This window comes from Roseobacter sp. YIN89 (assembly GCF_057219365.1).
In genome coordinates, this window is record NZ_JBXVVD010000004.1 from 432672 (window position 1) to 548014 (window position 115343).

Below are 115343 nucleotides of genomic sequence, written 5' to 3' on the forward strand. Positions count from 1 at the left end.
AATGAACGTTACAATACAATGCTCGATTGTTCCGGAAAACTTAGCAGAGAAAAGCCAAATTATTGGTACTGAAACTTGGGGCTAGAGGCAGGTACATTGTATCTCGCAAGAATACTTATTTTGACCCCTTCTCATTGTCACGTCTACTTTTGACATACTCGATCAAGTTAAACCTTCGTCCAAACCTAATTGCTCCAGAATCACTAAAATGATCACCGTCCCTCCAGTAAAGTTTTTCACAGTTCATAAAATCGATTGGGAACTGGAAATCAAAAACTGAATTTTGCGACAAATAGGAAACCTTTGATGATTTCTCTGTCAGGCCGCGTACAGCGTCATCTAGCGCAATAAAAGCTTCATATTGACCTTTTCGCAGGAAATACTGACCATTACATCCTTCCCGCAGAATTGAGCTTGTATTTATATGTGGTTCCACGCGTGAACCAAACCATAAAACTGGGACATGCTCGCCTACCATCTCAAGATAACGCAGAACATCCACTAAAAATTCGTTGTTGGGATAAATTCCTTTAATCTCTTCGCTTAGAGGAAGCTCACTGAACATCCGCCTATTTCCAAGATGTTCATCACTTCTAAGAAGATAAAATCCCGCTTGTTCGTAGATCACAGTAGAAAAAAAGGAAGGGTACGATTGGATAAGTATCAAAAAGTCATTGTATTGACACTGCGGCAAGGGAGAATGCGGTCTGCAATAACCTTGAGCAAACCTAACGAGAAAACCATGTTCGCTTTGCCCGGTAACTACGTTGAACAAATCGATCGCATGACTATCGCCTAAAATTGCTATACCTGGTCCGTATTTTTCGAAGCAATGAGCTAGGCGATCATATAATTCTGAAGAAAATCCGGCTGCCTTGAATCTACACTTCGCATTGTCTTTGCCATCGTACCCGTTTTCATTTGTTTGGAAGTCTGTATGCCGTGCTTCCTCAATCAAATGATGAGCTATTTGAACATGTTCCGGCTGCCTCTCAAGCCAACTTGCCGAAAATCCATTCTGTTGGTGCCCATACCATCCGAATGCAACAAACCCAAATACGGCACACGATGTGAGGCTAAAGACAGAGCCTTGGGTAGATAGAATTGGCTTTTCTTTCCTTCGAAATGGTTGTTCGATAAAGCGCCAGCTAAAATAAGCAAGGAATAGCGAGGTGAAGGCCAGTGCAATCATAACCGATTGCTCTGGCGCGTAAGTGCTGCGAATGCGGGCAAATGCGAATAGTGGCTGATGCCACAAGTACGCACTGTAACTTATGATGCCTACACCAACGAACGCTTTCTGAGATAATAAGCGTGCTGTGAAGGTTTCGTGTGCGCCATACAAAATTATCAGCACAGTTCCAATGACTGGTGCAAGCGCATATACTGACGGGAAAGGCGTGTTATCGTCATAGTAAAAAATAGAATAAATAATTAGACCTAACCCAAAAGCAGCGAGCACATTGTTTGACTTTTGTGGTTTGCCAAATTGCAAAAACGCGCAAATTGACCCAGCGAGCAATTCCCATGCTCTTGTTGGCGCTAGGTAGAAATTTGCTGTCGGCTCGTTTCGCCAACCCCATTCGCTCAACAACAAACTGATAATTGATATTGCAACGATGCAGTAAAAAACAGGGCTACGCCCGAATCTCCACAACATAATCAGCACAATTGGGAAGAACACATAATATTGCTCTTCGACCGCTAGGCTCCAAGTGTGTAAGAGGGGTTTTTCTTCGGCGGCAGGCGCAAAGTAACCGCTCTCACGCCAAAACAGTATGTTTGACGCAAACAAACTGACACCAATGATGCTCTGCGAAAAATCCTTAAACTGTGGAGGCAGCATCAACATCCAAGCAAATGGGATGCAGCATAGCATAATAAAGAACAAAGCGGGCAATATGCGCCTCGCACGGCGTTCATAGAAGCGCAGAATTGAGAACCTGCCCTGTTCAAGTTCAGCAATGATGATGCTTGTAATCAGATAGCCAGAAATCACGAAAAATACGTCTACGCCAACGTAACCTCCGCTGAAAACAGAAAAACCTGCGTGGAAAAGAATCACTGGCACGACCGCTACGGCGCGCAACCCATCTATTTCTCGTCTATAATTCAAAAATTATTAACCTTAAAACAACGAAATTTTCCAACTTCCGTAGAACAGTTTTATTATCATGTCTATGGAATGGAAAGGAATGGTCAGAAGTTAATAACAGATTGATACTATTCTTGATGAAATCCGCCTAAAGCCTTACCGTCAATGATCTATTGCTTTGCAAAAAGATCAACCATCAGTCAGTAACAGCTTTCAAACCACGGACGAAACTCATGGCTCGATTCAAATCCAAGGTTCTGAATATTTCACCTCGGTCATCGTTCAGAAAACGGTAATTCGCGGCTTTGCCGTCCCGAAGTATTTCTTTCGAGAATTGCAAACCACATTCATTCAGGAAACCCATGTTAATGCCATAGAACAGACTGCCCTTGTTGTATTGAACATCTTTGGGAATGCCCTGGTCTGAAGCTTGCTGGTATGTTTTGGCGACTTTACTAGGATCAGCAAGTTCATCAGGATCATCTGGGTTCTTCATTTCCTCGGGCAAGGGCTTCCAAAGAAGGACAACTTCTGGCGACATTCCTTTAATGGGATCACTGCCAAAGTACTTCTCACCTAGACTTGCTGACTTTAATTCCACTCCCCACGAAATCATAAAATCAGCATCAAAAATAGTGTCGTAGAAATCAATGAAAACAGCTTCATTAGGCTTTACTGCCGTATAAACAATGCTGTCTGGTTTTTGATTTATTGGAATAACGTCACCATCACTGCTTGCAAATCCACCACTAGCAGGACGAACATAATCCAGTGTTTCATCTGAGTTATTTACGAACCAAACTTCTTCTTGATGCGACTTCTGACCTGACCGGCATGTGAGATAGAAAATTCTCTCAGGATCAGTGCTTTTCGTCAGAAATCGACGCTTCATTTCCATAAAAATCTCCTCAGATATAAATGATGACTCCTACTTTTGAGAAATTCGGTGCAGGTTAGAAAAGAACCGAGGGCATCACACCATTCTATTCAGTATCAATGATGCGTCCTTTATCCATGATCTTATTCAGCATTTCTGCCAATTCACGGTCACCTTTTTCGCCAATCTTAGAGTACCAACGAGAATTTTTCATGTCTTCACTTGTTTCGTCGTTAGTGCAATCTTCTGGTTTCTTTTCACTTTCTTTATTTTTCTCTGTCATAGGTTTTGTTTTCCTTACTCTGAATGGCGTCAGCAATCGATTATCCTGCCTGTTAACCAGTCAAGCAATTAACCATTGGATTAGAGGAGTCGTTCGTCTAGCCAATACGTATGCTATAAATACAACGAGGGAGCCTGACTGACTAAGATATACAATACAATATAGAGAACCGTTATGCCAGGAGACAGTGGTGGATATAGGCATGTGGATACTGAGCAATAGGTATTAACTATAACTCGTCATGAACCTTTCCCTTATCGATCAACCAAACCGATTTGCGTGTGTTTTGTTTCCTAAGGTGATCTAAGTACAGTCTTAAAGCCGCGTGTATGTGTTGAGATCGTGGCATCGAAGGTGACCTATACTCATCAAGCTGACCAAGTAATTCGGCATCAACGTTGAGGTGGATGGGTCTGTACGTCTTTTCATATATCACTGCCATATCACACCACCTCAGTCGCTATCGGACAATATCGTCTATGGGTGTTGATGGTTAGTGAGGGTAATAAATCGAATACACTCACACGCGTCATGTATTTAAAATAATTGATTTTCATTAGATACTTCCTTGAGATAAATTATGAGAATACATATGTATTTATAATAACCAGAACATCGCCGTATGCCTGCCGAGCTTTAGTTTGGAAAAATATCTCACACAAGATTAAAGCTTCTTGCTTGTACCCTTGCCATATATCTCGAATAACTCTGCTTGTGTTTCTTGTGAGAAATTCTTAGCGATTGGATGCCGCAAGAACTTTGAGCAGTAACTAATATCTTCCCAAAGAGTGCTTTCCAACCAAACCTTTTCTTCACAAACGTAAGACTGGATGTATTGAGTCTTGTCGGGATTACGCTCTAAGTGGAAGTCATCATCAACTAATTGTTCAAACTTTTCTTTCGTTCTTGAGGGAACAAGAAAAAGCGAATGGAAGTGCGGCATCTCGGTAATACGTGGTTTGTAGTCACGCGATCCAGGAAAATCAATGAAGCAAAGTGCAAAAGGATGTAGATGGCTTTTGTACGAACGATGGCTGTTTGAAACAATTTGATTTCGGACATGCTGATAAAATTTGTACTGCCACTTATGAGCAATTTTGATTAGTTCTTCTGAGTCTGGATGCCTGCCACTAAAGTTCTTTTTTTCATTTAATACATCTCGGTATTCTTTAGGTAGATCATTAAATTTAGTGGTTATTGAATAGAGGCTTGGCTTGTTTGTGTTCGTTGATTTAACTGTATCTGACGCTTTGTATTTTAACATTACATCATAATTATCTGTGAGTGTTCTTCCAAACTCGTAGGTAGTTGGGATAATACGTTCTGCCGATATTGTTTGATAATTCATTTATGTATCCTTTTCTGGTTTAAATTGCTTTAGACAAAGGTAAATCATTGGCGTTGAAATGAACGCCTTCTCCGTTTTACGGATTGGTTTTTATGGACTATTTTGACCAGAACGCCCTATCTGGCGCTGTAGCAATATACTTCTAAATCAATAGATAATCTCAAATGTCTTTTATTTATAAGTTTGTGTTTTTCGACCGCTTATCCCAGAGAGACAGGCAGCGTTCTATTTATATGCATAAGTACGTATGAGGCGGTCAAAATCGTAAAAAAGCGCATTTTTTTGATATTTATCGATATATTTTTATTTTGAGAGCGGCTTTCGACTTCGCTCTCTGCATAAGGGCGCAGATATGGTTGTTTAATTAATTACATTAGCCTGAAACCGGGCAGGCCGGGGGAAAGGGAACATTGAACTTCAACAGGGCATGCCTCGACCCCTTTGAAAGCAACTGAATAGGTTAGCGACACCGCAAAAATCCTCTGTCTTACCCTTTTGGCAGAACAAGGTTAATCGCTACGTCAGGGATATTGACGAATGGTTAACGGAGAAGCGTTCAAGCCTCGGGCCACGTCGCGGTGGGCGGATAATCGGGGTATGGAAAAGTCGCATAGCTCACCTTTTGACCCAGTTCGCGCCATGCTTTGAAAACGGGATCAGATATGGTTCGTTCACAATAATCGCGAATTTGGTCCGAGACGGGGAGCTCGTAGCCGATGATGCGGGCTGCGACCGGGGCGTAGAACACATCCGCAAGCGAGTAGTCGCCCAACAGCCAGTCTTTGGAACCGGACAGCGACCACGCGGCACTCCAAAGCGTCTCGATCCTTTGTAAGTCAGCGACAACGGCAGCGGAGGGAGCAAAACCAAGGTTGACGTGGTCAAGCTGCATCGGACATGCGCTGCGCAGCGCGCTGAAACCAGACGCCATCTCGGCACAGAGCCATCGCGCGCGCGTTCGCAGCGCGGCATCTGCCGGCCATAGGCCAGCCTCCGGATGCCTTTCCGCCAAAGTTTCCGCCATCGCGAGGGTTTCGCCAATTACGTGGCCATCAGGCGTGCGAAGTACGGGAACCAATCGCGCGGGATGCAACTGTGCCAGATCCTCTGCCATCGTTCCCGAATACAGACCGACCATATGCGTCTGGTAGGGCAGACCGAACTTTTCCAGCATCAGCCAGCCACGTAAGGACCAGCTTGAAAAAGTGCGGTCGCCGATAAACAAGTCATACATCATGCAGGAACGCTAACGGGCTGAATGGCATCCCGCAAATTCCCATTTGTGCGCCGGCAGATCACGGATGATGATTGATTTGATGCATGTCTGCGGACGGGCCATTCCGACTGATTGTTGTGACCGAAAGGTTGTCGATACGGTGTGCGAGCACGTCATACGCCGGAACGGCCAGGGCACGTTGAACTTGTGTCAATATCACGCCGAAATGCGCGACTGCGACGATGTGCGCCGACGGGTACCGCGCAGAAAGATGAGCGACAACTGTATCGACCCGGTGCGATGCCATATTCCAGCTTTCGCCACCCGGCGCCTGAATGTCGCCTGGCGTTTCCCAATATGCGCGACTTAAATCAGGGTCGCGCGCGGAGACCTGTTCAAAGTGCATACCGTCCCAAACCCCAAAGTGAATCTCTCTCAGGCCGGGGTCGTGCGGCAATCTGCGGTGACCAGCACCAGCGATGGCATTAGCCGTGTCAATCGAGCGACAGAGATCTGATGAAATTACAAACGCATCGGTTGGCAGGTGATCGCGCACACGCTTGATGTGCGCGCTATCCGACAGGTCGGCTGGGACATCGCGCCAACCGACCATCGATTTGGCGTGGGTGGGTCCGTGGCGCACCCAGTGCCAGACCGTCACGGCAACGCCCCTTTGAGAATATGAGGCAATCCGGCTGATACCATGATTACACAGTTGCAGTGTTCGGCCAGTGCGATGTTGAGCCTGCCTTGTTCCTCGCGGAATGTCCGCGCCATCGCGTTGTCCGGCACAATACCGTGCCCGACTTCGTTTGATACGATCACGACCGGTGCAGCACAGGCGTCGATTGCAGTCAGCAGGTTGCGCCGGGCAGTGGAGAGGTCGCAATCGTCCATCATTTGGTTTGTCAGCCACATCGTCGCACAGTCCACCAGTACAGCCTGAGTCGAACTCCGGGCGCCAAGAGGTTCGGAGAGGTCCAGGTCTGCCTCAATATTGAGCCAGTCATCATTTCTGCGTGATTGATGCAGCTTTATTTTTGTTTCCATTTCGGCATCAAACGACCGTGATGTTGCCAGGTAAACAGGTTCTAAGCCGCTGTTTAGCAGAAGGTTTTCTGCAAAGCCGGATTTTCCCGAAGCAGCGCCACCTAGAACGAGTGTGGATTTTGGCAACATTTCTTAAACCTTTCCGGTGAACCAATCGGCTGTACAGTGCGTATCTATATCGATTGTGCACGGCAAGGTGTGCTTCATCTGACTGGGAGATGTCGCTATGGCTTTGGATACGGCAAGAGATATGTCGCTTTCGCGGACCGCAATGAAGGCTGAACTTCTGGACGCGGAAACAGAACTTAAACTCGCATACGCTTGGCGCGATGAACGATGTGAAGCATCGTTGCATCGGTTGATCACCGCATACATGCGGTTGGCGATTTCGATGGCATCGAAATTCAAGCGTTATGGCGCGCCAATGAACGACCTGATTCAGGAAGCAGGTCTGGGCTTGATGAAAGCCGCTGATAAATTCGACCCTGATCGTGGTGTACGCTTTTCCACCTATGCCGTGTGGTGGATCAAGGCGTCAATTCAGGATTACGTCATGCGGAACTGGTCCATGGTGCGGACCGGATCCACATCATCGCAAAAATCTTTGTTTTTCAACATGCGGCGCGTGCAGGCGCGACTTGAGCGTGAGAGCGCTGCGGCTGGTGAGGTGCTGGATCGTCACCAGCTCCGTCAGATGATTTCGACAGAGATCGGTGTGCCGTTGCACGATGTTGAGATGATGGAAGGGCGTCTGTCCGGTTCGGACTACTCGCTGAATGCTACCCAGTCGACCGAAGATGAAGGTCGCGAGTGGATTGACGCACTTGAAGATGACAGCGCACAGGCTGCTGAAACTGTCGAGCATCAGCATGACACCGAGCAGTTGCGCGACTGGCTGCTGCAAGCCATGAACGATTTGAACGAGCGCGAACGGTTCATCGTGCGCGAGCGAAAATTGCGCGATGCACCTCGCACGCTGGAAAGTTTGGGACAGGAACTGAAGCTCAGCAAGGAGCGGGTTCGTCAACTTGAAGCCGCTGCATTCGGCAAGATGCGGAAGTCGTTGGAAAATCAGTCCAAGGAAGTGCTGCATTTCCTCGCCTGATGATTGGGTGGTGGACATCTCTCAGACACATGGGCGCGGTCTTGGTGACCGCGCCCGTTTTGTTGGTGTTGGCGGACGCGTCGCTTGCAAGGGACGCTAACCTGCCAACCGCCGATATCCTGTTTATCGGGGAACAGCACGACAATCCGCACCATCACGCAGCGCAAGCGAGATATGTTACAGAGATCAAACCCGCCGCACTTGTCTTTGAGATGATTAGCCCCGCCCATGCGGCCAGTGTTGAGCCTGCCCACCGCTTGGATCCGGACAAGCTCGAAGCCTTGCTTGAATGGGAGACGTCCGGCTGGCCAGATTTCGACATGTATTTTCCCATCTTCGCCGCAGCGCCCGAGGCGCAGATTTATGGTGCAAGTGTTTCACGAGAACAATTGCGTGCTGTGGTGATGGGAGAGGCAGCAGACGGTGTCGTGGGCGAATTGGTTGCACGGTTCGGCTTGAACATGCCGCTTGCACCGGAACAGCAGGCCGCGCGCGAAGCACTGCAGCGAGAAAGCCATTGCAACGCTTTGCCAGAAAATATGTTGCCGGGCATGGTTGATGCCCAAAGAGTGCGTGATGCAGCGTTGGCGCAGGCCGCGCTGAACGCATTGGACCAGACAGGTGGCCCAGTCGTCGTCATCACCGGCAATGGTCACGCTCGGACGGATTGGGGCGCACCGTTTCTCGTGACACTGGCGGAACCTGAGGTATCAGTTCATGCGATCGGACAGGGCGAAGCCGGTGCGCCGCCGCCGGGTGTGTTCTCGTCCGTCGAAGACCAACCAAGCGTGGTGCGCGATGATCCGTGCGCGGCCTTTCGTTGAGTCCATTGGCGGGGCTGGCGTACCGTCGCTGCGGCGCCTATGGTCGGGGGCAAGTTATACCACGCACGGGCGACCCTGATGCTCCAAGGCAAACACATCCTGTTGATCATCGGCGGCGGCATTGCTGCCTATAAATCGCTTGATCTTATACGGCGTCTGCGCGAACGCGGCGTGACCGTCACGCCAGTGATGACCGCTGCAGCGAATGAGTTCGTGACCCCTCTGGCGGTTTCTGCCTTGGCTGGGTCGAAAGTTTACACAGACTTGTTTGACCTGACCGACGAAGCAGAGATGGGCCACATTCAGTTAAGCCGCGTGGCAGACCTGGTCGTTGTCGCGCCTGCGACCGCAGACTTGATGGCAAAAATGGCGCAGGGTTTGGCTGGTGATTTGGCCACCACATTGCTGCTGGCAACCGACACGCCTGTGCTGGTGGCTCCGGCAATGAACGTGCGGATGTGGCAACACCCTGCAACGCAGCGCAATCTCGATACACTGCGCGGCGATGGCGTTCTGTTTGCAGGCCCGAATGACGGTGACATGGCGTGCGGCGAGTTCGGGCCGGGACGGATGTCGGAACCTTTGGAAATCGTGGCCGCGGTCGAGCGATTTTTTGAAAATGGTCCACTTTCGGGCCGCCGGATACTCGTTACTTCGGGTCCGACGCATGAGCCGATTGATCCGGTGCGTTACATCGCCAACAGCTCGTCGGGCGCGCAGGGCACCGCCATCGCCCATGAACTGTCCGCGCTTGGTGCTGAGGTGGTTTTCGTCACGGGGCCGGCGTCGGTCGCGCCGCCTGTGGCCGCCGAAGTCGTGAAAGTGGAGACCGCGCAGCAGATGTTGGATGCGGTAACCGCCGCCTTGCCGTGTGATGTCGCAATTTTTGCAGCCGCCGTTGCGGATTGGCGCGTCACCCATGCGAGCACGCAAAAACTCAAGAAAACCCGCGAGGGCAGCCCGGAACTGAGTTTCTCTGAAAATCCGGACATCCTTGCCACCGTTTCGAAGATGGAGGAGGGACGACCTCCGCTTGTAATCGGCTTTGCAGCAGAAACCGATGATGTCGAGGCAAATGCAACGGCCAAGCGGTTGCGCAAAGGGTGCGACTGGATTGTTGCCAATGACGTTTCGCCCGCCACTGGGATCATGGGCGGCGCTGAAAATGCCGTAACGGTAATTGACGAAAACGGCGCGGACATCTGGCCGCGCATGTCCAAAATGCAGGTGGCGCGAAAACTGGCAGACCGTATCGCTGCCTCCCTCGCTGCCTCGTCTGGTTCATGACGGCGAAAGACACAAATGACACTGATCAAGATCACCCGCGCGTCTTCTGCGGACCCGGACATCGCGCTACCCTCATATGAATCCAAGGGCGCCGCGGGCGCTGATGTTCGCGCCAATTTGCCGGGGGCGTCGATCACACTTGCACCCGGTGACCGGGCGCTCATCCCCACGGGTTTGCATATGGAAATCCCGGAAGGTTTTGAAGTTCAGGTAAGACCGCGGTCCGGTCTTGCGCTCAAACACGGTATCACGCTGGTGAACAGCCCCGGCACGATCGATAGCGACTACCGCGGACCGGTCGGCGTGATCCTGATGAACGCGGGCTCGGAGTCTTTCGAGGTCTTGCACGGCATGCGGATAGCGCAATTGGTTGTCGCACCTGTCGTGCAGGCTAACTTCGAAGAAGTAGCGGACCTGAGCACAACCGTTCGCGGGTCCGGCGGGTTTGGCTCTACCGGGGGACAGTAATGATACTGGTACTAGCAATTGCCGTCTTGCTTTGGGTTGTCGGTCACTTCATGGGCGCACCTCGACAAGCAAGGTGGAGCATGATTGGCCTGCTCTACATCGCGGTGCTTGGTATTCAGATTGCATTTCCGGACGGGCACCCGTTGCGGCTGGCGACCGGAGAAAGCCCTGCGCTCTGGCTCATACTAGGTGGTTTTGCGTTGCTGGCCGTCCTGTATCGGGCGGGATTGACACGTTTGCGCGCCCGCGCCGCGCTAAGTGATGCGCAGGAACAGGATGCGGCCGCTGCGACGTCGGGCGGCTTTCGAGAAACCGAACTGAACCGCTATGCGCGCCATATCGTTCTGCGCGAGATAGGCGGCATCGGCCAGAAGGCGCTAAAAGACAGCAAGATACTGGTCATTGGTGCGGGGGGGCTTGGCGCGCCGGTGTTGCAGTATCTTGCGGCCGCCGGTGTCGGCACCATTGGCGTCCTGGACGATGATGTGGTAGAGAATACAAACCTTCAGCGGCAGGTCATCCACGCGGACAAATCCATCGGGATGCCCAAGGTGTTTTCTGCGCAAGCCGAGATGGAAGCGCAAAACCCGTTTGTCACCGTTCGACCTTATCATCGCAAACTAACCTCAGAAATTGCGGGTGAACTATTCGGCGAGTATGATTTGGTGGTGGATGGCACCGACAACTTCGACACGCGGTATCTGGTGAACGAGACGGCGGTACGGGCGGGCATCCCGCTCATATCTGGTGCCCTAAGCCAATGGGAAGGGCAACTGAGTGTGTTTGATCCTGCAAATGGCGCGCCGTGTTACCGCTGCGTTTTCGACCAGGCACCTGCGGCTGAACTCGCACCATCATGTGCCGAAGCTGGTGTGCTGGGGCCTCTGCCCGGTGTGATCGGGTCGATGATGGCCGTAGAAGCGATCAAGGTTTTGACCGGCGCGGGCACGGTGTTGCGGGGCCAGATGTACATCTATGACGCGCTGTACGGTGAAAGCCGTTCGATTCGTATCGCCCGCCGCGACGACTGCCCAACATGCGGTGCAGGCGCGCGTGCCACCGGCTCTGATGGGTGACCCATTGTACCGCCCCTTGCGCGCCCCTAGCTATGTCTAAATACAGGAGAGCCCAATGACCAACCCGCTTTTGCAAGACTGGGATACGCCATTTCGGATGGCACCGTTCGACCGCATTTCAGACGAGGATTTTGCGCCTGCGATGGAGGTTGCGCTCGCAGAGCACACGGCAGAGATTGATGCCATTGCGACCAACGAGGACTCGCCTGATTTCGCGAACACAATCGAAGCGTTGGAGGCGGCGGGAAAGTCGCTCGACAAAGTGCTCAGCGTATTTTTCAGCGTGGCAGGGGCGGACAGCAACCCGACACGAGAGGCGCTGCAGCGTGAGTTTTCCCCCAAGCTTGCCGCGCATTTTGCAGAGATTTCCAGTAACAAGGCGCTTTTCGAAAGGGTTGCCGCTGTCTGGAACACCCGTGACTCAGTCGATCTGACGGACGAGCAGGCGCGCGTACTGATGCTGACCCATCGCGGTTTTGTCCGGTCTGGTGCAGCGCTCACTGGCGCGGCTGAGACACGTATAAAGGAAATCAAGAGCCGTTTGGCGGTATTAGGCACTCAATTCACGCAAAATCTGCTGGCCGATGAACGCGATTGGTTCATGCCGCTGGAGGATAACGATCTCGAAGGTCTGCCGGAATTTGTCGTTGATGCAGCGCGCGCAGCAGGGAAAGAGAAAGGCGTAGAAGGCCCTGTCGTGACCCTTTCACGGTCTTTGATCACGCCTTTCCTGCAATTTAGCCCGCGTCGGGACTTGCGCCGTCGCGCCTTTGAGGCGTGGGCCGCGCGCGGTGCGAATGGTGGCAAAACCGACAACCGCGAAATCGCTGCAGAAATCTTGGCACTGCGTGAAGAACGGGCACAGCTTTTGGGGTACGAAACCTTCGCTGATTTCAAGCTTGAGACAGAGATGGCCAAAACGCCCGACGCCGTGCGTGGCCTGCTGATGGAGGTGTGGGCGCCGGCGCGCGAGCAGGCTTTGCAAGATGCGGAAAAGCTGACGGCGATGATGCATGCCGATGGAATAAACGATGATCTGGCGGCGTGGGATTGGCGGTACTACGCAGAAAAGCGCCGGGCGGCGGAGCATGATCTGGATGAGGCTGCTCTCAAACCCTATTTCCAATTGGACAAGATGATCGAAGCGTCATTTGCCTGTGCCAACCGCCTGTTTGGGCTTGAGTTCGCGCCTTTGGATGTACCGCTCTATCATACGGATTGCCGCGCATGGGAGGTGACCCGCAATGGCGTACATGTAGCCGTGTTCATCGGCGACTATTTCGCACGTGGCTCGAAACGGTCGGGCGCATGGTGTTCGGCAATGCGCAGTCAGGCAAAATTTCCGGATGCGCAACGCCCGGTCGTCATCAATGTTTGCAATTTCGCCAAAGGCGAACCCGCTTTGTTGTCTTATGATGACGCGCGGACGCTGTTTCACGAATTCGGTCACGCTTTGCACCAGATGCTGTCGAATGTGACCTATGAAAGCGTGTCCGGTACGTCGGTTGCGCGTGATTTCGTCGAATTGCCAAGCCAGCTTTACGAGCACTGGCTTGAAGTGCCGGAAGTGCTTTCGGAATACGCAGTACACGCGCGCACGGGTGAGCCAATGCCTCAAGCCTTGCTCGACAAGGTTTTGGCCGCCGCGACTTACGATATGGGCTTTCAAACCGTGGAATATGTCGCCTCGGCATTGGTAGATCTGGCATTTCACGACCGTAAAGCTCCGACTGACCCGATGGCTCGACAGCGCGAGATTCTGGCAGAGATCGGCATGCCGGACGCTATTTCGATGCGTCATGCGACGCCACATTTTGCACATGTCTTTGCAGGCGACGGGTATTCCAGTGGCTATTACAGCTATATGTGGTCCGAAGTGATGGATGCAGATGCTTTTGAGGCTTTCGAGGAAGCCGGAGGCGCGTTTGATCCGGATCGCGCTGCCGCGTTGGAAGAGCATATCCTCTCTACAGGAGGCAGCGCGGACGCCGCCGAGCTTTACACGGCCTTCCGTGGCAGAATGCCAGGCGTTGATGCCTTGCTGAGAGGACGGGGTCTGGCCGCGGAGTGATCAGTACCCGCGGTGACGATCCACGAGGTTTGGGAGGGGCGCGCCCTCTTCACTCAGCCGGATTGTGTCGGCGATGACCTGCGTGGCCGTTTCGGCGTTTGTCTCAGCCGCTATGTGCGGTGTCACGGTTACGTTGGGATGGGCCCAGTAAGGGTGTTCTTGTGGAAGCGGTTCGGTTCTGAAAACATCGAGTGTGGCATGCGCAACGCGGCCACTATCGAGTGCCTCAATCAAAGCGGCGTCATCGATCAATGGCCCGCGTCCGGGATTGATGATTTTGGCCCCGACTGGAAGCAATGCCAAAGTCTCGGCATTCAGCGTGTTTTCTGTATCCGCGGTATCGGGCATCAAGAGGACGACAATCTCTGCCGACTGAAGCGCTCGGGAGAGCCCCTCCTGCCCGCTATACGTCGTGATGCCATCAAGTGTCTTGGCGCTCCTGCTCCATCCGCTCACAGCAAAGCCTAAGTCCCGCAAAGCCGTTGCAGCGGCCCGGCCAAGCGCGCCAAGACCCAGAACGCAGACCTGCCGGTGACCGATATAAGGCGGCGACTCAGGCGTCCACTGGTTGTCCGGATTGTTGATATGCGCATCCATCCCGAGGTGATAGCGCAAGACATGTCCGACCACCCATGCCGTCATTGACCGTGTCATACCCGGATCCACCATGCGCACCAACGGCATGGTTAGCGTATCATTCGTTACAATGCTTTCGACCCCCGCCCAAAGGCTGATCACTGCCTTTGTGTGCGTGTACGGCGTGAAATCCTGCAACGAAGAAGTCGGTGCGTAGACGATGTAGTCGACAGTCTCGGGAACAGCGCTGGTCACCAGCTGAACGTCTGGGAAAATTTCTGTCAGCGCCTGTTTGAGTGGCGTGCCGTAATGGTGCCAGTTATCGTTACTGGCGGCGAACAGAACGGTCAAAGTCATGCAGTGAAAGCCTTATCTTGGGCGGTGGACGTGCGCGCTTTGCATCAGGCCAAAGGCAAGCATCAGCACCAGCATTGCAGATCCGCCATAACTGACGAGTGGCAGCGGAACGCCGACAACAGGGGCCATGCCCATGACCATCGACATGTTGACGGCAAAGAACAAAAAGAAGTTCAAAGCGATGCCGAGGGTGAGCAACGAGGAGAAGCGGTCTTTGTTCAACAGTGCAGACCAGACGCAAAAGACGATAATAAGGCCGTAGAGGCACAGCAGAGAGATTGCGCCGACAAAGCCGAATTCTTCCGCCAGTGTTGTGAAAATGAAGTCGGTGTGTTTTTCGGGAAGGAAGTTCAGCCGGCTTTGCGTGCCTTGCATAAAACCGCGCCCTGTCCACCCACCAGAGCCCAGAGCGATTTGTGATTGCGTGATGTGATAGCCCGCGCCAAGAGGATCGGTGCTGGGGTCCAGAAAGGTGTCGATGCGGCGGAATTGATAGTCTTTGATCAATTGCCACGGCGTGCCTCGCGACTGGAACACAGCACCGACTAGACCAACAGCTGCAGCAATAACGGCTGCGAAATAGGCCCAGTGAACACCCGCAAGGAACATCAAACCGCCCCCTGCAGTCAGCAAGAGTATAGATGTGCCAAGGTCAGGTTGTTTCAGCACCAAAAGGACCGGCACAATAATGATAGCGACAGGCAAGATAACCCAGAAGGGCCGCGAAACCTTGTTGGCTGGCAGCCAGTCGTAGTAGGCCGCCAGTAACATCACCAAAGTAATTTTCATTAATTCGGACGGTTGCAGGCGCATAAAGCCAAGGTCGATCCAGCGTTGTGCTCCCATGCCGACGGTGCCGAAAAGCTCGACTGCGACCAGCAAGAGCAGTGTTACCAGATACGCGGCACCGGATAGACTGCGCCAAAACCAGATTGGCACCATTGCCACTCCGAGCATGAGCGCAAAGCCTAACGCAAATCTCTTCATCTGTGGCTCCGCCCAAGGCGTAAATGAACCACCGGCGACCGAGTATAGCATGAGAAAACCGGCACCAGCCACGGATGCCAGCAACACGGCAACGGGCCAGTTCAGATAAAAAATCTTGCGAAATCCGGTTGGGGTCGATTTGACCGCGTATTCCAAATAGCTCATGCCTGATCACGCCCCACGAAATTGGCCTGAGGTTGGATGGCCCGCAGCTTTTCTTGCTGCGCTTCGATCCTTTCACGGTCTTTCGACGGATAGGCTTCCAGCGGCGGTGGTCCACCGTAGAGTGCCTGCAACGTGATGTCCCGCGCGATCGGAGCGGCCGCTCTTGATCCGCCGCCGCCGTGCTCGACAACGACTGCGACAGCTACCTTGGGCACGTCATATGGCGCAAAGTTCACAAACAAAGCATGGTCGCGGCGCTCCCACGGCAAGTCTTCGTTGCGGATGACACCCGCACGACGCTCTGCTGCAGTAATGTTTCGAACCTGACTGGTGCCGGTCTTGCCGGCCATTCGTACGCTGTCTTCTATAACTCTTGAGCCATAGGCAGTACCACGGCGGTCATTGACCACGGCAAACATTGCCCGGCGCATTTTGCGCAGGTTGTTCTCGTTCATGCCCAAGGAATCACCGCCGCGTAGTGGCTCTTCGATACCGTCGACCGATTTGACCAATCGTGGCTCCACCGACCGACCGGTGGCAATGCGCGCGCTCATCACCGCAAGCTGCAAGGGCGAGGCCAGCAAAAAGCCCTGACCGATAGAGGCGTTGACCGTATCGCCCACGCGCCACGGCTGGCCGTGGTTGATCTGCTTCCACTCCATGGTCGGTGTCAGACCTTCGGCTACAGCAGACATCGGGACATCATGTCGTTGCCCCAGTCCAAACCGTTTCGCCATGGCGCTGATCTTTTCAATGCCGACCTTGATCGCAAGATCGTAATAGTAAATGTCGCAGGAGCGTTTCAGCGATGTTTCGAGGTCCACCCATCCGTGGCCCCCACGCTTCCAGCAGTGAAAGCGACGACCCGACACTTCCATATGACCCGGGCAATATACCGTTTCATCCGGTCCGATGAGCCCTGCTTCGAGCGCGGCCATCGCGGTGACCATTTTGAAGGTGGAGCCCGGCGGATAGAGGCCCTGCACGGTCTTGCTGGCCAGCGGTCGGTACTTGTTGCCCGTAAGTTCGCTGTAGTCTTTTGATGAAATCCCGCGGACGAAGAGATTAGGGTCAAACGTCGGAGCGGACGCACAAGCCAGCAGGTCGCCCGAATCGCAATCAATGATCACGGCAGAGGCACTTTCGCCCGTGAGCCGAGCCTGTACATAGCCTTGCAGCGCAGAATCGATGCTAAGCTGAATGTCCGAGCCTGGCGTACCCTCACGGCGTTCAAGCTCGCGCATGACACGGCCCGCGGCGTTTACCTCGACCTGCTTGGCCCCGGCCTTGCCCCGCAAAAGGGGTTCCAGTTTGGTCTCGACCCCGACTTTGCCAATCTGAAAGCGCGGTATCATCAGAACAGGTTCCGGGTCCTGGATCTTAGACAGGTCGTAGTCTGACACGGGTCCGACATATCCCAACACATGGGCAAAATCAGATCCTTGCGGGTAGACGCGGCTTAGCCCGACTTCTGGGGTGATACCGGGCAGGGCGGGCGCATTGACCGACACTCGGCTAATGTCGTCCCACGTCACATCCGATGCGACCGTAACAGGCAAAAATGGCGCAGACCGCTTCATTTCCTGTTTCACACGCTCGATCGTTTCTTCATCGAGTGTGATGATCTTTGACAATCGTTTCAGGGCCGCGTCGGGGTCACCCGCATCTTCCCGAACGATGACGATGCGGTAGGACGGCGCATTTTGCGCCAACCGTATGCCGTTGCGGTCAAAAACCTCTCCACGCGAGGGTGGGATCAGGCGTATATTGATCCGGTTCTCTTCAGCCAGCAGGCGAAATTGGTCAGCCTGTTCAACCTGTAAAAACCGCATGCGTGCGGCCAGACCACCCATGAATAGCAATTGGGCACCGCCGAGCAGAGCAGCGCGCCGGGAAATCCTGCCGTGGCTGAAGTCTGTTTCTGCACGCGTCCGTCTCACGCGAGACCTCCTGTACTGTCCAGTTCACCGGGTGCCAATTTGCGCACTCCCAGCACCCCGTGGGTGATTGCCACCACAATCGGGTAAAACACCAACGTCATCATAAGCTCAAATGCCGACAGACCAAAGGCCGGTGTGGGTACCAAAGTGAGCATCAGGCCCAGTCGATACGCAATTGTGATCCCCAACACGACGATGCAGACGGCAAGCCACTCGCTGGCAAAGCTGCTGTCGCGCAATCCGCGCGCACGCGACTTCAGATGTTCGCAGCCCATGAGTGCCAAGAGCGCCCACAAACCGGGGGGGCGCTGGAGCAGCAGGTCCGCCAGCAAGAACAAAGCGGCGAGCGCTGTAGCGGGAACAAAATCCGGGCGACGCACGGACCACGCGCAGGCGAAAGCCAGAACCAGATCGGGCCCAACCCACCTGCGTGGCGTTGTTTCCAAGGGGAGGAGGTGGAAAAACAGCACGATGCACACTACAAGTGCAAACGTCAGCCGCATGCCCCAAAGTCTTGTGAATGTCTGCTCGTTCACTGAATAGCCTCCGGATCTTGGGGCAACTGTGGGCCAATCAATTCAGCTGTATCCGATACGGGCGCGGTTCCGTGATGCCGCAGTACTCTGAGAAACTCCAGTCGCTGGTAATCTGCAGCGAGACGCACGCGTTGCTTCCCGTTGGGATCAACCGCAACCTGCCCGATCAACAGACCGGCAGGAAACACGCCACCATCGCCGGAACTGACCACACGGTGCCCTGGGCGGACCTGATCGCTATCCTCCAGAAAGTCGATAAGCGGCGCTGCGGAATTGTCTCCTGAAACGATTACGCGTTGGCCCGACGGCTGGATGATTGCAGGGATGCGGCTTGAGGCATCGGTAAGCAGGATTACGCGCGCTGTATTATCAGCAACGCCAAGGATTCGTCCCACTAACCCGATACCGTCCATTGTAGCCCAGCCATCGACCAGCCCATCACGAGCACCGACGTTCAGCAAGACCGATTGGCGGAACGGCGATCCGCTGTCGGCCAGTACTACACCGGTAATGTAGGTCAGCCGTGGATCAAGCCGTACGTTGTTTAAATCAAGAAGCCGTGCGTTTTCCTGTTCCAGCTGCAGCGCCGCTTCTTTCCATGCCTGCATCCGGCGCAATTCTGACCGAAGCTCGCGATTTTGCTGGGCCAGCCGTTGGTAACTCTCAAAGTCTTTCAAAAGGTTAATCGTGCCCGTGACCGGAGCCATGGCCCACGTCAGGTTCGGTACGAACCGGTCGGTTACGGCGGCGCGGAATCTTTCCACGCGCGGGCTGTCGATGCGCCAGACAAGAAATACCCCGAGCAGGCAGAGGATCAGCACGCTCAGCAGCAACCGGCGCAGAGGGCCGGTAAAATCGCTCGCTTGTGACTTTTCCTTCGCCATCTGGCGCGTGCCTCCTGCCCCGGATCAGGCAGGGCATTCCTGCCGCTTGCGGGGATAATCGAGCTGTTTGCCGTCAGCTATCGTAGTCTATCGCGTGACGGAGTTGTTTTTCAAATTCCAGAGCCTTGCCCGTACCCAATGCCACACAGTTAAGCGACTCGTCGGCAATCGAAACGGCAAGACCAGTTTGTTCGCGCAGCGCGAGGTCGAGATCGCCAAGCAAAGCGCCGCCGCCTGTCAGCATGACACCGCGATCAACGATGTCGGCCGCCAGATCAGGTGGGGTGGTTTCCAGCGCTGTCATTACGGCTTCGCATATTTGCTGGACCGGTTCAGCCAAGGCTTCGGCGATTTGCGCCTGAGTGACCTCGATCTCCTTGGGCACACCGTTGAGAAGGTCGCGGCCGCGAATCTGCATTGATGTACCGCGGCCGTCATCGGGCATGCGCGCCGTGCCGATCGACGTCTTGATCCGCTCTGCGGTTGTTTCCCCCACGAGCAGGTTTTGTTGACGACGCAGGTAACTGATGATTGCTTCGTCCATGCGGTCACCACCAACGCGGACAGAGCGCGCGTAGACGATGTCGCCAAGCGACAGAACCGCGACCTCGGTTGTACCACCACCGATGTCGACCACCATATTGCCAGTCGGGTCGGTGATAGGCATCCCTGCGCCAATAGCCGCGGCAATCGGTTCTGCGATAAGCCCCGCGCGGCGTGCACCCGCACTCAGCACGGACTGGCGGATCGCGCGTTTTTCAACCGGAGTAGCGCCGTGCGGCACGCAGACGATGATCTTTGGCTTTGAGAATGTGGAACGTTTGTGCACCTTGCGAATGAAATGCTTGATCATCTCTTCGGCGGTATCAAAATCGGCTATCACGCCTTCGCGCATCGGGCGTATCGCCTCGATGCTACCCGGTGTCCGCCCGAGCATCAGCTTGGCGTCTTCGCCGACTGCGAGGACTTTCTTCACACCATCTTTAACATGGTATGCCACCACTGAAGGTTCTGAGAGAATGACGCCGCGGCCTTTGACGTAAACAAGCGTATTCGCGGTACCGAGGTCAATCGCCATGTCAGACGAGAAAAGCCCGCGCAGATTATCAAAAATGCCCATGAGGTTCTAAACCTTGCCCGAATTAGAAAAAGCCCGCGTCTTTGCGTGCGGATTGGCCTTTCTTATAGGCTTAGGCGAGGGTAGGTGAAAGGGGCGTTAACGATGATCTAGGCGAGTTGTTGCTTTTCAGGCCACAATCTGTTTCGCGTAAGTGTTAGCGCCCCGATCTAAGGTTATGGCAGCGTCGGCGCCAAAAGGTACATCGCCTCGATTGCCAGTCCAGGCGTCGCGCCGGGGATGGTCGTATCAAAAGCTTGACGCATCACGCCCGAGGCATAAAGCGATGACAGCCCCGCGTTGACCAGTAGGCGGAATTCGGTATCGCCGCGCCGCATGGCCAGACCTTGTTTCTCGATGGTGAGAAGTTCATCGAACACCTTGAAATCGCTCGCATTACCTTTGCTGCGAACCATGTTCATCAGAATGGATTGATCCGCAAAATACGCCATGATTACGTCGCCTTCCAATGCGGCCATGCCAGACGGATGATCGTCGAATTGAATGACGTCAGCCTCGATGTTCTGTGCGGCAAGAGAAGTCTGCAACGCTTCTAGCGTTGTTGTCCCGCTCCGAACTCCGATTTTCTGCCCGGCTAGATCGGCGAATTGTTCTGGCGCGTCCTTTTTCAAGGCAACTGTAGTGCCGTCAACGTAAACAGGGTCAGAAAAATCGACCTGTTCCATCCGCGAAAGGGTTATGGTGGCTGCACCGCACAGTAGATCAATCTCGCCGCTTTCCACCAGATCAAAGCGGTTTTCTGTGTCGACCGACTCAAATATCACGTTCAAATCCGTCAGGCCGACAGATTTGCCGATATACGCGGCCAGCTCGAAACAGATGGTGGGCGTGTACCCCTGCGGGCTGTTATCTGCCAGATAAGACAGCGGTGCTGCATCCGTGCGAAAACCGATGACGATGGTGCCACTTGATTTGATCTTGTCGATGGTCTGCGCCGTGGCAAGCACGGGAAGAAAGACGGTGGCCAGAAGAATAAAGAGAAATCTGTGCATGAAAGGATCTGCCTGTCTGAGGATGTGAGTCACACCAGCTTAGCAGAGACAAAAAGAGATGCCGCAGAAAACTGCGGCATCCGACAGACTTATTTTTCTACCCAAAAAAGGGTCAGTTCACGTCTTTATAGCTGATCTCGCGTTTGTCACTGCCTGACTTTTCGCGGCGTACGAACAGCCTGTTGAGCGCGTGAATATACGCGAGTACGGACGCTACAACCGTATCGGTGTGCGCTGATTGACCGGTGACAATGCGGCCATCTTCTTCCATGCGAACTGAAACGGTTGCCTGCGCATCGGTCCCCTCAGTCACCGCACTCACCTGATAGAGTTGCAAGCGCGCGTTGTGATCTACCAGCGCCTTGATTGCATTGAACGAGGCATCAACGGGGCCGTCGCCTGTTTGCGTTGTGGCATTTTCCTCGCCGTCAATCTCAAGCACAAGATCGGCCTGCTGCGGCCCTTCGGTGCCGCAGACCACCTTCAGGGACACAAGCCGCAGCCTGTCGTTTTCAGCGTCCGTCGATGTGCGCATCAATGCGATCAGGTCGTCGTCGTAGACTTCCTTTTTGCGGTCCGCGAGTTCCTTGAATCTTATGAAGACATCTTTGAGCTGATTGTCGCCGAGCTCGAAACCCAGATTTTCCAGCTTGGACCGCAAAGCCGCGCGGCCGGAGTGCTTACCCATCACAATGTTGGTTTCGGTCAGGCCCACATCTTCGGGGCGCATAATCTCAAATGTTTCGGCATTTTTCAGCATTCCGTCCTGGTGAATGCCCGATTCATGCGCAAAGGCGTTCTTGCCTACGATTGCCTTGTTATATTGCACCGGGAAACCAGACACGGCAGCGACGCGCCGTGATATATTCATGATCTTGGTCCCATCGATGCCGGTATGATAAGGCATGATGTCGTTGCGCACCTTCATCGCCATCACGACCTCTTCGAGCGCGGTGTTGCCGGCCCGTTCGCCCAGACCGTTGATTGTGCATTCGATCTGGCGTGCACCGGCCTCAACTGCGGCAAGGCTGTTAGCCGTGGCCATGCCCAAGTCGTTGTGGCAGTGCGTGGCAAAGGTAATCTCGTCTGCGCCCGGTACCCGTTCCAGCAACATGGAAATCAGCGCGGCGGATTCTCGAGGAGCTGTGTAGCCAACTGTGTCCGGTATGTTGATGGTTGTCGCACCGCATTTGATCGCGATTTCGACCACGCGGCAGAGGTAATCTTCTTCTGTGCGAGTCGCGTCCATCGGCGACCACTGAACATTGTCGCATAAGTTGCGCGCATGTGTGACGGTTTGCTCGATCCGCTCGGCCATCTCGTCCATGTCGAGATTGGGGATAGCCCGGTGCAAAGGCGATGTGCCGATGAACGTGTGGATACGCGGGCTTTTTGCGTGTTTTACAGCTTCCCAGCAGCGGTCAATATCGCCAATCTGGGCACGGGCGAGGCCGCAAATCGTGGCATTCTTTGTCTGCCGCGAGATTTCAGAAACGGCTGCAAAGTCGCCTTCGGATGCAATGGGGAAACCCGCTTCGATAATGTCTACGCCCATCTCGTCGAGAAGCTGCGCGATCTCGAGCTTTTCAGCGTGGCTCATCGTTGCGCCCGGGCTTTGTTCGCCGTCACGCAATGTGGTGTCAAAGATCAAAACGTGATCTTGTTTGGTCTGGTCTGTCATGGTGTTTCTTTCGTTTTCTGCTGTTTTTCCTGGCGCGCGGCACTTCCCTCTGAGCGGGCGCGCCTCAGGGCACGCTCAGAGGCGCGTTAGCAGCAGTAGGCCAGCCGGTGTGCGCAGTTTGAGCGCAACAAAAGCGATATGGTTATGCGTTACCATACGTTCAGTTAACCCCAAGCGCATTGAAATGCAAAGCCTGTTTTGCGCGGTTGCGATGTTGCGGGTTGAAGGCGCGGCACCGCCCTCTAGGTCTGTCCGCATGAAGAAGGTATTAATACTTGGCGCCTCTGGTGGCATCGGATCGGCAGTGGCCGAAGCATGCCGCGCGCGGGGCGACGAGGTCACAGCTTTGTCGCGACGCGACCACGGGTTTGATATCACAAATGCCGACTGTGTTTCGGCTCACCTTGCCTCGGCACCTGCACCATTCGACATCGTGCTTGTGGCAACCGGCGCCCTTGAAGTGGGCGGAGCGGTCCCCGAAAAAACTATCAAGTCGCTTACCGCAGAGGCGATGATGGATCAGTTTGCGGTCAATGCAATCGGACCTGCGCTCGTGTTGCGGCATATGGGTGATCTACTAGCGCGTGAGCGCGCCGGCGTGATTGCCATACTTTCCGCGCGCGTAGGATCGATAGGCGATAATCGCCTTGGCGGTTGGATCAGCTACCGAAGTGCGAAGGCGGCGGTCAATCAAGTGGTAAAGACGGCATCAATTGAACTCGCTCGTACGCATAAACAGGCTGCTTTGGTCGCCTTGCATCCCGGTACGGTCCAGACACCCTTTACAGAGAAATACCTTGGCCGCCACGCTTCTGTACCCGCTGACGAGGCGGCCAGCAACTTGCTTGGTGTTATTGAGGGTCTTGCACCGCAGGACACCGGAAAATTTTATGACTGGGCCGGAAAAGAGGTGGCGTGGTGAGCCGTCTGGTTCTGGTGCTCGGGGATCAGTTGACGCACGGATTGAGTGCGTTGCGCGAGGCGGACAAGTCAGGCGATACCGTGCTGATGGCCGAGGTTGCTGATGAGGCGAGTTATGTGCAGCATCACCCCAAGAAAATTGCGTTGATTTTTGCGGCGATGCGCAAGTTTGCTGCCGAACTGGAAAGCGACGGCTGGAAAGTAGCCTATACCCAGTTTGACGATACGGAAAACGCCGGTTCCATTGTCGGCGAGATTTTGCGGCGGTGCGAACAGTTCGGGGCCAAAGAGGTGCTGGCCACGGAACCGGGAGAATGGCGGTTGATCTCGGCGCTGAAATACGCGCCGGTTAAAGTTCATTTGCATGCCGACGACCGGTTTATTGCTTCACATCGGGAATTTGAGAAATGGGCCGAAGGGCGCAAAGCGTTGCGCATGGAGTATTTCTACCGCGAGATGCGACGTAAAACCGGGCTGTTGATGGATGGTGATGCGCCCGCGCAGGGGCAGTGGAATTTTGATCACGACAACCGTAAACCTGCTCCGGATGAGGTCGATTTTGAGGGACCGTTACGATTTGAGCCGGATGCGATCACGGTTGAGGTGCTTGATCTGGTCGAGGCAAAGTTCAGCAGCAATTTCGGCTGTTTACGTCCTTTCTGGTTTGCGACAACCCGACGAGAGGCCTTGCAGCAACTTGACCATTTCATCGCAAAAGGCCTGCCGAAGTTTGGCGATTTCCAAGATGCGATGATGAACGACAACCAGTTTCTTTATCATGGGCTGGTGTCGACTTCTCTGAACATCGGCTTGTTGACGCCCTTGGAGGTATGCAAGGCGGCGGCGCAGGCGTTTGCAAATGGGCATGCGCCTCTCAATGCGGTAGAGGGATTTATTCGCCAGATCATCGGCTGGCGGGAATACGTGCGTGGCATCTACTTTCTCGAAGGGGAAGACTATGCCACACGCAATGACCTTGGCCACGACCGTGCCCTGCCTCAGGTTTATTGGGGGGGCGAAACGCGCATGAATTGTATGGCCAAGGCAGTCGATCAAACCCGCCAAGAAGCTTATGCGCATCACATCCAACGTCTGATGATCACAGGTAATTTCGGACTTTTAGCCGGTATTCATGCCAACGAGATGCACGAGTGGTATCTGAGTGTTTACGCAGACGCTTTTGAGTGGGTTGAAGCGCCCAACACGGTCGGCATGAGCCAATTTGCCGACGGCGGGGTTATCGCGTCGAAGCCCTATGTGTCGAGCGGTGCCTACATCAACAGGATGTCCGACTATTGCAAGTCGTGCGACTATTCGGTGAGCAAAAAAACCGGTGAGGGCGCGTGCCCTTTCAATTTGCTTTACTGGCATTTCTTGAACCGGCATCGCGAAAGGTTCGAGAATAATCCGCGTATGGCGCAGATGTATCGCACATGGGACCGGATGGATGCGGATCGCCGCGACACTGTTTTGCGCGAAGGCGATGCCATCTTGGAAAAACTCGATGCTGGCGAGGCGATCTGAACGCGTCACATGGCAGATCGCTAATGGCTCCGGCTGCACAGTTTCTTAGACTGGACCATTATGTCGGCTTTTCATTTGAATGGTTACGGCGCGCCATCCGGCACGCCGTCCGTATCAGATTTTTCGGGCCACCACGTAGTGATTCGGTGGGCGCACCGGGGCATCCATGGTCTCGACGATCTCAAAGCCCGCGGCTTTGATCATGTCTTCGAGCGTGCCGCTTTTGTGAAATGCCACGAAAGGCACCTTGCCCAAAAGCTTCAGAACAGGCAGCACGGCGCGAATGGCCCAGTATGACAGCGGCGCTCCTCGTTCTGGCTGCACGGTAGTCTTTGAGATGAAATAGCCACCCTTAGGAATCATCGTGTGGATACGACGCAGTACAACCGGCAATTCGGGCAGAAGGTGCAAAAGGTTCAACGCGAGCACGACATCATAGTCATGGTCGAGCAATTTCGGGTGCGCCCAGTCGACCGCACTGAACTCGAGATTTTCAGCGTCGGCTTCGCGTGCCTTTTCCCGACCGATTTCGATCATCTTCGACGAGATATCCGTCGCGGTGTATCGCGCAACCAGCGGGGCAAGAAGCAAGGCCGTCGAGCCTGTGCCGCACCCAAGCTCCAGTACATGATCTGCGCTGTGCAGATAGTTTTTAGTGCGTTGCAGCGTTGCCTCGTAGGCAGTCGGATCTTTGATAGGCTGTTGTGCGTATTTGGGGGCAATCTTGTCCCAGAAAGCGGCGTCGGTCATGGGGTGTCTCCTTTCCAGACGATAGTTATCCATGCGCAAAGCCGATATAAATTGCGAAAAAATGCAGTTCTGATATAGAAAAATGCATGGATAAAGCCGCGACTTCTTTTGACTGGAACCAAATCAGGGCCTTCCTTGCGACCGTTGACAGCGGGTCCTTATCTGCGGCGGCACGAACGCTGCATCTTACGCAACCGACTGTGGGCCGGCAGATCAATGCGCTCGAACAAGACCTTGGCGTTACCCTGTTTGAACGGGCGGGCAAGGTTATGCGGCCCACCCCTTCGGGGCTTGATCTGGTCGAGCATGTGCGTGAAATGGCCGACGCAGCAACGCGGGTTTCTCTGATTGCATCCGGTCGATCGCAATCGATTGACGGGCTGGTGCGGATTACAGCAAGCGACGTCAATTCAGCCTATCTGATGCCGGAAATCCTCAAGGATGTGCAAGCTGCGGCGCCAAAGTTACATGTGGATCTGATTGCCGCAAACGACGTGCGGGATCTGTTGCGCCGAGAAGCGGATATCGCCGTGCGACATGTCCGACCTGAGCAACCAGACCTTATTGCGCGCAAACTGGGAGACGCGCGAGCGCACTTTTACGCGTCCGAGGCCTACCTTGAACGACGTGGTACCCCAGCCGATGTAACTGCAATGGCAGCGCATGATTTTGTCAGCTTTGGCAGCCCCGACAGTATGATCGGCCATTTGGCGCCGCTGGGCCTGACGCTGACCCGGGACAATTTCAAATATGGGTCGGCAAGCGGTCTCGTCGCGTGGGAACTGGTGCGCGCGGGCTTTGGCATCACACCTATGGCCGAAAATGTCGGGGATGCCACGCCGGGTGTCGTGCGAGTTCTGCCGGAACGTGAAGCTATTTTGTTTCCCGTCTGGCTGGTGACACACCGCGAGTTGCATTCGGCGCGGCGGATCAGGCTGGTCTACGACATTCTGGCGGACCACCTTGCGGCTTTGCTTTGATGCGATGCAGTGATCAGATCGGCATATCGACACGAACGACAAAAGAATTTTCGCTGCTATCAGATGTGATCTTCGCGTCGAAATCCGTGATCAGTTGCTCGATCAGCCTCGATCCCAGTCGAGTGGATGAAATCGCGTCTATCGGCGCGTTGGTTTCAATCTTATTGCGCACAATCACCGACAGTTTCGCGTCATCCGTTTCACTGCAGACTTCAATATCCGCAGAGCCGCTACTGTTCATCCCGTATTTCAGGGCGTTCGTGAGTAGTTCGTTCAGGATTATGCCCAGACTTGTAGCCTTGTCGCTGTTCCAGCGGGTGTCACTACCAGCAATGGAAAGTCGCAAGTAATCTTCCGCAAGCCCTGCAGTGGTGCGCATCTGCTCTACCAGCCTCTCCAACAGAGCATGAAACGACACGTCTGTCTGGCTACCGTCCAGTTGCATCAACCCATGTGCGTCCGAGATCGCGCCGATCCGTGCCTCCAGAGCGGAGATCGCAGTAACCGCTGTTGTGGCTTGGTTGTCGCCTGCTCTGACGAGAGCCTGCCGTTCCATCCGCAGCATCGCAAGTGCGATAGCGAGAGAGTTCTTGATGCGGTGATTTGCTTCTTTGACCAGCGCTTCACGCATTTCTACAGCGCGTTTTAAATCGCGTCTTTGCGTCTCAAGGTCTGTCAGGTCGATGAACGTGCCTACAAGCTTTACCCGTCGATCTTCCGGGTCGATGGCGACTTCTGCGCGGGCTCGAAGGTAGCGCTCGGTGCCATCTTCTTGCTGGACGCGATAGTCGAACGCGGCGACTTCGCCGCGTGGTGCTGCGAAAATGCGCGTCACCTCGGCATGTACGCCATCGATATCCTCGGGGTGGACGCGTTCAAAGAAGGGTGCTGCAAACTCTCCTGCGGTTCCGGCGGCAAAGCCAAACATCTTGTCTACATCGGCACCGCGCATGAAAAGATCGGTTTCTGGGTCGTAGCGAAAGTAGCCGACAGCCGCCGTTGCTGCGGTCGCACGGCGCAGTGTTTCCGACAACTGGCGGTCCAGTACGTCTTGCGTAACATCCTGAGCAATCTGCAAAATCGCGGTGATCTCGCCGTCTTGTACAACCGGTGACATACGGATTTGCCAGTGATGTTCCTGAAACGAGCCGTCTTCGTCTTGCAAGTCGTATCGATAGGGGCCGATATCACATGTTTTGCCTGTATCGAGCATCGTGGCGACAGCGTCATAAATCGCCGCGCGTGCCGCGTCGCCGCCGTCATCTGAACTGGGCGGGAATGCTTCGAACATCGGGCGTCCGGACACCTCTACGCCTGAAGACCCCGACATCACCCCGTGCGCATCGTTGCGCCACAGCAAGGTAAGATCCGGATCGGGGCGAAACATGAGCACCGCGAACGGTGCTTGTGAAATTGCGGCGTTGATGAGACTTAGTTGCGACGCGGTATCGATGTCTTCACGCATGGGTGAAATATTGCCCAACCCCGTATCTCCATGACCATATCCACTGCTGCGCGGACATCGTTGATGTAACACTCACAAAAAGATTGTCGAGCAGCGTTTTGCGCCATTAGTGCACACCTGTGACAGGTGTCAGCCGCCTTCGGTCAGTGCGCCGTTTGTCCACTCACCGGTCGCTTCTTCACCGGATGCATACCTCATGGTGCCGGTGCCTTGCCGTTTGCCAGCTTTGAACGTGCCTTCATAGACATCCCCATTTGCATAAGTGGCGACGCCTTCGCCTTCAATTTCACCGTTGAGCCAGTCGCCTTCATACTCAAATCCTGAAGGCATAACGATCTTGCCCGTGCCATGGCGCTGTCCCCCCATGAATGAACCGGTATAGACCGTGCCGTCCGGGTAGGTCGCCGTGCCTGTACCCTCGCGTTGGCCGGCGATCCATGCGCCGTCATAGCGGTATCCATCAGAATAGGTCATGACCCCCTGACCATGGTTTTGGGCATTCTTGAATCCACCTTCATACACCAATCCATTGGGGTAGACCGCTTTGCCTTCGCCTTCGATGACACCGGCTTTCCACCCACCTTCGTAAGTTGACCCGTCCGGATAAGTGATCAGCCCTTGCCCGTCTGCCAGCCCGCCTGTGAACTGTCCGACGTAGATTGATCCGTCGGGGTAGGTCATGCGACCATGCCCCTCGATTTCACCGGCGACCCACGATCCGGTGTAGATATAGCCACCCGCCTGCGTGAAGGTGCCTTGCCCGTCACGCAGATCACCCGAAAAATCGCCCTCGTAGGTGTCGCCGTTTGCGTAGGTGACCTTGCCGTACCCGTCGCGTTGGCCGGAAACCAACTGGCCTTCGTAGATGTCTCCGTTGGATTGTGTCAGCTTGCCCGAACCGTCGATTTGACCATCGCGCCAAAGGCCCACGTAGACGAGCCCGTCCGGCATTGTCAGAGTGCCCTCGCCATGGCGTTGGCCATTTGCGATCTCGCCCTCATAGACAGCACCGGTGGGGTATGTGATCGTGCCACGACCCTGTTTTACACCATCGACCCAATCGCCTTTGTATTCGTACCCGCCGGGGCTTTGCATGGTGCCGCGCCCGTGGTGCTTGGCATTGCGGAACTCGCCTTCGTAACGCATACCGTTGGCGTAAAGGGCGATACCCTCGCCCATGATCGCGCCGTTCTGCCACTCGCCTTCGTAGGTGCCGCCGTCAGCAAAGGTGATCTTGCCAAAGCCTTCTGGTTTGCCTTTTGCGAAAAGACCCTCGTAAACAGAGCCGTTGGGAAAGCGCGCGATGCCCTCGCCCTTGATTTCTCCATCAATCCACTGCCCGGTGTACTCGTAGCCGTTAGGCAGTTTGTAGGTGCCCGTGCCATGTTGCACGCCACCCCTGAAGGTGCCCTCGTAGACCCCCCCGTCATCGTATTGTTTGGTCTGAATCTGACCGTCCTGCGCCAGAGCGGGCAGAGGCAAAAGCAACAAACAAAGGCTAAGACTGCGTGGTGTCATCAAGATCCCTCTTGAGCTGGCGTGTGTGCGGTCGCACCCCGTGCGACACTTGACGCAATTTAGGCAATGGCCGGGTTGCTCGCAACGTCCTTTTGCTGCTGTACCTGCCGATGGGCTTTATTCGGCCGCATGATCTGCTACATGACGCATCAGAAAGACAGTTTTCAGCCGAAAGGGCCGGGTTTCATGGCAGATCGTTTCCGCATCACCCTGGGTCAGTTGAACCCAACGGTGGGGGACCTGGCGGGCAACGCCGCACTGGCAAAAAAAGCTTGGGAAGCTGGGCGTGAAGCAGGTTCAGATCTGGTAGCACTGCCAGAGATGTTCATTACGGGTTACAATGCCCAAGACCTTGTTATGAAACGCGCTTTCCAGCTTGATGTGATGGAACATGTGACCCAACTCGCGCAGGACTGCGACGACGGACCGACATTGGCGATTGGTGCGCCTTGGGTGGAAGGCACCAAGCTTTACAACGCTTATCTCATTCTCAAAGGCGGCAAAATCGCCAGCCAGGTTCTTAAACATCATCTGCCCAACGAGACCGTTTTTGACGAAGTGCGCATTTTCGACGCGGGTCCGCTCGGAGGACCGTATTCCGTCGGAAATACTCGGGTCGGCAGCCCCATTTGCGAGGATGCGTGGCATGAAGACGTGGCAGAGACGCTGGCAGAGACCGGTGCAGAGTTCCTGCTTGTCCCCAATGGATCGCCTTATTATCGCGGCAAGTTCGAGACCCGCATCAATCATATGGTCGCCCGCGTCATAGAGACGGATTTGCCTCTAATCTATCTCAATATGGTTGGCGGGCAGGACGATCAGGTGTTTGACGGGGCCAGTTTCGGTCTCAATCCGGGTGGAGGGCTGGCAGTACAGCTGCCGCTCTTTGACGAAAGCATTGCGCATGTTGACCTCGAACGGGGCCCGGAAGGGTGGCGGATTGTCGAGGGTGACAAGGCGGCGCACCCGAGCGCTTGGGAACAGGATTACCGAGTTATGGTGCAGGCCCTGCGCGATTACTGCCGTAAAACTGGCTTTGGCAAGGTTTTACTAGGTCTATCCGGCGGGATCGATTCTGCCATCGTTGCGGCCATCGCCGTGGATGCTCTTGGTCCGGACAACGTGCGGTGCGTAATGCTGCCGTCTGAGTATACGAGTGCGGCGTCGCTGGAAGATGCCGAAGCCGTGGCAAAGGCGCTTGGTTGCCGATACGATTACGTGCCGATCAGCAAGGGACGTGCGGCCATCACAGAAACGCTCGCGTCGCTGTTCGAGGGGACCAAGCCTGACCTGACAGAAGAAAACATTCAGTCTCGGTTGCGCGGCTTGCTCCTGATGGCCTTGAGCAACAAGTTCGGAGAGATGCTGCTGACGACCGGCAACAAATCGGAAGTGGCTGTAGGATATGCAACGATCTATGGTGACATGTCCGGTGGCTACAATCCGATCAAGGATTTGTACAAAACCCGTGTGTTTGAGACATGCCGGTGGCGCAACCAGAATCACAGAGACTGGATGATGGGACCTTCGGGTGCGGTGATCCCCGAGCGGATCATCACCAAGCCGCCTTCCGCCGAGTTGCGCGAAGACCAAAAGGACAGCGATAGTTTGCCGGACTACCCGGAGCTTGATCGAATGCTCGAGGTGTTGGTTGATCTCGACGGATCGGTGGAGGATCTGGTCGCCGAAGGTTTTGACCGTGACGTCGTCAAAAAGGTCGAACACCTGATTTATATCAGCGAATACAAGCGCTTCCAGTCCGCGCCCGGTGTGCGTCTGACCAAAGGGGCCTTCTGGCTCGACCGGCGCTACCCGATCGTGAACCGCTGGCGCGATCCGTCTGGCTGATCTGGGCACGGCATTGTGAGGTGTCCTGACTGCCGATCTGCGCTAGGTCATCATCGACAATGACGACAGGAGGCGAGCGATGCGAGCGTTGCTGATTGGGATTTTCATGATGATCGCTGTGTCGCCGGTACATGCCTGCGGATCGGATAGCGATTGCATGGTAGGCGACCGGAGCTTTCGGATTGCGATGCCTGACGGGTACGACGGTTCAAGGCCTGTGCCGGTTGTTGTCTTTGCACATGGATACCGTGGTACGGCGGCGGGCGTTATGCGTAACCAGTCGTTGCGGCGCATGGTATCTGATCTGGGCGCTGCTCTGATCGCTCTCAACGCGAATAATGGCAGCTGGATGCTTCCAAACCATCCGCGCGATCAGGACAATACTGGTGCCGAAGAGTTCGCTTATGTCGACGCCGTTCTTGAAAAGGCTGCTGACGACTTCAATCTCGACATGGAGCGGGTGATGGCCACTGGGTTCAGCGCGGGCGGAATGCTGGTCTGGAACCTTGCCTGCACGCGCAGCGACCGGATCGCGGTTTTTGCACCAATCGCAGGAACGTTCTGGAAAGAACCACCCAAAACCTGCGTGGATCCTGTCGCCAGCATTATTCATATCCATGGAGACGCGGATAAAACCGTTCCGCTTGAAGGGCGCGCCATCGGCCCGACCAAGCAGGGCGAAGTTGTCGATGCGCTGTCTATGTACCGTGCCTATGGCGGCTTTGGTCCGTGGTCATCCGATACTTACGGAGGGCTTCGGTGTGAACGTACCGACAATTCATCCGGCGATATCATGAAGTTCTGTCTCTTTTCCGGAGGCCATTCATTCCGCACTGAACATGTGCGCTTTGCATGGGAAGTGTTCCGGAAGGCCGGACAGATCTGACCCGAAAACACCTGATCCGGCAAAAGGCCGCCAGAGTTTGAAATTTGACCAGAATTCAAAGAATTCTGTGAGGCTTGCGATGCGCGGACCAACTTGGATCCTGTGTTGGCGAGAATGTGTTTTGAACAGTGGTTTCCGCAAGTTTCGGCGCGAGAAACACGACGCCGATAGGTGTGAGCTCCAAATGAGACTAAGCAATTGCACAGATTTCGGTGCCCGGGCCTCCGATCCTCTTCAGTTGTTTTAAAGAACAAGCAATGCAAGCGCAGCAAACCGGTGCCCGCGACGCACGATCATCCGGGGCGTTCGAAAGACCTTGAGCCCTTCCGTCAACCTCTCGGCTGCCTCACCATCCGTTGCGCACTGTCTGGTTCCAAGTTTGTGCGTCGGGGCATCAGCGCAATATCCAATTATGTCTTAGCAGCTTGCGCAGGCGCCTGTGCCATGCGGTCGCAACTTGAAACAAAAGATTTTTCGCACAACGGGACGCGCAGGGAGGCTGTGACGCTTTTTCTCATTCCCACCAACGGTCGACCTTGGCGATGTCCTCATCGCTCCAACCGAAGTGGTGGGCGAATTCGTGGATGGTGACGTGTGTCACCAATTCTTCGAGCGTAACTGTCTTGCGCTCTTCCAGTTCGGACAGAATTGGTCGGCGGAAGAGGGTGACAACATCGGGGTAAGGGTCAGGTTCTGCCGCACTCTTCAGGGTAAGCGGCACACCTTCATAAAGCCCGGTTAGTTCCATCGGTGAAGCAAGGCCCATTTCGGTGACGATGGTGTCCTCTGGCAGTTCTTCGACCCGTATTATAACTGATAGTGCCGCCTGCCGGAAAGCTTCCGGCAGGCGTGCGACAGTTTCCAGCGCGATGGCCTCAATCTGGTCGAGGCTTGCGTCCATGGCGTCAGAGCATCAACTGATAGCTGTGCGCCTCGTATGAATATGAGCCATCTGTGTTGTTGACGTAGCCGATACCCGGCCAAGGCATGTGATACCCAACGAATGCGACCCGGTCCGTGGCCAGCATGTCAAGGATGCGCTTGCGTGTCGCCGCTGCTGCGGGCTTATCCATGTCAAAGCTGAAGTGCCAGTCCGGGTTGGCCAACGACCACACGTAGTGGTTCGCAAAATCAGCCGCCAGATAAATCTGCTGGCCACCATCCTCGACCATGAAATTCATGTGCCCGGGGGTATGGCCAAAGGCAGCCATAGCCGTCAGACCGGAAGCAACGCTGGCGCCATCTTCGATGAATGTCATCTTTTCGGCGAATGGTTGCACCTTGGCTTTGAAAGTATCGTTGTCCTGGCTTGCCCAGGCAGCGTATTCAACGCGACCCGTAACATAACGTGCGTTGGGGAAGGTCGGGCTGCCATCCTCTTTTGTCATGCCGCCGACGTGATCGCCGTGCATGTGCGTGATGACGACAACCTCGATTTGATCTGGCGTATATCCTGCTGCTTCGAGAGCGGCAATTGTGCCGGCAGCGGACAGTCCCGTATCAAACAAAACCAGTTCAGCACCGGTGTTGACGATGGTCGGCGTAAAGAAGAATTGCGCGACATCGTTTGGAATATGGTTCGCAGCGGATGCCGCGTCGAATGCTTCTTTGTCGACATTGACGCCGAACATTTTTTGAGGCTCACCACGTTGCGCAGAACCAGCGAGCAACGTTGTGACGTCGAAATTCCCGATCTTTACCCTTTGGAATGGCGACATTTGCGGCCCGGACGCAAGAGGTGGCGCGGCGCGTCCGATGGTGGCAGTTGCCGTAACAAAAGGAAGAGCAGCAGCGCCTGCCAGAGCAGCGCGGCGCGAGAATTTTAGTGAAGTTGACATGGAAATCTCCCAACGGTTGAAGTCAGTTACCTAGCGCCGTGTGGATGATTGACCACTGCTTATGCGCACAAGGTCCTTCACGTTTTTGCACGATTGCTTTGCCGGCAATACTTGCCCAACGCTGGACAAATGCGCGCCCCTGTGACAGGTGAGCGCGCAACAGGAGACATCCCATGACCACCACCCGTTTTGCCCCGTCGCCCACCGGTTACATCCATATCGGCAATCTGCGCACAGCGCTCATGAACTACCTCATCGCACGCAAGGCGGACGGCACGTTCATCCTGCGGATAGATGATACCGATCCGGAAAGATCAAAAGAAGAATACGTAGATGGCATCAAACACGACCTAGAGTGGCTTGGTTTGCATTGGGACCGGATAGAGCGTCAGTCCGAACGGTTGGATCGTTACGCAGATGCGGCTGACAAACTGCGCGCGATGGGACGTTTCTATGAGGCTTTCGAAACTCCGACGGAACTCGACCTGAAACGCAAAAAACAGCTCAACATGGGTCGTCCTCCGGTCTATGACCGCGCAGCACTCAACCTGTCCGACGCGGACAAAGAAGCCCTGCGCGCAGAGCGCGGCGACGGTGTCTGGCGTTTCAAACTCGATCAAGAGCGGATCGAATGGCATGACGGTATTCTGGGTGACATCTCTATCGACGGTGCGTCGGTTTCTGACCCTGTGCTGATCCGTGGCGACGGACAGGTGCTCTATACTTTGGCAAGCGTGGTGGATGACACTGAGATGGGCGTGACACATGTGGTCCGGGGATCGGATCACGTCACCAACACCGGCACACAGATTCAGATCATCGAAGCATTGGGAGGCACCGTTCCTTCGTTTGCGCACCACTCGCTTCTGACAGGGCCTCAAGGAGAGGCGCTGTCCAAACGTCTCGGTACGCTGGCACTGCGGGATTTGCGCGAGCAAGGCGTTCAGCCTGCGGCGCTTCTGAGCCTCATGGCGAGGTTGGGGTCGAGCGATCCGGTAGAACTGCAGACCGAAATGGCGGCACTGATCGACGGGTTTGATATCTCGCGTTTTGGCTCTGCGCCAACAAAATTCGACGTGAATGACCTTTTCCCGCTGACGGGGCGTTATTTGGGCCAATTGCCTTTGGTGGATGTGGCAGACGCAGTACGTGACGCGGGTGTTCCTGAAGATCAGGCAGAGCAGTTCTGGGAAGTCACACGTGAGAACATCCGCACGTTGAAAGATCTGTCCGGCTGGTGGTCTATGATGCGCGATGGGGCCGAGCCGCAAATCGACGAAGAGGACCGCGAATTCGTGGCGCAAGCGCTTGCGCTTTTGCCGGAAGGCCCATTTGATGGAGATACCTGGTCGACCTGGACATCGGCGGTAAAGGAGCAAACAGGGCGCAAGGGGCGCGGCCTGTTCATGCCTTTGCGCAAGGCGCTCACAGGACAGCCGCACGGGCCTGACATGTCAACGCTGATGCCGCTTTTGCAAAACATCAAGGCGCGCGGTTGACAGAACGCCCGGTGGGGGCGAACCCTGCTCCATGGCCAATACACAAGCCAAGTTTCTGAACGGTAACCTGTTTCGTCATGTAACGGTTATGTCGCTGACCTCTTCGGTCGGATTGATGGCGATTTTTGCGGTCGACTTCATCGACATGATTTTCATTGCGATGCTTGGCAAAGCCGAGCTTGCCGCCGCAGTGGGCTACGCTGCCACAATCCTCTTTTTTACGACGTCCTTCGGCATTGGTATGGCAATTGCCGCAGGTGCTCTGGTTGCCCGGTCACTGGGGGCCGGCGACAGGCAACTTGCAGATGAACGCACGACACACGCGCTGATCTATGGCGTGGTTTTTGGTGCAGTTTTCGCGGCTGGTGTCTGGTGGAACATCGAAAATCTCGTGGCTCTTTTGGGCGCGACTGGCGAAACGGCGTACTTGGCGGTGTTATATTTGGTCATCGTGGTTCCCAGTTTGCCCTTTTTAATGGTCGGGATGATGGGTGGTGCGATCCTGCGAGCCCATGGAGATGCGCGACGGGCGATGATGGCTACGATCGTGGGGGGTGTCGTCAACGCGGCGCTTGATCCCATTCTTATCTTTGCGCTCGACTTGCAATTGGTCGGCGCGGCGCTGGCGTCGGTCGCCGCCAGAATTGCCATCGCCGTGACCGCGCTCTGGCCGCTGGTGCGCCACTACAGTTGTATCGGTTGGCCACGCGTGAAGGGCATGATGCGCGACCTGCCACCCATTGCGGCCATCGCCTTTCCCGCAATCCTGACCCAACTCGCGACGCCGGTTGGGCAAGCGATCGTAACAAGGGCGATGGCCCAATATGGTGAGGCTGCTGTCGCAGGTATGGCCATTGTCGGGCGCTTGTCCCCGCTGGCATTCGGAGTAATTTTCGCGCTCTCCGGCGCGGTTGGCCCCATCCTCGGGCAGAACTTTGGCGCGCGCAATTATGACCGTGTGCGAGAGGGGTTGCGTGCTGCGATCATTTTCACAGCAGTCGTCATTGTCGGCGTGTCCATCATCCTGTTTGGGTTGCGCGGACCGATAGCCGGCCTGTTCAATGCACAAGGAATTACCCGCGATCTGGTGTTTCTGTTTTGTGGCCCGCTGTCGCTGTTGTTTTTCTTCAACGGTGTATTGTTCGTCGCCAATGCGGCGTTCAACAACTTGGGCCACCCGTTCTATTCGACATTTTTAAACTGGGGACGGAATACAGTGGGCATGATCCCCCTTGTCCTCTTGGGGGCTGGCGTGATGGGTGCGCAAGGTGTTCTGGTTGGGCAAGCGCTGGCCGGGGTCATCTTTGGTGTTTTGGCATGGATATTGGCGCGTCGGGTTATTGCCGCCGCTCCGGGTGAAGCGCAGGCGCGTGCCACAAAGTCAGAGTTCGGGCGGCAGGGTCGCCTGATGTCCCTTATGGACCTGCGCAAATAATCGCTCCAAATGGCTGTCGACCAAGGCGGTCTGCGTGCGTGTCAAAATCTGGTGACGCGGATAAATGGGATTGTCGCGATCATCGAGGATTGGAGTGTCCCAACCGTCGGTGGTGTCGAAAAACCTTGCGACGCCTTCCGGTCCGTAGACCTGATCAAATCCCTGAACAACCACGTCAAGGTAACTGAGCAGTATCATCTGGTGACGCCTTGGTTTGATGTTGTGCGCGGCAACCGCATAGACGGCAATCTCGGTTGCGGGGGTGTGGTCGTGCATCGTACTTGCGGAGGCATCATGCCTGCCATAGCCAGCCTCGCGGGCATCCAGCGCTTGCCAGTCAGATCCGGGTACCGCCGCAATCAACCCGTCGATCGCGTGCCCCGCTGCCGGAACTCCAGTCAGCAAAACAGTCTCATACCGCTCTGTTGCAACCCACGCACGCCGCCACCCCTGAAGCCGCGCCGGTTGCGGGTTGGGGTAACTGTGACTCTTGACGTTTACGAGGCTTCCATAGCCGAAGAAGTAGGGATCGTTCATCCAAAACCTGCACCACACACATCTCTCGGGCACTCAATCACCGAAGGCTGGAAGCGACAAGGGGGGTTGACCGCTGTACAGGCAGTTGCGTAGTTTCGGCGCATGATCCCCCCGGGAGAACTGGCCTCGTGCCGGTGCCGAAGGAGCAACCGCCCCGGAAACTCTCAGGCGACAGGACCGAGGGGAGATAGACACTCTGGAGAGAGGTGCGCCAGACGCATCCGCCGAAGGGATAACGATCTCAGGCAAAAAGACAGAGGGGGCATTTGCTGCCGTCCGACAGGATGAGCGGAAGATGCCGTTGCCTGCTCATACGCACACCGGCCCAATATATTGAAGGACTGCGATGCGCGATCTGAAGCGAACCCCGTTATTCGATCTGCACGGCGAGCTTGGTGGTAAGATGGTGGCATTTGCCGGGTACGAGATGCCCGTGCAGTTTCCAACCGGCGTCATGAAAGAGCATCTGCATACCCGTGAGGCGGCGGGGCTGTTCGATGTCAGCCACATGGGGCAGGTAATGCTCACAGGACCAGACTGGGAAACGGTCGCCTTGGGTTTCGAGCAGTTGGTGCCTCAGGATGTCTTGGGCCTGACGGACGGGCGGCAGCGCTATGGCTTCTTCACAAACCAAAGTGGCGGGATTCTGGATGATCTGATGTTTGCCCGGCGCGGGGACGACTTGTTCGTCGTTGTGAACGCTGCCTGCAAAGAAGCCGATGTCGCATTGATGCGCGCCGGCTTGCCGCGGAGTGTCAGTGTCGAGGTTCTCGAAAATCGTGCGCTTATTGCATTGCAAGGGCCCGTAGCCGGGCACGTCGTGGCCGCTTTGGATGCGCGGGCGCAGGACATGAGATTTATGGATGTAGCGGATCTCGATTTGGCGGGCCACACGGTGTGGGCATCGCGATCCGGTTACACTGGTGAAGATGGGTTCGAGCTTTCGGTCCCGTCGGAACAAGTAGAAGCCCTGGCGCGACGGCTCATTGGCGACGCACAGGTGCTGCCAATCGGTCTTGGTGCACGTGACAGCCTGCGCCTTGAGGCGGGGCTGTGCCTGTACGGACAGGATATTACTGCTGACACCACACCGGTCAGTGCCGGACTGACGTGGGCGGTGCAGAAGGTGCGCCGTGCGGGCGGCGCACGGGCCGGAGGGTTCCCGGGGGCCGAAGCGATTTACAGCGATCTGGCAGAAGGTGTGCCACGATTGCGTGTCGGGCTAAAGCCACAAGGACGAGCGCCGATGCGCGAGGGGGTTGATATTTTTGACGCAGCTGAAGGGGGCAGCGTCGTTGGCGCTGTTACTTCGGGCGGGTTCGGGCCCAGTGTCGGGGGGCCTGTTGCGATGGGCTACGTGGCGCGTCATGCGGCAAATGCGGGCACACAGCTATGGGGCGAGGTGCGGGGAAAACGGCTCGCCGTTGACGTTGTCGATCTGCCCTTCGTCGCACCAGGTTTCAAAAGATAGGTACCAAAGGAGAAGGTCATTATGAAGTTCACCGAAGAACACGAGTGGTTGCGTCAGGAAGGCGATGAGGTGGTTGTCGGTATCACCACGCACGCAGCCGAGCAGCTGGGTGATGTTGTTTTCGTGGAATTGCCGGAGGAAGGCACGACGGTCAGCAAGGATGACGAGGTCGTCGTTATTGAAAGTGTCAAGGCCGCCAGCGATATCCTTGCGCCCATTGATGGCGAGATCACCGAGGTAAACTCGGCAATTGTCGACAATCCAAGTGCGGTAAATGAAGATCCGCAAGGTGAGGCATGGTTCTTCAAGATGACCGTCAGCGACCCTTCGCAGATGGATGAGTTCATGGATGAAGCAAAATATCAGGCGTTCATCGCTTGATCAGCCCGTCGCGCTTTTGGCGACCGTAAGGGAGCCTCCGGCGGGAGTTTATTTGGCAAAGTGAAAGAGCTCGGCACGGAGCAGGAGTACATTAATGGCGTATCAACCGACCACATATCTTCCCTATGATTTTGCAAATCGCCGGCACATTGGGCCCTCTCCCTCAGAGATGGAAGAGATGCTGGATGTGGTGGGGGCCCAAAGTCTGGCGGCGCTGATCGACGACACTGTGCCTGCCGCGATCCGGCAAGCCGAGCCGTTGCGTTTCGGCAAGGCGAAATCGGAACGCGAAGTGTTGGAGTTTCTGCGACGCGTCGCATCCAAAAACCGCGTTTTGACGTCTTTGATCGGGCAGGGATACCACGGGACCGTCACGCCTCCGGCGATCCAACGTAATATTCTGGAGAATCCGGCGTGGTACACGGCGTATACACCATATCAGCCGGAAATTTCGCAGGGCCGTTTGGAGGCCTTGTTGAACTTTCAGACGATGGTCACGGATTTGACGGGGCTTGATGTTGCCAATGCGTCGCTTCTGGATGAGGCGACTGCCTGTGCTGAGGCCATGACCATGGCGCAGCGCGTTGCAAAGTCCAAGACGCGCGCATTTTTTGTTGATCGTGATTGCCATCCGCAGAATATCGCGGTGATGCGCACGCGTGCTGCGCCTTTGGGGATCGAGATCATTGTCGGCAATCCTGCCAAAATGGTGCCGGAAGATGTCTTCGGCGCGATTTTCCAGTATCCCGGGACCTATGGGCATGTGCATGATTTTTCAGGGCAGATGGAAGCATTGCATGCCGTCGGCGCCATCGGAATTGTTTCGGCCGATCCGCTGGCACTGACCCTGCTGAAAGAGCCTGGTGCGATGGGTGCCGATATTGCCGTGGGTTCAACGCAGCGGTTTGGTGTACCTGAAGGGTATGGAGGGCCGCACGCGGCCTACATGGCCTGCCGTGATGCGTTCAAACGTGCAATGCCAGGCAGAATTGTCGGCGTGTCTGTCGACAGTCATGGCCACCGTGCCTACCGGTTGTCGCTTCAGACCCGCGAGCAGCATATCCGGCGCGAAAAAGCGACGTCGAATGTCTGTACGGCGCAGGCGCTTTTGGCGGTGATGGCTTCGATGTATGCGGTGTTCCACGGACCCGAAGGCCTGCGCGCGATTGCACAGCGTATCCATAGAAAAACAGTGCGACTGGCCAAGGGACTGGAAGAAGCGGGGTTTCGCGTCGATCCAAAGGCCTGTTTTGACACGATAACGGTCGATGTAGGCCCGCTGCAGGCAGCAGTCTTGAAATCAGCCGTTGATGAGGGCGTCAACCTGCGTCAGGTGGGCGAGACACGCGTCGGTATCAGTTTGCATGAACGTTGCCGGCCGGAAACGGTTGAGGCGGTCTGGCGGGCGTTTGGGATCCGCCGAAAGGATGAAGAATTTACACCGGATTACCGTTTCCCTGAAGAGATGCTTCGGACGTCAGACTACCTGACCCATCCGATTTTTCATATGAACCGGGCCGAAACGGAGATGATGCGATACATGCGCCGGCTTGCGGATCGTGATCTGGCATTGGACCGGGCGATGATCCCTTTGGGATCGTGCACGATGAAACTCAACGCAGCGGCAGAGATGATGCCGGTGAGTTGGCGCGAGTTTTCTCTCATTCATCCATTCGTGCCGGACGATCAGGCAGAGGGATATCGCGAAATGATAGATGATTTAAGCGACAAGCTGTGCCAGATCACCGGCTACGATGCGATTTCAATGCAACCCAATTCAGGCGCTCAGGGCGAATACGCCGGTCTGCTGACAATTGCTGCTTACCATCGCGAACGGGGTGAGACGCATCGGAATATCTGCCTCATCCCGATGAGTGCACATGGAACAAATCCGGCATCAGCGCAAATGGTCGGCTGGAAGGTTGTTGCTGTAAAATCCGCAGAAAACGGCGACATCGATCTGGACGACTTCCGTGCCAAGGCGGATGCGCATCGCGATACGCTTGCAGGCTGCATGATCACCTACCCTTCGACGCATGGCGTGTTCGAAGAAACGGTGCATGAGGTTTGCCGGATCACACATGAGCGCGGTGGGCAGGTGTACATTGATGGGGCCAATATGAATGCCATGGTCGGGCTGAGCCGTCCCGGTGATCTGGGCGGTGATGTCAGCCACTTAAATCTGCACAAAACGTTTTGTATTCCGCATGGAGGCGGGGGGCCCGGCATGGGGCCTATTGGCGTCAAGCAGCATCTGGTGGGTCATTTGCCGGGGCACGAACATAATGGCGGCAACACGGGGCCGGTATCAGCAGCGCCGTTTGGCTCTCCGTCTTTGCTGCCGATCAGTTGGGCGTACTGCCTTATGATGGGGGGCGAAGGTCTTACGCAGGCAACACGGGTTGCGATTTTGAATGCAAATTACATTGCCAGACGGCTCGAAGGTGCATTCGATGTATTGTACCGCGGCCCGACCGGTCGTGTCGCGCATGAGTGTATCATTGACGTTCGACCATTTGAGAAAACCGCAGGCGTTACGGTTGAGGATGTCGCGAAGCGTTTGATCGATTGCGGTTTTCACGCTCCGACTATGAGTTGGCCGGTGGCCGGAACCTTGATGGTTGAGCCGACAGAAAGTGAAACAAAAGCCGAGCTTGATCGGTTTTGCGACGCGATGCTGGCGATACGCGCCGAAATAGATGAGATCGCAGAAGGTCGCATCGATAGGGAAAACAATCCTTTGAAAAACGCGCCGCATACGGTTGAAGACCTGATTGGCAAGTGGGAAAGACCGTATAGTCGCGATCAAGGGTGTTTCCCTCCTGGCGCGTTTAGGGTCGATAAATACTGGCCCCCGGTTAACCGGGTCGACAATGTTTACGGTGACCGCCATCTGGTGTGCACATGTCCACCCATGGAAGAATATGCGGATGCCGCGGAATAGACTGGGGGCGCGGCCACCGGTCTTTGCGGGCCTCCCAAGAGGTATTTGAAGGTCAAAGAATAACGCTTTGGTAACCTTGGTTTACAGCGCCGTGTACCGCCATGACCGCGGCCGGTGAAACCCGCGATTTGTTCAGCGAAGGGATTGTGCGGCGGTTTGGCCCCGCGTTTCATTGTCCTCAAGATATCCCTGCCGCACGCACTGACTCATTCGACCGCGCGCAAGGTGCGCGCAGGTTTGGCGTTCATTGCACGATACGCAAAACCCAGGCTGGCAAGGACAGTTGCGGCGATCCCGCCAAGGATAATTGCAAAAGCAGAACCCCAGATGACGGAGAAATCCGTATCCAGTACATACCTGCTTACAAGCCATCCGCCGATAATCCCGGTTGCAAGGGACACAAGGCCAGCGAATGCGCCAAGGATAACAGCACGCAACGCGAAACTTCCCAGAAGCGCGCCGCGCGACGCGCCGAGTGATTTCAGCACCGCTGCCTCGAAGATGCGCGCGCGCGTGCCGGCGGCAGACGCCCCTATCAGGACCAGAAAACCAGTGAGCAGGGTGGCTGAGGCACCGTAGGATGTGGCGGCAGCGATCCCGGACAATGCTTCGGCAACACGATCAATGGCATCTCTCACCCGGATTGCGGTGATGTTTGGAAACATGCGTGCAAGATCGCGCAGTATTTCTGCTTCGGCTTCGGGAGTTGCATATACCGTCGAGATAAAGCTGTGTGGTGCTCCGCTCAGCGCCGAAGGATTCATCGCGAGGATGAAACCAATGCCGGCGGTTGAAAAGTCGACTTCCCGAAAGCTCGACACGGTTCCTGTGATGTCGCGGCCGAGGATATTGATGGTCAGGGTGTCGCCGATGTTTAGTCCCATCTCTTCGGCCTCCTCTGCTGCAAAGCTGATCAACGGAGGGCCGTTGTAGTCTTCGGGCCACCAAGCTCCTTCAGTCAGTCGCGTATTCTCCGGCATTTGTGTCGAGTAGGTGACGCCCCGGTCGCCATCCAGTACCCAATGGTTTCCGGCCACCTCACGGGCGGGGCGGTCATTTATTTTGGTGATGATACCACGCAGCATCGGGGCGGACTGGACACGGCTCACAGCCGGGTCGCCTGCCAATCTTTCATTGAACCCGGGCATTTGGTCTTTTTGGATGTCCACGAAGAAGTAGCTGGGAGCGACCTTGGGCAAATTACCGGTGATTGCGTTGCGCAGATTCCCGTCAATCTGGCCCACCGCGGCCAAAACGCTAAGGCCAAGTCCCAAAGACAGTACCACCGCGGTGGCGCCTTCGCGGGGGCCGGAAATGGCCGAGAGCGCCCAGCGTAGCATAGGCCATCCGCGCGCATAGGACTTTCCACGCCGCGAAAGAAAGCGAATACCCAGCGCGGTTAACATGAGTGCGACCAATGCGCCCGCGATGCCGGTCGCGGTGTAGAGTGTCAGACGCCACGTGCCTGAAAACCATCCAGCAAGCCCTAAAAGCAAACCGAGTGCGATGACGGTGACAAAAATATATCGGGGGGCCGGCAAACTGGCCTGCGTCGAGAGCGCATCGCGGAAAAGAGTTGCCGCGCGTATCTCTTCGGTCCGCGCAAGCGGCCATAGTGTGAATACAAACGCGGTAAGCAGGCCGTAGAGTGCCGCTTCGAACAGTGGTTGCGGGTAGATGCCAAAAGCTGCCGGGATAGGCAGTTGCGCTTCAATCAAGGGACTGAACGCCAAAGGGACCAGCGCGCCCAGCGAAATTCCGATCAAAGTGCCGAGCAAAGAAACAGCACCAATTTGCAGGAAATAGGTCTGGAAAATCGTCGACTTCTCTGCGCCAAGGGTGCGCAGCGTGGCGATGACACCGGTTTTCTGGGCAAGATAAGACTGGACCGCGGCGGACACGCCGACACCGCCGACAGCCAGACCGGATAAGCCCACCAGCACAAGAAATGCGCCGAGGCGGTCTACGAACTCTGAAATCCCGGGTGCGCCGTTTCGTGCATCGGTCCAGCGCATACCACTGTCCTCAAAGGTTGCACGGGCCGTCCGGGCGAGCGTATCGAGGTCAGCATCAGGTGGCAGATCAAGACGGTATTTGGTTGAAAACAGAGTGCCCGGCGCCAGAAGATCAGAATTAGACAGGCTTTCGGTTCGCACGATCGTTCGGGGTCCCAAAGCGAACCCCCCGGCAGCACTGTCCGGTTCCGTGACCAACAGTGCAGATAAGGTGAAGGCCTGAGAACCAAGTGAAAAGGTGTCTCCGGGCGACAGCCCCAATCTGTCGGCCAGAACCCTCTCCATCACCGCGCCCGGTGTGCCATCTTGGTCGGCCATGGCAACCTCAAGCGGCATGGGAGGGGCGAGAGCAACCTCTCCAATCAGCGGATAAAGATCATCCACCGCTTTGATTTGCGTCAGAGCACGGTCGTCGCCGACAACTGCCATGGACCGGAAATCGACAATCTCAGACACGAGGCTCGCCTGACGCGCCATCCAGGCGCGCTCTTCTTGGGTTGCAAAGCGATAGGTAAAGTCCATTTCCGCATCACCGCCCAACAGGGCTGCGCCTTCTCGGTCGAGACCTGCTTCGATGCTGGCGCGTATCGTGCCGATTGCCGCGATGGCGGCTACGCCCAAAGCAAGGCAGGCAACGAAAATACGAAACCCGCGAAGGCCGCCGCGCAATTCCCGGCGGGCCAGTCGCGCAGCTTGAACAAGGCTCATTCCGCCGCCTTCCTGTCGTCGGCGATATATCCGTCTGACAAGCGCAGAACGCGGTCGCAGCGGTCGGCAAGGCTATGGCTGTGCGTCACAAGAACGAGGGTTGCGCCGTATCTGTCCCTAAGACCGAAAAGAAGATCGATAATCGCTGCGCCGTTGGCACCGTCGAGATTTCCTGTTGGTTCGTCCGCGAGCAGAATATCAGGTTTTGGCGCAGCGGCGCGGGCCAGCGCCACGCGTTGCTGTTCGCCGCCTGACATCTGCGAGGGGTAGTGATCTGCGCGATGCGCCAGCCCGACGGCCGCCAATCCCTCACGTGCCTTGTCAAAGGCTTCCCGGTCACCCGCAAGTTCAAGCGGGGTTGCGACGTTTTCCAGTGCTGTCATTGTCGGGATCAGATGGAAGGACTGAAACACGACGCCCATGTGATCGCGGCGAAAGCGGGCGAGCGCATCTTCGTTCATATTCGTCAGATCGTGGCCTAGTGCTTTGACACTTCCACTTGTCGCGCGCTCAAGTCCGCCCAGTAACATCAACAGGGACGATTTGCCCGATCCTGATGGCCCGATGAGCCCCAAGCTCTCGCCCTTTTGAACCTCCATGGTAATCCCGTGCAGGATATCCACTCTTCCGGCATTGCCATCGAGCGATAAAACCGCATCTTTCAAAGAGAATACCGGGTCAGACATAGGGCGCCTTGGTTTGTCGTGCTACCCCTTGGGATATGGAGCTTTGATCGTCATGCGCAAGTCATTGGGAATTGTCTTTTGCCTGTTGTCGGGTGTGGCCATGGCGGAGGAAGTGGTCGTGGCGGCTTTGGGAGACAGCCTGACACAGGGCTATGGGCTGGCTCAGCCCGACGGCTTTGTGCCGCAATTGCAATCCTGGCTGGTCGATCAGGGGCTTGCTGTCCGCCTTGTTAATGCCGGGGTGTCTGGCGATACAACGGCCGGAGGGCTGGCACGGGTCGGCTGGACACTTACCGAAGAAGTGGACGCGCTCATTGTGACGTTGGGTGGGAATGACCTGTTGCGTGGGATCGACCCAAGCGTGACGCGGGCGAACCTTGACGGTATTCTCAGCGCGGCCCGTGACGCTGACGTCGATGTGCTTTTGGTGGGGATGCAGGCGCCGGGTAACTTCGGGCCGGCCTACAAGCAGGAATTCGATGCGATCTATCCCGAATTGGCTAAAACCTACGGGGCGCTTTACGCCGAAAGCTTTTTTGAAGGGTTTGGTGACGCCGCTGATGACCCTGCTCTGGCCCGAGTGTACATGCAGCCTGATGGCATCCACCCGAACGTGAAAGGGGTAAAGCGTATCGTAGAGGCGCTTGGCCCGGATGTTGCGGCGCTGATAGAGCGGGCGCGCGACTAGAGATCGCGGCACCCGTTTGCATTTGAGTTGTCCAGCCTGTCAGGCGAGAACGATGTTGCTTGCGCTTTCGCGGCCATCGCGACCGGTTTCAACGTCGAAGGTAACTTTTTGATTGTCAGCCAGTCCGGTCAATCCGGCGCGTTCAACAGCCGAGATATGGACAAAGATGTCCTTGCCACCTGAATCGGGTGCAATGAACCCATACCCTTTTGTTGTGTTGAACCATTTTACAGTGCCATTGGCCATGTGAGTACTCCGTGTAGTGTCTGCCCACGTCATGCGGCAGGGTGGCGCGGCGATATTCAGTGCGGGAAATTGTGCGGTCTTTAGCGGGAGCCGAAGTGAACAAAAGGCCGGTCTGGATAGCTTTGCACGTCGATATTGAAATCTAGAGATGAAAAATCAAGTAAAATTCATGTAAAAGGTGCATCCCATTGTTTTTGCGCAAATTATTGCTCATGAATGGTTTTTTGCACTCCTGCATGCCATTTGGTTGGAGCAGTTTATCGGTCTGCTCATGCTCTCCTTGATCCTAGATTTTGGGTTGGCACAGCACTAGGCAAATTCCGCGATTGGCGCGGCATCCGCCTGTTTTTTTGGCAGAATAATCGATTTTTCCGCTGCCGCACAGCGGGTGCACGGGGGTTTCCGGAGGCGTCAGGTGATTGGAATCACATCAGAAAATCCGCGTCTAAGAGCGCGGTTGGTGTCTGCTTGGCAGTAACTGGTTATGAATTTTACCAGTTGATAAAAAAATGAAACCGTGAGAGCGTTTTTGAAACGGGTTCAGCAAACAGGGAAGTGTGATGCCGCACAATGAGTTTACACCGGGAATCGTTCCGGGCCGGCTGCCAGAAGAGACCTATGACGATCAGTTCTCCGATCTTCACCCGCCGCTGGATGCGCATGAGGCTCTGGTTGCGGCGGACAGGTGCTACTTTTGCCATGATGCGCCGTGCATGACCGCATGCCCGACCGATATCGATATTCCGCTGTTTATTCGCCAGATCGCGACGGGTACGCCTGATGCCGCTGCCAAAACCATTTTGAGCCAGAACATCATGGGTGGCATGTGCGCCCGTGTCTGCCCGACCGAAGAGTTGTGCGAAGAGGTGTGCGTGCGTGAAGTCGCCGAAGGCAAGCCAGTGTTGATTGGGCAGCTTCAGCGCCACGCCACGGATCACTTGCAAGCCAAAGGCATCCATCCTTTCTCCCGCGCGGCGGTCACCGGCAAGTCGGTGGCCGTCGTGGGAGCAGGTCCAGCGGGCCTGTCGTGTGCGCACAGACTTGCGATGCTGGGCCACGATGTTGTCGTTTTCGACGCGCGCGAGAAGCCCGGCGGGCTGAACGAGTTTGGCATAGCCAGCTACAAGACGACCGACGGGTATGCGCAGGCGGAGGTCGACTGGCTGCTCAAGATCGGCGGCATTCGCATCGAACAGGGCAAGCGTCTGGGCGATGCGATAACACTCGATGCGCTGAAAGACGAATATGACGCTGTGTTCCTTGGTATTGGTCTGGGCGGTGTAAACGCTCTGTCCGCGGATGGCGCGGACAAGAATGGTGTGGTCAATGCCGTGGATTTTATCGCTGACTTGCGTCAGGCAGGAGAGCTTGCCGATTTGCCAATTGGTCGCGATGTCGTTGTTATCGGCGGCGGCATGACAGCGGTTGATGCGGCTGTGCAGGCCAAACTGCTGGGTGCGCTCAATGTCACGCTGGTATATCGCAGGGGCCGTGATCGGATGAACGCGAGCGTGTTTGAACAGGATCTTGCGGCCTCAAAAGGTGTCCGCATTGTTACACATGCCGTGCCGCGGGCGGTGATCGGAAATGGCTCGGTGCGCGAAGTGGAATTCGACTATGTAGATGACAGCATGGAGGCGACAGGCGAGACACTGCGCTTGCCGGCAGATCAGGTATTCAGAGCGATCGGCCAGACATTGGTGGGCGACGGTTTGCCAGAACTGAACGGTCGCAAGATCAAAGTGGATGCTGCCGGCAGGACATCGGTAACAGGCGTTTGGGCCGGAGGGGATTGCGCCTCGGGTGGTGATGACCTCACCGTGACCGCTGTTGCCGAAGGTCGGGACGCGGCCATGGATATCCACGCAGTTTTGACAGGATCGGCGGCCTAAAGCCGCCTCGACGAAAGGACCCCAGATGGCCGATCTCACAAGTGAATTCGTAGGCATCAAAAGCCCCAACCCGTTTTGGCTTGCGTCTGCGCCGCCAACGGACAAGGAGTACAACGTTCGCCGCGCCTTTGATGCCGGATGGGGTGGCGTGGTGTGGAAGACACTCGGACTGGACCCGCATGTGGTCAATGTAAACGGGCCACGCTACGGGGCCGTGTTCGGTGCGGACCGACGCCTGCTGGGGCTGAATAACATCGAACTGATTACCGACCGGCCGCTACAAACCAATCTGGATGAAATCAGGGCGGTTAAACGGGATTACCCCGACAGGGCCATGGTGGTGTCCCTCATGGTGCCTTGCGAGGAAGAGCCATGGAAGATGATCTTGCCCATGGTCGAAGAGACCGGCGCAGACGGGGTCGAGTTGAATTTCGGATGTCCGCACGGCATGAGCGAGCGGGGCATGGGCTCTGCTGTGGGGCAGGTGCCGGAATATATCGAAATGGTCACCCGCTGGGTCAAAGCCAATACGCGCATGCCCGTAATCGTAAAGCTGACGCCGAACATCACGGATATTCGCAAGCCCGCCGCCGCTGCGATGGCTGGCGGGGCGGATGCGGTCAGCCTGATCAATACGATTAACTCGATAACTTCGGTTGACCTTGACCTTTTTGCGCCGGAGCCGACGATCGACGGTAAAGGGGCGCATGGCGGGTACTGCGGCCCGGCGGTCAAGCCGATCGCGTTGAACATGGTCGCGGAAATTGCGCGGACGCAGGAATTGGCGCATGTGCCGATCTCTGGCATCGGCGGCATTACCACATGGCGCGACGCCGCCGAATTCATGGCGCTGGGCGCTGGAAACGTGCAAGTGTGTACAGCGGCGATGACCTATGGTTTCAAAATCGTTCAGGAAATGATTTCCGGGTTGTCGGAATACATGGACGATAAGGGGATTGCCGCGGTCAGCGATATCGTCGGGCGGGCCGTGCCCAATATAACAGACTGGCAGTACCTGAACCTGAATTACGTGGCAAAAGCCAAGATCAATCAGGACAAGTGCATATCTTGCGGACGTTGCTATGCCGCCTGTGAGGATACGTCACATCAGGCGATCTCGATGTCTGCGGACCGTGTTTTTGAGGTGATCGATGATGAGTGCGTTGCGTGTAATCTTTGCGTCAACGTTTGTCCGGTGGACGATTGCATTACCATGGAAGCGATGACACCCGGCGTCACAGACCCCCGCACCGGCAAGGTGGTGGAGCCTGACTACGCCAATTGGACGACGCATCCCAATAATCCGGCCGCGAAGGCTGCTGAATAGGCCAGCCTTACCCGTCGTCGCGTTGGAGGATTGGAGCGGTCGGCAAAGGATTGGGCATTTCGAATTCCGGTTGAGCCGTTTGTGCAAAGCGGACTTTGGCTTCTTCCGCCTTTGCCGCCGCGATATCGAGTTCGCGTTGCCTTTCAGCAGCGACCTTCTCTGCCCGCAACCGGGCCTGCCGTTCGAGAAATTCGGTGGCCGGATCTGCTTCGGACTGCGCTTCTATCACGGACTTGGGCGTGGGCTGCTGAAAATCAAACAGCCCGCGTGCGCGGTTTAGCAGCAGTGATAACTGTGCCCCGCCCGTTCCAGTGCCATTTCCGGCGCCGTCGCCGGACTGGTTTGACGCACTACCCATGTTGTCGCCGGTGGCCGCATCTTTTGGCGGCAGCGTCGTTTGAATGGCCGCAACGCTTGTGTCGTTGGCCGACGGGGCCACGGGCTGCGGCGCGTATGGATTGATCAGAGAAACTGCACTCATCGGTGGCCTCCAGATGCGATTAAGATCGGACGCCCGCCACCCGTCAGGTATTAAGCCATGGTAAATATTAACCGGCGGTTAACGACGGCAGCGGTTTTTGGACACGGTGAATAATCGGTTAAGGCGACAGCAGGCGCGTAAATAACGTGGCCAGATAGCCATCTGCACCATCCTGCGCCTGTGGCGTGTCCCTCAGCAGGACACTGACCTGTGCCTCAAAGTCCGCGTAGTGCTGTGTTGTGGCCCAGATCGAAAATATCAGGTGCCGCGGGTCAACCGCGGCGAGGTGGCCCTTGTCCATCCACGATTTGATAATGCTGCATTTTTCATCAACGAGAGGTTTCAGATCGGCTTCGAGATGGGGCGCCATGCGAGGCGCGCCTTGCAGGATCTCGCCGGCGAATAGTCTGCTTTCCCGAGGCAGTTCTCGCGCCATGTCGAGCTTGCGTTGAACGTAGTTCAGAATTTCGGTCAGTGGGTCTCCGTCCGGATTAAGGGTTACAAGAGGGTCCAGCCACGTCTCCATCAACTGGCTCAAAAGCGTCACATGGATTTCTTCCTTGCCTTCGAAATAGTAAAGGATGTTTGGTTTGCTCAGACCTGCGGCATCGGCGATCTGGTCAAGTGTCGCGCCGCGGTACCCGTGCTGCGAAAAAACGTCAAGCGCCGCATCAAGGATCAGCCGCCGATTACGTTGCTGGATGCGGCTGGTTTTTTTGGGCGTGTCTCCGGGCATGAAAGCCTGTCCTTACGTCTGCCGATAATTTCAGCGATCCCGCGCCAATATGGCGAAGCCGCAATTCTTCCCGCGAAAGCAGGCCTTGACTTGCGGCAAGCGAGCCGCAATCGTGCCTTTACCAAATGGTAAAATTTGCTGCTGCGCAAGTTTCAATTTTCAGGGGAGCAACCTCATGTCAGCGCCGGGTCAAAACCTCAAGATCAATCCTGATCGGCTTTGGGACAGTCTTATGGAAATGGCCAAGATCGGGCCGGGCGTCGCAGGAGGAAACAACCGTCAGACAGTCACTGACGAGGATGGCGAGGGGCGCGCGCTGTTTCAGAGCTGGTGTAAAGCGGCGGGTTGTACCATGGGCCTTGACCAGATGGGTAACATGTTCGCGCAGCGCGATGGTACCGACCCTGATGCGTTGCCGGTCTATGTGGGAAGTCATCTCGACACCCAGCCCACGGGCGGCAAGTACGACGGTGTGCTTGGGGTGCTTGGCGGATTGGAGATTATTCGCACTCTCAATGATCTGGGGATCAAGACAAAGCATCCCATCGTGGTCACCAATTTCACCAACGAAGAAGGGACACGTTATGCGCCCGCAATGCTGTCTTCGGGCGTTTTTGCGGGGATCCACACGCAGGACTGGGCCTACGACCGCGTCGACGCAGAGGGTAAGAAATTTGGCGATGAATTGAAGCGGATTGGCTGGCGCGGTGAGGAAGAAGTCGGTGCGCGCAAGATGCATGCCTTTTTTGAACTGCACATCGAGCAGGGGCCGATTCTTGAAGCCGAGGGCAAGGATATCGGCGTTGTCACGCATGGTCAGGGCCTGAGCTGGACGCAGGTCACCGTAACCGGAAAAGACAGCCATACCGGATCCACACCGATGCCAATGCGCAAAAATGCCGGGCTTGGCATGGCGCGTATTCTCGACAAGGTCGACGAGATCGCCTGGAGCCACAAGCCTCACGCTGTGGGGGCCGCCGGTCATATCGACGTGTATCCGAACTCGCGCAATGTCATTCCCGGGAAAGTCGTATTCACGGTCGACTTCCGCTCGCCCGAACTTAGCGTGATTGAAGACATGGAAGCGCGGCTGCGGGTGGAGGCGCAAAAGATCTGTGACCAGATGGGGCTCGAGGTGGCCTTTGAGAAAGTTGGTGGTTTTGACCCGGTGGCTTTTGACGAGGGATGTGTCACCGCCATACGCAGCGCCGCCGAAAGGCTGGGGTACAGCCATATGAATTTGATATCCGGTGCCGGTCACGATGCCTGCTGGATCAACCGCGTTGCGCCAACGGCGATGGTGATGTGCCCCTGCGTGGATGGCCTGAGCCACAACGAAGCGGAAGAGATTTCGAAGGACTGGGCAATGGCAGGGGCGGATGTGCTGTTGCACGCAGTTGTCGAGACAGCGGAAATTGTCACGTGACACGAGAAGTGGGGGCCAGCCCCCACACCCCCGGAGTTTATTTGGCAAGATGAAAGAGCAATCGCGCAAGGCGCTAAATTGGGAGACGTGAGATGACCAAGGTAATCAAGGGCGGCATGGTCTGCACGGCGGACCGGACATGGAAAGCGGATGTGCTGATCGAGGGCGAAACGATCAAGCAGATCGGTGAAGACTTGACAGGCGACGAGTATATCGATGCGGAGGGTGCCTATGTCATTCCCGGCGGGATCGACCCGCACACGCATCTGGAAATGCCGTTCATGGGCACGACCGCCGCCGAGACTTTTGAAAGTGGCACGTGGGCTGCGGCTTGCGGCGGCACGACCATGGTGGTGGATTTCTGCCTTCCCGGTGCCGACGGATCGATCAAGAATGCCATTGGCGAGTGGCACCGGAAGTCCGCCCCGCAGATCTGTTCTGATGTGGGATACCACATGGCGATCACCGGATGGGACGAGAATGTCTTTAACGAGATGAAAGACGCCGTGGATATGGGCGTTAATTCCTTCAAGCATTTCATGGCCTACAAGGGTGCCTTGATGATCGAGGATGACGAAATGTTCGCGTCCTTCAAGCGCTGTGCGGAGTTGGGTGCCTTGCCGATGGTGCATGCAGAGAATGGCGATCTGGTCGCAGAGTTGCAGGAGAAGTACTTCAACGAGGGAATTACCGGGCCGGAAGGACATGCTTATTCACGCCCGCCAGAACTGGAAGGCGAGGCTGCGAACCGGGCGATCACCATTGCGGATGCGGCCGGGGTGCCTTTGTACATCGTTCACGTGTCCTGTGAGCAGGCCCATGAAGCGATCCGGCGCGCGCGTCAGAAGGGCATGCGGGTCTATGGTGAGCCGCTGATCCAGTTCCTGACGCTGGACGAGTCAGAGTATTTTAACAAGGATTGGGACCATGCCGCCCGCCGTGTGATGTCGCCCCCTTTCCGCAGCAAGGATCATCAGGACAGTTTGTGGGCTGGTCTGCAGGCGGGGTCTTTGCAGGTGGTGGCGACAGACCACGCGGCATTCAATACCGACCAGAAGCGCGCGGGACGTGATGATTTCCGGATCATTCCGAACGGGTCGAACGGGCTGGAGGAGCGGCTCGCCGTGTTGTGGACTGAAGGGGTGGAGACAGGCCGCCTGACCCCGAATGAGTTCGTTGCCTGTACTTCGACCAACGTGGCCAAAATTTTGAACATCTACCCGCGAAAGGGCGCTATCGTTGAAGGGGCGGACGCAGATATCGTCGTGTGGGACCCTAAAATAACCAAGACGATCAGCCCGGCCAACCATCATTCAGTGCTTGATTACAATGTTTTTGAAGGCTTTGAGGTGAAAGCGCAGGCGCGATACACGCTGAACCGCGGCGAAGTCATCTGGGCGTGGGGACAGAACAGCCAGCCCAATCCCGGACGCGGGCGCTTTATCCCGAGACCAGCGTTCCCGAGTGCCAGTGTTGCCTTGTCGAAGTGGAAGCAGTTGACCGCGCCGAAGATGATAAAGCGCGACCCTTTGAACATTCCGGCAGGCATTTAGGGCTTTTCGTGCGGGATATTTGGAAAGACCCAAGCCGGGTGCCGGAAACCGGCGCTTGGCGTGACAGAAAGACCAAACACCAAAATGGCTGAGACCGTAATACAGGCCAAGACCCTTGATCTGACTTTTCAAACCAATGATGGCCCTGTGCATGCGCTCAAGGATGTGAGCCTTGATATCGCCAAGGGGGAATTCGTCAGCTTTATCGGGCCATCGGGGTGCGGCAAGACAACGTTCTTGCGCTGCATGGCGGATCTGGAGCATCCGACGGGTGGGACCATCACCGTAAATGGTGTGACCCCGGAAGAGGCGCGCAAGGCGCGGGCCTACGGGTATGTGTTTCAGGCCGCCGGGCTTTATCCTTGGCGGACAATTGCCGGGAATATTCGTCTGCCGCTGCAGATCATGGGATATTCCAATGAGGATCAGGCTGGTCGTGTGGCGCGCGTCCTGGAATTGGTTGAGTTGTCGGGGTTCGAGAATAAATATCCGTGGCAATTGTCGGGGGGTATGCAGCAAAGAGCATCTATTGCTCGGGCGCTGGCATTCGATGCTGATATTCTGTTGATGGATGAGCCGTTCGGTGCGCTTGACGAGATCGTGCGGGACCACCTGAACGAACAGCTTTTGCAGCTTTGGGCGCGGACCGAGAAGACAATTGCCTTCGTGACCCACTCGATCCCTGAGGCGGTATATCTGTCGACCAAAATCGTCGTGATGAGCCCGAGACCGGGACGGATTACCGATGTGATCGACAGCCCGCTGCCCAAAGAGCGGCCTTTGGATATTCGCGACACACCGGAGTTTCTGGAGGTGGCGCATCGGGTGCGGGACGGGCTTCGCGCGGGGCACGCCTATGATTGAGTTTGCGCCTTTTGCATGCGGGCCCTCCGGGGGGAGTTTTTCTGGCAAGATGAAAGAGCTTTGCGGGGCTGCGGATGCGTATTTGCGGGGCTGGCAATGATGCGAGGTGCTCTGCCCGTATTGACTGTTTTGGCCGTCATCGTCGGGATATGGTATCTGGCGGTCGCGCCGATGAATGTACGCGTGGCGCTGGATCAGGCGGAGCGGGGCGGGGCTGTTATCGTGCCGGAAGGGTCTGTGCCGCGGCGTGAAGTGTCAGTTTGGCGATTGATGGCGGACAATGCCGAACACGTGCCGGCAGGCTATGCGCTTGAACGGCCGCGGCTGCCGACACCTGCGCAGGTCGGCGAGGAGCTATGGAAGACGACTGGCGCAATGGTGGCCAAGGGTCGGCCGTGGTCCAAACGAGGATTGGTCTATCACGGGTGGATCACGCTGCAGTCCACTTTGTGGGGCTTTGCGCTGGGTACTTTTCTGGGGATCAGCGGGGCTGTGGCGATTGTGTATTCGCGCACTGCGCAACTGAGCCTCATGCCCTGGGCGATCATCAGCCAGACGGTGCCCATCGTGGCGCTTGCTCCGATGATTATTGTGCTGTCTTCGCAACTCGGCATCGAAGGGCGCGGTGTGCCCAAGGCGATCATCTCGGCCTATTTGTGTTTCTTCCCGGTGTTGGTCGGGATGTTGAAAGGGTTGCGCGCCCCGCAACCCGCCCAACTCGATCTTTTGCGGACCTACAATGCCACGGGGCTGCAAACCTTTTTGCGGCTGCGGTTGCCGGCGTCGGTACCGTATCTGTTCACGTCACTGAAAGTCGGGATCGCGGCGGCCCTTGTGGGCACCATCGTCGGTGAGTTGCCGACAGGCGCGATCAGCGGCCTTGGTGCCCGCATCCTGATCGGCGACCAGTTCGGCACCCCGCTGGCCATTTGGTCGGCTTTGTTCGCGGCGGCGATGCTGGCCGGTGCCCTTGTCACCCTTCTGGACCTGTTACAGCGGGTCACCCTCAAGCGTATGGGGATGACCGCATGATCTGGATCTTGGGTGCCGTTCTGATTTGGCTTGGGGGGTGGGCGCTGAACATCCTGCTCGCCCGTCAGGGAGACAGTCGTTCGGTGCGGTTTGCGGTGCCGGTGGTGTTCGGTGTCACGTTAATGCTGATGTGGGAGGCGCTTGTGCATGGCTTTAACGTCTCTCCCGTTATTTTGCCGGCACCATCGACGGTCGCACAGACGCTTGCCGCTTCGACGGATATTCTGTGGACGGATTTTCAGCAGACCGTCCTTAAAGGTGCGCTGCGCGGCTTTGCCATTGGTGCGGTGTCGGCGTTTTTTGCTGCAATTCTGATCGACCGGTCGGCATTTCTCACACGCGGGCTATTGCCGATCGGTAATTTCGTTGCGGCGCTGCCGATCGTCGGCATTGCGCCGATCATGGTCAACTGGTTCGGTTTTGACTGGCAATCCAAGGCAGCGGTTGTCGTGGTGATGGTGTTTTTTCCGATCCTCGTGAACACCGTGCAAGGGCTGCGCGAAACAAGCGCCATGCAACGCGACCTGTTGCGGACCTACGCAGCAGGATATTGGCAGACCCTGCTGCGCTTGCGCCTGCCTGCGGCAATGCCGTTTATATTCAACGGATTGAAGATTGCCACGACGCTGGCCTTGATTGGCGCTATCGTTGCCGAATATTTTGGCTCTCCGACACGCGGCATGGGATTTCGCATCTCAACCGGGGTTGGAAGCTTGAGCATTGACCTGGTCTGGGCTGAGATTGCGGTGGCTGCTTTGGCAGGCACGGTGTTCTATGGCATTGTAGCCTGGATAGAAAAGCGGGTGACCTTCTGGCACCCGTCACAACGCGAATAACAAAACCAACCTCGGAGGGTATCATGAAGATCAAAGCAACTCTGGCAGCGCTGTCGCTGACCGCAACCAGCGCCTGGGCGGCGGATGATGTCACGCTGCAGCTCAAATGGGTGACGCAAGCACAGTTCGCTGGCTACTATGTCGCGCTCGAAAAGGGCTTCTATGGTGAAGAAGACCTAGACGTGACGATCAAGCCGGGTGGCCCGGATATCGCACCGACACAGGTACTTGCCGGTGGTGGCGCGGATGTCACCGTGGAATGGATGCCTGCCGCGCTTGCCGCGCGCGAAAAGGGGCTCCCGATGGTGAACATCGCGCAACCGTTCAAGTCCTCGGGCATGATGCTGACCTGCCGCAAGGATGCCGGTGTCGAGAGCACGGATGATTTCGCGGGCAAGACACTTGGCGTTTGGTTCTTTGGCAACGAGTTTCCCTTCCTGTCGTGGATGAGCCAACTGGGCATTCCGACGGACGGGTCTGACACCGGTGTTGAGGTGCTCAAACAGGGCTTTAACGTGGATCCGATCCTGAACGGGCAGGCAGCCTGCGTATCGACCATGACATACAACGAGTACTGGCAGGTTATCGATGCAGGCCTCAGCCCTGACGATCTGACCGTTTTCAAGTATGAAGATAACGGTGTGGCAACGCTTGAAGACGGGCTCTACGTGCTGGAGGAAAACCTCCAAGACCCCGCATTCGAAGACAAGATGGTACGCTTTGTGCGGGCATCGATGAAAGGCTGGAAATACGCCGAAGAGAATCCGGACGAGGCTGCTGAAATCGTGCTGGAATTCGATGAGACCGGTGCGCAGACTGAAAAGCATCAAAAGCGGATGATGGGTGAGATTGCCAAGCTGACCGCGGGAAGCAATGGCGCATTGGTGCCTGCTGATTACGAGCGGACGGTTGCCTCGCTTCTCTCTGGTGGGTCTGACCCGGTCATCTCCAAGGCGCCCGAAGGTGCATGGACGCATGCGATTACGGACAAGGCGCTGCAATAACGCACCTTTGCGTCAATTATCGGAAAAGGCCGGCTATTTGCTGGCCTTTTTTGCGTATCGAAGGTGGAATTTTGCGTTGCTGACCCCACGTTACCCGTCAGACCAGAGTTCAACAGACGGCTGAAAGAATGACATCACGTTCAGGTACAGACACAACAGAAGACTTCATGGCGGAACACAAGGAAAGCCTGTTCGGCAAGGCGGGACACGCCGCGCAACTGCTGTGCATTGGGTTCGCTTTTCTGGCGCCGAGCTTGTTGGTCTGGCAGGTTCTGCTTCGGTAATGTCAGAACAAAAAGCTGCCGTGTGGTACGGCAGCTTTTGTCGGGTATCGTTTCGCTTGGCGGTTAGGCCACAGCGATGTTAATCGCGGACTCGCGACCGTCGCGGCCAGATTCCACGTCAAACGTGACCTTCTGGTTATCTGCCAGTCCTGTGAGGCCTGCGCGCTCGACGGCAGAGATATGGACGAATACGTCCTTACCGCCACCTTCGGGCGCGATAAAGCCATAACCCTTTGTTGTATTGAACCATTTCACGGTGCCTGAAGCCATTGTCCGTGGTCTCCTTTGTAGTGCCATCCGCACGATGCGATAGCTTGGCGTCATAGATCTGGATCGAGATCTGAGCGCCGGTTTAGGGAGAGCAGGTCGAAAAAGAAAGTAGTCAGCGCAGTGACATATGCCAGAAATTGCCAAGATGGGCAATGGGTTTACGGTTTGGGGATGTGGTTTAGCCGGCGGTCTGTGCGTTGATTTCACCGGTTTCCGGCCCGTGTGCAGCCGAGGTCGCGCGGGCCAGACTGGTTTTGCACCAGAACGCCGTTGTAAACACTGTCAGCAACCCGATTGTGGTGCAGATGCCAGCAGCGACGTACAGCAAAAAGGCCTGACCAATCGTCACATCAGAAAAGATCAGCGCACTGAAAAAGGTGACAAAGCCTGCGATGCCCCCAAAGACTGCCGAAATCACTGCCATTGCCGAATTCCTCTTGCACGATTGACCACACTTTCATGCAACCGGAGTGCTGCGGCAAAATTATGGCAAAGCGGTGGTGGTTTCCTGCTTTAACGTGCCTGCCGCGCATTGGTGCGACTGTGAAGTGCATCACAGACAGATGTAGAATCAGCCGGCTAAGGTAACAGCGTCACTTGTTTGACGATCTCTAAGGTATGTTTTGGTTCGTTTTTCCAAATTGGGGTGTGCGGCTCTCTTCCTCCGTTCATTCCAAACCGACTAAAACGGGTTGGGCTGGTCCCAACCCGTCTTTTTTTCATGGAGATGTAGCCGCGGAGCGGTAGAGTGCGGTTAACGAAAGCGCGGAGCAGGGGAAATGGCAGTCATACTTAGCGGGATTGTTATGGGATTGGTTGCTACCGTCCTGATGGACCTCTGGGCGCAGCTTCTGGCGCGTGTGGCAGGCGTACCCGCACCGAATTGGGCGATGGTCGGGCGGTGGGTGGCACACTTGAACGGACGGGTGTTTCACGACGACATCTCGGTGGCGGCCCCTGTCGGCGGAGAGCGTGCCATCGGCTGGGTATTCCATTATGCGGTCGGCGTCGCCTATGGTGTGGCGCTCGCAGTGTTGATGGGGCCTGCCTGGTTGCAAGCGCCAACCCTTTGGCCTGCTTTGTTTTTCTCTATTCTGATGCTGGGGTTTGGCTGGTTCCTCCTGCAGCCGGGCATGGGCGCGGGGTGGGCGGCATCGCGCACGCCCGACCCGGCCAAGGCACGGGTTCTGGGCCTGTTGGCCCATACCGTTTTCGGTGTGGGATTGTGGCTGGGCGCACAACTTTAAGTTGGAAACACTCTGTTAACCACGAAAAGCATGCATGCTTTGCACTATTGTGCTAAGGTACGAACGGTTTTGAGTAAGAGGTTTTATTTGTTATGGCACGTATTGTGTCCAGCGTATTTGCGCTTGTCTGCATCACCTATTTCTACGAGCACATCTCGGGCAACAGCCTGGGTATTGCCGATCGCATTCACACTGTGGGCGATTGGGTAGAGCAGACAGCCCCATTTCAGATCTTTGACAGCTAGCGCCACGGCCACGGCGCTCTGATCAGATCTGTATCCCGACGGTAATGCGTCGGTATCGCGTCGGTGCGCGGCGCGCGGCGCGTTTGTCTTATCATAACCCTTGGATGAGAGGCTGTTGCCCCCAAGGAGTGAACCCATGCCCGCGCTGACCAAATCCGAACGTTACGCCCGTCAAAGGCTGATCTACCACCTCTGGCGCGCGGATGGGGAGGACGAACTGCCCCTGCACCGGATGGCCGAAGAAGTGCCCGAAGCGTGGCACACCATTGAGGCGGATATCGACTGCTACGAACCCAAGGTGAAACTGACGCTTTACCTTGATGCCTCGGTCGCCAAGATGTTCCGTGCGATGGGCACGGGGTATCAGGCGCGCATCAATCGCATCCTGAACACATGGCTCGCGATGAAAATGGGCGGGCTGATGGCCGAAGACGCAGCCTTAATGCAGCGCCGCGCGGATTTGCTTGAAACAGAGAAAGAAACCGGCCGATTGCCCGGATGGGGCAGCCATATCGGACGGGAATGAGTGCGCGCGGCCCGTGCGACGGTCAGGCGCGCCGCCAGCGGATCACCCCGCGACCGGTCTTGCCCTGAAATTCGACACCTTCGGCCACCAGTTCAATCTCGTCCCCGTCGGGCAGGATGTGGCGTACCTGCGTGCTGCCCGCCCAGTCGGGGTAGTGCGCGGCGATGACAGTATGATGCACCTCATCGCCATGAAGCAACCATGTGCCATAGTACGAGAAATAGCTCGGGTCGCCGTTTGAGGGTACACCTGACTGGTGCCTGTCCGGATCCCACAGGTGGGCAGTCATCGCGCCGTCGGCGGTATAGATGATACGCCCCCGCGCGTGCGGGCCGTAAGGCAGATAGGTGCTGCCGTCTTCAAAGGTGGTGACGAAAGAGACCATGTCCCAAACGCCAATGAGGTCTGCGGGGGAGAGGGGCATAGGGCGGCTCCGTCAAGCGGTTTGCCCCAGTATGACACGGCCAGCACCGGAAGTTTAGTGGCGAGGGTGACGATCGAAACGGGCGGGGCAAACGACTGACGAGAACCCTTGAGCCGCAAAGGTCGTGGATCGGTCTGGCGCGCGATCACTGACACTTTTTCACGTTCCGGGCGGCGGCTAAATTCTGTATCCTTGGCGTGGAATTCGACATTTTTATTGCCGTCAGGACATGGATCAGAGGGGGTTCCCCGTTGAAAGAGCTGGCTTGGTTGCTGTCCGCCCCCCATCTGGCCCACATGCATTCTGTACCGCTGCCACACTGCCATGATCGACAGAGATGAAGTGGCCCTTGTCGTGTACGCGACCTTCACATTCGCCACATCCGATCCGGGGTGCCATGCCCAAAGGTGCATTCAAGCGTGGCAAACCTTTGCGGGTTCAGCGCATCAAGGGGTCATCCTTTTTTGCAAACAAACGGTGTATTGTTGCCTGTCTTTCCGGTCGCTTCGGTTTTTGCCGCATTCAGGGTGACGCGGTATCGGTCGCCTCTGCCGTAAGGGTCTAGGTGAATGTAGGCACGAGACCCGCCGTCATACTTGGCATTCAAAATCTTGTCCGCTGTGCATTTCCACCCGTTTCCGGCATCGACGGTACCGGCCGCGACCGCGCCGGAAAACGCAGATGCAACGGCAAAGGTTATCGCGAACACTTTGTATGTGAATGCTTGGGTCATTCGGGTGTTTCCTTCTTTAATTGATGCAAGAGAGTTCAAGGTCAGAAAAATACCCAATCAGTGTTTTGAGACGGGAAGATTCTGTCAAGAGATCAGGGTTGCGACATGCCGGCCAAGCTGCCCGATCATCGTCAACCATCCAGCAGTACACGGGCAATTGTCAGACCCTTTGACCACCGGAAGTTCAGTGGCGTGGGTGACGACCGGCACCGGCGCGGCGAACGACTGGCATGAACCGTCCTGACCGGCCCTGTGTTTTCCACGTTACTGCGCGCGACGTGGCGTATGCCCATTGTAAATCCTGATGGCATGCAGTGTAGTAAAGCAACCAAAGTCGGGCTGCATACATGAGCTTTACCAATACCAAAGACCGGTTTTTCGAGGCCTACGACACCTTTTCAAAATGGCTTTCGCAACGATCCAAGCCTGTCAGAAAAGCGGTTTATTCGGTTTTTGGTGCGCTGCTGAAACTCGTCTACCTGGTGCCGGGCAGTTCTGTCCGGCAAACTGCCGTTGCCCTGACCGCGCATACGGGGCACCGCTCGCCAAGGCGGTTGTACTGGGAATATGTGCGGCAATTCTTGATGGGATTTGATCGGGCGGAACGCATACGACACGGTTTCGGGGCAGAGATTGACGATACGCTTTCCATTCCGGACCGCGGCAGGATGGAAAAACTTCTAGAGAAAGGTGGCTTTATCCTTGTCTTGCCGCACGCCCACTCGGCGATCCCGATGGCCCGTTGCCTCAACCGCATACATCCCCTTTTGAGCATCGTTCGGGTATCGAAGAACAAGAACCGCGCCGCGGCCCAGTACGAGCTTTACGAAAAGATCGGATGCGCGTTTGTGGATGTCAGAAGCGCTGATCCTGCGACGGTCGCGCGCGCCATTCTGAAAGCCCTTAAACAGGGGCACATAATAGCCGCCATGGTGGACCGAATTGACGAGCCCCCCTCAGACACGGTCAATGCCGCCAGAGATATGGCCGCGGTAACGGCCTTTGGTGAGACGGTAGGTGTGCAGACCTGGCCGGCGCGATACGCCCAGCGAGCGGGTGTGCCGATCGTTCCCGGGACAGTGCTGCAGACAGATGACGAGATGCAGCTGGTTCTGGGCGAGGCTGTCACACCGACAGCGGAAATTGCGTCTACAACCCAGGCATGGATGGGAGAGCTGGAACAGCTTTTGCGGGAATATCCGCAGGAGTGGATTTTCTGGCTGGACAAGCACTGGTCACGTGTCCTTCGTCGCAACCCACCCGCGCGTAACTAGTTCCGCCTGTGTCGGCACGCAAACCGCTTGCCGCGCAAAAGCTGTCGGCAGAATTGCCCGCGACCCTGTCGTTTGTACCGGAAAACCCACGCTGTTGATTTTCGGCGGGCGCTTGCGGTGGCGGAGCGGTCGCCCGTGATATGCCATCGCGGGCCAGCATTGGGCCTTTCGGCAGAAAAGGATCAGGCGGCGATTACGGGGCTTGAGTTGGCTGGCAACAACAGCGAAGGTTCCGGCAGGCGTGGTTCAAAGGGAGGAAAGATCATGGAATTCGGCAGCCTTGTTGCAATGCTTATCATCGGTGCTCTTGCCGGTTGGCTATCGGGCAAAATCATGAAGGGTCGCGGATTTGGATTGCTGGGCAACATCATCGTCGGGATTGTGGGCGCATTTGTTGCGGGCCTGATTTTTCCCGCGCTCGGGTTTTCAGTTGGCGGCGGGGTAATTGCCTCGATTTTCCACGCGACCATCGGTGCTGTTATATTGTTGTTCCTGATCGGGCTTGTGAAACGCGCTTGAGGGACGAAGCAGCGGCGCAAGCCGTACTGACGTAGGTCTGCACCGAGCCCGAAGCGGCCGGACCGGAATTATATGGTTCGCTGCTGCAGCAATCGGGTTGTCCAGACCGTACGGAGAATTGCGCCGCAACGCAGGCACAAGAACGGCCATTCGCTATCGACGTCACGAAACCTGTACAGCCTGTGACCGAGTTGGAGCACCTCGAAAAACCGTGCAGCACGGTTAAACAGTTTTTGTTGACGCAACGTACGGCTGGCCTAATTCCTCGAACATAGAACGTTTGAGATAAGGCTTGTGGTTGTGCGAGGGATATCTTTTTACAACTTTTATTTGTTTATTTTTGTTGCAGTTTTTTGCTCGTTGCTTGGCCTCCAAACAGCGCAGGCGCAGGGTGTCGCAGGTGTTGACCCGTACACCAACCAGTTAATCGAAAGAGTTCAGGTCAAGATTGTAAGCCCGAGCGATGATGCAGGTTTGAATGCACGGGTAGAAGATAGTGTGCGCACGACGCTCGCTCTGTTCCCCGGTCAGCGATTTTCTCAACAACAACTTGAACTGCGGTTGGCACAAACACGACGAATTCGCGATGTGGGGGACGTTGAATATGACGTCTCTTTTGGTCGTAGGGGGGGCCTAAACATCGCTGTGCAGGTTACGCTGGGCGATACCGCCGAACCCGAAGGGCGCGGGATGTCTTTTGGTGGTAAGTTTCCGACTATTTACGAGAAGGACGGCACCTACCTGCGGTTCAAGTTGGACGTCTTGGGTTTGTATTACGCCAACAACAACGCGTGGTACGGGCGGCCTGATTTGATGCTCAACGGCAACCCGCTGGTCGAAGGGGAACCATCCGGTGAAGGCTTTGATGACTGGTTCGAAGCCTACGTTCATTACGGCATTTATGGAATTACGCCCATCAACGACAACCTTTACGTCTACGGCGGGCTGAGTGCGATCACGGCAGGGTCCGTGGGGCAAGAACTTTTTACAGACAAGACGCGCAGCTATACGGGAATCGAAGATGCCTATGTAGGGCTGGTCGGGGGTGAAACGTCGTCGGAAGGGAACCGGTTGTCCTACAACCTCAGCGTCGGGCGTCAGCGCTTCACGCTCGCCAACGGCTTTCTGATCGCCAACACAGCATCGAACGGGAGCAATCGGGCAGCTTTGCAGGCAAACGCACGCTGGTCAGCGGATATGCTAGCGTTGGCTCGCCTGCGCTACAACACCACCATGTTCGAGCTGTTCTATCTCGATCCTGACGAATTGGACGTCGTAGATTCCGAAACAACATATGCGGGTGCAAACCTGGAAATTCAGCCAACGCCCAATCTCGAACTTGGCATCAGCTACGTGACCTCACCCGTCTCTAGCTTCAACTACTTCAGCCCCGTTGGTGGTATTGCAGGCACGCGCGAGGGTCTTGAGGTGTTCGACGCACGCTTCAACTATGCGCCGAACGGCATTGGTGCGCCCGGTGTCTTCTTTGGTGGCGAGTATGCCATGCAGCGCAATCGAAATTTCGACATGGACGCCCGCGCGGGCTGGTTGGAGGTGGGCTACAGTTTTGCCGAGGCAAAGTGGTCGCCGACAGTTAGCTACCGGATTTCAAGCTTCAGCGGTGATGATCCCGATACAGACACCTACGAGCGATGGGACCCCATGTTATCCGGAGGCACGGGTGAACAGTGGGTGCAGGGGGCCAATCACTTCAAGGTTGTCCAAGATAGCAACGTAATTGCCCACCGCGTTCAGGCGCGGTTCCGTCCAAACCCAAAGTTCGAACTGGTGCCACAACTCTGGGCGTTTTACGCAGAAGACAAGAACAACATCGGGGGCAACCCGGCGCTGAGTTTTCTGTCTGATTCAGAATACGGGTATGAGGCAAACATCACGGCCAAGTGGTTTGTGAACCGCAATACCTATGTGCACGGGCATATCGCTTACACATGGCCCGGCGACGGGACCAAGGCAGCATTAGGCGGGGATGCTGAAGACTGGCTGAGTGCCATGCTTTTCGTCAGATACGCGTTTTGAAAAAACAGGGAGACAATTGAATGCACAGAAGAGATATACTGAAAGGGATTGGTGGGGCGGCAACCGCGACGGCGGTTTCGGCAAATGTGGGAGACGCGCGCGCAGATACCGAGGCGTCTTTTCCCGATGCTGGCGACTACGCAGAAGCATGGGCCCCGACGGACCCTGAAATCCCTCAAAGGCGGAATGTTTCGCCTTTGCCTGATGATTACTTCACACCGGGCCGCTTTGAGGGCAGGACAGTTATTGTGACCGGCTGTGCGCGTGGCATGGGGCGCGGGGCAGCATGGCGGTTGGCCCGCGAAGGGGCAAATGTCGTGGGCGTCGACTGGCTGGAGGAGCAAGGCCGTCAGACCATGGAAGAGATCGCAGCGGAAGGCCTGTCGACGCGTTTTCTCGCAGGGGACGTGGGAACAGATGAGACTTGCGAACAGATGGTGCGCCTCGCCGTTGAAGAGTTCGGCGGTATAGATGCAGCACTCAACAACGCGGGCGTCATGGATGGTGTGTTCTCGGGCGAACCGATAGACTATGAAGCGCAAAAAGATCTGATTTTCGCGCCGATACATGAAGCCAATGAGGAATACTGGGACAACGTTTTCCGCACCAACGTGAAAGGCGTTTTCTTCTCGATGCGCCATGAATTGCGGCAACTGATTGCACAGTCGCGTGGCGGGTCAATTCTGAATGTGGGGTCTATTGCCGGCCTCACGGGGCTTGCCGGAAACCCTGCTTATGTCGCTTCCAAGCATGCCGTGAACGGCATGACCAAGAATGCGGCTGTGGACTATGCGCCTTATGGCATTCGCGTGAATTCGGTCAACATGGCGGCAACCGATACCCCCATGGTGGAACGCGCCGGTGCGCTGGTCGCCGCCCAGTATGCATCAGGCAAGCCAAACACTGGAATGGGTCGGTTGAAAACCCAAAGCATACTTGCATATGCCGATCAGAACAGCCGCTCTGCGGCAGTGTCGGAGCAAGTATCAATGATGTGCTACTTGCTATCTACCGAGGCTGGGAACATGACCGGCGCCACCTACTCGACCGACGGTGGCTGGACGGCGTTTTAACGCGTTGCGGAGATGTCAGATATTCAACTTCAGGAGTTACGTACGTGATCCGAAGAGACCTTTTGAAAACATTTGGAATTGCAGCTGCCAGTGGCGCATCAGGATTGACTTTGACCAAAGCCGAAGCGCAGGAGCTTAATCAGGCGCTTGGTCTGGCCCTGAAAGACTTTGCGTATCCATGGGACACCCAAGACCCCGACGTGCCGGGCCGAATGAATATCGCGCGTGTACCGGATGACTATTTCATGCCGGGACGATTTGCAGGCAAGAACGTGATTGTCACCGGATCAGCCCGTGGCATGGGGGCGGACGCCGCCCGGCGGCTGGCGCGTGAGGGCGCGAATGTGGTGGGTGTTGATATCCTTGAAGAGTTAGGGGAAGCGACCGCAGAGTCCATCCGGGCGGAAGGGCTCAGCATGGTTTTTGTACCCGGCGACATCTCGCAGGATAGCGTCTGCGAAGAGATGGTGCGCCGGTGCGTGTCCGAATTTGGCAGTCTCGACGCGGCGATCAACAACGCAGGGGTGATGGATGCGCTGCGCCCTGATGAACCGATTGACTACGTCAATCAGCGTGACCGTTTGATGGCCCGCATCGACGCGGCAGGCGATGATTACTGGCACCGTGTGATGGAGGTGAATGTCACCGGCACCTTTTATTCCATGCGCCATGAGTTGCGGCAGATGATGGCGCAGGGGACCGGTGGATCGATCGTCAACATTGCGTCTGTTGCGGGAATTCGGGGGTTTGGGGGCGTGCCGCCCTACGTCGCCTCAAAGCACGCGGTGCAGGGTCTGACCAAGAACGCGGCAATTGACTATGCACCCTTCGGTATCCGCGTCAATTCGACAGGCATGGGTACAACAATTACCCCAATGTTCGAGCGTGCCTTTGAAATCATCCGTCAACGGCTTGGCACAGGTTTCAAGGACACTGGCATATCGCTCGCTAAGATACAGAGTTTGCTGCAATACAGTGATCAGGAGAACAGAGGCTCCACGCCGGCAGAACAGGTCGCAATCATGTTGTTTTTGCTGTCGCCCGAAGCGTCCAACGTCACTGGCGCGACCTATAACACCGATGGCGGCTATACGGTGTTCTAAAATGGTGTGGCTTGGAACGATGCTTAACATCCTTTGGCATCGGTCGTTTTGGACGGCAGCTTGTGGGAACACTTGCTGCGCGCTCAAAGCAGCCTCAAATTTGGGGGCGCCGAAAGATGGCGGGTTTCCTTGAATTAGCGACAGGCAGAAGCGGCCGCGAAACAGTCACTCGCACTGTCAGCGACGAACGGCTGCTTTCATCTGCGTCCGGTCCAGCGCCGCGAACGGGTTTTCTTGACGGTTGCCGCTGGCTGAAACCTTCGACCGTGTTGCAGGTGTGAGGCTACTCTGGCTTTAGCAATCGAACAGGAAATCGAACCTACTCGGATTGCTCATCGACGGGCGGGCATTAACGAAACGTGCGGTCGAACAGGCCTCTTTTGCCTGTTCGATCATCCGTTTTGTCGGATAGGGTGATCGACCGTGCTTCGTCGGCCCAACAACTATCACCTCATCGCCCCTAAGCACCACTTCGCCAGAGGTGTTTTGGGTGACAGGTGTACAAGCCGCGAGCAGGCACAAGCAAATTACGAGTAGATTAATAGATTTCATGTCAGCTCTCCACCTGATCAAAGTTATACATCTCACTATCTTAGCAGGGTCGCAGAGAACCAGCCGAAAATGAAAAGATAGCGATGACTGAGAGCACGGCAGCTTTGTCCGCGCAACGGATATCGGCGCAATGTGTAGCGAAAGTCCCTTCCGAGCCCAAAGGAGCCGGATTGTCATCGTCTCTTTCGCTGACGCAGCAAATCTGTCGTCGTGATTGATATGGCCCCACGCTGTAATGCAGCTACGAAAGAGATCATGCTTAGTTGACGCAGCGAAGTCTGGAGGCGTTATGACAACGTTGCCTTTCTGTGTAATTGCCACGGCGGCCGCGTTGCGGATTGGTTCGACAATGTTCTGTTCGTAACATTGATCAGAATGTAGCCGGGGGAACTGGCAAAATCTTGCCAACAATTTGCAGGCCTCTTTTCATTTCCAAACAGATCCGCATAAAGGCCGCTGTACTTTAAAAAGGCAGTGAAGCTTCTTGCAGGGCATCATCAGCACAGCGGACATGATTTGGCGGCACTTGCCCGCTCCCAAGCGAGCGGTCATAGCCTTGGGGCTTATCAGCTTTGTTTCTGCTTGCGGCCAAGATCCGGAATATACCAAGCTGCATCCGGAACGTCAGGCTTTTGCGTTGCTTGAGGTCGACAAAAAGCACGCGCGCGGGCAACGGGTATGGTGCGTTCCTTACGCACGAAATCTTAGCGGCATTAAAATTCGAGGCAATGCCAAGGACTGGTGGCGTAAGGCGCACAATGTTTATGAGCGCGGCTCAGAACCGGTTGTTGGGTCTGTTATGTCGTTCCGCGCGACGAGTGGGATGTCTCTGGGTCACGTCGCCGTTGTGTCTGATATTGTCAGCGACCGGGAAGTCGTGTTGAACCATGCCAACTGGAACCGCAATCAGGTCTCCTTGAAAATGGGTGTCAGAGACATTTCCAAAAACAACGATTGGACGCTTGTCCGCGTCGAAAGCCAACCTGGTCAGTACGGCAAACCCTACCCGGTGAACGGGTTCATATACCCGAAGGTTGGCGGGTAGGATTTCAAAGCCACTCTCGTATTTACTGTGAGCCTACGGAGCGCCCCACTGGCTCTGTTTGCTTTGTTGGCGAAGCGCAGATGTTATCAGGCAAATCAATAACTTTCAGGTCACGGCTGAATGCAGTCACTCAGAACCAGAACTTTGAATTTTGGGCCGTGTATGGGTGCTTGCGCGAAACAGCCGACAGTCGCCAAACTTTGGCGAAGGACCGTTCCGCGCCCAAAGCCGACGAAAAAGCTTCGTGCGACAGCTATTGTTTTCCTTAAACCCCTTCCCATATCCGGGTCTCGGGGAACCTCAAGCTTGTCGAAACAGGAACAGACCAATGAAAAAATATTGCCGCAACTTCGGTATCATCTCGATTGCGATCGCTATCCTGTTTTGGTTGGCAGAAACGACGTTCTACGGGGACGTTGATGCAAACGGTGTAGTGCAAGAAAGCCTGTTTCTGCCGCTCACTTACGTCATCGCTATTTTGGGCTTGGTGTCGATTGCCGCTTCATTGTTCATCAAATCACGCGGATAGGCTTATTGGCAGCCTTTTCCGCAACGGAGACATCTGCCGCTTTTTGACGACCGTCTGGTGATGATGAAAGCGGCCATTCAAAGGCAAAACTTCGAATTCCCAGTCGTGAACGGCTGCTCAACGCCACATGGCCGACAGCCGCCAAAACTTGGTGAATGACCGCGTTGAGCCCATTTTGTGGGTCCGATTTTCCCGCTCCTGCGCTCGCAGCGTTGATAATGCTGCGTTAGCTTAAAATTTGTGCTGCCGCGCAGGAGGAAAACCCGCCATTCGTGCGGAGTGCAGCAAGGAACTAAGCTATTTAGGTAGGCTGCAGTGCATGCGTATCCATTGCGGCTTTGAGTGACTATGTATGCTAGGCTAAGTTCTCGCCTTGTTCATTGTTTGGCCGTTCGTTTGCGTCCACAGCCTTACGAAACCTATTTCGTTCCCGGAAATTAAAAACTGGCCAAATCACATAGTCGGTCAGTTCGCTGGCAATCATCCGCTCTTTGTACGAGTGTTTGTGAATTACAAACGGTAACAGTGGCTGATCGCGTGGGCAAATGGTTGAATAAAGTTCAAACCAATCTTCATTCAGTGCATCCGTGAGGTGGTCCCCCATTTTCTGGATCATCATAGTGTTTACATAGAGCGGAAGACCACGTGGAAACTTCGAGCGGCGGAACATTTTTCTCGTTGCCACAAATTGTTCGACATCGATGTACTTTCGCGCATGTGTGGTTCGAAGCTCTTTGTAAGCATCGCGTTTCGATTTATGGGCAAAGAGATAACGACCGGGTTCACATTCTCCGAACTGGCTTTCCACATCCTCAACGATTTTTTCAGGTGGAACTTCCAAGGTCGCGCGATTGTCGACATAAATTGCCCATTCCACGTTCTCGGGTAGGAATTTGTGCGGGCACAGCTTTGGCGCCCGCGACCCCAACTTTGGAGACGCAAGATGGATTTTTTCAACTGTGACGTCGAGCGGGGCGACCCACTTCTCGACGTCGTCTTGATCGGTAAAAATGAACCGCCGCGAATTTGTCTCGATTGCCAGACAATTTGAGTTGAACGGCTCGTGGCGGCCAAAATAACACGAATAAACTGCGATAGTCATCCAGACTAGCCAAAGCGCTTGAATACGATAGTACGGATTGGAAAACGCTTGTGTTTTCCGCCATCCAAAACATCGACGACGGAGCCCACATCAGAACATGTCCTATTCAGTAAGTCGACCAAACCATCCTCGGAGATTCCAAACGCGTCAAGAATGTCCACCCTTTTGGGGTTATAGTTCCAGCCGTGATCGACCAGCATATATCCAGACGGAGCAAGGCATGACGCCCAATTCGTAAAGAGCTTTTCTGGATCATACGTGTGATCCCAGGAATTCGAGTAGACGAAAGCAAAGTATTGGTCCCACTCCTGCTTCTTCTCATGAAAATCCCATTGAATGGTATTGGGAAATTCGTTGGCTGTGTCTGAAATTTCGGTCCCAAGAACATCTGGTTCGCCATTTAGGTTCTTGGTAAACCAAAGTTGTTCGTTTCCCCGGCGAGTGCCATGGCATACTCCGTTCCCAATTTTACCCTCATAGTTGTCATTCAGGAAATCCGCCAAAATCTTGATGTGATCTTCACCAACCCACTGGTTTTCGATCTTGGCCTTGTTGCCAAGGGTTTGGACATTTTTGTACTTCTCATATGAAAACTCGCCGTCCACTTTGTAGGTGGCAAGCTTATATCCATCTTTTTCCACAAACTCGTTTGGTTGCGTCGCTTGGTTTGCTTGCCTCAACAAAATCCTGTGTTCTCTAGAATTTTTCATTATTGCCTCATCGTTCGATTGTTGCCACTTCTCTAACAAAAGGGCTTGAATCTGTCACTAGATGGCGCGCGAGTCACAACGCCTGAGTGGTACAATGGATGTAAAGGCTTTTAAGTTGACGGAAGTCGAAGCAGCTGAAGCTTGGTTGGAAGATTAAGGGCGGCTAAGTCCGCATATCGGTCATTTCAGCATATGGTTTCGAATGACCGCTTCTGCCGTTTGCAGAGGCAGAAGGCTGGGCTTTTAGGTAATTTTCGGCTTCTGCCTTTGTCTTCCGGCGTACGTTCAGATTTCAAATGCAAGTGTGTAAACAATTAACTTCACGATTTGCCGCTATCCCCGCGGACCGAAGTTAAGTCCGGCCATGTGCCACCGATCGGTTAGCCTGTGTTGCGCCGTCTTTGGGGGGTCTCAGTTGGTCGCTGCGACACGAGCGCGTTTGGGGCGCTGCACAAGAAACAACCCGAGTACACAAACCCGTAACGTCATGACAGGATAAGACAAAGCGTGGTGTGAACGTTTGCGGGCAACGCATGCCAGTCGACCCCAGCAATACCAAGGACCGTTTTCAAGGGTCACGTGGATTTCGGGGAAAGCATTTCTTGTGATCGGGTCAAGCCCGAACCGGTCAAGCTTTCCCATCTTTTTAGTTACACAACATTGGTTTAAGTCACTGGACGATGATCCACGTTCTCACGCACAACATTCTTCCGATTTTCTCCATGATGGCGCTCGGCTTTTTGCTGGGGCGTCTTGGCAAAGTAACCCATGCTGAGGCATCTGCGGTCAACCGTGTTGCTTTTCTCGTTTTGCAGCCAGCACTGATATTCCCTTTAATAAACGGGTTGGAGTGGAGTGAATTTCGCGCCGGGGCGATTGCACTTTATGCAATCTGCCAGACTGTCGTGTTCACGTCGACTTACCTGATTTGTCGGCACGTGCTGCGTCGTGATGCGGTGGAAGCGTGGTTGTTGGGCATGGCGACGGTGTTCGTGAACACGTTGCTTTATATCTGGCCGATTTCATTCCTGATTTACGGTGAAGCCGCGGCTTTGCCGATTACTGGTATTCTGGCTTGGGATACAGCCTTCACATTTCTGTTTTTCATTATCACAACCGAGCTGATCGCCAATCGGCAAGCCTCGACGGGGCAGTCGTTGCGGCGCATCGGGACGAACCCTGTTTTGATCGCTATTGCAATGGGTGCTGCAAGCAATGCTGCGAATTTTGATGTTCCGCAACCGATCCTGACAGCACTGGATTTCGCCGGTGCCGGCGCAGCCCCCCTGACATTATTCGCACTGGGTGTCATCCTGTCCGGCCACGCGCTGAAACTGACGCCGACCATCGCGAGCGTCTCCGCTCTGAAACTGGTGGCGTTTCCGGCTTTGGTTTGGCTGGTCCTGCAGTCTGGAGAACGCCCGCCAGCTTGGAATACCTTGTTGGTGCTGACTGCTGCCGGACCGTCTGGCGCGATGGCATTTGCATTGGCACTGCTAAACGGCGTTCGCACCGATCAGATTGCCCCGGTTGTGATCTGGACCTCCGTGCTGTCGCTTGCTTCGCTCGCCTGGCTTGCTTAGGACGGTTTTTTTTGGGGGGCGGCGTCGCCGCAACGTTATCCAATTTTCGACGTGGCAGTTCACGGTCGTGCACACGACTTTGAATGGTCGTGGACCTGACGCATATGGCCCCGTTCTTGAATGGGCTGAATCGTCCGCCGTGCAGGCAATCCATGAAAATGCTAATGCCTGAATACCCGATTTTTCGCCAACGGATAGCCAATTTGCCTCCTTATGGGATATGCCGTTACGGGCAAGGTGCAACAAACTATCAAACTTTAAGGGAAACTATATGAAAACCACGATACTGGGAGGGATTCTGTTTTTGGTTCCTTTGGTGGTCCTATCGATCCTGATCGCCAAAGCATTCCAAATCAGCATGTTAATTGCCGGGCCGATCGACAAAATTATCCCGATTGAAAGAGTGGCAGGCGTTGCTTTTGTCAACCTGTTGGCGATCGCATTGATCTTGCTGGTTTGCTATGGTGTCGGGCTGGCCGTGAGGAAGGGTGTTCTTGGGTCGCGAATGGAACGGCTGGACGGTATCCTGATCGAAGTCATTCCTGGGTACGTGGTCGCAAAAGGGTTGATTGGCAGCGTCGCAAAAGAGGATGACGTTTCGGAGATGCTGACCCCGGTCATTGTGAGTTTCGATGATTGCGACCAGATAGCGTTTGAAGTCGAACATGACGATACGCGTTCCGTGCTGTTTCTTCCCGGATCTCCCTCTGTATGGTCAGGGACCACGATCGTTGCAGACAGAAAAAGAGTTCGAGCTTTGAACGTACCTATGCATCGCGCTGTCAAAATGGTGCGACTTCAGGGGCGCGGCTCGATTGAAACGATACCCTTGCAGGCGTCCGAGTAGTTTGAATTCTCGGGGCCAAGTCCAACGATGTCCGAAGCGTGCCCCGGCGCGCCGCTATAAAGCGCGACCCCGCATGGAACGGCCGTTTGCGTGCACCTGCGACATTGGTCGTGGTCGCAGCAAGCGTCCTTTGCTGGTGCATAGCAGCCGATTAATAAAACCGGCCCCATGCCTGCACCGAACCCTGAGTATGTAATATATTTCTGAAATTGAACTTCCGGTATGATGCAGGAAGCAGTCGTTGATGCGCCTTGGCCACGACATCCATTGGCCAGTCACAAATTGCCGCTCCGAATGCTCCGAAGCGACAATTTGAGGGGACCGAGCTTCGTGAACGTCAGTTCACGACCTGCGTGACAGGTGTGATCTTGCCGATGGGTGCTCCGGCCAAAGCGCCGTGCTCGCGCAGTGTATCCGGATTGTCGGCGCGATAGACGCAATAGGTGCCTTCTCCGGTCAGGTAGGAATGGTCCCATTCGATTACATCGCCCAGCTTGGCCATAGCGGCAATCGACCCTTTGGAGATCTTCTTTTTCTTGTCCAGCTCGAAGAACCCGACACCGGGAATGGGGCGCTCGATGACAAAGACCTGATGGTCCTCGCGTGGCGATTCACCCGCAGGCTGACCACCGCCGACCGTTGGAGAATTTATAAACAGCACTTCCGAAACTTTTTCCGCTGTGTTGGACGTGCCTTGCAAAATGCTGCGGATTGCCTCCTCGTTCTTTGCCGACAGCACGACATAGCTGTCCGCACCGGCAGAGAGCGTTTCGTCGATAGCCACGCCCTCCTGCTGCAACACGTCGGCGGCGGGCGCCTCGAACGGAGCGTCAAGTTCGACCACATATTGCCCGGCCATGGCGGCTGTTGTGGTGGTAGGAACGGCGATCAGTCCTGCGTAAATGAATGAATGTTTGAACATGGGTGCCTCCCAGCTTGAGTTTAATGTGTTGCGGCTTTCATGGCTATTGTGCTGAAAACCAGGTAAACTTGTGCCCGTGAACGACCTGAAATGTCCTGAATGAAGTCCGAAATCGGCCCGAAATCCGGAATTCTGCAAATCGGCGCGGCCCGATACGACCGCGCCACCGATACACTGACGGCAGCGGACGGATCCCCGATACATTTGCGCAGACAATCTGCACAAGTTCTTGCTGTTTTGGCGGCGCACCACGGTGATGTGGTCAACCGCGAGGACTTGATCGAGGCGGTGTGGAAAGGCATCGCAACCACGGACGATTCCCTGATCCAATGCATCAGCGACATACGTCGCGCGCTTGGCAAGGATGCCGTCGAAACCTTCCCCAAGATCGGATACCGTCTGGCCGCACAGGTGGACCATGCGGCAAAACCGGAAGCGGTCGTCAAACCATTCCCTCGCCGCGTGTACTCACTCGTTGCAATTTCAGCCGCCTTGATCCTTGCATTCGGTATCGGCATCCAGCAGGTCCACAGGCCAGCAGACTTTACCGAGGACATGAGGGAAATAACGCCGCCGCGCATCGTGCCGGATAAAACCTTGGCCGTCCTGCCTTTCCTCAATCTTGGCGGCGGCGAGGACGAGCGCTTTTTCGGTGACGGGCTCAGCGAAGATCTGACAACCGACCTGTCCAAGGTCCCGGACCTGACCGTCATCGCCTATGCGTCCAGTGGCGACTTTCCAAGGGCGGAAGCGGGATTCAAAGACATTGCTGATGATTTGGGCGTGCGCTACCTCGTGCGCGGAACCGTGCGCCATCTGGGCGAGCGGGTACGCATTAATGTGTCTCTCATTGATCCGGTCGAAGGCGTCAATATTTAGGCTGAGCGGTTCGACCGGCTCAGGCAGGACCCGTTCGATGTGCAGGAGGACGTCACTCGCGCCATCGTCGACGCGCTTTCCCTGTCGCTCGAGGCCGAATCCGCTCCGCTGCGTGTTGCGCCGGATGCCTATTTCATGCTGCTGCGCGGGCTGGAGCCGCTGCGCGAGAATACCGCCGTTGGCAACCGCCAAGCGCGCGAGTATTTCGCCCGTGCGCTCGAACTGGAACCGAACTATGCGCGCGCGCACGCCTATATCGCTGTCGCATACGGTCGAGACACGATGTTCGACTATTCCGGCGCGGCTGGCAGGCAATCTGTGCAGAAAGGATTGGAAGCCGCGATCACCGCGATACAACTCGATCCGGACCTGCCGAATGCCTATTTCGCGCTGGCTGTCCTTAACCTCGCGATAGGAGAACATGACAAGGCGCTAGCGGCAGCGCGCCACTCGATACGCCTCAACCGAAATTTTGCAGATGGCTATGCCATTCTGTCAGAGGCCGGAGTCTACGGCGGCGACCTCGATGAAGCGCTGGCCGCTATCCAGCACGCCAAGCGCCTGCATCCGCACCACCCCGCCAGTTATGACTGGATCGAGGGCCATGTGCATTTCCAGCGGGGCGATCCTGCCTCTGCGCGCCCCTTTTTGGAAGCAACCGTAGAAGTGACCCCCGGATTCCTCCCTGCCTATGCCACCTTGGCGGCGGCCTATGCCGAATTGGGAGAATTGGAGCGTGCTGAATCAGTTATTGCAGCATTGAAACTGATCGCCCCTGAATTTTCGACCGAAAGGATATTGGACGCGACACCTTATGCGGCAGAGGTGCGTTTCAGTCGGTTTATCGAGGCGCTGGAAAAAATTTCAGCAGAATGACGGGCTGAAAATGCGGTTGGTGACCTTCGAAGCTATCGTGGGCCGAACAGCAATGACGTAAACGCGAAGACGCCGCCCTTCAAATCAATGAGCCCTTCGCCGGGAACGATGCCAGCGGTGCCGTCTTTGTACCTTTCATCAGGTTTGGCGCGATCATCACGTCCAGTCAGAGCATGCCGCTTTGCGAAGCTGGTACATTCAATGACTCCGGTTGCGGCATCTGCGCCTGACCGCCCGAGCCGCAGTTCAGCCAAATATCGCCGCTACGGTCCATCTTATGGTTTTATCTAACAAAATTTGGTTAACCTTTCTCGGCGGGTCCTGTCTCTACTTCGGGACCTGCGCTTTATTCGGGTATTTTCCGGGAGAAAGCATCGGCGTCGTGGTGTTTGCACAATTGGCCGAAAGGTTCGGTGCTGTCGAAACGGGCCTGGGCACTCAACTGGTCGGCCTGATCTTGACCATCTGGAGTCTCTTGCCGAGCTATGGGGGCGCCCATGACGGCAGTCTCGGCTGCGACAGTGGGGGAGATGGCGGCGACTGATCGCGGCTCAGCTGTTTGGTTCGATCCGCAAAAACCGGCGAGCAGTTGCTTTGTCCGCACAACGGACATAGGCGCGACGTTTGGTGAAAATCCGCTCCGAGCCTAGGGCGGTCATACTTGAACGGTGCCTATCTGGCAGGAAAAAGTGAAACCCGCCGTATCGGCGACTGCCTACCGAGCAGTGGCTTTCTTCCAAAGCTGGTCAAAAACAGCTAACCCAGAAGGAACGTCCTTTACAACGCCATCGACGTCCAATGCGGAAATGACATCTTGATCTTCGTTTGTTATCTGACCGCTAAGGACAATTGCAGCCCAAGGATTGCTTATCCGAATAGCTACTACTAACCGAGCAAGAGCAGCCGCGGAATGCGCACCTGCGGCTGACAAACCAATAATTTGACATCTGCTCTTGGCAATTTCTGTAATCAGTTCATCATGGCTTTTCCCGACAATCGTTTCGATGTCCCAGCCTTCCTGACCGAACAAATCCGCAGCCATGCGAACGCCCAAGTTGTGGGTCTCGCCAGGAACAGAAGCGAACACCGCCGACTTGATCTCCACAAGCTTTGTGGGGACGAAAAGATAGCTCATTCCCCTCATAATCGCGTAGATACGGCTGGTGCCGATCGCCACTTCGTAAAAGGAAGCATCATCACTTTCCCACCACTCGCCCAGAATACCAGCAGCTTCTGCAAGGTAATTCAGGTAAATAGATTCTGGCGAAGCGCCATCGTCATACACGCTTTCAATTATTTTTTCGGCCTCTTTGTCGTCATCGGCAATGAGGGCGTAGCAAAGTCTTTCGACTTTATGGCGCGGCGGTATGTCCACGGCCGTGGCGTTCCGCAAGGGGTGCGCTTGGACGCGGGCCAGCACTTCTTGAATAATGTCTTCCACATCGCTTTCGGGTAGTTTCGACTTCAGCGTACGCACGCGCGATTCAGATCTTTGATACACATCCAAAACGGTGCAACGGAATGTTGTCCAGAACAGGCACTTGCCCCCCTTGCCTGAGTACAAAATTGGTAGCTGATAGATTCCGACGAACCCTTACTCTAAGACCGATCGGTTCAGGGTGTCAATTTTGATTTACAGTTAAGCAGGTCACTGGCGCTGTTCGGATCGGCAAGTCCTTTGGTTGCTTTCAACGAATATAAAAATACTACTTCATTGAACAGGACGTCCGAACACCTGTAGATCAGAAGCGCAGATCGTGCCTCCGTGCCAGGCTGCGGTGAACGACGGCATCGCCCGCAACTCAGTCATTGAAGTTCCATGCAGCGAATGTCTGGTCATGGTGAAAGCGGCTATTAAAGGCCAAAGTATCGAATTTCCATTCGCGAACGGCTGCTTAACGCGAAACAGCCGACAGCCGTCAAAGCTTGGTAAATGACTGCTCCGCGCCCATATCTGCCGGCTTGAAAATGGTGTAGAAGGCGGGAAGACCAGCTTGCTTCGCAAGTCTTCTTTAAGTTCATAAATCACGTATTTTTGTTAAGGTAAGATTTTCAATTCTCTGCGTCAGAGGGAAGCAGAAACCAATATGTCCCGCCGTTTTGCATTTATTCAAGCCGCTGATATTGCCGACTACTCTTTAATGATGGCTCAGGACGAAAGCGCCACGATTGCTCTTGTTCATGAACTTCGGGATCGGTTGCTAGAGCCTGTTGTGGAACGTTATGAGGGCGAGGTCTTGAAGCGGATGGGCGACGGTTGGATCATAGCCTATCCGTCTGTCACCGCCAGTGTGCTCGCGGCTTTGGAAATTCAGAACGGACTTGCAGAACACCCGAAAACCCGGCTGCGGATTGGCATCCATATGGGTGATATCGTCCGCGACGAAGCTGACGTCTACGGAACTGGTGTGAACATTGCTTGCCGGTTGCAGACAGAAGCGCCGCCCGGTGGGGTTTTGATATCGGCCGACGTGTACAATCAGCTTTCAGAAAAGCAGTGTCAGGGCTTTTCGGATGCCGGGACATTCAAACTCAAAAATATTCCGCGCCCCTTTCAGTGCTTCCAGTGGCGGCCCGAAAAACTGTTTGTCGGCAGCCGGTCGGACGAGGTTCCGATGATCGGGGTAGAGAAACTAGTCGCCGCTCCCGCCACAGAAGAAAATGCGGCTGCTGCAGAAGATTTACACGAACAGATCGTTCACGGCTTATCCCGTCGTACCGGCATCAAAGTGCGTGACATGTCCGTCGGATCAACTGACAAGACCACCTATACGCTACGGGGCAGATTTCGCGCATCCGGCTCGCGGGCGCGCGTTAATCTCTCGCTCATACTGCGCGACGACGCATCAACGGTCTGGGCTGATGTTTTCGAAGGAGATGCCACTGATCTCTTTAGTTTTTGCGACGATGTGTCTGCGCAGGTCGATGCAAAGCTGCGCCTCTTTGTCAATTCGCTGGACAATAATCGAATTGGCGAAATTCCGGACGAAAACCTGAGTGTTTCGGAGTTGCGCACAAGGGCCGCTGGCCTGTTTTACGAATGTACGATCCCCGATCTGGAACGCTGCATCTCGGTCATGGACCGCGCGCGGCGTTTGAACCCCAGAGATGGAATGAGCCTGAGCATGTGGGCCATAGGTGTCGTGATGCGTTACAAACTCCGGTTTGAGACAATCGAAGGTGACAAGCTCGCCGAATTGATAGCCGCACACGACCTTGCTGTTGAGTTAATGCCGCAAAGTGACTTTGTATTTTTCACCAGATGTCTGTTTCGCAGCATCACTGATCGCGATCCGGAGAAGGTTATGTCGGATGCGAAACGCTGCTATGACCTGAGCCCGAATTATCCCCAAGCGCATATCGGCCTTGGGTATGCCTACATACTTGTGGAAGATTTCGAGAAAGCCGCAGCAGCCATGAGCAAGGGTACAGAGTTGAGGAACAATCCCTATTGGGCCTACCGCCGCCTGCATATGGCCGTCGCTCAGTTTTGCGGCGAGGATTTTGAAGGCACAATCTCAACATTGAAAGAGATGATTGATCTAAAGCCGAGTGTGCGCGGTTTCAGAAAGTTACTCGTCCTTGCGCTCAAGGCCCTCGGTCGGGATGCGGAAGCACAAACGGAAGATCAGGCCGCTGCGCTCTTGGATGATGGGGAGAACTTTTTTGTTCAGGAACCAACCGTGCCTGACAGCCACTTATGGCTACGTGAAGCACTTGCTCCGGGTTCTGGCCCGTTACTAGATTTTGGGAATGACAACTTCGTCCGCAACTGAGACACCGCGTTCAAGCGCTGCGAATGTCCGGTCTGACCGGCTCTGTCGGTTTTAGCAATGTCCGCTTCGGGGCAGGGACCGGTCATTCAATCAAAACTGTCAGATGCCGGGTCAGAGCTTGAAGCGGAATTGCTGTTGGTACCTAGTTTCGCGAGCGCCGCGCATTTTTCGCCAAGGCAGCCAGCCGCGCTGCCTGCACAAAGTGGTTACTCATTCTGAGCGCAGCCAACTTGGAGGCAACGATAGCTGCGAGCGCCTGACCCGCTCCCGGCCGACCGGGCCAAGGTCAAAGCCGGAAGAATACATTCAATGACCTTGCACAAATCCAGTATTTTGCAATTACTTGTTCCAACGCACAGTAACGAGAGCTGAAACCGTGGTTTCGGTGAAAGTTGGGGGTCGGTTTTGGGAATATGGTCTAAGCCTTCGGCTATTGCCTTGATCTTGGCATCTTTTGTCTTGTCGAAGCCGCTGCCCACAGCCGCTTATGAACCGGAAACCGTGACCTTCGTAACGCATTCTAGCCCCGGCGGTGGAAGCGACGTTCTGCTCAGAGAGCTTGCGCGCTTTCTTGAGCCACAGTTGAACGTCAGTATTGTCGTCGAGAATGTGCGTGGTGGATCCGGTGCGGCGGCAATGGCAGATGTGGCGCAATCCGCGCCGGACGGGAGCCGGTTTTATGCGACGACGCCCACCTTTGTGTTTACGTCACTGCTGTCCAACCCTCAATTCACCTACGCGGACCTGTTGCCGGTGGCCAATCTGTTTGCTGACCCGTCATTCATTTATACTGCAGCGGACAGCGACTTCTCAGACTTGGCAGATGTTATCGAATTTGCGAGACAGAACAGAGGCATCTGGGGCGCGTCAAATCCAGCATCGTCGGAACGGCAGGCTTTGGAAAAGCTCAAAGCGGCTGCGAAAGTGGATGCCAGCATCGTCACACATGATGGTGGCGGAGCGCTCCTGATCAATGTTTTGAACAGCACACTGCACATTGGCGTTGGGGAAATACAAGAAATACAATCACAACTCTTGTCCGGCGATCTGCGCCTTCTCGCGACACTATCTGAAGAAAGAGTGGCGGCTTTTCCCGATGTCCCGACCGTTACCGAATTCGGCTATTCTGTCTCTTTTCGAAAGTTCAGAGGTATTGCCGGCCCGAAAGGACTGCCCCAAGACGTGCTTGATTACTGGCAGAAGGCGTTCAAGGAATTGCTCGATACCCCCGCGTTCCAAGACGCCTATGAAAGCAAGAGCCTTGAACCCTATTTCATGGGGACGGAAGACTACAAAGTGTTCATCTCGGACTTTGCTTTGGAAGCACGTACATTCCTGATCGACTCCGGGTTGACCCAGTAGTGCGCGATTGGAAGGGGAGGTGTACGACATGAGATACCTTCGCAATCCTGACCTGAGATGCGCCGCCATTGTTTTGATCTTTGCCGGCATCGTGTTGGTCGATTTGGCCAAAATGAACCGGACAGCCCTCGATGATACGATCGGTGCGTCGGGTGTGCCTGGGGCTTATGCTGTCGTTCTCCTGCTTCTGGGGGGTTTATTGGCTGTCCGGTCGTTGATGGTACAAATGGCGCACAAAGACGTGGCGACACGCGCACCGACATTGCGGCCAGCCTTTGCTTTGCTTCTGATCGGCGTGGTGTTTTTGGCTATTGTTCCATGGGTCGGATACCTGCTTGGCGTGTTCTTTGCCATGATGTCGGTGCTTTATCTGCAGTGGCGAGGCCCGCAGAGCACACGCGCTTTTCTTGCGATGCTTTGTTTCAGTCTGATTGGCGCTGTATTCTTTGTATTGGTCTTTAATGTCTTGCTGGGCACGTCGGTTCCCGGCGGTCTTTTTGGGGTTCTGGACCCTTTTCCGACGTGATGATTATTCGGTAAAAATGGGCTGCACTTGGACATATTAAGCGCACTTGTCGCCGCCTACTCGGACGGTTGGTTGTTTGTCTGGGTTCTTGCTGGCGTGGGATGGGGGATATTAGGGGGTGCGCTTCCTGGGATTTCCCCCTCGGTGACAATGGCTCTGTTGTTGCCTGTGACCTACTCTTTCGATCCAGAGCATGCCGTGGTCTTGCTGGCGTCGTCCTATGTCGGCGCTGAATTCGGGGGATCGATCCCTGCCATACTTATCCGAACACCCGGGACAAACGCAGCCGCGGCGACCGTTGCGGACGGTTATCAGATGCGTCTTCAAGGTAAGGCAGATGTCGCTTTGGGAATATCACTCTACTCCGGGTTTTTAGGCAGCCTGCTTGGTGTGTTTATGTTGATACTCCTTGCACAACCGCTGTCTAATCTTGCGCTGCATTTCACGCCGCCGGCGTACTTTGCCCTTGGTTTACTCGGGTTGAGCGCCGTGGTTTCTTTCTCGGGTGCGAGCCTCATCAAGGGCATGGTTTCCGTCTTTTTGGGCTTAACACTGGCCACTGTTGGCACAGACCCGGTATCCGGCAGCCCGAGGCTGACCTTTGGCGCGCCTGAACTGCTGAACGGGTTGGCGCCGGTGACTGTCATGATCGGCGTCTTTGCAATGAGCGAGCTATTGGTTCAGGTCAGTGCATCAGAGCGGTTCGACAGCGAGACGATCAGGTCAAAGGTCCGCATCACGTTTCCCGATCGCACCATGAGGCGCGGGATCTGGCCTGCGCAGTCAATCGGTGGCGTCATAGGAACGATCGAAGGCATTTTGCCCGGGGTCGGGGGCACTGTCGCGTCCTTTATGTCATACAGTGCCGCGCGCTTGTTTTCTCGTAACGCGGGGCAGTTTGGAAAAGGCAGCCCTGAAGGTATCGCCGCACCTGAGACTGCCAACAACACCGTTGCCTCAACAACCCTCATACCCATGCTGTCTTTGGGTATTCCGGGCTCAAATTCGGCTGCAGTTCTTCTGGGCGGGTTTCTTTTGCACGGGCTTGTCCCTGGCCCGATGCTCGCGCAGAGCGCGCCAGAGGTGGTTTACAGTCTTTTTGCCGGTTTGCTGTTTGCTGCCTTCGCCCTTGTGATTTTGGGTGTGATGATGCTGCCAGTCTGTATTCTGATTGTGAACCAACCGCGGGCTTACCTGAATGCTGTCATTTTCGCGCTGATTTTGTCAGGGGTTTATACGATTGGTGGCAGTCTTTTTGACGTCGGCGTCATGCTGGCATCAGGCGCACTAGGATTTTTCATGCGACGACACGGGTTTCCGCTCTTGCCGATGATCCTGGGCCTCATCCTCGGATACCTGATCGAAAGCAACTTTCGCCGGTCCCTTCTGATTTCGGGCAACGATTATTCAATCTTTTGGAACGACAAGATTGCGTTCTGGCTTATTGTCACCTCTGCCGTGTCAATCACGGCGTCACTGGTTGTGAAAAAAGCCTCACCTTCGAAAAGCTGACACAGCGACCAAGATCGGTTTTTTTCGTTTCGGGCATGGTAAACCCTATGCCTCTGGTGACTGTTCACAGGCCGTGGTCACCGAACCGCTACCGTGCAAACCGTTTTTGCGCCAGTATCCTGTAGCGTATTCCCTCGTCTTTTCCTGGAAACTGGACCTGATCTTCTTTGATCGGGGCAGCTTCTACAACTTTGAAACCGGCCTGCTCCAAAGGGCCGGTCAGCTCTGTCCGACTGCGCACGGAATGCACGTTGCGTGTCATCGCAAACTCATAGGCCAATTTGTGGACTGCGCTGGAGCCGAGGTCTGGTAACGGGCTCAAGCTAGCGTAAACAGCGGCGGCTTTATTGGCCAGTTTCTCTGCGTTCTCTTGACCGAACCGTGGCGCGCGGGGCGGTGCTTTGGGCTTTGCTTCGCCAATCAAAAGAAGATGTCCACCTGCACCCAAGTAGCGAAACCAAGCCTGTGCCACTTCAACACGTTCCTGCGCGGGAAAGAAATTCATAAAGCTATGCGCGACGATCAGATCGTAACCTGTTTGCGCGTGAAAACGAATGTCCTCCTGAAAGCATTGAATGGCATGTCCGCGCTGAACCGCATACCATGTGTTTGACGCCAGCGGCGTCTGACACTGGTCGACCACGGTAATGTCGCCCTGCACCCCTACGCGCCCGAAAGCGTCTAGCACGTAAGCGAGAATGCCAGCATCCGCCGCACCGGAAATCAGGACCTTGCGCGCGCCGCGTTCCACGGCGTCCACCAGTCCGGTTGTCAAAGCCGTATGGTCGCGCCCGACCGAGGGGAGAATTGCTGTGTATCGCAGCAAGCACCAGGCCGCATGGTATGGTCGGCACCTCTCACTGCAGCATGCGACAGCGTTTTGTAGCTGCAATGCGGACAACTCTTTCAGCCAGTAGCAGTCGGGCGGCTCAATCCCCGTGTCGCGATGTCTTTTGGCCTCGGGGTGATCATCACCAAGCACCGGCTGTGCACCCTGAAACACCGCAACTGCTTTGTCTGTCCGAATTTTTCATCCATGCATCCATTGGTTTATGCCTGAGCCAAAAATGGCGTGGAATTCAGATTTTGGCCAGAGTATCGTTCAAAGGCTGTATGGATATTGGGGCCGGACCCGCAAATGGCACAAGCGTTCTCGATGTTGGACTACCAAAATGCCATAGCGGACAGCCAATGGCTTGATCCGCAAGAAGTGCTGTCCCGACAGATGACAGATCTGGCCGCGCTTGTCTCTCACGCTTGGCATACTGTGCCTGCCCAGCGAAAAAGGCTATCAGACGCAGGCGTCACCCCGGATGCGCCCATAACGATCGATCAATTTCGAAAGATTGTTCCGGTTACGCGTGCTGACCTGCAGCGACCGGGCCAGCCCTGGGTTTCACAGGCCAGTCCGAAGGATCATGGTGACGTTATCGAGACCAGTACATCAGGTTCAACCGGCCAGCCCCTTGTCGTTTTGGGCACGGTCCGGGACGCCATCTTTAGCAAGGCTTTCGAGCTAAGAGCCGACCTTTGGCATGACCTGGATTTCGAGCATCGCCATGCCATTATTCGCGGCCAGAAAGAAGGAGTTGCGACGTATCCGCAAGGTCTGACGCGAGAGCGTTGGGGCGACACGATGACATATCCGTTTCCAACGGGTCCGCTGTTTGAGCTGTCGGTACACGAGCCGCTCGACAATCAGGCCGCCTGGTTGCAACGGGTGCGGCCGGACTATTTGACGACATACCCAACAAATCTGCGGCATCTGGCCTGGCATTGTTTGAAGCACGACATCAAGGTCCCTTCGCTCCAACACGTCAGGACAACCTCCGAGGCGCTGACCGAAGACACGCGCGAGGCATGCCGCGCGGCCTTTGATGCTGACATTGCCGATGTTTACTCGACTATGGAAGCGGGGGTCGTAGCCATCCAATGTCCCGAGCACGATCATCTTCATGTGCAGTCCGAACGGGTCATCATGGAGGTTCTGCGCGACGATGGCGCGCAAGCGCAGCCGGGCGAAATGGGGCGCGTTGTGATAACATTGCTTCACAACTACGCGCAGCCTGTCATCCGCTACGAGATTGGTGATCTGGCAGAGGTCGGCGCGCCGTGTTCCTGCGGGCGTGGTTTGCCTGTTGTGAAGAATGTGCTGGGTCGCGTGCGCAACATGATGGTTTTGCGTGATGGCAGTAAATTGCGACCAAAGCTTAGTATTCGGCAGATGGCGCAGCATGTGCCTATCAGGCAAATGCAGGTGGTTCAGTCGGGCTATGAACGTCTCGAAGTCAAGATCGTGGCAGACCGAAGCGTAACTTCGGACGAACAAAACTTTATGACGCGGATCATACAGTCCACTTTGCCCGTCAAAATGTCTATTTCATTCAGTTTTCCCGAAAATATTCCGCGATCCGCAAGCGGGAAATACGAAGATTTTCTTTGCCTTTTGGATCAGGGCCATATCGAAACAATATAGTCAAAAGAAAAGTATTGTTGCCGTCCGTGCGGGGTATCGCCCCGCACCGGTAGATTGAGCCAAAAAATATTCGACTCGAATCTAATTTGTGGATAGCCAATTAGTATTGTTTGAAAAATTACTTTGGGGGCTTGGTAATGAACAAATATTCAACACTCCTTGGCGCATCGAGTGTGCTGGCATTGTGTTCGACAACTGCCATGGCCGCTGTCGTGTTTGAAACCGAAAACAACAATAGTTTCGATCTCGCGAACGAAGTGGATTTCGGAGCGGGCGAGGATACGGCCAGGGGCGCATTGGTCTTGAGCCAATCAGATCCGGTTGATTATTTCAAATTTACCAATGTGGGAACGGGCGCTCTGAACGCGACGTTTTTGTTTGAGCAATTTTTCTGCAATAGCGTTAACTGTCCGGTTGATATGGAATTTAGCGTATTTGATGGTGACAGAAACGCTCTTGACTCCCGCACGACGACATCCACGGGTAGCAACGAAACGGCCACATTGGAGTTGTTGAATCTCTCGCCGATCGATTCGACGTTTTTCGTTCGGGTACAATACGGAGCGAACGACGCAAACGTCTTTGAAGGTTATCGGATTTCCCTCGAGACGGAACCGGTAGCTCCGGTCCCGCTGCCTGCGAGCTTGCCTGTTCTCGCTGCAGGAATTGGTAGTCTGGCAGCACTGCGCCGCAAACAAAAGCGCAAGCCACAGTAAGCAGTCGCAACGCACCGCTATCCCTTGTCGCCTGACAAAAGCTTGCCGTTTGCATTGGTTTGGCGGGCGACGAGCTGGCCATGCTGTAGCCGCGCGCAACTCGAAAACCCGTTCTGGTTAGCCCCTTCCGACACCACAGCCGCACAAGTCGAGTTTCTGCCATAAAGACGGCTTGTGTGTCCGGTTCAGACCAGAATATCGCAGCATATCTGGAGGCGTGATTTCGCCCATTGCCGCAATGAGGATGGAAACCGCCCTTAAGGGCGACTGTGCCGACAACGCTTGCTTCCAACGGCAACGAAGCGATCATCCGGTTTCGAAATGAACCAATTTGGCAGCAAGCATTTCCGCTTGCGGGATCTCGCGCTGCAGTACCGTAGCTGGCTGGTCGCGTTGATCGACGATACCGGTCAAAATGTGCTGCACAAGCGACAGTCGTTTGTCCGCATGGCGGAAGTGGACTGAAGTTCCGCCTGTGTCTGCTCTTGGGAAGGCAATCGTTCCGAACCAGAACTTCGAATTTCAGGCCATGAAGGACCGCATTGCGCTATACACCAGACAGCCTCCGGAATTCGGCGGAGGGCTGTATCGCGCCCAAGGCAGCCATTGCACAAACCCGTTTTCTAACTGTAAGCGCCAGACGAGTAGGTCAGTTCGTAGGAATGGCTGTACAATTCGAAAACGATGCCGAAAGGGTCTTCAACGTACACCATTCGGTACGGCTTTTCATTCGGATAATAGTATCGAACAGGCATTCTTTGTTTGCCACCAGCTGCCACAATCTTTTCAACAAGGCCTTCGACGTCAGGATCCTGAATGCAAAAGTGAAAAGTGCCGTTTCGGCGAAAATCGATATTATTTTCAGGCGCGTAGTTGCCATCGAATTCAAAAATCTCGATACCAACACGATCCGCGGTGGCCATGTGCGCGATGCGCAGTTTCTTCCACTCTGGCCCAAAAACATCGGTGCACATCAACCCAATATCGCTTTCGTCCTCTACCACATCAGTGGGTGGCATGATTGTGTAGAAGCCGAGCACTTCAGAATAGAATTTAACAGCCGCATCGACATCGGGGACGGACAGGCCGATGTGAGAGAAGGATCGAGGTGAGCGAGACATAAAAACTCCATCTAAATGTGTTGGGTCGCCATTTGGCTGCCACGTTGTCTCCTGAGAGATAGAACTCGAGCGATCAAAAGCACATCGGTTTCGCGGCTTTGCGTGAATCGGTGACGCCCACTAAAATGCCGCAACGAACTGTTCCGAGCCCAGAGCCGTTACATTGAAAACTTGTGCTTTGACGGTGCAACATCTTCGCCGCTCTGACGGGCGAAAAAAGGACCGCTACAGCGTGGCAAGGAATGTGGTTACTCGTGCAGGTCGTAACATGGATCAGGCCCCGAATTGTGGATGGGGCGGATGGCTCCGGCGTATATCGGCGTTGCAATTCGAGATAAGGCATGTGTTCGCACAGACGCACCCAAGCAGATGTGCATCTGCTGTGACAGTCTTGGGAAGAATGCTGCAAACGACCGGTTAGTGCCCTGTTTCGTATATAGCGTCGAGAAAGCGGGCAGGGCTGCAAAAGGTTCACGTTCCCGAGAGAGCAAAACCGCAAGCGCCCGTGGGACCGATACAAAGCTTCTGGAGACGGGAATTCTGCCTGCCTTTTGGATATAAAACGCTACCAGAACTTGACCAGAAACAGCCACCCAAAGATCAGCGACAAGGGAAAAGCAAATCGAGATGTAAGGTCCAGCAGGCGTGCTTGCTCGGACTTGCCTCTCAACTGCCATAGCCCTGCACACAATGCCTCGGCAATACTGAGAAAAACCAGCAAAATGGCCCAGATAATCATCGCGTCCAGTGTTGTCAGATAACCGAGAGCGGGTAGATTATTGCCGATGGTCAGATTGAACGCGATAGTGGTTAGCATTGATGTCGCGCCCAGCCCGATTTGAAATTCGAACCGCTCAGGTGGCACCCAGAACACGGCCCAAGACATCGCAACGACCAAAAAGAGCGGCAAAAGCACCCGGTAGATATAGAAATCGCCATCTCGGACTGCCTTGATCCGAAGCGTCAACACGCTGAGATCAAGCCCGACCTGAGGTAAAAATCTGTTTTCCGTGAATAACTCGACGCCCTGTATGCTCCACCCCTCTACGTTCAGCTTGTCGCTAATGGTCGTTTGATCGTTATTGGCGATAAAGCGGATGCTGCTCGTGTCTTCCCCAAGGGTCACGATACCAATGTCGAAAACATGGTTGTCGAATGGAAACTGCCGCAGATTGTGGTAGGTCGAGATTGTTCCTGAATACCGTTGCCTGTAAAAGACCGTGCCGCCTGCGCCGATTTGCACGCGGTTCTGGATGCCCTTCCGCTCGATGTCGAGAGCGGAAGAGTCCAGCAAACTTAGTCGCGGAAACCAGACATCCGTGACCCCGAACTGGCATCCCTGCAAGCCCGTCAGCCGTGTGTCTTGCCATTCGAAGGTAGCAATCAGGTCAAGTTCGATTTTTTGGTCAACATCGTTTACTGCCAAAACATCGACGATGATGAAGCTTGCACTGATTTCTGTCGGTCCTTCCTGTTGTGAAGGCCGTTCGCCAGTGCGCATCTCGGGTTTTTCACAAATCTTGCTCTCAGCCAAAGCTGCCCCTGTGAACACGAACAACAAAGCAAATACCGCCAGAGCAAGTGAATGCGAAAGTTGGAAGAAGGCACCTCGTGACGGCAAGTCTTTGGCGTTTCTTTCTCGTAGGCCGTTCATGGCTGCTGTCACAAGCTTTTCCCCATAGCTGCGTCAGTTACTCTGAGTTTCTTGTCTCGGCCGCTTTCCAAATATTGTTTGCGCGCGATACATGCCTGGCCACCACATCGCGCATGGCCGTTTCATCAGGCAAAACAATATCATAGCCTTGACTGAGCCTTGCGATTTCGCGCTCAAAAACCAAAACTTCTTGTTTCTTTTTCCAGTCTGCCCGCAGCCGAGATTGCATTTCTGCGGCGGGCAGTGGCTCGGGCTCATGGAAATTCTCGACACGCACAAGATGGACGCCTCGTGCTGACCGGATAGGCGCTGACCATTCGTTCAAAGGCAAGTTCCGCAACTGTTCGACGAACTTGTTTCCCAGAACCGTGAGCAACTGGCTTGCGGAATATTCTTCCATCCGGCGCCCGAGCCAGAAGATGTCACCGACGCCAGCCGGAATCTCTCCGTGAGACTGAGTGACCTCGTACCATGCATCTGCCTCGGACTTGTCCTTCTCGAAAAATACATGCTCGAAAGTCACCTTTCTCGGCGTCATATATCTTTCGGTGTTTTCAGCGAGGTGTGTGGTCAGTTCGTCTTGGCTAGGTTCCCGCAGACTGGCTGACATCACATGTTGCATCACGGACACCATATGCTTGCGTATGTCCGCATCCTTCAGGTGAACACCCATCCTTGCTGCTTCACGCACCATGACCTCGTAGGCCTTCTGCCGCTTGGTAAGCTTGTTGATTTCTTCATCCGTCAATTCGCGGCCGATCATCGACGCCCGCTCAAAAACCTGCAAACCAAGGGCTTCGGCCGAGATTTCAATGCGATCTGGAACGGGTTTCTCCGCCTCCGGCCAAGCTATGCCAGCCCCGAAACCAACTCCCAGGCTCAGCAGACAGATCAAGAAGCTTTGGACAATCTTATGCTGGAGCACGATCATCTGCCGTCATCAACAATATCAGGATTGACGTAATCGTCCGGGAAGCCGCGCTTGGCCATGGCAAGGCCGTTCAGGCATTGTCTGAGGACGGCTTTGGAGTTTTGAACAGATGTATATGCCGGATCCCGTTCGGGGCGCAGTTCGACGATTTCCATGCCCACAATATCCAGTTCATGGCACATTCTGCGAATGGTGGGCAGGATTTCTCGCATGTACATTCCGCCGGGCTCAGGGGTCGAAGTACCTGGAATGAAGGCCGGATCAACAACATCAACGTCGAAGGACAGGAAAACGGGTTTGCCGTTTTCTTTTGCCTGACGGAGGATCGTGTCGAGTGTTGGACCCCACCCATTGCGGTCGATCTCTACCTGCATGTGATACCGAAGCCCTTGCTCGCGGTTCCACGCGACCCCGTTAAGGTCAGTTGAGTTCGGGCCGCGCAGGCCGATTTGCACGATGTCTTCCCCAGTGACTAAACCGTCTTCAATCAGCCGACGGACGGGGTTGCCATGTGTGTTGAAAACACCAAAACCCACTGGGGCCTGATCCGCATGCGCATCAAAGTGGATGATCTGGATGTTGCCTTTGCCGTAGACATCGGTCAGGCCGGCCGCATCGGGATACATCAGAACGTGACCTCCGCCGATGATGATCGGGATCGTCCGGCTTCCGTCTTCCAATTCGATACTTGCCACCTCGGCGACGAATTTTCTGACTTCAGGGATACTCTGCTCCATGCTTAGCGGATGAACCGGGGCGTCGCCGTAATCGACCACATTCAATTCGTCGAGCGCTGCAAGACCGGAGTCGAGCTCTGGCATGTGGAAGCCCCAGTTGTGGTAAACCTCGGACTTCATCGGGGCGCGCATCTCCATTGGCCCATAGGACTGCACGCGCATGCCATTGTACATTTCAGCTCCAAAGATTGCGACTTCCACCTGTCCCGCTTTGAGATCTTCCGGGGTCAACGCGACGGGAAGGTGAAAGAACGTCGGCATGCCCTGCCACGGGAAACCGCCGAGGAAGCGTTGAATGTTGATGGGGCCGGGTTCGCGGCCTTCGGATATATCCTCACGGATCTTTTTCCATATGTCATAGCTGGGATCGTCTGCGTTCAATCGGATCAGCGGCTCGACCCCCTGATCTATTCTGTCCTGTTCTTCCGGCTCGTCCAAACTGACGACTTGGGCCGCAGCGAACGCGGGCAATACGGTTGCAAGTGCAGCGGTCAAAAGTAGTTTTCTCATTTCAAGTCCTCGTTTTTGTGTCATAGGGCAAGGCGCAGACGCAGCCCGAAAATGATTTCGCTGCTCTGATCGCTGAGTGCAGGGTTGTCGACAAACTGCACATTGGGTGAAATCTGGAGATACGGGCTGACCTGTGCCCTGTAGAAGATCTCAAGTCCTCTCTCGTCGTTCAGTCTGTTGTCGGTTGGATCTCCCCACCACGCTCCGACACCAATTCTGTCGTGCGTAAATCCGAAAGGTTGCTTCACTTGAAGGCCAAGCGCCGCACGACGTTCAAAGTCGCGAAATGTGGTGTCGGCTTGGGCATAACGAAAGAAGCCACCAAAGCGTTCGCCAAAGTCCTGATCAAAACTCAGAGACCAGGTTTCCATACGTGGCAAAGGGCCATTCGCTTCATCAAGCGACCAGGTCAGGCGGTAAACGCCCTCACCCATGCCTTTGATCTCAGGCGTCAGCGCCGCTTCTATAACATAGCCCCGATCCCCGTCGCGCCACGCGTCGGTCGAAAGCCCCAACTCTGTGTCCGGCGCCCGAATGAGACCCGCCAATGACCAGCTATCGGTTTGGTACTGGCCGTATACCCCGAGCCCCAACAGTGCCGTGTAGGGCACAACCGGATTATTGCCGAGCATGGGTGAAAAGAACATTTCACTGTCGCCATGTGCATACCGATTGAGATTGACCAGCGTTCGCAGTGCCAGTTTCCCGGCCTGTAACCGCCACCGCTCGTCCGGACTGATAAACTCCAAAGCAAACATCTGAAGGATTTGATTGGCTCTGTCCGGGCCCGAGTTTCCGCCATTCAAGGGGGACAAAACACCCAAATCGCTTTGAAACTCTCCAGCCGTTCTACTGCCCAGTGAATTCGCAAACTGTCCCCAGACGTTGAACGAAAAATCACCAGATGCGCCGGCGAGAAAACCCTGTCTGGCGATCACGTTAAGCTCGTTGTCGAAAATGTCGGTACCATCGCCCCACTGCATGATAAGTCGATCTTCGATCAGATAAGAAAAGCCATAATCCTCGGCCAGTTTCTTCTTGCGTTCGGCGTAGGACTCAAAGGCGCGATCGATCAATCCGAAAGAGAGGTAACCGTCTCGCGTCCCTGTCGACTCGAAAAGCCCATCAATCTCGCCGTAGTCGAACGCCGGCTCTTCGGCTAGCGCGGCAATTGGAAAGCAGACGAAAGCCGATGCGAATGCCAGCCTAAGGCCTTGAAAAAAATGACCGATTTGAACGTGCAAGCGTAAGTTTCCTTTAGTTTTGCCAAAGGTTTAATCAAGTACTAGGATGGATTGGCGCCGTGTATTAGTTACTGCGGGTTACCGCCCTGCTTTTCACGGTTGATTGATTTAGAGGAATTGCAACCAAGGGCAGAGTGAGTGAACAGGTCTGTACTTTCTTCTGAAACAGAGAAACAACTCGACCTTGAGGCAGAGGTCTCGTTCGTCGCGAAACATGCTTCGCAACCACTGAGCACCCAGAACTGCCGTATTCTCAGATTTCTTGCCCAATCCGAATTTGCAAACGGAGCGAGCCAGCATGACATCGCGTTTGAGTGCCTGAAGCTTGATGCGTCGTTCCAGCCCGATGTCGATGCCCATGTGCGCGTCGCGGTGTCGCGACTGCGAAATGCCTTGGCGAAGTTTTATGATGGCCCTGGTCTGCTGCGTCCCCGACATTTGTTCATCCCTCAAGGACGCTACTGTCTGGACCTGCGGAACAGCCGTGCGGAATGCACGACTGCTTTTGATGATGACCGCGCGGCCCCCAATTTCGCATGGACAGTTTCCGCAAAGAAATCCGCAGAAAGCCGTGGACTGGCATTTCAGATTGAAAAGGCGTTTCCCGCGTTGTTGGCGCAGTCACCTCTGCTTCACGACGGAGCAATCATCAGCGTATGGCTGGCATCGACGTGCACCGAAACCGCATTGGAACGTGCGCGAGATGCTTCAGTCGGTTATCTGGCAGAACTGGTTGTCGGCGACAGTGGAGACGCGTTCGGTATCAGGCTGTGGAATACCAGCGACAATACGCTGGCAGGCGAAAAACAGTTGTCGGCGCATACTGAAAAATCGGATATCGCAGACCACTTGCAAGACGCCGTTACGTATCTGACCGATCCATTGTCGGGCGTCCTGCCGGCTATCCTTGCTCGCTTGTTGCCCAAAAGCCGTTTGGCCGTGGCGAACAGCTTCTTTCGCTTCATGGCAACGCAGGACAGAAGCCTGCTGCCTAACGCGCATCGCGGTCTTCTGGACGTCAAAGACACCCACTTGGATTCGCCGTTGCTCAGGGCGCTGCGGGTCGACTCGTTTCGCGCGAATTATGCATTCGCTACAGGCGAAGTAGAAACAGTTTGTAACATGAATCTCGATGAAGCAGAGCGCGTCGTCGAGCTTGACCCGTTTCAGCCATATGCGCGTCTCGCACTCTCGTATTACCAGCTCGTGCTGAATGGGTACTGTGCCACGGATCCAGCTGCCGACGCAGGAAAGCATATAAATTGGGTTGGCTCCGCGCAGGCAGATCTCCACCTGCACCGGGCATTGGTCAGCAAGCACGAAAGATCACCCTCGGCGCTACGTGTGCCGGACACGTTCTTCGCAAGTGCGTCGGGTTTCTTAACCAGCTTTGGCAAAGACGATTTTTATACTGCCGAGGCATTTGCATTTTCTGAACAAGCCGAGGAAAATTTCTGGACGCGGGTGTTTCAATGCGCCGTCTCAGTCCAACTTGGTAACAAAGAGCGCGCCGCGAACGCATATGCCTCCCTGCACTCCGAAGTTCCCGGATTTGAAGACTTTGTGGGACGGGCGCTTTTGTGCATGCTGCCGGACGAAAGCGTCAGAGGAAGAATATGCGCCAACCTGTCTACCCTTTCGTAGACTTGGGACCATTGGCGTGCAGATGCGCGTTGTAATCAACTCAATAGGGTCAAACCGGTGAGGCGCGGCGAAGGCCAGCATTGACCGCATGTGAGACTTGGAACGAGAGCGCAGCGAATGGCCGGAACAGGTTTAGGCCCATTTGCAAGGTTTGTGTGAACGGTTTCGGGCAACCGCAATGCGCCGGCGTGGGCAATGACTTGATACGTTTGGCAATAAAGGTGTTTTTCGCGGCGCTCGCATCAGGCGTTTCTGCTGCGAAGCAGTCATTGATACAGTGCGCGGTGAAAGTGTGCTCAAAACCCAATGTCGTCTTGGATGAGCCCCTGAAAATTTTGATAATGCTGCCAAGCGGACACGTGCTTTGTACTATTTCCGGTTTGTAGGGCCCGATGTGGCCGACCGGAGGACCACGGACGATCCCAAGATCAAGCGAAGTTCAATTGCTAGCCAGCCCCGCTTCGCTGCACGTTGAGCCCGCGCAGCAATTCAAACTTGACCCGGTTGGCGCTGACTTCGCGGTAGAATGCAATGAGGAAAGTTGTGGGCCCTTGGAGCCTACTCAATCCCATGGTTGCGGCCACCACGGTTCCCACATCGGTGCGCCCTTCCAGTACCAAAAAGCCCCCGAGCATAAAGACAATGACAGTTCCACCAGCATTAATCGTGCTGAGCAAAAACTTTGTAGAGAGCTTCCATTTGAACATCGTTTGTCTGGCACCATAAATCTGGTCAAAATCGTTCAGCACAGACTGGGTGACCGCGTGAAGGTCATTTGATGTAATCTGATCGGTTGCATGCCGCAGATACCGCACCCGCTCTGCCAGAAGCGCGTTCACCTTGCGTTGCGTGTAAAGGACAATGGCAACCTGAGGTGCAATCATAGAGAATGCAACAATCCCGAGACCGGGTTGTGTGGACGCAACAAACCCGACGACGCTGACCAGCGTGCCGAGTTGCATGATCGGTTCGGAAAAGGCGCTGCCGGTAAACTTTCCCAGTTCTTCCGCTTCTGCCGAGATCGCCGTTGATAAAGTGCCGGTAAGGATGTCGCCGTGAGCTTTCTGCTCTTCGGCGGCGCCTGTCAGGAGGCGCTGACGGATAAAGCGAATGACATCCTCGCCAAGTATCTGCGAGCGGTAACCCATCACCCATTTGAGGCCAAGGCTAAGTAGGATCACGCCCAACATACCCGCGCCAAGCAGCAGCAGTTGCGAAACTTCGAATGTACCAAGTGTCAGTAAATTCACGATTTCTTGCTGGAATTTCAGTGGGGCGGCTGCAAGTGCTGCAATCGCAACGGAGAGCAGAATAAGAACGATCTGACGCCGCCCGGTGTTACGCCAGATCGCGGCATAAAGCTGAAACATGCAAAAACCTCACAGAATTTACGACAATTTTGCCGCAATGGTTGCCGAGCCTGTCATTTAGTACAAGCTGCAGATACGATTACCAGAGGCCAAAGCGAACTGCACCGAACCCCAAATAGAGCTAGTCAATCCGCTCCATGTCATTCAATTCAAAACTGCCGTCAATAAGGCTGGGCTCGGGTCCATAAAATCGGGCGAGCAGGAAATACCTACGTTCAGGATCAGTCGGAAGCCAGTTGCTCTCATTGCCTGCGGGGGGCGTAGGTCCGAAGTAGATATCAACTGATCCGTCTTCATTTTTCACCACATCGGGCATCGTGGAATCTATGGTGCTTGGATTGATGTCCCGGAGGTAGGATGCGGTGACCAGATCGTACGTTGTGATTGACCAGAAGTCCCGAACCGGCACATTAGCGGGCACTTTTAATTTATAGTTTCGTCCGCCGTCCAACCATTCGCCGTCCGGTGTTTCGGCCACATCGAGATAGTACGTGGCGGTGCCGTAATTCTTCACGCTTGTAATGATCGCATAATACAAAGCGCCACGCGCGACGTAGTCATGATAAGATGGATACTCGTAAGTCCAATCGGTCTCGCGCGATCCGTCAGGGACTAACGCAGACCAGCGCTTTCCTTCAAAAACGAAGGGATTCAGGACCCGATGATACTGGTCCATCATGTATTCCAGGGCCTCTGGTCCCGCGGCGTCATACATCGCTTGCATCTTCGCATCCGGCGCAAAGGGTTCGTTGCGCTTGACCCCAATCCGCGCAAGCGCGCCCATCATCGCAAGGTCGCGGTCCAGCACGACTTCTTCGCCTGTCATCTCATGAATATGGCGGAAGATACCCCCGTCCATGACGGGCGTCATTTCCAGAGGAATGCCATAGAGATCAACATATTGCGTTGACACTTCACCGTCTGCTTCGGACAGCGGGTAAATCTTGATCTGTTTGGTCAGCGCCGTAGCCTTGGCGAGGTTTTCTTCGGTGGCACCGCCAGCGAGGATCGGGCGCAGAACGGCAAAACCAAAGTTGGTGTCTTGTTCATAGACCAGCGCATTGGGAACCAGAGGGCCGTTATACCCCGGGGGAACCATCATGTATTTTGCCCCAAGACCGCGATCCCGACCATTGGCGCCGACATCATCAAGCGGGCGCTGCCATGCATCCATTATTGTGCCAAAGATACCAATGCCTTCTTCGGAGGGAGGTATTTCAAAGACAATCGGACCGTCTTCGATAGACCAGTACGCATTTATATAAGGTGTTGTGTTGTTTGGCGTTGCTGTCTGGAATTGCCAATCCTGAACTTTTGAAAAATATCCAACGTCATTTGGGCCGACGCCGGCATCGGCAAGCGCGTCGCGGTAAAACTTGAAGTTCATCAGTGGCATTGCCCACACGGCGGCATCAATGGCCCGATGATACGTCATTCGCTCGGCGAGGCTGGCGTTTGACAGGTCAAACTCCTCTGCGTTGGTGGTAGTCGCGACGACTGCCCCTAGGAAACCTACTGTTACGAGTGAAATCAGCGCTCTTACCTTCTTCATCTTTTATACTCCCTTGGTAGATTTCTTGGGCAAACGCTTGCCTGGTATCTGAAATTGACCAGTTGACTTTAACTGAGGTTGCCTTGCGTAATTGCACACCAACGGGCAATTGGAGAATGGTCTTGAACCGCGATGACGCGACGACCTACCTAAGCGAGAACGGCTGGCTATCGAAACTGCCACCTGACATGCGCACGGCATTTCTAAGCGGGGCAAAGCAGATCAATGTCGCGAAAGACGAAAAAGTCTTTTTGGTGGAGGACGACCCGCGCTTTATGGTTGGCCTTGCCGAAGGCTCTGTCGGGGCGCTCGTGAGTTACAATCCACAAGAGTCAAGGTTGATTACGGTCTATGCGGCTGGAAGTTGGTTGGGCGATGCTGCGGTTTTGTCCCAGAATGTGCACCGCGGCACAGCCGTTGCGAGAACTGACTGCACCTGCTTGATCGTTTCCGCAAGACACATCTATGCAGTTGCATCGCATCACCCCGAGATATGGCGCTGGATGGCGATGAACGTTCTTATGCAATTCGACAGCTATACCACAATAACCGAGGCTGCATTGACCCGCGACCCGATTTCCCGACTGCTCATCATGATGCTGAGCCTCAGGAAGCTTAACCCGCAACAGGACAGCTATGACCTGTCCACTGAAGAGATCGGGCAAATGGTTGGTTTGACCCGCAACACGGTCAGCAAATGCCTTAAGGACCTTGAGCGCGCCGGTTTGGTGCAACGGTCATACGCTCGATTGCAGGTGCGACCTGTCGCGCGCCTCGAAGCCGCATTGGCGAAACGCTCTGCGAATTGAGGCCGTCGCGCGACGGCTGTTTTGTCTGCCGGACCGACTGTCAGGTATTCACATTGTATGAACGCACGGCGCCAAAACCGGTTTCTGTTTACGGCTGTCGTGACGCCCGGATGCCTATTTCGGAAACAGATAAGTCACAATGAAACGCGCGCCCCAGCCCTCGGGCTGATTGGAGCCGGAATCCGCCCAGTAACGGACACCGGCGCCGATACTGACGGGGCGTTTGCCGATTGTAATCAGCTTGGTCGCCAAAAAGTTAACAGGCACCGCCCACTGTTCTGCTTCCCAGTCATAAGTCGACTCCGTGTTGACAGTAAATGTCCACGCCGTGGGCGTTGTGTAGCTCAAGAAAGGCTGAAGAAAGGTGGCGCTGATGTCGATGTCGCCACCAACGTCTTCGATGTGGTTGGCAAGCGCGCCGTATGTCCACGGACCGCTCTGTTTCAGCGCAACCCCTGTCAGGCCAACGCCCCACTCACCGGCGCCGAGGCGGTCATCTGTCGACGTGGGAATAAGAAAGACCGGTCCGGCACCCCATATCCATCCGGAAGATGTCGGATCTTTTGGCGAAAAAAAGAAGCTCTGGACGGTATCTCCCAATCCGCTTTCAGATCCGCCGCCGGACGGGATCCCGTCAGTGGATACGATCGGAACGATAGTACGCGAGATCAGGTTCCACTCTGGGCTCAGGGAGATGGGAATTACCGGCTGTATGTTTAGTGTCCATCGGGACCCGCTATCGTCAGCACCTATGTTTTCATCATAGTTCAACTGAAAAGGGAGGCTGATCAGGTCGGCGACCGGGTTGGACAGTTGCTTTGCAAGGTCTGCAGATTCTTGAGCCGTCGCGGGTAAGGTGCTGACAATCGTCAATGACAAAGCGAGTGTTCTTGTTTTGGAAATCATTTGATCTTTACCTCTCGAAAATGGGCATGCCGGACAGCTGTGGATTTGCGATAATAGTATATTGAGGACAGCGTATAGACCGGTTGTTCGTCGGGCAAACGTTGATTGCAACCGCAGGGGCAGGAGAAAAGCCCGCAAAGCGGACGCGCAGATATTCAAAAGCCGGGTCTGCATCGCGCCCGGAGCAACAGTTGATGATTAGAATATTGCCAGTTGCAATGCCCTTGTCGGCGAAAGATCAGACGGCAGGGTGCGCGCTTTACAGTGGGTTTAACTGCTTTTCAAAGCGTTTTTGAATTTCGGCAAGCTCCTCAATGGCAGCGCGAATATCCGAGCTATCAAGAACATTAACTTCCACGTGTTCCCCAATGTGAGACAGTCTTCGCCGTTGCCTTTGATGAGCTGCACCGGACAGATCGCTTACCTCGAAGTATCGCACCGCTCTGGCAAAACCTTTCGGTGTCAACTCACCCTTCATATGGCATTCAACTTGGTCCTCAATCAGGGAAAGCGTGTTCTGATCAACCAGTATGGTGTCGGGTTCCGCCATTCCCTGCAGGCGGGCGGCGAGATTTACCGGGCTGCCAAGAACCGTATAATCCAGCCGTTGGTCGGACCCAAAGTTGCCAACAGTGCAAAAGCCCGTCGCAATGCCCATCCGAACTTTCAGATTGTTCGGCACGCCGTTTTTCTTCCAGAATCCCTGCAAAGCGGCAATGCGGGTTTGCATCGTCAAAGCCATTTCGACGCATCTCATCGCGTCTTCGACGTCGCCTCGTGTTTCCGGGTCTCCGAAGAAGACCAGCACCGCGTCGCCAATAAACTTGTCAATCGTTCCGCCGTATTCAAGGGCAACGTTTGTCATCTCGGAGAGGTACGAATTGATAACGATTGCCAAACGTTCAGGTTCGAGAGTGTCGCTTAAATCCGTAAACTCAACGATGTCCGAAAAGAAAACTGTAAGGTTCTTCCGCTTGTGCGTACGCGAGTTGTCCTCGGTTTCTGAAAATATACTGTTGTAGATCTGAGGAGAGAGGTACTTGGCCAACCTGTTTGCAAGGTTTTCGAGCTGCGTGCTTTTTTCTTCAATCAGCTCTCTGTCCTTGATTTTCTGACTTAAAAGTTCTTCGCGCTCGCGCCGCAAATTCCACTCGTCTGTTCGGTCTACAAACTGCCCCTGTATGCCATTCAAATAGGAGAAATCACTGTCAGACGTGTGTGTAGAAAGCAGAGAGAAAAAGCGATCTTCGCCGTTAACCTTGATCTCAACTTTCGGCAGCAAAACGGATCCGTTTTCGTTCAGGCCATCTTTGTATTGATCAATCTGACTTCCGGGAAGGCCCAGCTGTTCCAAAACATCCGGCATAGACGCGTTTGTGACATTGCCCAAAATGGGAAAAAAATTTCGAAAGTTCTCATTCACCCTTTGTATTTCAAGGTCGCGATTTGCGAAGTAAGCCGCTGTGATTGCATTTCTGAAATTAAAAAAGCTGAGATCGAGGATCGTTTTTTGATTGAAAAACTGCTCTGCGTTCATCGCGGGAATTCCTATTCTCAATTGTTTCGATGAAGTGCGGACTGACGGCTGCGAAGTTGTGCCCGTTTGCCGGTGTACGCACCCCACGTGGTGACGCAATAAGGTACACAATAAGTCAAAATCACCTTCCAAATAGGCGGGGTATTGCCCGCTATCAGCGTGTCACCGTGGTTGATGATTGTCAGAACAGAGCCAACTACAAGCGCTGTCAGGAAAGCCTTTTTGGGCGTCCCGTCACCGAATAGCAGGCTTGATAATGAAGGGGTTTCGCCTTCTTTTGAGGCAGTCATGATGTTCATTCGGTTTGAATTCAGTTGAGCATTAGTGACACCGATCCCCAAAAATATCAAACCAACCCAGTTTTTGATTTTTGCCTACCCGTGGTAAGGGAATTTCTCTGCCGTTTGTGGCTGGCGAAAGTCAGTTATCGACATCCAAGGCCAGCCGTCTGACCAAGACCAAAGTCAGCACCACTGCGACTAAAAGAAACCCCGCGCCTGCAATCCAAGCGACAGGTGTGGAGAACACTTCGGCGACCGCTCCGGTCAAAACCAGACCCAAGGCGGCCCCAAGCTGTTGTATCAACGATCTCAGCGACAGCATGGTAGACCGCTGACCGTCTTCTACGCAGCGATGCAGAATACTGCTGGCAGGTGTTTCACTGAGGCCAAGTATTACAGCATACAGGACGAATACTGTCACAAAGCCCATGATGTCACCTTGCAAGGCCAATGCGATCTGAACGCCTGCCAGACAAGCAAAAGTCGCCGACAGCGTCGTGGCATGCCGCCGCTTGAAGATCCGGCTGATGTGAGGGGACAGATACGCACCCAGAGCGATCGAGAAGAAATAGGTCGCAGTAACGACGCCGATAACGGTATTAGCGTAACGCTCATCCAGCATTGGTTTTGCATGGGTCGGCCAGATCACCTCGACAGGGTTGGTGGCCATCAGGAAAAATGCCAAGGCTGCCAGAAGTATCGACAATGCGGGATGTTTCAGGGCCAGAAGGCTTGCGTCCTTAATCACCGTTGGTGCGTTATAGAAGCCGTTCTTGAGAGCAGTGGCGTTCATCGGACGCGGGTTTTCGGCTATGAACAACATGGTGAAAACAAAAACACCCAGCATCACGCCAAAGCTTGCCGCGTAGGATACATCGTAGATGCTGACACCGATACGTGCCGCCACCGGACCCAACATGTCAGGTAGAAGACCTCCGAGGACGGCGCCAGTGGCCAAGCCTGTGGCATTGGCCCATTGCGCTTTGGCCAGAGCGGGTTGGACGTCTATATTTGGTGCGGCAGCCTTGAAGGTTTCGACAAACCAAGCATCGAGCGTGCCCGACCGAAGCGCGCGTCCAAAACCGATGAATGCAAACGAGAGGGCGAGAACATAGAAGTCGCTCGTTGACAGAAAGAGCGCGAGCGAAATTAAGCTGGCGACGACCGCTGTCAAATAGACCGGTTTGCGGCCAATGCTGTCGGCAAGGCCGCCAAACGGCAGTTCCATCGCCATCGTCGTGAGCGCGTAGACCCCGAAGAGAAGCGAGATTTGGAAAAGATCCAAGCCTCGGTCGGTCAACGCCAGCGCAACAACAGCAACCGTCAATCCCATCGCGAAACGGTCAAGGAACTGGTGCATCTGAAACACGCGGATGTGCCGTCGAGCCGAACTGGTAAGTGCTGCGAAGGAAAACTCGGTTTCAGATGCCATGCGTGCAACATCAACTTTGCTTCCGCTGCCGACAATACCTTAGATGCCAGAAGCTATCCGGCGTAATCTATTGTGGTCTTTAGAACAGGCGCAGCGAAACGTCGGTTTGTCCCAAACCGTTCTTTCCAAAAAAATGGCAAAGCTCTGGTGATGGCGAAAGCAGTCACCAATTGCGCGAAATGCTCGGGCGACGGTCACGCGCTTTGCCGTCTCATTGAACCGTTGTTCTGCTTTTAACGCGATGGCGGAAACCAAACGGTAAACTCGCGGGCGTCGGGTGCGACCAATTTTGGAGAGATGGTGCCGTACCGACCGTCTTTGCGCGCCAATAGAAAGGGCGTGCCGACATCATCCTTTTTGCTAAAGTTGCCAATGCAACTCTGGCTGGTTTCAGAAAGACCTCTATCAGGTTTTTGCGGCGCGGGATCCGGCCCGACGGTCACCATCGCTTGCGACGTTATCAGCCCATCTTTGTTCAAACGCCCGCTACACGTCAGGACAAGGGGGCCATTTGCGTTATTCCTGCCTCGCGGATGGTTTCCGGTGCAGACCACGGCATCTTTATGAACGATGAGTTTTGCTTTGGGCTCACCTGCGAAAACCGGTGTCAATGATCTCGCAGTCTGTGTGGCAACATTAACCGGCTGTTTCACCTTGTACTTGCTGACCCCGTACCTGCGTGGCGTTATGGCTGGAAAGCTTTGACCGGTCGGCAAGTCACACGATACGGATTGATGCGAGTGAGGAAACAGCGCGGCGAGAAAGCAAAATACCACTTTGGCTGCACCGCGCGCCTTCCGGAAGTCGGAAGCGAAAGGCCGATGCGCACCGCGCTGCCGATTTTATCCGGCAGCGCAGGCTCTGAGACGGAAAACGCCGTCAGCGCACGAATTTCTTGTGTTTCAACCGCTTCGGTTCGAGCGCGTCTGCACCAAGTCTGCGTTTTTTGTCTTCTTCGTAGTCTTCGAAGTTGCCTTCGAACCATTCCACGTGCGCTTCGCCCTCGAAGGCGAGGATGTGGGTACAGATGCGGTCGAGGAAGAAGCGGTCGTGGCTGATGACCACGGCGCAGCCGGCAAAATCCACCAGAGCGTCTTCCAGCGCTCGGAGGGTTTCAACGTCGAGGTCGTTGGTCGGTTCGTCCAACAACAATACGTTGCCGCCCGATTTGAGCAGGCGGGCCATGTGTACGCGGTTTCGCTCACCGCCTGATAGCAAGCCTACCTTTTTCTGCTGGTCGCCACCCTTGAAGTTAAACGAAGAGCAATAGGCACGGGAGTTGACCTCGGCGTCGCCCAGTTTGATCAGTTCAGCCCCACCAGAGATTGCTTCCCAGACGTTGTTGTCAGGGTCGAGCGCGTCACGGCTTTGATCTACATAGGAGAGGTCGACCGTATCGCCGATCTCGATGTTGCCAGCGTCTGGCTTTTCCTGCCCGGTGATCATTTTGAACAGCGTGGATTTACCCGCGCCGTTGGGGCCGATCACGCCGACGATGCCGCCGGGAGGCAGGGAGAAGTCGAGCCCTTCGACCAGCAGCTTGTCACCCATCGCCTTGGTAAGGCCGGAGACGTCGATGACCTTGGCACCCAGACGCTGTCCTGTGGGGATGACGATTTGAGCGCGGGTAAGCTTTTCGCGTTCGGATTGCTCGGCCATTTCGTTGTAGGCGTTGATCCGCGCCTTGGACTTGGCCTGCCGCGCCTTGGCGCCCTGACGCATCCACTCCAGCTCGCGTTCCAGCGTTTTCTGGCGGGACTTGTCCTCGCGCGCTTCCTGTTCGAGCCGCTTGGCCTTTTGTTCCAGCCAGCTGGAGTAGTTCCCCTCGTAGGGGATGCCGCGGCCGCGGTCGAGTTCAAGGATCCAACCGGTGATGTCATCGAGGAAGTAGCGGTCGTGAGTGACGATCAGGATGGTGCCCTTGTAGTCGATGAGGTGTTGCTGCAACCAGGCGATGGTTTCTGCGTCGAGGTGGTTGGTCGGCTCGTCGAGGAGCAGCATGTCGGGCGCTTCGAGCAGGAGCTTGCACAATGCCACGCGGCGCGCCTCACCGCCGGAAAGCTTGGTCACATCGGCGTCGTCGGGCGGGCAGCGCAGCGCTTCCATCGAGACGTCAATCTGCGCATCTAGATCCCAGAGGTTCTGGCTGTCGATCTCGTCCTGAAGCTGTGCCATCTCATCGGCGGTCTCGTCGCTGTAGTTCATCGCCAGTTCGTTGAAGCGGTCCAGCTTGGCTTTTTTCTCTGCCACACCCAGCATGACGTTTTCGCGCACGGACAAGGCCGGGTCGAGTTGCGGTTCTTGTGGCAGATAGCCCACCGTCGCGCCCTCTGCGTGCCATGCCTCGCCTGAGTAATCGGTGTCGAGGCCGGCCATGATTTTCATCAGCGTGGATTTACCCGCGCCGTTTACCCCGACCACACCGATCTTTACACCGGGCAGGAAGTTCAGGTGGATGTTTTCAAAGCACTTTTTGCCGCCCGGGTATGTCTTGGAAACACCGGACATGTGATAGACGTATTGATAGGCAGCCATGGTGACACTCCAACGATAACCAATTGTGTCTCACCTACTCAATCGCGGGGCAAAGGGCAATCCGGCACGGCAGGATTGAGATAGGCCAAAAGAAAACGGCGGCCCGATGGACCGCCGTTACTCTGTGTGCGTGTGTACGTAGTTAGGGAAGCGTTCAGCTCTTTTGGCGGCGGCGCAGAACGCCGAAGCCTACAAGACCTGCCGCGAGAAGTGGAAGACCAGCAGGCAGTGGGACAGAGCTGATCTCGCCATCTGTTGTTTCCAGATCAACCGCCCAGTCAGCAGTGCGGACGGCGACCTCGGTCTGACATTCGATTTCATTCGCGCAGATCAACGCGCCCAAAATCATCGTGTCATCGAGGTTCTGCATAAACTCGGAGATTTCCATCGCCACAGTATAGCGACCGAGCGACAGTGGGCCGAGCACGAGCGGTGATTGGCCAAGCTCGCCTTGCACGAGGTTTGGATCAACCATGACGTTCGGATCGTTCGACCCTACGACCGTTCCCACGCTATCAAACAGCGTTACGACGGAAAGGATATCCTGGGCTTCGTCGCGCACGCGTCCGGACGTGCCCATCGAATATTCAAATGTTCTGATTGTAATTTCTGCGGGCTCTTCGATGACGTTGAAATCGAAATACTGAACTCCGCCACCGTCTGAATAAGTTCCTTCAAAAGAAAAAGTTGCGGCGATAGCACCTGTTGCCATCGCAACGCTTGTGGCCACTGCCAGTCCAAGCGTTTTAACTACTGATAATGTCATTGTTAACTCCCACTACCGACACGTTATCGTTCGACACACCCCAAACTAGAGCGGTGTTGGCTCAGGGACAATGGCAAAAATGGGGCAGGACCCAAGAAAGTTGTGCAAAAGTCAGTATTTGGGCACAGGTAAAGGCCTATCATTCCCGATATGGAAACAGTCGCGGGTTGATTGTTGCACTGTTTCTTACAATCGGCGCGAAAAGCCTGAAAATAAGTCAAAAATCGGGCAGGCAGAATCTACGTGAGAGGGAATCAATTGGTTAACGGCACTCTGAAAAAGCTCATTTTGGCCTATGCGCAGGCCGGAAAGCTGGACTGGATCGGGTGTCGTCCCGCCCGTCGCGCAAAGGTTGTATCCGCTCGGCACGCACAAGTGACTGAATCGGGTCTGGCGGGGGATCATGGTGTTTCGAGCAAGCGCGCGGTTACGTTGATGCAGGCGGAACATTTACCGGTGATCGGGGCGATGCTGGGCCGTGGGTCCGTGCCACCGGAAATTGTGCGGCGCAATCTGGTCGTCTCCGGCCTGAACCTTTCAGCGCTGAAGGGGCGCCATGTGGCGATTGGCGGCTGCATTCTGGAGATCACAGGTATCTGTGCGCCGTGCAGCCGGATGGAGGATGCGTTGGGGCACGGCGGGTATTCGGCGATGCGCGGGCATGGCGGGTGGTGCGCGCGCGTGGTGCAGGCGGGGACGATCTCGCTTGGGGATCAGGTGGTGCCATTGACAACACACACGCCTTGACCGTTATACGACTGCAACAACGATCAGGTGGACGACGCGTGCAGCATGGATTTCCGATGGCGCGGCCCGGAGAGCGTATCGGGCTGTTGGGCGGATCCTTCGATCCGGCGCACGAGGGGCATGTCCATATTACCCGCGAAGCGCTAAAGCGGTTTGGCTTGGATCGTGTCTGGTGGCTGGTGAGCCCCGGCAACCCACTTAAGAAACAAGGCCCTGCGCCGCTGGCACTGCGGATGGAGCACGCCAGAGCGGTCATGCAGCATCCCCGGGTCACAGTGACAGATATCGAAGCGCATCTGGGTACCCGGTACACGGCGCGCACGCTTGCCGCCCTGCGTGCCTGCTATCCGGGTGTGCGCTTTGTCTGGCTGATGGGGGCGGATAATCTTGCGCAGTTTCACCACTGGCAGGATTGGCGTGATATCATGAGACATCATCCTGTTGGCGTTCTGGCCCGCCCCGGTGACCGGATTTCGGCGCGGATGAGCCCGGCGGCGCGGGTATTTGCTCACGCCCGGTTGCCCAAATCTCACGCTCGGGGTTTGGGCGACGCGCCGACACCGGCATGGAGTTTCGTCAATGTGCCGATGTTGGATGTTTCATCGTCGCAGATCAGATCGGCGGGGCAGTGGCACGCCGAAGCGTGACCTTGCGGAAACACATTTAATTGTGAGTTTTGCACCTGTTGTTTCGCGCGCCGTGCTGCGGCATGGTCGCGCCATGAGTTCGCGTGCTGATAGCCTTCTGACCCGCCGCCGCTTGTTGACGGCTCTGCTTGCCTCGGCTGCTGGGCCGGTTCTGGCGGGCGCACCGACCACCAGTTTACGGCCACCGGCCGGACGCGGTGCCAAGCCTGTGCCGGGCGACGAGGTGCTGGTCGCGAGAGCGCGGTTAAGCGGTCGTGTGGGTTATGCGGTGGCCGACGCGCGGACCGGCGAAATTCTGGAAGCACGTGCACCGGCGGAGGGTATCGCGCCTGCGAGTGTCGCCAAGGCCATCACTGCGCTTTATGCGCTTGACGTTCTGGGCGCCGAGCACCGGTTTCAGACGCGGGTGTTGGCCACTGGCGGTGTGTCGAATGGTGTGGTGCAGGGCGATCTGCTGCTGGCCGGTGGCAACGATCCGGTGATGGATACCCGTTCTCTCGCGGCGCTGGCCAAGGCCCTCAAGGACAGTGGTATTCGCGAGGTACGCGGTGCGTTTCGCGTTTACGAGGGCGACGTCGCGCGCGTTGACGCCATTGATCCAGGCCAGCCGGATCACGTGGGATACAACCCAGCTATTGCCGGAATTGCCCTGAATTTCAATCGGGTACACTTTGAGTGGCGACGCTCGGGCAGTGATTACACGGTGACGATGGACGCACGTGCCGGCAATTACCGGCCTGCAGTTGACGTCGCTCAGATGCAGGTCGTTGACCGCAGCGCACCGGTATATACGTACCGCAACAGCGGGCGCTGGGACAGTTGGACCGTTGCACGTGGTGCCTTGGGGCGCGAAGGTGCACGCTGGTTGCCGGTGCGCCATCCGGGGCTTTATGCGGCAGATGTTTTCGCTACGCTGGCGCGGTCTAACGGCATTGTGCTGCGCGCGCCTACTGTTATCGACGCGCTGCCGCCCGGCGAGGTGGTCGCCGCTATCGACAGCCCGCCGCTATCGGAAATCCTGCACGGCATGTTGAAGTATTCGAACAACCTCACAGCCGAAATGGTCGGTTTAGCCGCGAGTTACGCGCGGGCGGGCCGGGTGCCGACGCTGGCCGCTTCTGCGGCTCAGATGAACAGCTGGGCGCAGGCGGTTCTTGGTATGGATGCGCCGGCTTTCGTGGATCATTCCGGGCTGGGCGATGCCAGCCGCATCAGTCCGGAGGATATGGTGCGCGGTTTGGCGGCGGTGGGGCATGCGGGTTTGCTGCGCCCCTTGCTGAAACCGGTAAAGCTGTTGGATTCGCAAGGGCGCACGATCAACAACCATCCGGTCAAGGCGGAGGCCAAGACCGGTACGCTCAATTTCGTGTCGGGTCTGGGCGGTTATATCACCACGCCAGCCGGGCGCGATCTGGTATTTGCCATTTTCTCGGCGGACGAAGAGATTCGCGCCGGTCTGACACGCGCGCAGCGCGAGCGTCCGCCGGGCGGGCGCACGTGGGCAACCCGGGCGCGGCGGCTGCAGCGGCAACTCATCATGCGCTGGGGGGCGGTATACAATAGTCCGCCTGCGCCGGTGCCCGCGGCGTCGCCAGCGCCCGCGACAAGCGCGGTGGCTGATCCCGAAGGCTGAAGGGATCAGGTGAGGTGACGCGCCCGCGCACCGCGTTCGATCGCTGCGGCGTGCAGCCGGTCAATCGAAAGCTCGTAACGGATTTCTTCCAGCAGACGCAGTTCTGCATCGCCCAGAGACCCGTCGGCGGCGGCGACATCACAGGCCAGCGCATAGGCTGTCTCGTAAAGACGCGCGGGCAAACCGTCGCGGATGAGACCAAACAGCGCATCCAGCCCGTCTTCCTGCTCGAACAGGTCGAACACGGTCTGACTGACGGTGCTCATCCGGTCCTCGTCGTAGTCGCCGAAAACCGGGAGCAATTGCACAGCGGCTTGAATCTTAACGAGTTCGTCGGTGCGTATTTCCTCATCCGAGGCCGAAACGGCGATCATCAGAGCCACCAGGCAATCCTGAGGTGTGTAGTTGCGTGGGTTGTCTTGGGTCACGGGTATGCATCTTTCTGGCAAAACGGGTACCGCCAAATTATTGACGCCACCCCACCAAGGCAATAGGGACGGGCGAAACGTCGCGCATGGGGTGCGGCACAGGCAAACGGTGGTAGACATGTCCCAGACACGTGACGTCGCGATGACAAGCAAAGCATGGCCTTTCGAGGAAGCGCGCCGGGTCTTGAAACGCTACGAGAAAGCGCCGCCCGAAAAAGGTTATGTCCTGTTCGAGACCGGATACGGCCCGTCGGGCTTGCCGCACATCGGGACCTTTGGCGAAGTGGCGCGCACCTCGATGGTGATGCGGGCCTTTCAGGAAATCTCTGACATCCCGACGCGTCTGATCTGCTTTTCCGACGATCTGGACGGGATGCGCAAGGTTCCGGGCAATGTGCCGAACCCCGATCAGCTGACCCCGCATCTGCAGCGCCCTCTTACATCTGTGCCTGATCCTTTCGGCAAGTACGAAAGCTTTGGCCATCACAACAATGCCATGCTGCGCCGGTTCCTCGATACCTTCGGGTTCGAGTACGAATTTATCTCGGCGACCGAATTCTATAACACCGGCCAGTTTGACGAGGTTTTGTTGCGCGCGGCGGAAAAATACGATGAGATCATGGCTGTGATGCTGAAATCACTGCGTGAGGAACGTCAGCAGACCTATTCGATCTTTCTGCCGATCCACCCTGAAACGGGTCGCGTGCTTTATGTGCCGATGAAAGAGGTCAATGCCAAGGACGGCACGATCACTTTTGACGATGAGGACGGGCGCGAGATGACGCTGCCCATTACCGGCGGTAACGTAAAGCTGCAATGGAAGCCCGATTTCGGGGCGCGCTGGGCAGCGCTTGGCGTGGATTTCGAGATGTACGGCAAGGACCATTCGACGAACACACCGATCTACGACAAGATTTGCCGGATCCTTGGACACCGCCCGCCAGAGCATTTTACCTATGAACTGTTTCTCGATGAGAACGGGCAAAAGATTTCCAAATCGTCGGGCAATGGCGTGAGCATCGACGAGTGGCTGACCTATGCGTCTACCGAGAGCCTGTCGTATTTCATGTACCAAAAGCCAAAGACGGCCAAGCGGATGTATTTCGATGTGATCCCCAAGGCAGTGGACGAGTACCATCAACAGTTGCGCGCGTATCCCGGTCAGGACCTGACGCAACAGTTGAACAATCCGGTCTGGCATATCCACGGCGGCGACGTACCTGCATCCACGATGGTCGTACCGTTTTCGATGCTGCTTAATCTGGCGAGCGTGTCGGGTGCCGAAGAAAAATCACAGCTTTGGGGCTTTATCCAGCGGTATGCGCCGGATGCGAAGCCAGAGAGCAACCCCGATATGGACGCGGCAGCCGGCTTTGCCGTGCGCTACTACAACGATTTTGTTAAGCCGCAAAAGACCTACCGGTTGCCGACAGATCTGGAACGCGCGGCGCTGGAAGATTTGCGTGGGCAACTGGCTGCATATACAGGCCCGATGGATGATGAGGCGCTGCAATCGATTGTATATGCCTGCGGGCGCGATCGTTTTGATCCGCTCAGAGCGTGGTTCACCGCGCTTTATGAGGTGCTGCTGGGTGCAAGTCAGGGCCCGCGGTTTGGCGGGTTTATCGCGCTTTATGGCGTGGACGAGACGGTCGCGCTGATTGATGCGGCGCTTGACGGGGCGCTGGTGGCTGCGGCCTGAGACTTGCCCGGCGCCGATTACGCCTTACTCTTTGCCTGTACCAGCGAGGAGAGGCGTCATGCGCGGGCAAATTCTTGGGCTACTGTTGTCAGTGTTTCTGGCCGGCGGTGTACTCGCGCAGGCGCGTGACATCGAGTCGACCATCGACCGGCAGCTTCAGGCGTTCAGCGTGGATGACTTTGAGACCGCGTTCACCTTTGCCAGCCCGAACCTGCAACGGCTGTTCCAGACGCCGAGCAATTTTCAGCGGATGGTGGTACAGGGGTATCCGATGGTCTGGCGGTTCCGCGAGGTTGACTTTCTGGAGCTGACAGAGCGTTCGGGCGCGTTGTGGCAGCGGGTCCGGATCGTGGATGCGCAGGGGATGACCCACATTCTGGATTATCGCATGCTTGAAACACCCGCAGGCTGGCGTATCAACGGCGTCCAGATACTGGATGCCGCGGATTTTTCGGCCTGAGCGTGATCCAGAGGTGCGGCTGACGCCGCACGACATGCCCTTGTGTCCCGGCGCGACCGGGACACAAGGCTGACACCTGCAGGCGTGGCCTGCCGGTGAGGCATCGCACGCTGGAGTGAGCCTGCCTTAATCCTTTTTTCCTAGTTCTGCCGATCTACGGCGTCTTGCGAAGTGCAGGTCGCATGGTGGCCGATGTGCGATTTGGCGCGTTGCGGCAGAGCAGAAGGAAATTTTCATGAACAAGGCAATTACCGATGGCATCCAGTTGATGCCGCCCCCTTTTGCGGGTGGACTGGATGTATATTCAAGCGGCGATGGTACGCCCGGGTCGGATACCTTTGCGAATGCGGGCAATGCTGCTTTTGTCCCCGCGGATCAGGACTTTGGCGGTTGTCTTGAAATACTGAAATCAAATGCCGTTCAACAACTGCGCTACATGGGTGAGACCCCGCTGTTGCCTGGGTGTTATCTGCGCATCACGGCGCGCATCAAGGGGATCAGCGGTGCCTTGCCGTCGGTGCGTATTGCAGCTTTCGCAGGTGGCGCGGGTGGCGCGGCTGTCCCGAATGTGGTCACCACCGGCCCCAGCGTTGCGCTGGAGGCCTACGGCGAGCCGATCGAGGTCTCTGCCATCGTTGGTGCGGGTGCGCGTGGCGGTGTCGATATGGTTTGGGGCGGGTCTGCGCTTTATGGTCACTTTGGGCTGGACCTGACCGGCGCGAATGGCGGCGTGATCCGCATTGATGACCTGATCATCGAGGATGTTACCGATGTTTACCTGCGCGAGATGATGGCGATGGTCGACGTGCGCGATTTCGGTGCGGTCGGTGATGGGGTGGCGGATGATGCCCCGGCTTTTGTTGCGGCCAATGCGGCGGCGGACGGCGCGCATATTCTTGTTTCAGCGGGGACATACCTGCTTGGATCATCGGTTACGCTGGATGCCCCGGTGCGGTTTGAGGGCGCAGTTACAATGGCCGATGATGTCATGCTGCTTTTGCGCCGGAACTTTGACCTGCCAAGCTACATTGATGCTTTTGGCGATGAGGAACTTGCATTTCGCAAAGGTTTTCAAGCGCTGCTGAATAACGCCGATCACGAGAGTTTCGATCTGGGCGGGCGCAAGGTTGCTGTCACCGGCCCGATTGACATGGCCGCGGCTGTGCCGAACCGCGCCAGCTATGCCACACGCCGGGTCATTCGCAACGGGCAGCTTGAAGCGCAGGGCACGACGGCTTGGCAGACTGAGGTAGTGACTTCGCAAGGGACCTATGCACCCGGCAACAAAAAGACGCTGACCGGCGTGGTCAACGTCGCCAATGTGCCCGTCGGCGCGCTGGTCGAAGGGGTGGGCGTGGGCCGGGAAGTTTACGTGCGTTCCAAGAACATTGCGACGCAGGAGGTTACGCTTAGCGCGCCTTTGTTTGATGCGGAAGGCACGCAGACCTTCACCTTCCGGCGGTTCAAGTACATTCTTGATTTCAGCGGCTTTGAAGCGTTGAGCAAGATGGTGCTTTCTGAGATTGAGTTTCAATGCAACAACGTGGCCAGCGGTGTGATGCTGGCGCCCGCCGGGTTGATCTTTCACGTCAAAGACTGCTTTTTCTCGCGTCCAGCGCATCGCGGTCTGACGTCTTCCGGCGAGGGCTGTCAGGGCATGTTGATCGACCGGTGCCAGTTCCTGTCGTCTGAGGACGAGCTTGATGTACCGGACCGTGTGAGTATCGGCTTTAACACCAACGCAAACGACATCAAGCTGCGCAACAACCGTGCAACCAAGTTCCGGCATTTTGGGTTTGTCGGGGGGGCAAACAGCATCATTGCTGGCAACCACTTCTTTCAAGGTGACACGATCGCCAACGGTATCCGAAGTGCGGGACTGATCCTTGGTCGGACGCATGTAAGCACGACGCTGACCGGGAATTACGTGGACAACTGCTTTATCGAATGGACGAACGAGCAGGATGCGGCGCCAGAGTTCAACTCGGAGTTTTCCTTTTCGGCGCTGACGATTGCCGACAACATCTTTCTGTCCGGGGATGTCGCGCCTTGGTTCAGCTATATCGTCGTGAAGCCGCACGGGGTGGGGCACTTTCTGTCCGGTGTGAAGATTACCGGTAATCATTTCCGGTCGATCAACGGATCGATTGACCGGGCGGAGCGGGTCGATACGAGTTTTGCGGAACTCGACTATGACCGGATGAAGAATGTGACCTTTGCAGGCAACTCTTTTCATAACGTGTCAGATCAGGTCTCGAGCCCGCTGACCCTGCGCCACACCGAGGCGAGCCCGGCGGCCTTGTGGGTGATCGACACACAGCAGAAACTGCCGTTTGGCGCGCGTGTACAGTCAGTCGATGCGGTAGTGCCGCGCGGCGCGGTGACGGATGCGGGTGGCGCGCCCCGGTTCGATACAGCCGCTGCGCTGACCGAACAGGGGGCAGGGCAGGACGCAGTGCATCTGCTTTGGCCGCAGCCGGTTCAAGGCGAAGTGCAACTGACGGTGCGGATCGACAACTAAGGTCACCACTCGCGCCAGAAGGCGATCTTCAGGGATGTGGTGCCGCCACCAGATACGGGTACTTCGGCGCCCAGTTGCAGGGTGGTGCCGCTATTTCTGCCCAATGACATTAGCAGGGACGGGGCCAGTTTGACGAACTGGTCGCCGTCCTGGAACGTATTGAACATCTGCATCATGAGCTTGCTTTTGTTACTGATGCCAAGGCCCGCGGTCAGATCGAGCTTGATCCGGTCGGAGGCCGGATGCTGTGTCAGGTTGTAGCTGCCATCGACGTTGACCCAGCCGTATCGCTGACCGACCTGAAACCCGCGCCCCCACGACAAACCAGTTTCTGCGGCGGGCAACACCTCCTCGTTCAGAACCCGTGCGCCGATACCGATATGCGCGGCGAATTTGTGCGTTTGATCGGTGCGGCCTAGGGGGACGCGCAGAAACAGAATGGCAGAACCCTCCTGAGTACCTGTGCGGTCGACGCCAAAGCTGATGTCCGCACCCAGCGTGCGATCGGGTCGCAACCCGTATTCCAAATAGACAGTCCCCGAGACTTCGCGGTCGCGGTTAATGCTGAGTGAACTGGAAGC

At 55.5% G+C, this 115343-nt stretch carries 109 protein-coding genes and 2 riboswitches (1 of these 111 only partly in view); of the genes, 56 read left to right on the top strand and 53 right to left on the bottom strand.

The features are described 5' to 3' along the window. Positions 1-115: 115 nt before the first annotated feature. From AC2D8V_RS18000 to cobU, 7 genes are all read right to left on the bottom strand, one after another. Complete coding sequence (locus AC2D8V_RS18000) at positions 116-2116, bottom strand: acyltransferase family protein (RefSeq protein WP_484734975.1); 2001 nt, start codon at positions 2114-2116, stop codon at positions 116-118. A gap of 175 nt (positions 2117-2291) precedes the next feature. Then, positions 2292-2993 (bottom strand): hypothetical protein, encoded by a 702-nt coding sequence (locus AC2D8V_RS18005; RefSeq protein ID WP_484734976.1) that lies wholly within the window; start codon positions 2991-2993, stop codon positions 2292-2294. An 85-nt stretch (positions 2994-3078) separates the two neighbouring features. Then, positions 3079-3255, bottom strand: coding sequence for a hypothetical protein (locus AC2D8V_RS18010; RefSeq protein ID WP_484734977.1), 177 nt, complete (start codon positions 3253-3255; stop codon positions 3079-3081). A 664-nt stretch (positions 3256-3919) separates the two neighbouring features. Then, positions 3920-4603: a hypothetical protein gene (locus AC2D8V_RS18015; protein ID WP_484734978.1), complete on the bottom strand. Its 684-nt coding sequence runs from the start codon at positions 4601-4603 to the stop codon at positions 3920-3922. Positions 4604-5159: 556 nt separating this feature from the next. Beyond that, positions 5160-5840 carry a glutathione S-transferase gene (locus AC2D8V_RS18020; RefSeq protein WP_484734979.1) on the bottom strand — a complete coding sequence of 227 codons (681 nt, stop codon included), beginning with the start codon at positions 5838-5840 and terminating at the stop codon, positions 5160-5162. Between the two features lie 58 nt (positions 5841-5898). Further along, complete coding sequence (locus tag AC2D8V_RS18025) at positions 5899-6480, bottom strand: histidine phosphatase family protein (protein WP_484734980.1); 582 nt, start codon at positions 6478-6480, stop codon at positions 5899-5901. Further along, entirely contained in the window at positions 6477-6998 is a 522-nt protein-coding gene (cobU, locus tag AC2D8V_RS18030) for a bifunctional adenosylcobinamide kinase/adenosylcobinamide-phosphate guanylyltransferase (RefSeq protein WP_484734981.1), read from the bottom strand. Before cobU ends, AC2D8V_RS18025 begins: the two co-directional genes overlap by 4 nt. 97 nt (positions 6999-7095) lie before the next feature. Here cobU and AC2D8V_RS18035 point away from each other — a divergent pair, with 97 nt between their 5' ends. The 6 genes from AC2D8V_RS18035 to AC2D8V_RS18060 all read left to right on the top strand — a co-directional run bounded on the left by AC2D8V_RS18035 (position 7096) and on the right by AC2D8V_RS18060 (position 13700). Next, positions 7096-7974 (top strand): RNA polymerase factor sigma-32, encoded by an 879-nt coding sequence (locus AC2D8V_RS18035; protein WP_484734982.1) that lies wholly within the window; start codon positions 7096-7098, stop codon positions 7972-7974. A gap of 44 nt (positions 7975-8018) precedes the next feature. Further along, positions 8019-8798 carry a ChaN family lipoprotein gene (locus tag AC2D8V_RS18040; protein ID WP_484734983.1) on the top strand — a complete coding sequence of 260 codons (780 nt, stop codon included), beginning with the start codon at positions 8019-8021 and terminating at the stop codon, positions 8796-8798. 78 nt (positions 8799-8876) lie between these two features. Continuing rightward, entirely contained in the window at positions 8877-10085 is a 1209-nt protein-coding gene (coaBC, locus tag AC2D8V_RS18045) for a bifunctional phosphopantothenoylcysteine decarboxylase/phosphopantothenate--cysteine ligase CoaBC (protein WP_484734984.1), read from the top strand. A 15-nt stretch (positions 10086-10100) separates the two neighbouring features. Next, positions 10101-10553 (top strand): dUTP diphosphatase, encoded by a 453-nt coding sequence (gene dut, locus AC2D8V_RS18050; RefSeq protein WP_484734985.1) that lies wholly within the window; start codon positions 10101-10103, stop codon positions 10551-10553. Continuing rightward, positions 10553-11629, top strand: coding sequence for a HesA/MoeB/ThiF family protein (locus tag AC2D8V_RS18055; protein WP_484734986.1), 1077 nt, complete (start codon positions 10553-10555; stop codon positions 11627-11629). The genes dut and AC2D8V_RS18055 overlap by 1 nt, the downstream gene beginning before the upstream one ends. 55 nt (positions 11630-11684) lie before the next feature. Beyond that, entirely contained in the window at positions 11685-13700 is a 2016-nt protein-coding gene (locus AC2D8V_RS18060; protein ID WP_484734987.1) for a M3 family metallopeptidase, read from the top strand. On the opposite strand, the gene AC2D8V_RS18065 is transcribed toward AC2D8V_RS18060, so the two are convergent. The 8 genes from AC2D8V_RS18065 to AC2D8V_RS18100 all read right to left on the bottom strand — a co-directional run bounded on the left by AC2D8V_RS18065 (position 13701) and on the right by AC2D8V_RS18100 (position 22956). After that, positions 13701-14633: a 2-hydroxyacid dehydrogenase gene (locus AC2D8V_RS18065; protein WP_484734988.1), complete on the bottom strand. Its 933-nt coding sequence runs from the start codon at positions 14631-14633 to the stop codon at positions 13701-13703. A gap of 12 nt (positions 14634-14645) precedes the next feature. Continuing rightward, entirely contained in the window at positions 14646-15785 is a 1140-nt protein-coding gene (rodA, locus tag AC2D8V_RS18070; RefSeq protein ID WP_484734989.1) for a rod shape-determining protein RodA, read from the bottom strand. Further along, positions 15782-17725 (bottom strand): penicillin-binding protein 2, encoded by a 1944-nt coding sequence (mrdA, locus tag AC2D8V_RS18075; protein ID WP_484734990.1) that lies wholly within the window; start codon positions 17723-17725, stop codon positions 15782-15784. The genes rodA and mrdA overlap by 4 nt, the downstream gene beginning before the upstream one ends. Continuing rightward, positions 17722-18261, bottom strand: coding sequence for a rod shape-determining protein MreD (locus AC2D8V_RS18080; RefSeq protein ID WP_484734991.1), 540 nt, complete (start codon positions 18259-18261; stop codon positions 17722-17724). The genes mrdA and AC2D8V_RS18080 overlap by 4 nt, the downstream gene beginning before the upstream one ends. Beyond that, complete coding sequence (gene mreC / locus AC2D8V_RS18085) at positions 18258-19145, bottom strand: rod shape-determining protein MreC (protein WP_484734992.1); 888 nt, start codon at positions 19143-19145, stop codon at positions 18258-18260. Before mreC ends, AC2D8V_RS18080 begins: the two co-directional genes overlap by 4 nt. 73 nt (positions 19146-19218) lie before the next feature. Continuing rightward, complete coding sequence (locus tag AC2D8V_RS18090) at positions 19219-20265, bottom strand: rod shape-determining protein (protein WP_484734993.1); 1047 nt, start codon at positions 20263-20265, stop codon at positions 19219-19221. 173 nt (positions 20266-20438) lie between these two features. After that, a complete protein-coding gene (locus tag AC2D8V_RS18095; RefSeq protein ID WP_484734994.1) occupies positions 20439-21275 on the bottom strand; it encodes an amino acid ABC transporter substrate-binding protein in 837 nt (278 codons plus the stop codon). Positions 21276-21387: 112 nt separating this feature from the next. Continuing rightward, positions 21388-22956 (bottom strand): 2-isopropylmalate synthase, encoded by a 1569-nt coding sequence (locus tag AC2D8V_RS18100; RefSeq protein ID WP_484734995.1) that lies wholly within the window; start codon positions 22954-22956, stop codon positions 21388-21390. 256 nt (positions 22957-23212) lie between these two features. Here AC2D8V_RS18100 and AC2D8V_RS18105 point away from each other — a divergent pair, with 256 nt between their 5' ends. Continuing rightward, positions 23213-23878 carry an SDR family NAD(P)-dependent oxidoreductase gene (locus AC2D8V_RS18105; protein ID WP_484734996.1) on the top strand — a complete coding sequence of 222 codons (666 nt, stop codon included), beginning with the start codon at positions 23213-23215 and terminating at the stop codon, positions 23876-23878. Next, positions 23875-25401: a cryptochrome/photolyase family protein gene (locus tag AC2D8V_RS18110; protein ID WP_484734997.1), complete on the top strand. Its 1527-nt coding sequence runs from the start codon at positions 23875-23877 to the stop codon at positions 25399-25401. Before AC2D8V_RS18105 ends, AC2D8V_RS18110 begins: the two co-directional genes overlap by 4 nt. A 114-nt stretch (positions 25402-25515) precedes the next feature. Here the strand turns inward: AC2D8V_RS18110 and AC2D8V_RS18115 are convergent, their stop codons facing one another. After that, entirely contained in the window at positions 25516-26151 is a 636-nt protein-coding gene (locus AC2D8V_RS18115; protein WP_484734998.1) for a class I SAM-dependent methyltransferase, read from the bottom strand. A gap of 86 nt (positions 26152-26237) precedes the next feature. Between AC2D8V_RS18115 and AC2D8V_RS18120 the strand changes: the two genes are divergently transcribed. Further along, on the top strand, positions 26238-27131 hold the full coding sequence (locus AC2D8V_RS18120) for a LysR family transcriptional regulator (RefSeq protein WP_484734999.1): 894 nt from the start codon (positions 26238-26240) through the stop codon (positions 27129-27131). A gap of 13 nt (positions 27132-27144) precedes the next feature. Here AC2D8V_RS18120 and AC2D8V_RS18125 read toward each other — a convergent pair whose 3' ends face one another. Both AC2D8V_RS18125 and AC2D8V_RS18130 read right to left on the bottom strand, forming a co-directional pair. Further along, entirely contained in the window at positions 27145-28614 is a 1470-nt protein-coding gene (locus AC2D8V_RS18125; RefSeq protein WP_484735000.1) for a sensor histidine kinase, read from the bottom strand. A gap of 111 nt (positions 28615-28725) precedes the next feature. Further along, on the bottom strand, positions 28726-30114 hold the full coding sequence (locus AC2D8V_RS18130) for an MORN repeat-containing protein (RefSeq protein WP_484735001.1): 1389 nt from the start codon (positions 30112-30114) through the stop codon (positions 28726-28728). Positions 30115-30300: 186 nt separating this feature from the next. Here AC2D8V_RS18130 and AC2D8V_RS18135 point away from each other — a divergent pair, with 186 nt between their 5' ends. Continuing rightward, positions 30301-31962 (top strand): NAD+ synthase, encoded by a 1662-nt coding sequence (locus AC2D8V_RS18135; RefSeq protein ID WP_484735179.1) that lies wholly within the window; start codon positions 30301-30303, stop codon positions 31960-31962. A gap of 79 nt (positions 31963-32041) precedes the next feature. Continuing rightward, a complete protein-coding gene (locus AC2D8V_RS18140) occupies positions 32042-32848 on the top strand; it encodes a CE1 family esterase (protein WP_484735002.1) in 807 nt (268 codons plus the stop codon). Positions 32849-33362: 514 nt separating this feature from the next. Here the strand turns inward: AC2D8V_RS18140 and AC2D8V_RS18145 are convergent. Beyond that, entirely contained in the window at positions 33363-33749 is a 387-nt protein-coding gene (locus AC2D8V_RS18145; RefSeq protein WP_484735003.1) for a metallopeptidase family protein, read from the bottom strand. Positions 33750-33753: 4 nt separating this feature from the next. Then, positions 33754-34686, bottom strand: coding sequence for an MBL fold metallo-hydrolase (locus AC2D8V_RS18150; RefSeq protein ID WP_484735004.1), 933 nt, complete (start codon positions 34684-34686; stop codon positions 33754-33756). Positions 34687-34859: 173 nt separating this feature from the next. Here AC2D8V_RS18150 and gltX point away from each other — a divergent pair, with 173 nt between their 5' ends. Further along, positions 34860-36185: a glutamate--tRNA ligase gene (gltX, locus tag AC2D8V_RS18155; RefSeq protein WP_484735005.1), complete on the top strand. Its 1326-nt coding sequence runs from the start codon at positions 34860-34862 to the stop codon at positions 36183-36185. Between the two features lie 31 nt (positions 36186-36216). Then, on the top strand, positions 36217-37620 hold the full coding sequence (locus AC2D8V_RS18160) for an MATE family efflux transporter (RefSeq protein ID WP_484735006.1): 1404 nt from the start codon (positions 36217-36219) through the stop codon (positions 37618-37620). Here AC2D8V_RS18160 and AC2D8V_RS18165 read toward each other — a convergent pair. Continuing rightward, positions 37567-38157: a gamma-glutamylcyclotransferase family protein gene (locus tag AC2D8V_RS18165; RefSeq protein ID WP_484735007.1), complete on the bottom strand. Its 591-nt coding sequence runs from the start codon at positions 38155-38157 to the stop codon at positions 37567-37569. The two genes, AC2D8V_RS18160 and AC2D8V_RS18165, sit on opposite strands and share 54 nt — an antisense overlap. 102 nt (positions 38158-38259) lie before the next feature. Beyond that, a riboswitch (glycine riboswitch) is annotated at positions 38260-38347 on the top strand. After that, positions 38348-38424, top strand: a riboswitch (glycine riboswitch). Between the two features lie 79 nt (positions 38425-38503). On the opposite strand from AC2D8V_RS18165, the gene gcvT reads away from it, so the two are divergent. The 3 genes from gcvT (at position 38504) to gcvP (ending at position 42953) form a co-directional block, all read left to right on the top strand. Next, positions 38504-39628 carry a glycine cleavage system aminomethyltransferase GcvT gene (gene gcvT, locus AC2D8V_RS18170; protein ID WP_484735008.1) on the top strand — a complete coding sequence of 375 codons (1125 nt, stop codon included), beginning with the start codon at positions 38504-38506 and terminating at the stop codon, positions 39626-39628. 21 nt (positions 39629-39649) lie between these two features. Next, entirely contained in the window at positions 39650-40009 is a 360-nt protein-coding gene (gene gcvH / locus AC2D8V_RS18175; protein ID WP_484735009.1) for a glycine cleavage system protein GcvH, read from the top strand. Positions 40010-40103: 94 nt separating this feature from the next. Next, positions 40104-42953: an aminomethyl-transferring glycine dehydrogenase gene (gene gcvP, locus AC2D8V_RS18180; RefSeq protein ID WP_484735010.1), complete on the top strand. Its 2850-nt coding sequence runs from the start codon at positions 40104-40106 to the stop codon at positions 42951-42953. A gap of 206 nt (positions 42954-43159) precedes the next feature. On the opposite strand, the gene AC2D8V_RS18185 is transcribed toward gcvP, so the two are convergent. After that, a complete protein-coding gene (locus tag AC2D8V_RS18185; RefSeq protein WP_484735011.1) occupies positions 43160-45676 on the bottom strand; it encodes an ABC transporter permease in 2517 nt (838 codons plus the stop codon). Further along, positions 45673-46362: an ABC transporter ATP-binding protein gene (locus tag AC2D8V_RS18190; RefSeq protein WP_484735012.1), complete on the bottom strand. Its 690-nt coding sequence runs from the start codon at positions 46360-46362 to the stop codon at positions 45673-45675. Before AC2D8V_RS18190 ends, AC2D8V_RS18185 begins: the two co-directional genes overlap by 4 nt. Positions 46363-46414: 52 nt before the next feature. Between AC2D8V_RS18190 and AC2D8V_RS18195 the strand changes: the two genes are divergently transcribed. After that, positions 46415-47050, top strand: a complete 636-nt coding sequence (locus AC2D8V_RS18195) for an arylesterase (protein ID WP_484735013.1) — start codon at positions 46415-46417, stop codon at positions 47048-47050. 39 nt (positions 47051-47089) lie between these two features. Here the strand turns inward: AC2D8V_RS18195 and AC2D8V_RS18200 are convergent, their stop codons facing one another. Continuing rightward, a complete protein-coding gene (locus tag AC2D8V_RS18200; protein WP_484735014.1) occupies positions 47090-47296 on the bottom strand; it encodes a cold-shock protein in 207 nt (68 codons plus the stop codon). A gap of 560 nt (positions 47297-47856) precedes the next feature. Between AC2D8V_RS18200 and AC2D8V_RS18205 the strand changes: the two genes are divergently transcribed. Together AC2D8V_RS18205 and preA are read left to right on the top strand one after the other, a co-directional pair. Continuing rightward, entirely contained in the window at positions 47857-49188 is a 1332-nt protein-coding gene (locus AC2D8V_RS18205) for an NAD(P)-dependent oxidoreductase (RefSeq protein ID WP_484735015.1), read from the top strand. Positions 49189-49213: 25 nt separating this feature from the next. Continuing rightward, entirely contained in the window at positions 49214-50515 is a 1302-nt protein-coding gene (gene preA / locus AC2D8V_RS18210) for an NAD-dependent dihydropyrimidine dehydrogenase subunit PreA (RefSeq protein ID WP_484735016.1), read from the top strand. 7 nt (positions 50516-50522) lie between these two features. Here the strand turns inward: preA and AC2D8V_RS18215 are convergent, their stop codons facing one another. Both AC2D8V_RS18215 and AC2D8V_RS18220 read right to left on the bottom strand, forming a co-directional pair. Continuing rightward, a complete protein-coding gene (locus tag AC2D8V_RS18215; RefSeq protein ID WP_484735017.1) occupies positions 50523-50996 on the bottom strand; it encodes a hypothetical protein in 474 nt (157 codons plus the stop codon). Positions 50997-51114: 118 nt separating this feature from the next. Then, complete coding sequence (locus tag AC2D8V_RS18220) at positions 51115-51732, bottom strand: TetR family transcriptional regulator C-terminal domain-containing protein (RefSeq protein WP_484735018.1); 618 nt, start codon at positions 51730-51732, stop codon at positions 51115-51117. Positions 51733-51907: 175 nt separating this feature from the next. On the opposite strand from AC2D8V_RS18220, the gene AC2D8V_RS18225 reads away from it, so the two are divergent. The 7 genes from AC2D8V_RS18225 (at position 51908) to AC2D8V_RS18255 (ending at position 58731) form a co-directional block, all read left to right on the top strand. Continuing rightward, on the top strand, positions 51908-53158 hold the full coding sequence (locus AC2D8V_RS18225; RefSeq protein WP_484735019.1) for a Zn-dependent hydrolase: 1251 nt from the start codon (positions 51908-51910) through the stop codon (positions 53156-53158). Positions 53159-53250: 92 nt separating this feature from the next. Beyond that, positions 53251-54711, top strand: a complete 1461-nt coding sequence (gene hydA, locus AC2D8V_RS18230; protein ID WP_484735020.1) for a dihydropyrimidinase — start codon at positions 53251-53253, stop codon at positions 54709-54711. 84 nt (positions 54712-54795) lie between these two features. Continuing rightward, a complete protein-coding gene (locus AC2D8V_RS18235) occupies positions 54796-55575 on the top strand; it encodes an ABC transporter ATP-binding protein (RefSeq protein ID WP_484735021.1) in 780 nt (259 codons plus the stop codon). A 99-nt stretch (positions 55576-55674) separates the two neighbouring features. After that, positions 55675-56607: an ABC transporter permease gene (locus AC2D8V_RS18240; protein WP_484735180.1), complete on the top strand. Its 933-nt coding sequence runs from the start codon at positions 55675-55677 to the stop codon at positions 56605-56607. Next, on the top strand, positions 56604-57443 hold the full coding sequence (locus AC2D8V_RS18245; RefSeq protein WP_484735022.1) for an ABC transporter permease: 840 nt from the start codon (positions 56604-56606) through the stop codon (positions 57441-57443). Before AC2D8V_RS18240 ends, AC2D8V_RS18245 begins: the two co-directional genes overlap by 4 nt. 23 nt (positions 57444-57466) lie before the next feature. Then, the gene (locus tag AC2D8V_RS18250) at positions 57467-58447 is read left to right on the top strand and encodes an ABC transporter substrate-binding protein (RefSeq protein WP_484735023.1); all 981 of its coding nucleotides are present in this window, start codon (positions 57467-57469) and stop codon (positions 58445-58447) included. Between the two features lie 128 nt (positions 58448-58575). Then, positions 58576-58731, top strand: coding sequence for a hypothetical protein (locus AC2D8V_RS18255; protein WP_484735024.1), 156 nt, complete (start codon positions 58576-58578; stop codon positions 58729-58731). A gap of 63 nt (positions 58732-58794) precedes the next feature. Here AC2D8V_RS18255 and AC2D8V_RS18260 read toward each other — a convergent pair whose 3' ends face one another. Then, positions 58795-59001 (bottom strand): cold-shock protein, encoded by a 207-nt coding sequence (locus AC2D8V_RS18260; protein WP_484735025.1) that lies wholly within the window; start codon positions 58999-59001, stop codon positions 58795-58797. Positions 59002-59179: 178 nt separating this feature from the next. Next, the gene (locus AC2D8V_RS18265; RefSeq protein ID WP_484735026.1) at positions 59180-59425 is read right to left on the bottom strand and encodes a hypothetical protein; all 246 of its coding nucleotides are present in this window, start codon (positions 59423-59425) and stop codon (positions 59180-59182) included. Between the two features lie 355 nt (positions 59426-59780). On the opposite strand from AC2D8V_RS18265, the gene AC2D8V_RS18270 reads away from it, so the two are divergent. The 3 genes from AC2D8V_RS18270 (at position 59781) to AC2D8V_RS18280 (ending at position 61019) form a co-directional block, all read left to right on the top strand. After that, positions 59781-60248: a DUF2938 domain-containing protein gene (locus AC2D8V_RS18270; protein WP_484735027.1), complete on the top strand. Its 468-nt coding sequence runs from the start codon at positions 59781-59783 to the stop codon at positions 60246-60248. Between the two features lie 92 nt (positions 60249-60340). After that, on the top strand, positions 60341-60493 hold the full coding sequence (locus tag AC2D8V_RS18275) for a hypothetical protein (protein WP_484735028.1): 153 nt from the start codon (positions 60341-60343) through the stop codon (positions 60491-60493). A 136-nt stretch (positions 60494-60629) separates the two neighbouring features. Beyond that, entirely contained in the window at positions 60630-61019 is a 390-nt protein-coding gene (locus tag AC2D8V_RS18280) for a BrnA antitoxin family protein (protein WP_484735029.1), read from the top strand. 22 nt (positions 61020-61041) lie between these two features. Here AC2D8V_RS18280 and AC2D8V_RS18285 read toward each other — a convergent pair whose 3' ends face one another. The 3 genes from AC2D8V_RS18285 to AC2D8V_RS18295 form a co-directional block, all read right to left on the bottom strand. Next, a complete protein-coding gene (locus AC2D8V_RS18285) occupies positions 61042-61443 on the bottom strand; it encodes a lipocalin-like domain-containing protein (RefSeq protein WP_484735030.1) in 402 nt (133 codons plus the stop codon). A 454-nt stretch (positions 61444-61897) separates the two neighbouring features. After that, the gene (locus AC2D8V_RS18290) at positions 61898-62176 is read right to left on the bottom strand and encodes a hypothetical protein (RefSeq protein ID WP_484735031.1); all 279 of its coding nucleotides are present in this window, start codon (positions 62174-62176) and stop codon (positions 61898-61900) included. A 131-nt stretch (positions 62177-62307) separates the two neighbouring features. After that, on the bottom strand, positions 62308-62469 hold the full coding sequence (locus tag AC2D8V_RS18295; protein ID WP_484735032.1) for a hypothetical protein: 162 nt from the start codon (positions 62467-62469) through the stop codon (positions 62308-62310). Between the two features lie 54 nt (positions 62470-62523). Between AC2D8V_RS18295 and AC2D8V_RS18300 the strand changes: the two genes are divergently transcribed. From AC2D8V_RS18300 to AC2D8V_RS18320, 5 genes are all read left to right on the top strand, one after another. Continuing rightward, positions 62524-63450: a lysophospholipid acyltransferase family protein gene (locus tag AC2D8V_RS18300; protein WP_484735033.1), complete on the top strand. Its 927-nt coding sequence runs from the start codon at positions 62524-62526 to the stop codon at positions 63448-63450. 264 nt (positions 63451-63714) lie between these two features. Further along, positions 63715-63969, top strand: a complete 255-nt coding sequence (locus tag AC2D8V_RS18305) for a GlsB/YeaQ/YmgE family stress response membrane protein (protein WP_484735181.1) — start codon at positions 63715-63717, stop codon at positions 63967-63969. A 360-nt stretch (positions 63970-64329) separates the two neighbouring features. Then, entirely contained in the window at positions 64330-66006 is a 1677-nt protein-coding gene (locus tag AC2D8V_RS18310) for an alginate export family protein (RefSeq protein ID WP_484735034.1), read from the top strand. Between the two features lie 20 nt (positions 66007-66026). After that, positions 66027-67079, top strand: coding sequence for an SDR family NAD(P)-dependent oxidoreductase (locus AC2D8V_RS18315; RefSeq protein ID WP_484735035.1), 1053 nt, complete (start codon positions 66027-66029; stop codon positions 67077-67079). A 44-nt stretch (positions 67080-67123) separates the two neighbouring features. Beyond that, the gene (locus AC2D8V_RS18320; RefSeq protein ID WP_484735036.1) at positions 67124-68182 is read left to right on the top strand and encodes an SDR family NAD(P)-dependent oxidoreductase; all 1059 of its coding nucleotides are present in this window, start codon (positions 67124-67126) and stop codon (positions 68180-68182) included. A 294-nt stretch (positions 68183-68476) separates the two neighbouring features. Here the strand turns inward: AC2D8V_RS18320 and AC2D8V_RS18325 are convergent, their stop codons facing one another. Further along, complete coding sequence (locus AC2D8V_RS18325; protein ID WP_484735037.1) at positions 68477-68734, bottom strand: hypothetical protein; 258 nt, start codon at positions 68732-68734, stop codon at positions 68477-68479. A 511-nt stretch (positions 68735-69245) separates the two neighbouring features. Between AC2D8V_RS18325 and AC2D8V_RS18330 the strand changes: the two genes are divergently transcribed. Continuing rightward, positions 69246-69779, top strand: a complete 534-nt coding sequence (locus AC2D8V_RS18330; RefSeq protein WP_484735038.1) for a CHAP domain-containing protein — start codon at positions 69246-69248, stop codon at positions 69777-69779. A gap of 328 nt (positions 69780-70107) precedes the next feature. Further along, on the top strand, positions 70108-70308 hold the full coding sequence (locus tag AC2D8V_RS18335) for a hypothetical protein (protein ID WP_484735039.1): 201 nt from the start codon (positions 70108-70110) through the stop codon (positions 70306-70308). 355 nt (positions 70309-70663) lie between these two features. Here the strand turns inward: AC2D8V_RS18335 and AC2D8V_RS18340 are convergent, their stop codons facing one another. From AC2D8V_RS18340 to AC2D8V_RS18350, 3 genes are all read right to left on the bottom strand, one after another. After that, positions 70664-71410: a hypothetical protein gene (locus AC2D8V_RS18340; protein ID WP_484735040.1), complete on the bottom strand. Its 747-nt coding sequence runs from the start codon at positions 71408-71410 to the stop codon at positions 70664-70666. A 5-nt stretch (positions 71411-71415) separates the two neighbouring features. Next, a complete protein-coding gene (locus AC2D8V_RS18345; RefSeq protein ID WP_484735041.1) occupies positions 71416-72120 on the bottom strand; it encodes a class I SAM-dependent methyltransferase in 705 nt (234 codons plus the stop codon). A 411-nt stretch (positions 72121-72531) separates the two neighbouring features. Beyond that, a complete protein-coding gene (locus AC2D8V_RS18350) occupies positions 72532-72762 on the bottom strand; it encodes a hypothetical protein (RefSeq protein WP_484735042.1) in 231 nt (76 codons plus the stop codon). Between the two features lie 38 nt (positions 72763-72800). On the opposite strand from AC2D8V_RS18350, the gene AC2D8V_RS18355 reads away from it, so the two are divergent. Beyond that, positions 72801-73703: an AEC family transporter gene (locus AC2D8V_RS18355; RefSeq protein ID WP_484735043.1), complete on the top strand. Its 903-nt coding sequence runs from the start codon at positions 72801-72803 to the stop codon at positions 73701-73703. 271 nt (positions 73704-73974) lie between these two features. Then, positions 73975-74550, top strand: a complete 576-nt coding sequence (locus AC2D8V_RS18360) for a DUF502 domain-containing protein (protein WP_484735044.1) — start codon at positions 73975-73977, stop codon at positions 74548-74550. A gap of 337 nt (positions 74551-74887) precedes the next feature. Here the strand turns inward: AC2D8V_RS18360 and AC2D8V_RS18365 are convergent, their stop codons facing one another. Further along, on the bottom strand, positions 74888-75472 hold the full coding sequence (locus tag AC2D8V_RS18365) for a nickel-binding protein (RefSeq protein ID WP_484735045.1): 585 nt from the start codon (positions 75470-75472) through the stop codon (positions 74888-74890). 99 nt (positions 75473-75571) lie between these two features. Here AC2D8V_RS18365 and AC2D8V_RS18370 point away from each other — a divergent pair, with 99 nt between their 5' ends. The 3 genes from AC2D8V_RS18370 to AC2D8V_RS18380 all read left to right on the top strand — a co-directional run bounded on the left by AC2D8V_RS18370 (position 75572) and on the right by AC2D8V_RS18380 (position 77771). Further along, positions 75572-76351: a winged helix-turn-helix domain-containing protein gene (locus AC2D8V_RS18370; RefSeq protein ID WP_484735046.1), complete on the top strand. Its 780-nt coding sequence runs from the start codon at positions 75572-75574 to the stop codon at positions 76349-76351. A gap of 39 nt (positions 76352-76390) precedes the next feature. Further along, the gene (locus tag AC2D8V_RS18375) at positions 76391-77227 is read left to right on the top strand and encodes a tetratricopeptide repeat protein (RefSeq protein ID WP_484735047.1); all 837 of its coding nucleotides are present in this window, start codon (positions 76391-76393) and stop codon (positions 77225-77227) included. Between the two features lie 211 nt (positions 77228-77438). Continuing rightward, positions 77439-77771, top strand: a complete 333-nt coding sequence (locus AC2D8V_RS18380; RefSeq protein ID WP_484735048.1) for a hypothetical protein — start codon at positions 77439-77441, stop codon at positions 77769-77771. Positions 77772-77942: 171 nt separating this feature from the next. Here AC2D8V_RS18380 and AC2D8V_RS18385 read toward each other — a convergent pair whose 3' ends face one another. Beyond that, the gene (locus AC2D8V_RS18385; protein ID WP_484735049.1) at positions 77943-78704 is read right to left on the bottom strand and encodes a cobalamin B12-binding domain-containing protein; all 762 of its coding nucleotides are present in this window, start codon (positions 78702-78704) and stop codon (positions 77943-77945) included. Between the two features lie 610 nt (positions 78705-79314). Here AC2D8V_RS18385 and AC2D8V_RS18390 point away from each other — a divergent pair. From AC2D8V_RS18390 to AC2D8V_RS18405, 4 genes are all read left to right on the top strand, one after another. Beyond that, positions 79315-81003 (top strand): adenylate/guanylate cyclase domain-containing protein, encoded by a 1689-nt coding sequence (locus AC2D8V_RS18390; RefSeq protein ID WP_484735050.1) that lies wholly within the window; start codon positions 79315-79317, stop codon positions 81001-81003. Between the two features lie 459 nt (positions 81004-81462). Continuing rightward, positions 81463-82365 carry a tripartite tricarboxylate transporter substrate binding protein gene (locus AC2D8V_RS18395; RefSeq protein WP_484735051.1) on the top strand — a complete coding sequence of 301 codons (903 nt, stop codon included), beginning with the start codon at positions 81463-81465 and terminating at the stop codon, positions 82363-82365. Positions 82366-82393: 28 nt separating this feature from the next. Beyond that, positions 82394-82891, top strand: coding sequence for a tripartite tricarboxylate transporter TctB family protein (locus AC2D8V_RS18400; protein WP_484735052.1), 498 nt, complete (start codon positions 82394-82396; stop codon positions 82889-82891). Positions 82892-82918: 27 nt separating this feature from the next. Beyond that, the gene (locus AC2D8V_RS18405; RefSeq protein ID WP_484735053.1) at positions 82919-84403 is read left to right on the top strand and encodes a tripartite tricarboxylate transporter permease; all 1485 of its coding nucleotides are present in this window, start codon (positions 82919-82921) and stop codon (positions 84401-84403) included. Positions 84404-84491: 88 nt separating this feature from the next. On the opposite strand, the gene AC2D8V_RS18410 is transcribed toward AC2D8V_RS18405, so the two are convergent. Continuing rightward, a complete protein-coding gene (locus AC2D8V_RS18410) occupies positions 84492-85229 on the bottom strand; it encodes a hypothetical protein (RefSeq protein WP_484735054.1) in 738 nt (245 codons plus the stop codon). 246 nt (positions 85230-85475) lie between these two features. Between AC2D8V_RS18410 and AC2D8V_RS18415 the strand changes: the two genes are divergently transcribed. From AC2D8V_RS18415 to AC2D8V_RS18425, 3 genes are all read left to right on the top strand, one after another. Next, positions 85476-86879: a phenylacetate--CoA ligase family protein gene (locus tag AC2D8V_RS18415; protein ID WP_484735055.1), complete on the top strand. Its 1404-nt coding sequence runs from the start codon at positions 85476-85478 to the stop codon at positions 86877-86879. A gap of 137 nt (positions 86880-87016) precedes the next feature. After that, on the top strand, positions 87017-87595 hold the full coding sequence (locus AC2D8V_RS18420; RefSeq protein ID WP_484735056.1) for a VPLPA-CTERM sorting domain-containing protein: 579 nt from the start codon (positions 87017-87019) through the stop codon (positions 87593-87595). Between the two features lie 321 nt (positions 87596-87916). After that, a complete protein-coding gene (locus AC2D8V_RS18425) occupies positions 87917-88060 on the top strand; it encodes a hypothetical protein (protein WP_484735057.1) in 144 nt (47 codons plus the stop codon). A gap of 158 nt (positions 88061-88218) precedes the next feature. Here AC2D8V_RS18425 and AC2D8V_RS18430 read toward each other — a convergent pair whose 3' ends face one another. The 5 genes from AC2D8V_RS18430 to AC2D8V_RS18450 all read right to left on the bottom strand — a co-directional run bounded on the left by AC2D8V_RS18430 (position 88219) and on the right by AC2D8V_RS18450 (position 93792). After that, positions 88219-88716 (bottom strand): lactoylglutathione lyase family protein, encoded by a 498-nt coding sequence (locus tag AC2D8V_RS18430; RefSeq protein WP_484735058.1) that lies wholly within the window; start codon positions 88714-88716, stop codon positions 88219-88221. Between the two features lie 565 nt (positions 88717-89281). Continuing rightward, the gene (locus AC2D8V_RS18435) at positions 89282-90370 is read right to left on the bottom strand and encodes a hypothetical protein (RefSeq protein WP_484735059.1); all 1089 of its coding nucleotides are present in this window, start codon (positions 90368-90370) and stop codon (positions 89282-89284) included. A gap of 37 nt (positions 90371-90407) precedes the next feature. Next, positions 90408-91295, bottom strand: a complete 888-nt coding sequence (locus AC2D8V_RS18440; RefSeq protein ID WP_484735060.1) for a peptidyl-prolyl cis-trans isomerase — start codon at positions 91293-91295, stop codon at positions 90408-90410. Positions 91296-91297: 2 nt separating this feature from the next. Further along, positions 91298-92548 carry an agmatinase family protein gene (locus tag AC2D8V_RS18445; RefSeq protein WP_484735061.1) on the bottom strand — a complete coding sequence of 417 codons (1251 nt, stop codon included), beginning with the start codon at positions 92546-92548 and terminating at the stop codon, positions 91298-91300. A gap of 20 nt (positions 92549-92568) precedes the next feature. Next, positions 92569-93792 carry a carbohydrate porin gene (locus AC2D8V_RS18450; RefSeq protein WP_484735062.1) on the bottom strand — a complete coding sequence of 408 codons (1224 nt, stop codon included), beginning with the start codon at positions 93790-93792 and terminating at the stop codon, positions 92569-92571. 138 nt (positions 93793-93930) lie between these two features. Between AC2D8V_RS18450 and AC2D8V_RS18455 the strand changes: the two genes are divergently transcribed. Beyond that, on the top strand, positions 93931-95436 hold the full coding sequence (locus tag AC2D8V_RS18455; protein WP_484735063.1) for a hypothetical protein: 1506 nt from the start codon (positions 93931-93933) through the stop codon (positions 95434-95436). Positions 95437-95882: 446 nt separating this feature from the next. On the opposite strand, the gene AC2D8V_RS18460 is transcribed toward AC2D8V_RS18455, so the two are convergent. Further along, entirely contained in the window at positions 95883-96806 is a 924-nt protein-coding gene (locus AC2D8V_RS18460; protein WP_484735064.1) for an ABC transporter ATP-binding protein, read from the bottom strand. Positions 96807-96927: 121 nt separating this feature from the next. Beyond that, positions 96928-98358, bottom strand: a complete 1431-nt coding sequence (locus AC2D8V_RS18465; RefSeq protein ID WP_484735065.1) for a DUF1214 domain-containing protein — start codon at positions 98356-98358, stop codon at positions 96928-96930. Between the two features lie 116 nt (positions 98359-98474). On the opposite strand from AC2D8V_RS18465, the gene AC2D8V_RS18470 reads away from it, so the two are divergent. Continuing rightward, positions 98475-99167, top strand: a complete 693-nt coding sequence (locus AC2D8V_RS18470) for a Crp/Fnr family transcriptional regulator (protein WP_484735066.1) — start codon at positions 98475-98477, stop codon at positions 99165-99167. A 114-nt stretch (positions 99168-99281) separates the two neighbouring features. On the opposite strand, the gene AC2D8V_RS18475 is transcribed toward AC2D8V_RS18470, so the two are convergent. The 6 genes from AC2D8V_RS18475 to AC2D8V_RS18500 form a co-directional block, all read right to left on the bottom strand. Further along, positions 99282-100073: a transporter gene (locus AC2D8V_RS18475; protein WP_484735067.1), complete on the bottom strand. Its 792-nt coding sequence runs from the start codon at positions 100071-100073 to the stop codon at positions 99282-99284. A 259-nt stretch (positions 100074-100332) separates the two neighbouring features. Then, entirely contained in the window at positions 100333-101742 is a 1410-nt protein-coding gene (locus AC2D8V_RS18480; RefSeq protein ID WP_484735068.1) for an adenylate/guanylate cyclase domain-containing protein, read from the bottom strand. Next, entirely contained in the window at positions 101628-101909 is a 282-nt protein-coding gene (gene nrtS, locus AC2D8V_RS18485; protein WP_484735069.1) for a nitrate/nitrite transporter NrtS, read from the bottom strand. The genes AC2D8V_RS18480 and nrtS overlap by 115 nt, the downstream gene beginning before the upstream one ends. A 121-nt stretch (positions 101910-102030) precedes the next feature. Next, on the bottom strand, positions 102031-103323 hold the full coding sequence (locus AC2D8V_RS18490; protein WP_484735070.1) for an MFS transporter: 1293 nt from the start codon (positions 103321-103323) through the stop codon (positions 102031-102033). 879 nt (positions 103324-104202) lie between these two features. Further along, positions 104203-105858 (bottom strand): energy-dependent translational throttle protein EttA, encoded by a 1656-nt coding sequence (gene ettA / locus AC2D8V_RS18495; protein ID WP_484735071.1) that lies wholly within the window; start codon positions 105856-105858, stop codon positions 104203-104205. Between the two features lie 154 nt (positions 105859-106012). Beyond that, complete coding sequence (locus AC2D8V_RS18500) at positions 106013-106624, bottom strand: DVUA0089 family protein (protein WP_484735072.1); 612 nt, start codon at positions 106622-106624, stop codon at positions 106013-106015. Between the two features lie 243 nt (positions 106625-106867). Here AC2D8V_RS18500 and AC2D8V_RS18505 point away from each other — a divergent pair, with 243 nt between their 5' ends. From AC2D8V_RS18505 to dacB, 3 genes are all read left to right on the top strand, one after another. Continuing rightward, positions 106868-107371: an MOSC domain-containing protein gene (locus tag AC2D8V_RS18505; RefSeq protein WP_484735073.1), complete on the top strand. Its 504-nt coding sequence runs from the start codon at positions 106868-106870 to the stop codon at positions 107369-107371. 38 nt (positions 107372-107409) lie between these two features. Further along, positions 107410-108018 (top strand): nicotinate-nucleotide adenylyltransferase, encoded by a 609-nt coding sequence (locus AC2D8V_RS18510; protein WP_484735074.1) that lies wholly within the window; start codon positions 107410-107412, stop codon positions 108016-108018. A gap of 73 nt (positions 108019-108091) precedes the next feature. Next, positions 108092-109651 (top strand): D-alanyl-D-alanine carboxypeptidase/D-alanyl-D-alanine endopeptidase, encoded by a 1560-nt coding sequence (dacB, locus tag AC2D8V_RS18515; protein WP_484735075.1) that lies wholly within the window; start codon positions 108092-108094, stop codon positions 109649-109651. Between the two features lie 5 nt (positions 109652-109656). On the opposite strand, the gene AC2D8V_RS18520 is transcribed toward dacB, so the two are convergent. Continuing rightward, on the bottom strand, positions 109657-110025 hold the full coding sequence (locus AC2D8V_RS18520) for a tellurite resistance TerB family protein (protein ID WP_484735182.1): 369 nt from the start codon (positions 110023-110025) through the stop codon (positions 109657-109659). Positions 110026-110197: 172 nt separating this feature from the next. Here AC2D8V_RS18520 and AC2D8V_RS18525 point away from each other — a divergent pair, with 172 nt between their 5' ends. From AC2D8V_RS18525 to AC2D8V_RS18535, 3 genes are all read left to right on the top strand, one after another. Beyond that, positions 110198-111781, top strand: a complete 1584-nt coding sequence (locus AC2D8V_RS18525; RefSeq protein WP_484735076.1) for a lysine--tRNA ligase — start codon at positions 110198-110200, stop codon at positions 111779-111781. A gap of 58 nt (positions 111782-111839) precedes the next feature. Further along, entirely contained in the window at positions 111840-112241 is a 402-nt protein-coding gene (locus AC2D8V_RS18530; protein WP_484735077.1) for a DUF4864 domain-containing protein, read from the top strand. Between the two features lie 235 nt (positions 112242-112476). Further along, the gene (locus tag AC2D8V_RS18535) at positions 112477-114762 is read left to right on the top strand and encodes a glycosyl hydrolase family 28-related protein (RefSeq protein WP_484735078.1); all 2286 of its coding nucleotides are present in this window, start codon (positions 112477-112479) and stop codon (positions 114760-114762) included. Between the two features lie 2 nt (positions 114763-114764). Here AC2D8V_RS18535 and AC2D8V_RS18540 read toward each other — a convergent pair whose 3' ends face one another. Further along, positions 114765-115343, bottom strand: the 3' portion of a protein-coding gene (locus tag AC2D8V_RS18540) for a hypothetical protein (protein WP_484735079.1). 93 nt of this gene lie beyond the right edge of the window; 579 of the gene's 672 nt are visible here — the last part of the coding sequence; its start codon lies off the right edge, out of view; the stop codon is at positions 114765-114767.

Coding starts and splice junctions, on each gene's coding strand:
- AC2D8V_RS18245 (WP_484735022.1), top strand. CDS start 56,604: ATGATCTGGATCTTGGGTGCCGTTCTGATTTGGCTTGGGGGGTGGGCG.
- AC2D8V_RS18435 (WP_484735059.1), bottom strand. CDS start 90,370: ATGAACGGCCTACGAGAAAGAAACGCCAAAGACTTGCCGTCACGAGGT.
- AC2D8V_RS18135 (WP_484735179.1), top strand. CDS start 30,301: ATGGCAGATCGTTTCCGCATCACCCTGGGTCAGTTGAACCCAACGGTG.
- AC2D8V_RS18160 (WP_484735006.1), top strand. CDS start 36,217: ATGGCCAATACACAAGCCAAGTTTCTGAACGGTAACCTGTTTCGTCAT.
- AC2D8V_RS18305 (WP_484735181.1), top strand. CDS start 63,715: ATGGAATTCGGCAGCCTTGTTGCAATGCTTATCATCGGTGCTCTTGCC.
- AC2D8V_RS18055 (WP_484734986.1), top strand. CDS start 10,553: ATGATACTGGTACTAGCAATTGCCGTCTTGCTTTGGGTTGTCGGTCAC.
- AC2D8V_RS18275 (WP_484735028.1), top strand. CDS start 60,341: ATGGCACGTATTGTGTCCAGCGTATTTGCGCTTGTCTGCATCACCTAT.
- AC2D8V_RS18460 (WP_484735064.1), bottom strand. CDS start 96,806: ATGTTTCAGCTTTATGCCGCGATCTGGCGTAACACCGGGCGGCGTCAG.
- AC2D8V_RS18390 (WP_484735050.1), top strand. CDS start 79,315: ATGTCCCGCCGTTTTGCATTTATTCAAGCCGCTGATATTGCCGACTAC.
- AC2D8V_RS18200 (WP_484735014.1), bottom strand. CDS start 47,296: ATGGCCAATGGCACTGTAAAATGGTTCAACACAACAAAAGGGTATGGG.
- AC2D8V_RS18130 (WP_484735001.1), bottom strand. CDS start 30,114: ATGACACCACGCAGTCTTAGCCTTTGTTTGTTGCTTTTGCCTCTGCCC.
- AC2D8V_RS18220 (WP_484735018.1), bottom strand. CDS start 51,732: ATGCCCGGAGACACGCCCAAAAAAACCAGCCGCATCCAGCAACGTAAT.
- AC2D8V_RS18250 (WP_484735023.1), top strand. CDS start 57,467: ATGAAGATCAAAGCAACTCTGGCAGCGCTGTCGCTGACCGCAACCAGC.
- preA (WP_484735016.1), top strand. CDS start 49,214: ATGGCCGATCTCACAAGTGAATTCGTAGGCATCAAAAGCCCCAACCCG.
- nrtS (WP_484735069.1), bottom strand. CDS start 101,909: ATGAACATCATGACTGCCTCAAAAGAAGGCGAAACCCCTTCATTATCA.
- AC2D8V_RS18525 (WP_484735076.1), top strand. CDS start 110,198: ATGTCCCAGACACGTGACGTCGCGATGACAAGCAAAGCATGGCCTTTC.
- AC2D8V_RS18195 (WP_484735013.1), top strand. CDS start 46,415: ATGCGCAAGTCATTGGGAATTGTCTTTTGCCTGTTGTCGGGTGTGGCC.
- AC2D8V_RS18295 (WP_484735032.1), bottom strand. CDS start 62,469: ATGGGCATACGCCACGTCGCGCGCAGTAACGTGGAAAACACAGGGCCG.
- dacB (WP_484735075.1), top strand. CDS start 108,092: ATGAGTTCGCGTGCTGATAGCCTTCTGACCCGCCGCCGCTTGTTGACG.
- AC2D8V_RS18100 (WP_484734995.1), bottom strand. CDS start 22,956: ATGACAGACCAGACCAAACAAGATCACGTTTTGATCTTTGACACCACA.
- AC2D8V_RS18145 (WP_484735003.1), bottom strand. CDS start 33,749: ATGGACGCAAGCCTCGACCAGATTGAGGCCATCGCGCTGGAAACTGTC.
- AC2D8V_RS18535 (WP_484735078.1), top strand. CDS start 112,477: ATGAACAAGGCAATTACCGATGGCATCCAGTTGATGCCGCCCCCTTTT.
- AC2D8V_RS18140 (WP_484735002.1), top strand. CDS start 32,042: ATGCGAGCGTTGCTGATTGGGATTTTCATGATGATCGCTGTGTCGCCG.
- AC2D8V_RS18065 (WP_484734988.1), bottom strand. CDS start 14,633: ATGACTTTGACCGTTCTGTTCGCCGCCAGTAACGATAACTGGCACCAT.
- AC2D8V_RS18150 (WP_484735004.1), bottom strand. CDS start 34,686: ATGTCAACTTCACTAAAATTCTCGCGCCGCGCTGCTCTGGCAGGCGCT.
- AC2D8V_RS18185 (WP_484735011.1), bottom strand. CDS start 45,676: ATGAGCCTTGTTCAAGCTGCGCGACTGGCCCGCCGGGAATTGCGCGGC.
- hydA (WP_484735020.1), top strand. CDS start 53,251: ATGACCAAGGTAATCAAGGGCGGCATGGTCTGCACGGCGGACCGGACA.
- AC2D8V_RS18285 (WP_484735030.1), bottom strand. CDS start 61,443: ATGCCCCTCTCCCCCGCAGACCTCATTGGCGTTTGGGACATGGTCTCT.
- AC2D8V_RS18205 (WP_484735015.1), top strand. CDS start 47,857: ATGCCGCACAATGAGTTTACACCGGGAATCGTTCCGGGCCGGCTGCCA.
- AC2D8V_RS18095 (WP_484734994.1), bottom strand. CDS start 21,275: ATGCACAGATTTCTCTTTATTCTTCTGGCCACCGTCTTTCTTCCCGTG.
- AC2D8V_RS18360 (WP_484735044.1), top strand. CDS start 73,975: ATGAAAACCACGATACTGGGAGGGATTCTGTTTTTGGTTCCTTTGGTG.
- AC2D8V_RS18235 (WP_484735021.1), top strand. CDS start 54,796: ATGGCTGAGACCGTAATACAGGCCAAGACCCTTGATCTGACTTTTCAA.
- AC2D8V_RS18365 (WP_484735045.1), bottom strand. CDS start 75,472: ATGTTCAAACATTCATTCATTTACGCAGGACTGATCGCCGTTCCTACC.
- AC2D8V_RS18240 (WP_484735180.1), top strand. CDS start 55,675: ATGCGAGGTGCTCTGCCCGTATTGACTGTTTTGGCCGTCATCGTCGGG.
- AC2D8V_RS18265 (WP_484735026.1), bottom strand. CDS start 59,425: ATGGCAGTGATTTCGGCAGTCTTTGGGGGCATCGCAGGCTTTGTCACC.
- AC2D8V_RS18255 (WP_484735024.1), top strand. CDS start 58,576: ATGACATCACGTTCAGGTACAGACACAACAGAAGACTTCATGGCGGAA.
- dut (WP_484734985.1), top strand. CDS start 10,101: ATGACACTGATCAAGATCACCCGCGCGTCTTCTGCGGACCCGGACATC.
- gcvP (WP_484735010.1), top strand. CDS start 40,104: ATGGCGTATCAACCGACCACATATCTTCCCTATGATTTTGCAAATCGC.
- AC2D8V_RS18315 (WP_484735035.1), top strand. CDS start 66,027: ATGCACAGAAGAGATATACTGAAAGGGATTGGTGGGGCGGCAACCGCG.
- AC2D8V_RS18345 (WP_484735041.1), bottom strand. CDS start 72,120: ATGAAAAATTCTAGAGAACACAGGATTTTGTTGAGGCAAGCAAACCAA.
- AC2D8V_RS18340 (WP_484735040.1), bottom strand. CDS start 71,410: ATGACTATCGCAGTTTATTCGTGTTATTTTGGCCGCCACGAGCCGTTC.
- AC2D8V_RS18335 (WP_484735039.1), top strand. CDS start 70,108: ATGAAAAAATATTGCCGCAACTTCGGTATCATCTCGATTGCGATCGCT.
- mreC (WP_484734992.1), bottom strand. CDS start 19,145: ATGGCGAAGGAAAAGTCACAAGCGAGCGATTTTACCGGCCCTCTGCGC.
- AC2D8V_RS18010 (WP_484734977.1), bottom strand. CDS start 3,255: ATGACAGAGAAAAATAAAGAAAGTGAAAAGAAACCAGAAGATTGCACT.
- AC2D8V_RS18290 (WP_484735031.1), bottom strand. CDS start 62,176: ATGACCCAAGCATTCACATACAAAGTGTTCGCGATAACCTTTGCCGTT.
- AC2D8V_RS18215 (WP_484735017.1), bottom strand. CDS start 50,996: ATGAGTGCAGTTTCTCTGATCAATCCATACGCGCCGCAGCCCGTGGCC.
- AC2D8V_RS18400 (WP_484735052.1), top strand. CDS start 82,394: ATGAGATACCTTCGCAATCCTGACCTGAGATGCGCCGCCATTGTTTTG.
- AC2D8V_RS18425 (WP_484735057.1), top strand. CDS start 87,917: ATGAACCAATTTGGCAGCAAGCATTTCCGCTTGCGGGATCTCGCGCTG.
- AC2D8V_RS18015 (WP_484734978.1), bottom strand. CDS start 4,603: ATGAATTATCAAACAATATCGGCAGAACGTATTATCCCAACTACCTAC.
- AC2D8V_RS18520 (WP_484735182.1), bottom strand. CDS start 110,025: ATGATCGCCGTTTCGGCCTCGGATGAGGAAATACGCACCGACGAACTC.
- AC2D8V_RS18120 (WP_484734999.1), top strand. CDS start 26,238: ATGGATAAAGCCGCGACTTCTTTTGACTGGAACCAAATCAGGGCCTTC.
- AC2D8V_RS18355 (WP_484735043.1), top strand. CDS start 72,801: ATGATCCACGTTCTCACGCACAACATTCTTCCGATTTTCTCCATGATG.
- AC2D8V_RS18190 (WP_484735012.1), bottom strand. CDS start 46,362: ATGTCTGACCCGGTATTCTCTTTGAAAGATGCGGTTTTATCGCTCGAT.
- AC2D8V_RS18430 (WP_484735058.1), bottom strand. CDS start 88,716: ATGTCTCGCTCACCTCGATCCTTCTCTCACATCGGCCTGTCCGTCCCC.
- AC2D8V_RS18470 (WP_484735066.1), top strand. CDS start 98,475: ATGGTCTTGAACCGCGATGACGCGACGACCTACCTAAGCGAGAACGGC.
- AC2D8V_RS18035 (WP_484734982.1), top strand. CDS start 7,096: ATGGCTTTGGATACGGCAAGAGATATGTCGCTTTCGCGGACCGCAATG.
- AC2D8V_RS18260 (WP_484735025.1), bottom strand. CDS start 59,001: ATGGCTTCAGGCACCGTGAAATGGTTCAATACAACAAAGGGTTATGGC.
- AC2D8V_RS18005 (WP_484734976.1), bottom strand. CDS start 2,993: ATGGAAATGAAGCGTCGATTTCTGACGAAAAGCACTGATCCTGAGAGA.
- AC2D8V_RS18270 (WP_484735027.1), top strand. CDS start 59,781: ATGGCAGTCATACTTAGCGGGATTGTTATGGGATTGGTTGCTACCGTC.
- AC2D8V_RS18420 (WP_484735056.1), top strand. CDS start 87,017: ATGAACAAATATTCAACACTCCTTGGCGCATCGAGTGTGCTGGCATTG.
- AC2D8V_RS18280 (WP_484735029.1), top strand. CDS start 60,630: ATGCCCGCGCTGACCAAATCCGAACGTTACGCCCGTCAAAGGCTGATC.
- coaBC (WP_484734984.1), top strand. CDS start 8,877: ATGCTCCAAGGCAAACACATCCTGTTGATCATCGGCGGCGGCATTGCT.
- AC2D8V_RS18445 (WP_484735061.1), bottom strand. CDS start 92,548: ATGAGAAAACTACTTTTGACCGCTGCACTTGCAACCGTATTGCCCGCG.
- gcvT (WP_484735008.1), top strand. CDS start 38,504: ATGCGCGATCTGAAGCGAACCCCGTTATTCGATCTGCACGGCGAGCTT.
- AC2D8V_RS18060 (WP_484734987.1), top strand. CDS start 11,685: ATGACCAACCCGCTTTTGCAAGACTGGGATACGCCATTTCGGATGGCA.
- gcvH (WP_484735009.1), top strand. CDS start 39,650: ATGAAGTTCACCGAAGAACACGAGTGGTTGCGTCAGGAAGGCGATGAG.
- AC2D8V_RS18325 (WP_484735037.1), bottom strand. CDS start 68,734: ATGAAATCTATTAATCTACTCGTAATTTGCTTGTGCCTGCTCGCGGCT.
- AC2D8V_RS18090 (WP_484734993.1), bottom strand. CDS start 20,265: ATGGGCATTTTTGATAATCTGCGCGGGCTTTTCTCGTCTGACATGGCG.
- gltX (WP_484735005.1), top strand. CDS start 34,860: ATGACCACCACCCGTTTTGCCCCGTCGCCCACCGGTTACATCCATATC.
- AC2D8V_RS18105 (WP_484734996.1), top strand. CDS start 23,213: ATGAAGAAGGTATTAATACTTGGCGCCTCTGGTGGCATCGGATCGGCA.
- ettA (WP_484735071.1), bottom strand. CDS start 105,858: ATGGCTGCCTATCAATACGTCTATCACATGTCCGGTGTTTCCAAGACA.
- rodA (WP_484734989.1), bottom strand. CDS start 15,785: ATGAGCTATTTGGAATACGCGGTCAAATCGACCCCAACCGGATTTCGC.
- AC2D8V_RS18165 (WP_484735007.1), bottom strand. CDS start 38,157: ATGAACGATCCCTACTTCTTCGGCTATGGAAGCCTCGTAAACGTCAAG.
- AC2D8V_RS18330 (WP_484735038.1), top strand. CDS start 69,246: ATGATTTGGCGGCACTTGCCCGCTCCCAAGCGAGCGGTCATAGCCTTG.
- AC2D8V_RS18475 (WP_484735067.1), bottom strand. CDS start 100,073: ATGATTTCCAAAACAAGAACACTCGCTTTGTCATTGACGATTGTCAGC.
- AC2D8V_RS18490 (WP_484735070.1), bottom strand. CDS start 103,323: ATGGCATCTGAAACCGAGTTTTCCTTCGCAGCACTTACCAGTTCGGCT.
- AC2D8V_RS18500 (WP_484735072.1), bottom strand. CDS start 106,624: ATGACATTATCAGTAGTTAAAACGCTTGGACTGGCAGTGGCCACAAGC.
- AC2D8V_RS18370 (WP_484735046.1), top strand. CDS start 75,572: ATGAAGTCCGAAATCGGCCCGAAATCCGGAATTCTGCAAATCGGCGCG.
- cobU (WP_484734981.1), bottom strand. CDS start 6,998: ATGTTGCCAAAATCCACACTCGTTCTAGGTGGCGCTGCTTCGGGAAAA.
- AC2D8V_RS18465 (WP_484735065.1), bottom strand. CDS start 98,358: ATGAAGAAGGTAAGAGCGCTGATTTCACTCGTAACAGTAGGTTTCCTA.
- AC2D8V_RS18225 (WP_484735019.1), top strand. CDS start 51,908: ATGTCAGCGCCGGGTCAAAACCTCAAGATCAATCCTGATCGGCTTTGG.
- AC2D8V_RS18115 (WP_484734998.1), bottom strand. CDS start 26,151: ATGACCGACGCCGCTTTCTGGGACAAGATTGCCCCCAAATACGCACAA.
- AC2D8V_RS18530 (WP_484735077.1), top strand. CDS start 111,840: ATGCGCGGGCAAATTCTTGGGCTACTGTTGTCAGTGTTTCTGGCCGGC.
- AC2D8V_RS18020 (WP_484734979.1), bottom strand. CDS start 5,840: ATGATGTATGACTTGTTTATCGGCGACCGCACTTTTTCAAGCTGGTCC.
- AC2D8V_RS18300 (WP_484735033.1), top strand. CDS start 62,524: ATGAGCTTTACCAATACCAAAGACCGGTTTTTCGAGGCCTACGACACC.
- AC2D8V_RS18350 (WP_484735042.1), bottom strand. CDS start 72,762: ATGGGAAAGCTTGACCGGTTCGGGCTTGACCCGATCACAAGAAATGCT.